Annotated in this window: 110 protein-coding genes and 1 pseudogene (1 of these 111 only partly in view); 72 read left to right on the plus strand and 39 right to left on the minus strand. The window is 71.1% G+C overall.

Annotation, left to right across the window (positions count from 1 at the left end; translation table 11 throughout):
• The first annotated feature begins 212 nt into the window (after positions 1–212).
• From rpsH to truA, 17 genes are all read left to right on the plus strand, one after another.
• Positions 213–611, plus strand: coding sequence for a 30S ribosomal protein S8 (gene rpsH / locus FCH28_RS19270; RefSeq protein WP_030062890.1), 399 nt, complete (start codon positions 213–215; stop codon positions 609–611).
• A 22-nt stretch (positions 612–633) separates the two neighbouring features.
• Positions 634–1173, plus strand: coding sequence for a 50S ribosomal protein L6 (gene rplF, locus FCH28_RS19275; RefSeq protein WP_136741299.1), 540 nt, complete (start codon positions 634–636; stop codon positions 1171–1173).
• Positions 1174–1176: 3 nt separating this feature from the next.
• Positions 1177–1560, plus strand: a complete 384-nt coding sequence (rplR, locus tag FCH28_RS19280; RefSeq protein ID WP_136741300.1) for a 50S ribosomal protein L18 — start codon at positions 1177–1179, stop codon at positions 1558–1560.
• Between the two features lie 46 nt (positions 1561–1606).
• Positions 1607–2209, plus strand: a complete 603-nt coding sequence (gene rpsE / locus FCH28_RS19285) for a 30S ribosomal protein S5 (protein WP_006604888.1) — start codon at positions 1607–1609, stop codon at positions 2207–2209.
• On the plus strand, positions 2209–2391 hold the full coding sequence (gene rpmD / locus FCH28_RS19290) for a 50S ribosomal protein L30 (protein ID WP_006604889.1): 183 nt from the start codon (positions 2209–2211) through the stop codon (positions 2389–2391). Before rpsE ends, rpmD begins: the two co-directional genes overlap by 1 nt.
• A gap of 1 nt (position 2392) precedes the next feature.
• On the plus strand, positions 2393–2848 hold the full coding sequence (gene rplO, locus FCH28_RS19295; RefSeq protein WP_053925092.1) for a 50S ribosomal protein L15: 456 nt from the start codon (positions 2393–2395) through the stop codon (positions 2846–2848).
• A 228-nt stretch (positions 2849–3076) separates the two neighbouring features.
• On the plus strand, positions 3077–4390 hold the full coding sequence (secY, locus tag FCH28_RS19300; RefSeq protein ID WP_136741301.1) for a preprotein translocase subunit SecY: 1314 nt from the start codon (positions 3077–3079) through the stop codon (positions 4388–4390).
• On the plus strand, positions 4390–5043 hold the full coding sequence (locus FCH28_RS19305) for an adenylate kinase (RefSeq protein ID WP_136741302.1): 654 nt from the start codon (positions 4390–4392) through the stop codon (positions 5041–5043). The genes secY and FCH28_RS19305 overlap by 1 nt, the downstream gene beginning before the upstream one ends.
• 158 nt (positions 5044–5201) lie before the next feature.
• Positions 5202–6038: a type I methionyl aminopeptidase gene (gene map, locus FCH28_RS19310; RefSeq protein ID WP_136741303.1), complete on the plus strand. Its 837-nt coding sequence runs from the start codon at positions 5202–5204 to the stop codon at positions 6036–6038.
• 308 nt (positions 6039–6346) lie between these two features.
• Positions 6347–6568, plus strand: a complete 222-nt coding sequence (gene infA / locus FCH28_RS19315; RefSeq protein WP_003956442.1) for a translation initiation factor IF-1 — start codon at positions 6347–6349, stop codon at positions 6566–6568.
• A gap of 60 nt (positions 6569–6628) precedes the next feature.
• A complete protein-coding gene (gene rpmJ / locus FCH28_RS19320; RefSeq protein WP_003956441.1) occupies positions 6629–6742 on the plus strand; it encodes a 50S ribosomal protein L36 in 114 nt (37 codons plus the stop codon).
• Between the two features lie 200 nt (positions 6743–6942).
• On the plus strand, positions 6943–7323 hold the full coding sequence (rpsM, locus tag FCH28_RS19325) for a 30S ribosomal protein S13 (RefSeq protein ID WP_018090888.1): 381 nt from the start codon (positions 6943–6945) through the stop codon (positions 7321–7323).
• A 64-nt stretch (positions 7324–7387) separates the two neighbouring features.
• A complete protein-coding gene (gene rpsK / locus FCH28_RS19330) occupies positions 7388–7792 on the plus strand; it encodes a 30S ribosomal protein S11 (protein WP_004571845.1) in 405 nt (134 codons plus the stop codon).
• Positions 7793–7818: 26 nt separating this feature from the next.
• Positions 7819–8445 carry a 30S ribosomal protein S4 gene (gene rpsD / locus FCH28_RS19335; protein ID WP_136741304.1) on the plus strand — a complete coding sequence of 209 codons (627 nt, stop codon included), beginning with the start codon at positions 7819–7821 and terminating at the stop codon, positions 8443–8445.
• Positions 8446–8568: 123 nt separating this feature from the next.
• Positions 8569–9591, plus strand: a complete 1023-nt coding sequence (locus tag FCH28_RS19340) for a DNA-directed RNA polymerase subunit alpha (RefSeq protein ID WP_003956430.1) — start codon at positions 8569–8571, stop codon at positions 9589–9591.
• Positions 9592–9755: 164 nt separating this feature from the next.
• Entirely contained in the window at positions 9756–10247 is a 492-nt protein-coding gene (gene rplQ / locus FCH28_RS19345; protein ID WP_136741305.1) for a 50S ribosomal protein L17, read from the plus strand.
• Positions 10248–10341: 94 nt separating this feature from the next.
• Positions 10342–11193 (plus strand): tRNA pseudouridine(38-40) synthase TruA, encoded by an 852-nt coding sequence (gene truA, locus FCH28_RS19350; RefSeq protein ID WP_136741306.1) that lies wholly within the window; start codon positions 10342–10344, stop codon positions 11191–11193.
• Between the two features lie 108 nt (positions 11194–11301).
• Here the strand turns inward: truA and FCH28_RS19355 are convergent, their stop codons facing one another.
• Positions 11302–12147, minus strand: coding sequence for a hypothetical protein (locus FCH28_RS19355; protein ID WP_169314204.1), 846 nt, complete (start codon positions 12145–12147; stop codon positions 11302–11304).
• A gap of 103 nt (positions 12148–12250) precedes the next feature.
• Between FCH28_RS19355 and FCH28_RS19365 the strand changes: the two genes are divergently transcribed.
• The 4 genes from FCH28_RS19365 (at position 12251) to glmM (ending at position 16638) form a co-directional block, all read left to right on the plus strand.
• A complete protein-coding gene (locus FCH28_RS19365; RefSeq protein WP_136741308.1) occupies positions 12251–13885 on the plus strand; it encodes an ABC-F family ATP-binding cassette domain-containing protein in 1635 nt (544 codons plus the stop codon).
• 257 nt (positions 13886–14142) lie between these two features.
• Positions 14143–14586 carry a 50S ribosomal protein L13 gene (gene rplM / locus FCH28_RS19370; RefSeq protein ID WP_136741309.1) on the plus strand — a complete coding sequence of 148 codons (444 nt, stop codon included), beginning with the start codon at positions 14143–14145 and terminating at the stop codon, positions 14584–14586.
• A 45-nt stretch (positions 14587–14631) separates the two neighbouring features.
• Positions 14632–15138 (plus strand): 30S ribosomal protein S9, encoded by a 507-nt coding sequence (gene rpsI / locus FCH28_RS19375; protein WP_136741310.1) that lies wholly within the window; start codon positions 14632–14634, stop codon positions 15136–15138.
• 141 nt (positions 15139–15279) lie between these two features.
• Positions 15280–16638 carry a phosphoglucosamine mutase gene (glmM, locus tag FCH28_RS19380; RefSeq protein ID WP_136741311.1) on the plus strand — a complete coding sequence of 453 codons (1359 nt, stop codon included), beginning with the start codon at positions 15280–15282 and terminating at the stop codon, positions 16636–16638.
• Between the two features lie 64 nt (positions 16639–16702).
• Here glmM and FCH28_RS19385 read toward each other — a convergent pair.
• Together FCH28_RS19385 and coaA are read right to left on the minus strand one after the other, a co-directional pair.
• Positions 16703–16942, minus strand: a pseudogene (locus FCH28_RS19385) (DUF389 domain-containing protein); the annotation flags it as partial.
• Between the two features lie 70 nt (positions 16943–17012).
• Positions 17013–18002, minus strand: coding sequence for a type I pantothenate kinase (gene coaA / locus FCH28_RS19390; protein ID WP_136741312.1), 990 nt, complete (start codon positions 18000–18002; stop codon positions 17013–17015).
• A 218-nt stretch (positions 18003–18220) separates the two neighbouring features.
• Between coaA and FCH28_RS19395 the strand changes: the two genes are divergently transcribed.
• Genes FCH28_RS19395 through FCH28_RS19405 form a run of 3 tightly spaced genes read left to right on the plus strand, consistent with a single transcriptional unit; the run spans position 18221 to position 20715 of the window.
• Positions 18221–18457: a hypothetical protein gene (locus tag FCH28_RS19395; protein ID WP_246103003.1), complete on the plus strand. Its 237-nt coding sequence runs from the start codon at positions 18221–18223 to the stop codon at positions 18455–18457.
• A gap of 37 nt (positions 18458–18494) precedes the next feature.
• The gene (gene glmS, locus FCH28_RS19400) at positions 18495–20342 is read left to right on the plus strand and encodes a glutamine--fructose-6-phosphate transaminase (isomerizing) (protein ID WP_136741314.1); all 1848 of its coding nucleotides are present in this window, start codon (positions 18495–18497) and stop codon (positions 20340–20342) included.
• Between the two features lie 4 nt (positions 20343–20346).
• Complete coding sequence (locus FCH28_RS19405; protein ID WP_136741315.1) at positions 20347–20715, plus strand: holo-ACP synthase; 369 nt, start codon at positions 20347–20349, stop codon at positions 20713–20715.
• Between the two features lie 97 nt (positions 20716–20812).
• Here FCH28_RS19405 and FCH28_RS40210 read toward each other — a convergent pair whose 3' ends face one another.
• From FCH28_RS40210 to FCH28_RS19420, 4 genes are read right to left on the minus strand one after another with little or no spacing between them, the layout of a single operon-like run.
• Positions 20813–21058 carry a DUF7848 domain-containing protein gene (locus FCH28_RS40210; protein WP_484422076.1) on the minus strand — a complete coding sequence of 82 codons (246 nt, stop codon included), beginning with the start codon at positions 21056–21058 and terminating at the stop codon, positions 20813–20815.
• Positions 21055–21300: a hypothetical protein gene (locus FCH28_RS19410; RefSeq protein ID WP_136741316.1), complete on the minus strand. Its 246-nt coding sequence runs from the start codon at positions 21298–21300 to the stop codon at positions 21055–21057. Before FCH28_RS19410 ends, FCH28_RS40210 begins: the two co-directional genes overlap by 4 nt.
• Positions 21297–21449 carry a hypothetical protein gene (locus tag FCH28_RS19415; RefSeq protein ID WP_246103004.1) on the minus strand — a complete coding sequence of 51 codons (153 nt, stop codon included), beginning with the start codon at positions 21447–21449 and terminating at the stop codon, positions 21297–21299. Before FCH28_RS19415 ends, FCH28_RS19410 begins: the two co-directional genes overlap by 4 nt.
• A 38-nt stretch (positions 21450–21487) precedes the next feature.
• Entirely contained in the window at positions 21488–21805 is a 318-nt protein-coding gene (locus FCH28_RS19420; RefSeq protein ID WP_246103007.1) for a hypothetical protein, read from the minus strand.
• A gap of 155 nt (positions 21806–21960) precedes the next feature.
• Here FCH28_RS19420 and FCH28_RS19425 point away from each other — a divergent pair, with 155 nt between their 5' ends.
• Together FCH28_RS19425 and FCH28_RS19430 are read left to right on the plus strand one after the other, a co-directional pair.
• Positions 21961–22929, plus strand: coding sequence for a helix-turn-helix domain-containing protein (locus FCH28_RS19425; RefSeq protein ID WP_136741319.1), 969 nt, complete (start codon positions 21961–21963; stop codon positions 22927–22929).
• Between the two features lie 122 nt (positions 22930–23051).
• A complete protein-coding gene (locus FCH28_RS19430; protein WP_136741320.1) occupies positions 23052–24476 on the plus strand; it encodes an NAD(P)H-hydrate dehydratase in 1425 nt (474 codons plus the stop codon).
• An 83-nt stretch (positions 24477–24559) separates the two neighbouring features.
• On the opposite strand, the gene FCH28_RS19435 is transcribed toward FCH28_RS19430, so the two are convergent.
• Positions 24560–24739: a hypothetical protein gene (locus FCH28_RS19435; protein WP_136741321.1), complete on the minus strand. Its 180-nt coding sequence runs from the start codon at positions 24737–24739 to the stop codon at positions 24560–24562.
• A 129-nt stretch (positions 24740–24868) separates the two neighbouring features.
• On the opposite strand from FCH28_RS19435, the gene FCH28_RS19440 reads away from it, so the two are divergent.
• The 5 genes from FCH28_RS19440 (at position 24869) to FCH28_RS19460 (ending at position 29254) form a co-directional block, all read left to right on the plus strand.
• Positions 24869–25606 (plus strand): L,D-transpeptidase, encoded by a 738-nt coding sequence (locus FCH28_RS19440; RefSeq protein WP_136741322.1) that lies wholly within the window; start codon positions 24869–24871, stop codon positions 25604–25606.
• Between the two features lie 80 nt (positions 25607–25686).
• Positions 25687–26895 carry an alanine racemase gene (gene alr, locus FCH28_RS19445; RefSeq protein ID WP_136741323.1) on the plus strand — a complete coding sequence of 403 codons (1209 nt, stop codon included), beginning with the start codon at positions 25687–25689 and terminating at the stop codon, positions 26893–26895.
• Positions 26888–28180: an alpha/beta fold hydrolase gene (locus FCH28_RS19450; protein ID WP_136741324.1), complete on the plus strand. Its 1293-nt coding sequence runs from the start codon at positions 26888–26890 to the stop codon at positions 28178–28180. The genes alr and FCH28_RS19450 overlap by 8 nt, the downstream gene beginning before the upstream one ends.
• Before the next feature lie 35 nt (positions 28181–28215).
• Entirely contained in the window at positions 28216–28776 is a 561-nt protein-coding gene (tsaE, locus tag FCH28_RS19455; protein ID WP_136741325.1) for a tRNA (adenosine(37)-N6)-threonylcarbamoyltransferase complex ATPase subunit type 1 TsaE, read from the plus strand.
• 256 nt (positions 28777–29032) lie between these two features.
• Complete coding sequence (locus FCH28_RS19460) at positions 29033–29254, plus strand: hypothetical protein (RefSeq protein ID WP_136741326.1); 222 nt, start codon at positions 29033–29035, stop codon at positions 29252–29254.
• Positions 29255–29291: 37 nt separating this feature from the next.
• Here the strand turns inward: FCH28_RS19460 and FCH28_RS19465 are convergent, their stop codons facing one another.
• Entirely contained in the window at positions 29292–29855 is a 564-nt protein-coding gene (locus FCH28_RS19465; RefSeq protein ID WP_136741327.1) for a hypothetical protein, read from the minus strand.
• A gap of 138 nt (positions 29856–29993) precedes the next feature.
• On the opposite strand from FCH28_RS19465, the gene tsaB reads away from it, so the two are divergent.
• The 4 genes from tsaB to FCH28_RS19485 all read left to right on the plus strand — a co-directional run bounded on the left by tsaB (position 29994) and on the right by FCH28_RS19485 (position 32814).
• Positions 29994–30653 carry a tRNA (adenosine(37)-N6)-threonylcarbamoyltransferase complex dimerization subunit type 1 TsaB gene (tsaB, locus tag FCH28_RS19470; protein WP_136741328.1) on the plus strand — a complete coding sequence of 220 codons (660 nt, stop codon included), beginning with the start codon at positions 29994–29996 and terminating at the stop codon, positions 30651–30653.
• A gap of 26 nt (positions 30654–30679) precedes the next feature.
• Positions 30680–31153 (plus strand): ribosomal protein S18-alanine N-acetyltransferase, encoded by a 474-nt coding sequence (rimI, locus tag FCH28_RS19475; protein ID WP_136741501.1) that lies wholly within the window; start codon positions 30680–30682, stop codon positions 31151–31153.
• Positions 31154–31158: 5 nt separating this feature from the next.
• Entirely contained in the window at positions 31159–32289 is a 1131-nt protein-coding gene (gene tsaD, locus FCH28_RS19480; protein WP_136741329.1) for a tRNA (adenosine(37)-N6)-threonylcarbamoyltransferase complex transferase subunit TsaD, read from the plus strand.
• A 159-nt stretch (positions 32290–32448) separates the two neighbouring features.
• Positions 32449–32814, plus strand: a complete 366-nt coding sequence (locus tag FCH28_RS19485) for a hypothetical protein (protein ID WP_136741502.1) — start codon at positions 32449–32451, stop codon at positions 32812–32814.
• 9 nt (positions 32815–32823) lie between these two features.
• Here FCH28_RS19485 and FCH28_RS19490 read toward each other — a convergent pair whose 3' ends face one another.
• Entirely contained in the window at positions 32824–34032 is a 1209-nt protein-coding gene (locus FCH28_RS19490; RefSeq protein WP_136741330.1) for a class I SAM-dependent methyltransferase, read from the minus strand.
• On the minus strand, positions 34029–35423 hold the full coding sequence (locus tag FCH28_RS19495) for an FtsW/RodA/SpoVE family cell cycle protein (RefSeq protein WP_136741503.1): 1395 nt from the start codon (positions 35421–35423) through the stop codon (positions 34029–34031). The genes FCH28_RS19490 and FCH28_RS19495 overlap by 4 nt, the downstream gene beginning before the upstream one ends.
• Before the next feature lie 416 nt (positions 35424–35839).
• Here FCH28_RS19495 and groES point away from each other — a divergent pair, with 416 nt between their 5' ends.
• Both groES and groL read left to right on the plus strand, forming a co-directional pair.
• A complete protein-coding gene (gene groES, locus FCH28_RS19500; RefSeq protein ID WP_019710502.1) occupies positions 35840–36148 on the plus strand; it encodes a co-chaperone GroES in 309 nt (102 codons plus the stop codon).
• Positions 36149–36283: 135 nt separating this feature from the next.
• On the plus strand, positions 36284–37909 hold the full coding sequence (gene groL, locus FCH28_RS19505; protein WP_136741331.1) for a chaperonin GroEL: 1626 nt from the start codon (positions 36284–36286) through the stop codon (positions 37907–37909).
• A 195-nt stretch (positions 37910–38104) separates the two neighbouring features.
• On the opposite strand, the gene FCH28_RS19510 is transcribed toward groL, so the two are convergent.
• The 3 genes from FCH28_RS19510 to FCH28_RS38175 form a co-directional block, all read right to left on the minus strand.
• A complete protein-coding gene (locus FCH28_RS19510) occupies positions 38105–38797 on the minus strand; it encodes an ester cyclase (RefSeq protein ID WP_136741332.1) in 693 nt (230 codons plus the stop codon).
• A gap of 63 nt (positions 38798–38860) precedes the next feature.
• Positions 38861–39919 carry a hydroxyacid dehydrogenase gene (locus tag FCH28_RS19515; protein ID WP_136741333.1) on the minus strand — a complete coding sequence of 353 codons (1059 nt, stop codon included), beginning with the start codon at positions 39917–39919 and terminating at the stop codon, positions 38861–38863.
• 17 nt (positions 39920–39936) lie between these two features.
• Positions 39937–40095: a hypothetical protein gene (locus FCH28_RS38175; RefSeq protein WP_169314205.1), complete on the minus strand. Its 159-nt coding sequence runs from the start codon at positions 40093–40095 to the stop codon at positions 39937–39939.
• A 160-nt stretch (positions 40096–40255) separates the two neighbouring features.
• On the opposite strand from FCH28_RS38175, the gene FCH28_RS19520 reads away from it, so the two are divergent.
• Positions 40256–42244, plus strand: a complete 1989-nt coding sequence (locus FCH28_RS19520) for a DUF2264 domain-containing protein (RefSeq protein ID WP_136741334.1) — start codon at positions 40256–40258, stop codon at positions 42242–42244.
• Here FCH28_RS19520 and FCH28_RS19525 read toward each other — a convergent pair.
• Positions 42241–43014, minus strand: coding sequence for an SDR family NAD(P)-dependent oxidoreductase (locus tag FCH28_RS19525; protein ID WP_136741335.1), 774 nt, complete (start codon positions 43012–43014; stop codon positions 42241–42243). The two genes, FCH28_RS19520 and FCH28_RS19525, sit on opposite strands and share 4 nt — an antisense overlap.
• Before the next feature lie 11 nt (positions 43015–43025).
• Entirely contained in the window at positions 43026–43703 is a 678-nt protein-coding gene (locus FCH28_RS19530) for an MOSC domain-containing protein (protein ID WP_136741336.1), read from the minus strand.
• Between the two features lie 93 nt (positions 43704–43796).
• Between FCH28_RS19530 and FCH28_RS19535 the strand changes: the two genes are divergently transcribed.
• The gene (locus FCH28_RS19535; protein ID WP_136741337.1) at positions 43797–44732 is read left to right on the plus strand and encodes a LysR family transcriptional regulator; all 936 of its coding nucleotides are present in this window, start codon (positions 43797–43799) and stop codon (positions 44730–44732) included.
• Positions 44733–44868: 136 nt separating this feature from the next.
• Here the strand turns inward: FCH28_RS19535 and FCH28_RS19540 are convergent, their stop codons facing one another.
• A complete protein-coding gene (locus FCH28_RS19540; protein ID WP_136741338.1) occupies positions 44869–45201 on the minus strand; it encodes a WhiB family transcriptional regulator in 333 nt (110 codons plus the stop codon).
• Between the two features lie 381 nt (positions 45202–45582).
• Between FCH28_RS19540 and FCH28_RS19545 the strand changes: the two genes are divergently transcribed.
• The 4 genes from FCH28_RS19545 to FCH28_RS19560 all read left to right on the plus strand — a co-directional run bounded on the left by FCH28_RS19545 (position 45583) and on the right by FCH28_RS19560 (position 50036).
• Positions 45583–46194 carry a response regulator transcription factor gene (locus FCH28_RS19545; protein WP_003948568.1) on the plus strand — a complete coding sequence of 204 codons (612 nt, stop codon included), beginning with the start codon at positions 45583–45585 and terminating at the stop codon, positions 46192–46194.
• A 358-nt stretch (positions 46195–46552) separates the two neighbouring features.
• Complete coding sequence (locus FCH28_RS19550; RefSeq protein WP_281289733.1) at positions 46553–47128, plus strand: sigma-70 family RNA polymerase sigma factor; 576 nt, start codon at positions 46553–46555, stop codon at positions 47126–47128.
• Positions 47129–47296: 168 nt separating this feature from the next.
• Complete coding sequence (guaB, locus tag FCH28_RS19555; RefSeq protein WP_136741340.1) at positions 47297–48799, plus strand: IMP dehydrogenase; 1503 nt, start codon at positions 47297–47299, stop codon at positions 48797–48799.
• Between the two features lie 121 nt (positions 48800–48920).
• A complete protein-coding gene (locus FCH28_RS19560; RefSeq protein ID WP_136741341.1) occupies positions 48921–50036 on the plus strand; it encodes a GuaB3 family IMP dehydrogenase-related protein in 1116 nt (371 codons plus the stop codon).
• Positions 50037–50107: 71 nt separating this feature from the next.
• On the opposite strand, the gene FCH28_RS19565 is transcribed toward FCH28_RS19560, so the two are convergent.
• Positions 50108–51355: a nucleotide sugar dehydrogenase gene (locus FCH28_RS19565; protein ID WP_136741342.1), complete on the minus strand. Its 1248-nt coding sequence runs from the start codon at positions 51353–51355 to the stop codon at positions 50108–50110.
• 192 nt (positions 51356–51547) lie between these two features.
• On the opposite strand from FCH28_RS19565, the gene FCH28_RS19570 reads away from it, so the two are divergent.
• Complete coding sequence (locus FCH28_RS19570; RefSeq protein WP_136741343.1) at positions 51548–53254, plus strand: glycerol-3-phosphate dehydrogenase/oxidase; 1707 nt, start codon at positions 51548–51550, stop codon at positions 53252–53254.
• Positions 53255–53271: 17 nt separating this feature from the next.
• Here the strand turns inward: FCH28_RS19570 and FCH28_RS19575 are convergent, their stop codons facing one another.
• Positions 53272–54474 (minus strand): serine hydrolase domain-containing protein, encoded by a 1203-nt coding sequence (locus FCH28_RS19575; RefSeq protein ID WP_136741344.1) that lies wholly within the window; start codon positions 54472–54474, stop codon positions 53272–53274.
• Positions 54475–54664: 190 nt separating this feature from the next.
• On the opposite strand from FCH28_RS19575, the gene FCH28_RS19580 reads away from it, so the two are divergent.
• The 5 genes from FCH28_RS19580 to FCH28_RS19600 all read left to right on the plus strand — a co-directional run bounded on the left by FCH28_RS19580 (position 54665) and on the right by FCH28_RS19600 (position 62259).
• Positions 54665–56752 (plus strand): serine/threonine-protein kinase, encoded by a 2088-nt coding sequence (locus FCH28_RS19580; protein WP_187363871.1) that lies wholly within the window; start codon positions 54665–54667, stop codon positions 56750–56752.
• A 181-nt stretch (positions 56753–56933) separates the two neighbouring features.
• Complete coding sequence (locus FCH28_RS19585; protein WP_136741345.1) at positions 56934–59051, plus strand: serine/threonine-protein kinase; 2118 nt, start codon at positions 56934–56936, stop codon at positions 59049–59051.
• A gap of 104 nt (positions 59052–59155) precedes the next feature.
• The gene (locus FCH28_RS19590; protein ID WP_136741346.1) at positions 59156–60310 is read left to right on the plus strand and encodes an acyl-CoA dehydrogenase; all 1155 of its coding nucleotides are present in this window, start codon (positions 59156–59158) and stop codon (positions 60308–60310) included.
• 6 nt (positions 60311–60316) lie between these two features.
• Positions 60317–61315, plus strand: a complete 999-nt coding sequence (locus tag FCH28_RS19595; RefSeq protein ID WP_136741347.1) for an acyl-CoA dehydrogenase family protein — start codon at positions 60317–60319, stop codon at positions 61313–61315.
• A 470-nt stretch (positions 61316–61785) separates the two neighbouring features.
• Entirely contained in the window at positions 61786–62259 is a 474-nt protein-coding gene (locus FCH28_RS19600; RefSeq protein ID WP_136741348.1) for an ATP-binding protein, read from the plus strand.
• Between the two features lie 253 nt (positions 62260–62512).
• Here FCH28_RS19600 and FCH28_RS19605 read toward each other — a convergent pair whose 3' ends face one another.
• The gene (locus FCH28_RS19605; RefSeq protein ID WP_136741349.1) at positions 62513–63439 is read right to left on the minus strand and encodes a cyclase family protein; all 927 of its coding nucleotides are present in this window, start codon (positions 63437–63439) and stop codon (positions 62513–62515) included.
• 82 nt (positions 63440–63521) lie between these two features.
• On the opposite strand from FCH28_RS19605, the gene FCH28_RS19610 reads away from it, so the two are divergent.
• The 3 genes from FCH28_RS19610 to FCH28_RS19620 all read left to right on the plus strand — a co-directional run bounded on the left by FCH28_RS19610 (position 63522) and on the right by FCH28_RS19620 (position 66774).
• A complete protein-coding gene (locus FCH28_RS19610) occupies positions 63522–64433 on the plus strand; it encodes an SDR family oxidoreductase (RefSeq protein ID WP_136741350.1) in 912 nt (303 codons plus the stop codon).
• A gap of 77 nt (positions 64434–64510) precedes the next feature.
• A complete protein-coding gene (locus FCH28_RS19615; protein WP_136741351.1) occupies positions 64511–65704 on the plus strand; it encodes an acyl-CoA dehydrogenase family protein in 1194 nt (397 codons plus the stop codon).
• Positions 65701–66774 carry a Zn-dependent alcohol dehydrogenase gene (locus FCH28_RS19620; RefSeq protein ID WP_136741352.1) on the plus strand — a complete coding sequence of 358 codons (1074 nt, stop codon included), beginning with the start codon at positions 65701–65703 and terminating at the stop codon, positions 66772–66774. The genes FCH28_RS19615 and FCH28_RS19620 overlap by 4 nt, the downstream gene beginning before the upstream one ends.
• Before the next feature lie 105 nt (positions 66775–66879).
• Here the strand turns inward: FCH28_RS19620 and FCH28_RS19625 are convergent, their stop codons facing one another.
• Positions 66880–67782, minus strand: coding sequence for a hypothetical protein (locus FCH28_RS19625; RefSeq protein ID WP_136741353.1), 903 nt, complete (start codon positions 67780–67782; stop codon positions 66880–66882).
• A gap of 409 nt (positions 67783–68191) precedes the next feature.
• On the opposite strand from FCH28_RS19625, the gene FCH28_RS19630 reads away from it, so the two are divergent.
• The 3 genes from FCH28_RS19630 (at position 68192) to FCH28_RS19640 (ending at position 71669) form a co-directional block, all read left to right on the plus strand.
• Positions 68192–69382, plus strand: a complete 1191-nt coding sequence (locus FCH28_RS19630) for an MFS transporter (protein ID WP_136741354.1) — start codon at positions 68192–68194, stop codon at positions 69380–69382.
• Between the two features lie 196 nt (positions 69383–69578).
• Positions 69579–70958 (plus strand): MFS transporter, encoded by a 1380-nt coding sequence (locus FCH28_RS19635; protein ID WP_136741355.1) that lies wholly within the window; start codon positions 69579–69581, stop codon positions 70956–70958.
• 150 nt (positions 70959–71108) lie between these two features.
• Entirely contained in the window at positions 71109–71669 is a 561-nt protein-coding gene (locus FCH28_RS19640; protein ID WP_136741356.1) for a GNAT family N-acetyltransferase, read from the plus strand.
• Positions 71670–71791: 122 nt separating this feature from the next.
• On the opposite strand, the gene FCH28_RS19645 is transcribed toward FCH28_RS19640, so the two are convergent.
• Positions 71792–72457 carry a maltokinase N-terminal cap-like domain-containing protein gene (locus tag FCH28_RS19645; RefSeq protein ID WP_136741357.1) on the minus strand — a complete coding sequence of 222 codons (666 nt, stop codon included), beginning with the start codon at positions 72455–72457 and terminating at the stop codon, positions 71792–71794.
• A gap of 167 nt (positions 72458–72624) precedes the next feature.
• On the opposite strand from FCH28_RS19645, the gene FCH28_RS19650 reads away from it, so the two are divergent.
• Complete coding sequence (locus FCH28_RS19650) at positions 72625–73536, plus strand: hypothetical protein (RefSeq protein WP_136741358.1); 912 nt, start codon at positions 72625–72627, stop codon at positions 73534–73536.
• Between the two features lie 28 nt (positions 73537–73564).
• Here the strand turns inward: FCH28_RS19650 and FCH28_RS19655 are convergent, their stop codons facing one another.
• Positions 73565–74194: a flavin reductase family protein gene (locus tag FCH28_RS19655; protein ID WP_246103011.1), complete on the minus strand. Its 630-nt coding sequence runs from the start codon at positions 74192–74194 to the stop codon at positions 73565–73567.
• Between the two features lie 231 nt (positions 74195–74425).
• On the opposite strand from FCH28_RS19655, the gene FCH28_RS19660 reads away from it, so the two are divergent.
• On the plus strand, positions 74426–75037 hold the full coding sequence (locus FCH28_RS19660) for an RNA polymerase sigma factor (protein WP_246103012.1): 612 nt from the start codon (positions 74426–74428) through the stop codon (positions 75035–75037).
• 8 nt (positions 75038–75045) lie between these two features.
• On the plus strand, positions 75046–75717 hold the full coding sequence (locus FCH28_RS19665; RefSeq protein ID WP_281289736.1) for a hypothetical protein: 672 nt from the start codon (positions 75046–75048) through the stop codon (positions 75715–75717).
• A gap of 533 nt (positions 75718–76250) precedes the next feature.
• Here the strand turns inward: FCH28_RS19665 and FCH28_RS19670 are convergent.
• Positions 76251–77126 (minus strand): enoyl-CoA hydratase/isomerase family protein, encoded by an 876-nt coding sequence (locus FCH28_RS19670; protein ID WP_136741360.1) that lies wholly within the window; start codon positions 77124–77126, stop codon positions 76251–76253.
• Between the two features lie 136 nt (positions 77127–77262).
• On the minus strand, positions 77263–79494 hold the full coding sequence (locus FCH28_RS19675) for an acetate--CoA ligase family protein (protein ID WP_136741361.1): 2232 nt from the start codon (positions 79492–79494) through the stop codon (positions 77263–77265).
• 356 nt (positions 79495–79850) lie between these two features.
• Between FCH28_RS19675 and FCH28_RS19680 the strand changes: the two genes are divergently transcribed.
• Positions 79851–80396 (plus strand): Zn-ribbon domain-containing OB-fold protein, encoded by a 546-nt coding sequence (locus FCH28_RS19680; RefSeq protein ID WP_136741362.1) that lies wholly within the window; start codon positions 79851–79853, stop codon positions 80394–80396.
• Between the two features lie 143 nt (positions 80397–80539).
• Complete coding sequence (locus tag FCH28_RS19685; RefSeq protein WP_187363872.1) at positions 80540–81028, plus strand: GNAT family N-acetyltransferase; 489 nt, start codon at positions 80540–80542, stop codon at positions 81026–81028.
• 7 nt (positions 81029–81035) lie between these two features.
• Here FCH28_RS19685 and FCH28_RS19690 read toward each other — a convergent pair whose 3' ends face one another.
• The 3 genes from FCH28_RS19690 to FCH28_RS19700 form a co-directional block, all read right to left on the minus strand.
• A complete protein-coding gene (locus FCH28_RS19690) occupies positions 81036–81827 on the minus strand; it encodes a pyridoxine/pyridoxamine 5'-phosphate oxidase (protein ID WP_246103014.1) in 792 nt (263 codons plus the stop codon).
• Position 81828: 1 nt separating this feature from the next.
• Positions 81829–83250: an FAD-dependent monooxygenase gene (locus tag FCH28_RS19695; protein WP_246103015.1), complete on the minus strand. Its 1422-nt coding sequence runs from the start codon at positions 83248–83250 to the stop codon at positions 81829–81831.
• 270 nt (positions 83251–83520) lie between these two features.
• Complete coding sequence (locus FCH28_RS19700; RefSeq protein WP_136741365.1) at positions 83521–84714, minus strand: thiolase C-terminal domain-containing protein; 1194 nt, start codon at positions 84712–84714, stop codon at positions 83521–83523.
• Positions 84715–84945: 231 nt separating this feature from the next.
• On the opposite strand from FCH28_RS19700, the gene FCH28_RS19705 reads away from it, so the two are divergent.
• Positions 84946–86298 (plus strand): acyl-CoA dehydrogenase family protein, encoded by a 1353-nt coding sequence (locus tag FCH28_RS19705; protein ID WP_136741366.1) that lies wholly within the window; start codon positions 84946–84948, stop codon positions 86296–86298.
• Positions 86298–86774 carry a nitroreductase family deazaflavin-dependent oxidoreductase gene (locus FCH28_RS19710; protein ID WP_136741367.1) on the plus strand — a complete coding sequence of 159 codons (477 nt, stop codon included), beginning with the start codon at positions 86298–86300 and terminating at the stop codon, positions 86772–86774. Before FCH28_RS19705 ends, FCH28_RS19710 begins: the two co-directional genes overlap by 1 nt.
• Positions 86775–87071: 297 nt before the next feature.
• Here the strand turns inward: FCH28_RS19710 and FCH28_RS19715 are convergent, their stop codons facing one another.
• Positions 87072–87719 carry a TetR family transcriptional regulator gene (locus FCH28_RS19715; RefSeq protein WP_136741368.1) on the minus strand — a complete coding sequence of 216 codons (648 nt, stop codon included), beginning with the start codon at positions 87717–87719 and terminating at the stop codon, positions 87072–87074.
• Positions 87720–88635: 916 nt separating this feature from the next.
• Here FCH28_RS19715 and afsK point away from each other — a divergent pair.
• The gene (afsK, locus tag FCH28_RS19720) at positions 88636–91287 is read left to right on the plus strand and encodes a protein serine/threonine kinase AfsK (RefSeq protein ID WP_246103017.1); all 2652 of its coding nucleotides are present in this window, start codon (positions 88636–88638) and stop codon (positions 91285–91287) included.
• Positions 91288–91303: 16 nt separating this feature from the next.
• Here the strand turns inward: afsK and FCH28_RS39290 are convergent, their stop codons facing one another.
• Positions 91304–91996: a hypothetical protein gene (locus FCH28_RS39290; RefSeq protein ID WP_246103018.1), complete on the minus strand. Its 693-nt coding sequence runs from the start codon at positions 91994–91996 to the stop codon at positions 91304–91306.
• Between the two features lie 197 nt (positions 91997–92193).
• Here FCH28_RS39290 and FCH28_RS19730 point away from each other — a divergent pair, with 197 nt between their 5' ends.
• Complete coding sequence (locus FCH28_RS19730; protein ID WP_136741369.1) at positions 92194–92742, plus strand: hypothetical protein; 549 nt, start codon at positions 92194–92196, stop codon at positions 92740–92742.
• On the opposite strand, the gene FCH28_RS19735 is transcribed toward FCH28_RS19730, so the two are convergent.
• Genes FCH28_RS19735 through FCH28_RS19745 form a run of 3 tightly spaced genes read right to left on the minus strand, consistent with a single transcriptional unit; the run spans position 92736 to position 95191 of the window.
• Positions 92736–93530, minus strand: a complete 795-nt coding sequence (locus FCH28_RS19735) for an enoyl-CoA hydratase/isomerase family protein (RefSeq protein WP_136741370.1) — start codon at positions 93528–93530, stop codon at positions 92736–92738. The genes FCH28_RS19730 and FCH28_RS19735 overlap by 7 nt on opposite strands.
• A complete protein-coding gene (locus FCH28_RS19740) occupies positions 93527–94009 on the minus strand; it encodes a Zn-ribbon domain-containing OB-fold protein (protein ID WP_136741509.1) in 483 nt (160 codons plus the stop codon). Before FCH28_RS19740 ends, FCH28_RS19735 begins: the two co-directional genes overlap by 4 nt.
• Positions 94010–94039: 30 nt before the next feature.
• Positions 94040–95191, minus strand: a complete 1152-nt coding sequence (locus tag FCH28_RS19745) for a lipid-transfer protein (protein ID WP_136741371.1) — start codon at positions 95189–95191, stop codon at positions 94040–94042.
• A 91-nt stretch (positions 95192–95282) separates the two neighbouring features.
• On the opposite strand from FCH28_RS19745, the gene FCH28_RS19750 reads away from it, so the two are divergent.
• Positions 95283–96914, plus strand: a complete 1632-nt coding sequence (locus tag FCH28_RS19750) for a FadD3 family acyl-CoA ligase (RefSeq protein WP_136741372.1) — start codon at positions 95283–95285, stop codon at positions 96912–96914.
• 94 nt (positions 96915–97008) lie between these two features.
• Here FCH28_RS19750 and FCH28_RS19755 read toward each other — a convergent pair whose 3' ends face one another.
• From FCH28_RS19755 to afsR, 5 genes are all read right to left on the minus strand, one after another.
• Positions 97009–97593: a TIGR03086 family metal-binding protein gene (locus tag FCH28_RS19755; protein WP_136741373.1), complete on the minus strand. Its 585-nt coding sequence runs from the start codon at positions 97591–97593 to the stop codon at positions 97009–97011.
• A gap of 132 nt (positions 97594–97725) precedes the next feature.
• A complete protein-coding gene (locus FCH28_RS19760; protein ID WP_136741374.1) occupies positions 97726–99327 on the minus strand; it encodes a class I adenylate-forming enzyme family protein in 1602 nt (533 codons plus the stop codon).
• A gap of 135 nt (positions 99328–99462) precedes the next feature.
• Positions 99463–99705: a hypothetical protein gene (locus FCH28_RS19765; protein ID WP_136741375.1), complete on the minus strand. Its 243-nt coding sequence runs from the start codon at positions 99703–99705 to the stop codon at positions 99463–99465.
• A gap of 466 nt (positions 99706–100171) precedes the next feature.
• Entirely contained in the window at positions 100172–100459 is a 288-nt protein-coding gene (locus tag FCH28_RS19770; RefSeq protein ID WP_136741376.1) for a laminin G, read from the minus strand.
• A gap of 214 nt (positions 100460–100673) precedes the next feature.
• Positions 100674–103616, minus strand: a complete 2943-nt coding sequence (gene afsR, locus FCH28_RS19775) for an SARP-family global regulator AfsR (RefSeq protein WP_136741377.1) — start codon at positions 103614–103616, stop codon at positions 100674–100676.
• Between the two features lie 310 nt (positions 103617–103926).
• Between afsR and FCH28_RS19780 the strand changes: the two genes are divergently transcribed.
• The 3 genes from FCH28_RS19780 (at position 103927) to FCH28_RS19790 (ending at position 106508) form a co-directional block, all read left to right on the plus strand.
• Positions 103927–105168 (plus strand): amidohydrolase family protein, encoded by a 1242-nt coding sequence (locus FCH28_RS19780; protein WP_136741378.1) that lies wholly within the window; start codon positions 103927–103929, stop codon positions 105166–105168.
• A gap of 130 nt (positions 105169–105298) precedes the next feature.
• Positions 105299–105727 (plus strand): hypothetical protein, encoded by a 429-nt coding sequence (locus FCH28_RS19785; protein WP_136741379.1) that lies wholly within the window; start codon positions 105299–105301, stop codon positions 105725–105727.
• Between the two features lie 121 nt (positions 105728–105848).
• Positions 105849–106508: an NADPH-dependent FMN reductase gene (locus tag FCH28_RS19790; protein WP_136741380.1), complete on the plus strand. Its 660-nt coding sequence runs from the start codon at positions 105849–105851 to the stop codon at positions 106506–106508.
• A 63-nt stretch (positions 106509–106571) separates the two neighbouring features.
• Here the strand turns inward: FCH28_RS19790 and FCH28_RS19795 are convergent, their stop codons facing one another.
• Complete coding sequence (locus tag FCH28_RS19795) at positions 106572–107849, minus strand: aspartate aminotransferase type Ic (protein ID WP_136741381.1); 1278 nt, start codon at positions 107847–107849, stop codon at positions 106572–106574.
• Between the two features lie 249 nt (positions 107850–108098).
• Here FCH28_RS19795 and FCH28_RS19800 point away from each other — a divergent pair, with 249 nt between their 5' ends.
• The 4 genes from FCH28_RS19800 to FCH28_RS19815 form a co-directional block, all read left to right on the plus strand.
• Positions 108099–109046 carry an LLM class F420-dependent oxidoreductase gene (locus FCH28_RS19800; RefSeq protein WP_136741382.1) on the plus strand — a complete coding sequence of 316 codons (948 nt, stop codon included), beginning with the start codon at positions 108099–108101 and terminating at the stop codon, positions 109044–109046.
• Between the two features lie 80 nt (positions 109047–109126).
• Positions 109127–109903, plus strand: coding sequence for an SDR family NAD(P)-dependent oxidoreductase (locus tag FCH28_RS19805; RefSeq protein WP_136741383.1), 777 nt, complete (start codon positions 109127–109129; stop codon positions 109901–109903).
• Between the two features lie 207 nt (positions 109904–110110).
• Positions 110111–111235, plus strand: a complete 1125-nt coding sequence (locus FCH28_RS19810; RefSeq protein WP_136741384.1) for an LLM class flavin-dependent oxidoreductase — start codon at positions 110111–110113, stop codon at positions 111233–111235.
• Positions 111236–111328: 93 nt separating this feature from the next.
• Positions 111329–112184: the beginning of an N-acyl-D-amino-acid deacylase family protein gene (locus tag FCH28_RS19815; RefSeq protein ID WP_136741385.1), read on the plus strand. Its footprint extends 884 nt past the window's final position; only the first 856 of its 1740 coding nucleotides appear in the window; the start codon lies at positions 111329–111331; its stop codon lies off the right edge, out of view.

Consider the following 112184-nt stretch of genomic DNA (forward strand, 5'->3'; position numbering starts at 1 on the left):
CTCGGTAAGCATCTGGTCCGGCGGGAGCCCCGACCGTTCTTCCCGTAGGGTGGAAGGGTTGGGCGCCCGCCGCGCCCAGGACTGACCGCGGGCCCAGCCCGCATAGTCGCTTACTACGCCGTAGGTCCCCGCGCCGCACCCGTCCCGACGTCGATCGGGGAGAGGGATGGCGCACATAGGAAACCCCGGCGAGAGAGGCCGAAGGCCAATTCATGACCATGACTGATCCCATCGCAGACATGCTGACCCGTCTGCGTAACGCGAACTCGGCGTACCACGACACCGTCGTGATGCCGCACAGCAAGATCAAGTCGCACATCGCGGAGATCCTCCAGCAGGAGGGTTACATCACCGGCTGGAACGTCGAGGACGCCGAGGTCGGCAAGAACCTCACCCTCGAGCTGAAGTTCGGCCCGAACCGCGAGCGCTCGATCGCCGGCATCAAGCGGATTTCGAAGCCGGGCCTGCGGGTCTACGCAAAGTCCACCAACCTGCCGAAGGTCCTCGGCGGCCTGGGCGTGGCGATCATCTCCACGTCCCACGGTCTCCTGACCGGCCAGCAGGCCAGCAAGAAGGGCGTGGGTGGGGAAGTCCTCGCCTACGTCTGGTAACCAGGGAACGGAGGAATAGCTAATGTCGCGTATTGGCAAGCTGCCCATCCAGGTTCCCGCTGGTGTGGACGTCACCATCGAGGGCCGCACGGTTTCGGTGAAGGGTCCCAAGGGCTCCCTTTCGCACACCGTCGCCGCGCCCATCGAGGTCGCCAAGGGTGAGGACGGCGTCATCGCCGTCACCCGCCCGAACGACGAGCGTCAGAACAAGGCCCTGCACGGCCTGTCCCGCACGCTGGTGGCGAACATGATCACCGGCGTGACCCAGGGCTACAGCAAGGCGCTCGAGATCAGCGGTGTCGGCTACCGGGTCCAGGCGAAGGGCTCCAACCTGGAGTTCGCGCTGGGCTACAGCCACCCCATCGTCGTCGAGGCTCCCGAGGGCATCTCCTTCAAGGTCGAGTCCCCGACCAAGCTCAGCGTCGAGGGCATCGACAAGCAGAAGGTCGGCGAGGTTGCGGCGAACATCCGCAAGCTGCGCAAGCCTGACCCGTACAAGGCCAAGGGCGTCAAGTACGCCGGCGAGGTCATCCGCCGCAAGGTCGGAAAGGCTGGTAAGTAAGCCATGGCATACGGTGTGAAGATCGCGAAGGGTAACGCCCGCAAGGGTGCCGCCCTCAAGCGGCGCCACATCCGGATCCGTAAGCGGATCTCGGGCACCCCGGAGCGCCCGCGTCTGGTCGTGACGCGTTCCAACCGCGGTATCACCGCTCAGGTCATCGACGACATCGCGGGCCACACGCTCGCGTCGGCGTCGCACCTGGACGCGTCGATCCGTGGTGGCGAGGGCAGCAAGGGCGACCAGGCCAAGCAGGTCGGTGCCCTGGTCGCTGAGCGCGCCAAGGCCGCCGGCGTCGAGGCCGTCGTGTTCGACCGCGGTGGCAACCAGTACGCCGGGCGCATTGCCGCTCTGGCGGACGCCGCCCGCGAAGCCGGGCTGAAGTTCTAAGCCCCGGTTCCGGAGCTAGCGGACGTAACAGAGAGAGGTAAATCCAATGGCTGGACCCCAGCGCCGCGGAAGCGGTGCCGGTGGCGGCGAGCGGCGGGACCGGAAGGGTCGCGACGGTGGCGCTGCCGCCGAGAAGACCGCGTACGTTGAGCGCGTTGTCGCGATCAACCGCGTCGCCAAGGTTGTCAAGGGTGGTCGCCGTTTCAGCTTCACCGCGCTGGTCGTGGTGGGCGACGGTGACGGCACCGTAGGTGTCGGTTACGGCAAGGCCAAGGAAGTTCCGGCTGCCATCGCCAAGGGCGTGGAAGAGGCCAAGAAGAACTTCTTCAAGGTCCCCCGTATCCAGGGCACCATCCCGCACCCCATCCAGGGCGAGAAGGCTGCGGGCGTCGTCCTGCTCAAGCCGGCTTCCCCCGGTACCGGTGTGATCGCCGGTGGTCCCGTGCGCGCCGTCCTGGAGTGCGCGGGCATCCACGACGTGCTGAGCAAGTCGCTCGGTTCGTCGAACCCGATCAACATCGTGCACGCCACGGTGACCGCGCTTCAGGGCCTGCAGCGCCCCGAGGAGATCGCGGCCCGTCGTGGCCTGCCGCTGGAGGACGTTGCTCCCGCCGCTCTGCTGCGGGCGCGTGCCGGGGTGACCGCGTAATGGCGCACCTCAAGATCACGCAGACGAAGTCCTACATCGGTAGCAAGCAGAACCACCGCGACACCCTTCGTTCGCTGGGCCTCAAGCGGCTCAACGACGTGGTTGTCAAGGAGGACCGTCCCGAGTTCCGCGGCATGGTGCACACCGTCCGCCACCTCGTGACGGTTGAGGAGGTCGACTGACATGGCGGAGCAGAACCCGCTGAAGGTCCACAACCTCCGTCCTGCCCCGGGCGCCAAGACCGCCAAGACCCGTGTCGGTCGTGGTGAGGCGTCCAAGGGTAAGACCGCTGGTCGTGGTACCAAGGGCACGAAGGCCCGTTACCAGGTTCCGGAGCGCTTCGAGGGTGGGCAGATGCCCCTCCACATGCGTCTCCCGAAGCTGAAGGGCTTCAAGAACCCTGCCCACAAGCAGTTCCAGGTCGTGAACCTGGACAAGCTGGCCGCGCTCTACCCGCAGGGTGGCGAGGTCACGGTGGCCGACCTGGTCGCCAAGGGTGCGGTGCGCAAGAACGAGCTCGTCAAGGTCCTGGGCCAGGGCGAGATTTCCGTGGCGCTGACGGTGACGGTTGACTCCGTCTCCGGCTCCGCCAAGGAGAAGATTGCCGCTGCCGGTGGCAGCGTCACCGAGCTCATCTGAGTTCGTTGGTTCAACTGACCGGGGATGCCCATTGATTGGGGCATCCCCGGTTGGTCGTTCCACGGGGGTATGGTCGCCGGTAAGGTGGCCTGCACTGTTGTTTTTTTCCGGGCTTGCCCCGGAGTCGCGCCGCGCGGGCCGTGTCCGTGCGGTGTTTGGCCGCTAAGTATTCGTCGATCCTCAAGACCGTCACCTCTCGCACCTGAGGCGGGAGGCGCAGGAGGCACCGTGCTCACCGCGTTCGCCCGAGCGTTCAAGACGCCCGACCTGCGCAAGAAGCTGCTGTTCACATTGGGCATCATCGTGCTCTACCGGATCGGAGCGCACGTCCCGGTCCCAGGGGTGAACTACGCGAACGTCGAGACCTGCATGAAGCAGGCCGGCGGCAACAGCGGGTTGTTCGCCCTGGTGAACATGTTCAGCGGTGGTGCGCTGCTGCAGATCACGATCTTCGCGCTGGGGATCATGCCGTACATCACGGCGAGCATCATCCTCCAGCTGCTGACGGTCGTCATTCCGCGGCTGGAGGCCCTCAAGAAAGAGGGGCAGTCCGGTCAGGCGAAGATCACCCAGTACACCCGCTATCTGACCGTGGCGCTCGCCATCCTGCAGGGCACCGGCCTGGTGGCCACCGCCCGCAGCGGTGCGCTCTTCCAGAACTGCCCGGTCGCCAGCGAGATCGTGCCCAGCGACTCCATCTTCACCACCATCACGATGGTCATCACGATGACCGCCGGTACGGCCCTGATCATGTGGCTCGGCGAGATGGTGACCGACCGCGGTATCGGCAACGGCATGTCGATCCTGATGTTCATCTCGATCGCCGCCGGATTCCCGGGCGCGCTGTGGCAGATCAAGCTCACCGGCAAGCTGGCCGACGGCTGGATCGAGTTCTTCGCGGTCATCGCGGTGGGTCTGGCGATGGTCGCCCTGGTGGTCTTCGTCGAGCAGGCCCAGCGGCGCATTCCGGTGCAGTACGCCAAGCGGATGATCGGCCGCCGGTCGTACGGCGGTACGTCCACTTACATCCCGCTCAAGGTGAATCAGGCGGGTGTGATTCCCGTCATCTTCGCGTCATCGCTGCTCTACATTCCAGCCCTCATTGCACAGTTCAGCGGGTCGAAGGCGGCATGGGCGACCTGGATCGCCACCAACTTCACCAAGGGAAATCACCCGGTTTACATCGTTACGTACTTCCTGCTGATCGTCTTCTTCGCCTTTTTCTACGTCGCCATCTCCTTCAACCCCGAAGAAGTTGCCGACAACATGAAGAAGTATGGTGGCTTCATCCCGGGCATCCGGGCTGGTCGCCCGACGGCCGAGTACCTCAGCTACGTGCTCAACCGGATCACGTGGCCGGGCTCGCTGTATCTGGGGCTGATCGCGCTCGTACCAACAGTGGCGTTGGTGCTTTTCAACGCGAACCAGAACTTCCCGTTCGGCGGGACGAGCATCCTGATCATCGTGGGTGTGGGTCTGGAGACCGTGAAGCAGATCGAGAGCCAGCTCCAGCAGCGCAACTACGAAGGGTTCCTCCGCTGATGCGAATCGTCCTCGTCGGACCTCCGGGGGCGGGCAAGGGTACGCAGGCTGCTTACCTTGCCCAGAACCTCGAGATCCCGCACATCTCCACGGGCGACCTCTTCCGCGCCAACATCAGCCAGGGCACGCCCCTGGGTGTCGAGGCGAAGTCCTACATGGACGCCGGGAACCTCGTACCGGACTCGGTGACCATCGGGATGGCCGAGGACCGCATGGCGCAGGACGACGCCGCCGGGGGCTTCCTGCTGGACGGCTTCCCGCGCAACCTCGGCCAGGCCAAGGCGCTGGACGAGTACCTCAAGGGCAAGGGCCTCAAGCTGGACGCCGTCCTGGACCTGGAGGTCCCCGAGGACGAGGTCGTCAAGCGGATCGCCGGCCGGCGGATCTGCCGCAACGACTCCAGCCATGTCTTCCACGTCGAGTACAACAAGCCGAAGGCCGAGGGCGTCTGCGACGTCTGCGGCGGCGAGCTGTACCAGCGTGACGACGACCGCGAGGCGACCGTCCGCAAGCGGCTGGAGGTCTACCACACGGAGACCGAGCCGATCATCGACTACTACAAGGCGCAGGGCCTGGTCGTCACGATCCCGGCGCTCGGCAAGGTCGCCGAGGTCACGCAGCGGGCGATGGCGGCGCTGGAGCGCGGCGAGTAGTACGTAGCGTGTGGAACGGCCGCGGAGCCCCCAAGGGCACCGCGGCCGTTTCGCGTACCGGTACCGTTGTTACCGCATCCATTAATTGAGTAACCACAGCGGCGACCGGCCACCTCCGCGAGAGCGGCGGCGGTTCAGCCGCAAAGGAAGGCACCGGCATGGTGGAGATCAAGACCCCCGAGCAGATCGCGAAGATGCGTGAGGCGGGGCTGGTGGTCGCCGCCATCCACGCGGCGACGCGGGAGGTCGCGGTGGCGGGTGCCTCGACCAAGGACCTGGACGACGCGGCGCGCAAGGTGCTCGCCGAGCACGGCGCGAAGTCGAACTTCCTCGGCTACGGCGGTTTCCCCGCGACGATCTGCACGTCGGTGAACGACGTCGTCGTGCACGGCATCCCGTCCGCCGACACCGTTCTGAAGGACGGCGACCTGATCTCCGTCGACTGCGGCGCGATCATCGACGGCTGGCACGGCGACGCGGCGTACACCGCCTTCGTCGGGTCCGGTCACTCCGCGGAGCTGGTCGAGCTCAATCGCGTCACCGAGGAGTCGCTCTGGGCGGGCATCGCGGCCGTCAGCAAGGGCAACCGGCTGGTGGACGTCTCCAAGGCGATCGAGGGCTTCATCCGGCGGCAGCCGCGGCCGTCCAGCGGCAAGTACGGCATCGTCGAGGAGTACGGCGGCCACGGCATCGGCTCGCAGATGCACATGGAGCCGCATGTCCTGAACTACGTGGAGCGCCGGCGCGGCCGCGGGCCCAAGCTGGTGCCCGGCTTCTGCATCGCCATCGAGCCGATGATCAACCTCGGCACGGAGAAGACCCACGTCCTGGACGACGACTGGACCGTCAAGACGAACGACGGCAGCTGGTCCTCGCACTGGGAGCACTCGGTGGCCCTGACCGAGGACGGCCCGCTGGTCCTGACCGCCCCGGACGGCGGCAAGGCGAGGCTGGCGGAGATGGGCATCACGGCGGCGCCGGACCCGCTGGGCTGAGCCCGGTCCGTCGGACGGCCCGCCGCGGAGCGGCTGATGTCACTGTGGCGCGGCGGCGCGAGGCCTGTGAGGCGCCCCGGCGCCGAGCCCCACGGCAGGTGCCGGAACCGCTGATCCGAGCCCCGCGCGGGTCGTCGGCGTAAGGATCACGCCCGATGGGCAATAATCCTGGATTCGTCTTTTCCTGGGCGCTGGCGTAGACTGACGCGTCGGCTCTCGTGCATCCGTATGCCTGTAAACCGGGCGGCATTCTTCGAATGTCACGGCGCACTAGAGTTGATCAAGGTAGCCGATTCGAAGGGCGAAGCGTGGCCAAGAAGCAAGGTGCCATCGAGATCGAGGGCACCGTGATCGAGTCCCTCCCGAACGCCATGTTCAAGGTGGAACTCCAGAACGGTCACAAGGTCCTCGCGCACATCAGCGGCAAGATGCGGATGCACTACATCCGCATCCTCCCGGATGACCGGGTCGTCGTGGAGCTTTCTCCCTACGACCTGACGCGTGGGCGGATCGTCTACCGCTACAAGTAGATCTTGTCGGCGCCCCGCTCCCGTGGGGTGACGGCACTGACCCGGAGAACCTCACATCCCATGAAGGTCAAGCCGAGCGTCAAGAAGATCTGCGACAAGTGCAAGGTGATCCGCCGTCACGGCCGGGTCATGGTCATCTGCGACAACCTGCGCCACAAGCAGCGCCAGGGCTGACGCACGCCGACCAACCTGCATTTCGCAGTTTTCGCGCGACGCAAGCACAACACGTACATACGCAGTCACCCGACCCCCGCATCGCTCGCGTGGGGACGACACCCCCGGCTCGGAGGCCGGGGACCCGGCTCGTAATTCTCCAGAGTCTTACGGGAACGGTGCTGCGGAAGACCTCCGAATAGCCATCAGGAGCCACATCAATGGCACGCCTCGCAGGCGTTGATCTCCCGCGCGAAAAGCGTGTGGAGGTCGCCCTCACCTACGTCTTCGGTATCGGGCGGACGCTCTCGCAGCAGACTCTCGCCGCCACCGGCGTGAACCCGAACACCCGGGTCCGCGACCTGGCCGAGGAAGACCTCGTCAAGATCCGCGAGTACGTCGACAACAACCTCAAGACCGAGGGTGACCTCCGTCGCGAGATCCAGGCCGACATCCGCCGCAAGGTGGAGATCGGCTGCTACCAGGGTCTGCGTCACCGCCGCGGTCTGCCGGTGCACGGTCAGCGCACCAGCACGAACGCCCGTACCCGCAAGGGTCCGCGTCGCGCGATCGCCGGCAAGAAGAAGCCGGGCAAGAAGTAGTCCTCAGCAGGACGCTCATCAGCGGTCTTCGCTGTAGGACCGACCACCTCCACGGGAGAAATTCATGCCTCCGAAGGGCCGTACGGCCGGCGCCAAGAAGGTGCGCCGCAAGGAGAAGAAGAACGTCGCCCACGGGCACGCTCACATCAAGAGCACGTTCAACAACACGATCGTCTCGATCACGGACCCCACGGGCAACGTGATCTCTTGGGCCTCTGCCGGCCACGTCGGCTTCAAGGGCTCGCGCAAGTCCACCCCCTTCGCCGCGCAGATGGCCGCCGAGTCGGCCGCCCGCCGCGCGCAGGAGCACGGCATGCGCAAGGTCGACGTCTTCGTCAAGGGTCCCGGCTCCGGCCGTGAGACCGCGATCCGCTCCCTCCAGGCCACCGGCCTCGAGGTCGGCTCGATCCAGGACGTCACCCCCACCCCGCACAACGGATGCCGCCCGCCCAAGCGTCGCCGCGTCTGACCAGCTGAAGTAGGAGACAAGACAATATGGCGCGTTACACCGGGGCCGACTGCAAGCGTTGCCGTCGGGAGAAGCAGAAGCTGTTCCTCAAGGGCAGCAAGTGTGAGAGCGCAAAGTGCCCGATCGAGATTCGTCCTTACCCCCCGGGTGAGCACGGACGCGGGCGCACCAAGGACAGCGAGTACCTGCTCCAGCTTCGTGAGAAGCAGAAGTGCAGCCGTATCTACGGTGTCCTTGAGAAGCAGTTCGTGAACTACTACAAGGAAGCGAACCAGAAGACCGGCAAGACCGGTGAGAACCTTCTGCGCATCCTTGAGACTCGTCTCGACAACGTGGTCTACCGGGCCGGCTTCGCCAAGTCCCGTGACCACGCCCGTCAGCTGGTCCGTCACGGACACATCAACGTGAACGGCCGCAAGACCGACATCCCGTCGGCGCGCGTGTCCGTGAACGACATCATCGAGGTCCGCGAGGGCTCTCGGAACCTGACCCCCTTCGAGGTGGCCAAGGCCGAGGCCGGCGAGAAGACCGTTCCGGCCTGGCTGGAAGCGATCCCCTCGAACCTGCGGATCCTCGTGCACAGCCTGCCCGAGCGCCAGGTGATCGACACCCAGGTGCAGGAGCAGCTGATCGTCGAGCTTTACTCCAAGTAAGGCTCGCGCTTTAAAGCTGGCAGGTGTGGGCGGTACGGGGCCATTGGCTCCGTACCGCCCGTACCCTTGTCAGTACAGCGGGCGTCAAATAGCGGGCGCCCACGACTGAAGGATCAAAACACCATGCTGATCGCTCAGCGTCCCTCTCTGACCGAAGAGGTCGTCGACGAATACCGCTCCCGGTTCGTGATCGAGCCGCTGGAGCCGGGCTTCGGCTACACCCTCGGCAACTCTCTGCGTCGTACGCTCCTCTCCTCGATCCCGGGTGCGGCGGTCACGTCCATCCGCATCGACGGTGTCCTGCACGAGTTCACCACCGTGCCGGGCGTCAAGGAGGACGTCACCGACCTCATCCTCAACATCAAGCAGCTGGTCGTGAGCAGCGAGCACGACGAGCCCGTGGTGATGTACCTGCGCAAGCAGGGCCCGGGTCTGGTCACCGCCGCCGACATCGCGCCGCCGGCCGGTGTCGAGGTGCACAACCCGGACCTGGTCCTCGCCACGCTCAACGGCAAGGGCAAGCTGGAGATGGAGCTGACCGTCGAGCGCGGTCGCGGCTACGTCTCCGCCGTCCAGAACAAGCAGGTGGGCCAGGAGATCGGCCGTATCCCGGTCGACTCCATCTACAGCCCCGTGCTCAAGGTCACCTACAAGGTCGAGGCGACCCGTGTCGAGCAGCGCACCGACTTCGACAAGCTGATCGTCGACGTCGAGACCAAGCAGGCCATGCGTCCGCGTGACGCCATGGCGTCGGCCGGTAAGACCCTGGTCGAGCTGTTCGGTCTGGCGCGCGAGCTCAACATCGACGCCGAGGGCATCGACATGGGCCCGTCCCCGACGGACGCCGCCCTGGCCGCCGACCTGGCGCTGCCGATCGAGGAGCTGGAGCTCACCGTTCGGTCGTACAACTGCCTCAAGCGTGAGGGCATCCACTCGGTGGGCGAGCTGGTGGCCCGCTCCGAGGCGGACCTGCTCGACATCCGCAACTTCGGTGCGAAGTCGATCGACGAGGTCAAGGCCAAGCTCGCCGGGATGGGTCTCGCGCTGAAGGACTCGCCCCCCGGGTTCGACCCGACCGCCGCCGCGGACGCGTTCGGCGCGGACGACGACGCGGACGCGGGCTTCGTCGAGACCGAGCAGTACTGAGAGCTCGGGACCGACGGTCCGATTCTTGCTGCGGGTCCGCTTCGGCTGGTCGCGCAGTTCCCCGCGCCCCTTTGGGGCGCGGGCTCTCCGACAGGCAAACCCGTCTGCTCGGATACTGACCCCGGTACCTGATACGGCCGGGGCAGCACACAAGGAGAAACACCATGCCGAAGCCCGCCAAGGGTGCCCGTATGGGCGGCAGCGCCGCGCACGAGCGTCTGATGCTGCGCAACCTGGCCACCTCGCTCTTCGAGCACGGTCGCATCACCACGACCGAGGCCAAGGCCCGTCGTCTGCGTCCGTACGCGGAGCGTCTGGTGACCAAGGCGAAGAAGGGCGACCTTCACAACCGCCGTCAGGTCATGGAACTGATCTCGGACAAGAGCGTCGTCCACACGCTGTTCACCGAGATCGCTCCGCGGTTCGAGAACCGCCCGGGTGGCTACACCCGTATCACCAAGATCGGTAACCGTCGTGGCGACAACGCTCCCATGGCCGTCATCGAGCTGGTGGAGGCCCTGACCGTGGCCCAGCAGGCCACCGGTGAGGCCGAGGCGGCGACGAAGCGCGCGGCCAAGGACGCCGAGGCCGCCGCGGCCAAGGCCGAGGACGCCGCTCCGGCTGCCGCCGAGGGCGACGAGGCCAAGGACGCCTGAGTTCTGCCTTGCGTCTAGCGGGTCCGCCCTACGGGGCGGGCCCGCTTTCGCGTACCGGGCGGGGCGCCCGTGGCGGCTTGAGAGGATTGCTGGTGTGAGTGATGAAGTGGAGCCCGGCCACGTCCGGGTGCGGCTGGACCTTTCCTACGACGGGAAGGACTTCTCGGGCTGGGCGAAGCAGCGTGAACGGCGCACCGTCCAGGCCGAGTTGGAGGACGCGCTGCGTACGGTGACGCGGTCGGACGAGACATACGAGCTCACGGTCGCGGGGCGGACGGACGCCGGGGTGCACGCCCGTGGCCAGGTGGCGCATGTGGACCTGCCCGAGGCGCTGTGGGCCGACCACGCGGACAAGCTGCTGCGGCGGCTGGCCGGGCGGCTGCCGAAGGACGTACGGGTGTGGCGGGTCGCGGAGGCGCCGTACGGCTTCAACGCGCGGTTCTCGGCGATCTGGCGGCGGTACGCGTACCGGGTGACCGATCACCCCGGCGGGGTGGACCCGCTGCTGCGCGGCCATGTGCTGTGGCACGACTGGGAGCTGGACGTCGAGGCGATGAACGCCGCCTCGCGGGCGCTGCTCGGGGAGCATGACTTCGCGGCGTACTGCAAGCGGCGCGAGGGGGCGACGACGATCCGTACGCTCCAGGAGCTGAGCTGGGAGCGCGGCGCCGACGGGATCATCACGGCGACCGTGAAGGCGGACGCGTTCTGCCACAACATGGTGCGGTCGCTGGTGGGCGCGATGCTGTTCATCGGGGACGGGCACCGGCCGGTGGAGTGGGCCGGAAAGGTGCTGGCGGCGGGTGTGCGGGACTCGGCGGTGCATGTGGTGCGGCCGCACGGGCTGACGCTGGAGGAGGTCGGCTATCCCGCCGACGAACTGCTGATGGCCCGCAACCGGGAGGCGCGCAACAAGCGGTCGCTGCCCGCCGGCGGTTGCTGCTGACCAGGGTGTTTCCGCGCCTGAGCGATCGGCCGGGCCCTGGGATCCGGGCGCATGGCCGCGGTGGCGCCGCCGGGAGGGGCGGCGCCCGTACGGTTCAGCGGCCGGCGCTCAGGACTGCGGCTGCTGGGTCTGGGCCGCGGCGGCCTTCGCTGCCTGGTCCTTGCCGCGCTGCTGGATGCGGTTGAAGGCGTAGAGCCCGCCGTCCCTGCCGATCTGGCCCGCCTTGGACTTGGTGTCCGTGACGCGCTTGCCGTCGTCGTTGCCGGCGATGGTGAAGTAGGCGTAGCGGCCGGCGGCGTTGGCGGTGGTCACACACCCCGTGCCGACGCAGAAGCTCGACGGGACACCGCCGCCGGCGAGCGGCGCCAGGTTGGGCTTGTACTGGTCCCGGACCTTGGCCGCCTTGGCGGGGGAGTCGAAGACGGCGATGCCGATGGTGACCGAGACGCCGCCCTTGGAGTACGTGGCGCGCAGCAGCTGCGAGCAGCCGTTGTGGGCCAGCAGGGAGCCGAGGGCGCCCTGGGCGGCGGCCGTGCAGTCCTTGGTGGTGGAGGTGTTGGTGCGCGGGTAGCTGTGCGCGCCGATGACCATGCTCTTCTCGGGGAAGAGCGTGGCGGGGGTGAGCGTGGCCCGGTCCTTCTTGGGGTCCGAGATGTAGTCCTGCGGGTTCGGCGGGGGCGGCACCGAGACATCGTCGAACGACGGGGTGTCGTTCGGCTCCTGGGCCTGGCCGGGGGTGGGCGAGGCGGTCGGGCTGCCGCCGCCCGAGTCGCCGCTGGTGACCACGGCGGCGGTGACGATGCCGGCCACCGCGACGGCGGCGAGCGCGCCGCCGCCTATCAGCATCCAGCGTTTGCGTCGGGAAGCCGCCTCGCTCTCTTCCGCGAGTGCGTCCCAGTCCGGAGTCCCAGATCCCCCGGGGCCGTCGAACGGCCCACCTTGCCCAAAGCTCATGCCGCGCATCCTAACGACCCCCGGAGGAGGGGGAAGAGGCTGTCCGGTGGCCGGTTCGTAAACCGATTGGTGGAATACGCGGCGGGCCGTGACAATCCAGCCCATGGGACATCTTGAGGCCGGACATCTGGAGTACTACCTGCCGGACGGGAGGGTCCTGCTGGGGGATGTGTCCTTCCGCGTGGGGGAGGGGGCCTCGGTCGCCCTGGTCGGGGCCAACGGCGCGGGGAAGACGACCCTGCTGCGGCTGATCGCGGGGGAGCTGCAACCGCACGGCGGGACGGTGACGGTCAGCGGGGGCCTGGGCGTGATGCCGCAGTTCGTCGGTTCCGTGCGGGACGAGCGGACGGTGCGTGACCTGCTGGTCTCCGTGGCGCAGCCGCGGATACGGGAGGCGGCGAAGGCGGTCGACGCGGCCGAGCTCGCCATCATGACGGCGGCCGACGACGATGAGGCCGCGCAGATGGCATACGCGCAGGCGCTCAGCGACTGGGCGGAGGCGCGCGGCTACGAGGCGGAGACGGTCTGGGACATCTGCACCATGGCCGCGCTGGGCATGCCGTACGAGAAGGCGCAGTGGCGGCTGGCCCGCACGCTCTCCGGCGGCGAGCAGAAACGCCTGGTCCTGGAGTCGCTGCTGCGCGGCACGGACGAGGTGCTGCTGCTGGACGAGCCGGACAACTATCTCGACGTGCCGGGGAAGCGGTGGCTGGAGGAGCAGCTGCGGGAGACCCGTAAGACGGTGTTGTTCGTCTCCCACGACCGGGAGCTGCTGGCCCGCGCCGCGGAGAAGATCGTCAGCGTCGAGCCGGGGCCGGCCGGCTCCGACGTCTGGGTGCACGGCGGCGGCTTCGGCACCTACCACCAGGCACGCAAGGAGCGCTTCGCCCGCTTCGAGGAGCTGCGGCGGCGCTGGGACGAGAAGCACGCCCAGCTGAAGAAGCTGGTGCTGTCGCTGCGGCAGGCCGCCTCGGTCAGCCATGAGATGGCCTCGCGCTATGCCGCGGCGCAGACCCGGCTGCGGAAGTTCGAGGAGGCCGGCCCGCCGCCGGAGCCGCCGCGCGAGCAGGACATCACGATGCGGCTGCACGGCGGGCGTACCGGGGTCCGGGCCATCACCTGCGAGGACCTGGAGCTCACCGGCCTGATGAAGCCGTTCTCGCTGGAGATCTTCTACGGCGAGCGGGTCGCGGTCCTGGGCTCCAACGGCTCCGGCAAGTCCCACTTCCTGCGGCTGCTGGCCGGCGACGCCGAGAACCCCGTGCTGCACGAGGGCGGCTGGAAGCTGGGTGCCCGCGTCGTCCCCGGCCACTTCGCCCAGACTCATGCGCACCCCGAGCTGATGGGCCGCACCCTGCTCGACATCCTCTGGACCGAGCACGCCAAGAACAAGGGCCAGGCGATGTCCGCGCTGCGCCGCTACGAACTGGAGAAACAGGCCGAGCAGCGCTTCGAGCGCCTCTCCGGCGGCCAGCAGGCGCGCTTCCAGATCCTGCTGCTGGAGCTGTCCGGTTCCACGGCCCTGCTGCTGGATGAGCCGACCGACAACCTGGACCTGGAGTCGGCGGAGGCTCTGCAGGAGGGGTTGGAGGCGTATGAGGGGACGGTGGTGGCGGTGACGCATGACCGGTGGTTCGCCCGGTCGTTTGATCGTTTCCTGGTGTTCGGTGCGGATGGCCGGGTGCGGGAGTCGGGGGAGCCGGTGTGGGACGAGCGGCGGGTGGAGCGGGAGCGGTAGCCGGGCGGGAAAGCCGAAAAGGCGGGCGCCAAGCACAGTGGACCCGTTTTGACCCCGCCGGGCGAGTCCCGGTATCCTGCTGGTTCGTTATGCGTATTGGCTTGCTCTATCTCACGTGAGGGGCCCTTACGCCGGTTCATCGGGACGATGACCAGCGGCGGACGATCGGGTTGCGTCACCCGTAGTGCCGCCTCGCTGTGTGATCAGCCATGGTGACCAGTACAGGACCCAATTCACTAAGAAGCGAAGGCTAAGACGTGCGTACGTTCAGCCCCAAGCCCGGCGATGTCCAGCGCCAGTGGCACATCATTGACGCGCAGGACGTTGTCCTGGGCCGCCTGGCCAGCCAGGCCGCGTCCCTCCTGCGGGGTAAGCACAAGCCGGTGTACGCGCCGCACGTTGACACCGGTGACTTCGTCATCATCGTCAACGCCGACAAGGTGCACCTGTCGGGCAACAAGCGTCAGCAGAAGCTGGCCTACCGCCACTCCGGTTTCCCGGGTGGTCTGCGCTCCGTCCGTTACGACGAGCTGCTCGACAAGAACCCCGAGAAGGCCGTCGAGAAGGCCATCAAGGGCATGCTCCCCAAGAACACCCTGGGCCGTCAGATGCTCTCGAAGCTGAAGGTCTACGCGGGCGCCGAGCACCCGCACGCTGCTCAGCAGCCGGTCCCGTTCGAGATCACCCAGGTCGCGCAGTAAGTCCGGCCACACCCCCTAAGACGATAGAGAAATCTGAGGAGCATCGTGGCTGAGACCACCCCCGAGACCCCGCTGGACGAGGTCGAGGAGTACACCACCGAGACCGAGGTTCCGCTGGAGGGCGAGTACACCTCCGAGTCCCTCGCCTCCCGCTTCGGCGAGCCGCAGCCGGCCGCCGGCCTGGGCCGCCGCAAGAACGCCATCGCCCGCGTCCGGATCGTTCCGGGCACCGGCCAGTGGAAGATCAACGGCCGCACCCTGGAGAGCTACTTCCCCAACAAGGTGCACCAGCAGGAAGTCAACGAGCCCTTCAAGGTGCTCGAGCTCGACAACCGCTACGACGTCGTCGCCCGCATCTCCGGCGGCGGCATCTCCGGCCAGGCCGGTGCGCTGCGTCTGGGTGTCGCCCGTGCGCTGAACGAGGCGGACGTGGACAACAACCGCGGGGCGCTCAAGAAGGCCGGGTTCCTCAAGCGTGACGACCGTGCGGTCGAGCGCAAGAAGGCCGGTCTCAAGAAGGCCCGCAAGGCGCCCCAGTACAGCAAGCGCTAATCCCGCTCGCTGCGCCATGCAGCTCTTGGCGAACGCCCCGGTGGCACTTTCCGTGCTGCCGGGGCGTTCGGCTATCCGGGACCAGGGGCGTATACCTGGACTTAAATCTCTGGTCCAAGCTCATCTACTCGGAGGACACCAGTGGGACGACTCTTCGGCACGGACGGTGTGCGCGGTGTCGCCAATGCGGATCTGACGGCGGAGCTCGCGCTCGGTCTGTCGGTCGCGGCGGCGCATGTGCTCGCCGAGGCTGGCACTTTTGAGGGGCACCGGCCGGTCGCCGTGGTCGGACGAGATCCTCGGGCATCCGGGGAATTCCTGGAGTCCGCGGTCGTGGCCGGACTGGCCAGCGCGGGCGTGGACGTCCTGCGGGTGGGCGTACTGCCGACCCCCGCGGTCGCGTATCTGACCGGCGCGCTCGGCGCCGACCTCGGCGTGATGCTCTCCGCCAGCCACAACCCGATGCCCGACAACGGCATCAAGTTCTTCGCCCGCGGCGGCCACAAGCTCGCCGACGAGCTGGAGGACCGTATCGAGCAGACCTACCGCTCGCACAGCTCGGGCGAGCCGTGGGAGCGGCCGACGGGTGACGGCGTGGGGCGGGTCACCGTCTACGACGAGGGCTTCGACAACTACGTCGCCCATCTGGTGGGTGTGCTGCCCAACCGCCTCGACGGGCTGAAGATCGTCATCGACGGTGCGCACGGCGCGGCGGCGCGGGTCTCGCCCGAGGCGTTCGCGCGGGCCGGCGCCGACATCATCACCATCGGCACCGACCCCGACGGCCTCAACATCAACGACGGCTGCGGCTCCACGCATCTGCGGCTGCTCCGCGAGGCCGTCGTCGAGCACGGCGCCGACCTGGGCGTCGCGCACGACGGCGACGCGGACCGCTGCCTGGCCGTGGACGGCGAGGGCAACGAGATCGACGGCGACCAGATCCTGGCCGTCCTCGCCCTCGGCATGCGCGAGGCCGCCGGGCTGCGCAAGAACACCGTCGTCGCCACCGTCATGTCCAACCTGGGCTTCAAGCTGGCCATGGAGCGCGAGGGCATCGAGTTCGTCCAGACCGCGGTCGGCGACCGTTACGTCCTGGAGGAGATGAAGGCGCACGGCTACGCGCTGGGCGGCGAGCAGTCCGGGCACGTCATCGTGCTGGACCACGCCACGACCGGCGACGGCACGCTGACCGGGCTGATGCTGGCCGCCCGGGTCGCCGCGACCGGCCGGTCGCTGAAGGACCTGGCGGGTGTCATGGAGCGGCTGCCGCAGATCCTCATCAACGTTCCGGACGTCGACAAGTCGCGGGTCGCCAGCGCGCCCACGCTGACCGCGGCGGTCGCCGAGGCGGAGCAGGAGCTGGGCGCCACCGGACGGGTGCTGCTGCGTCCCTCCGGTACGGAGCCGTTGGTCCGGGTGATGGTGGAGGCCGCGGACATCGACCAGGCGCGGGCCATCGCCGAGCGGCTCGCGGACGCCGTCAAGTCGGCGCTGGGCTGAGCGGACAGACGAACGGGCGGGTGCGCGGCCTTGGTCACGCACCCGCCCGTTCCGCGTTCGGTGGCTACGCGGCGGCCCGCGCCCGCTGCCGGGCCCACAGGTGCTTCTGGACGACCAGGGTCAGGGCGCCGGCGACGATGATGCCGGCGAGGTTCAGCAACAGCTGCTCCATGGAACTCCAGGCCTGGCCGTACTCCGTGTAGCCGAGGGCGACCGCGGCGTTGGCGGCGGCCGGGACGGTGGTCACGGAGATCGCCACGCCGACCAGCGCGCCGGACTTCGCGGACGTCAGCGAGAGCACCCCCGTACGGTCCTCGGGGACGATCAGGCGCAGATGCAGCACGGGACGGCTCCGGGGGTTTCGGACAGGTCGTTCAGAGCTTGCGCAGCGACAGCCGCTGGACCTTGTGGTCCGGGCCCTTGCGCAGGACCAGATTGGCGCGGCCGCGCGTCGGGGCCACATTCTGTTGCAGATTGGGCTTGTTGACGGTGCGCCAGATCATCCGGGCGTAGTCCAGCGCCTCGGCCTCCGAGACCTGGGTGTACTTGCGGAAGTACGAGAACGGGTTCTGGAAGGCGGTCTCGCGCAGCTTGCGGAACCGCCCCAGGTACCACTTCTCGATGTCCTCGATGCGCGCGTCGACATAGACGGAGAAGTCGAAGAAGTCCGCGAGGCCCAGCCGGGTGCGGCCGTCCTTGCCGGGCAGGGCCGGCTGGAGGACGTTGAGGCCCTCGACGATCAGGATGTCGGGGCGGTGCACGGTCAGCCGCTCGCCGGGCACGATGTCGTAGATCAGATGGGAGTAGACGGGCGCGGTGACCTCGGCCTTTCCCGACTTCACATCGGCCACGAAGCGGGTCAGGGCCCGGCGGTCGTACGACTCGGGGAAGCCCTTGCGGGACATCAGGCCGCGCCGGTGCAGCTCGGCGTTGGGGAAGAGGAACCCGTCGGTGGTGACCAGCTCCACGCGCGGATGCTCGGGCCAGCGCGCCAGCAGCGCCTGGAGGAGACGGGCGGTGGTGGACTTGCCGACCGCGACGCTGCCCGCGACTCCTATGACGAACGGGGTGCCGGGCTGGGAGCCGTGGCCGCCTCCCGCGTCGCCCAGGAACGTGTTCAGGGCGCCGCGCAGATTGCTGCTCGCCCCGACGTAGAGGTTCAGCAGCCGGGACAGCGGCAGATAGACGTCCCGTACCTCGTCGAGGTCGATCACATCGCCCAGGCCGCGCAGCCGTTCGACCTCTTCCGCGGTCAGCGGCAGCGGGGTCTTCTCGCGCAGGGCACTCCACTGCTCGCGCGTCAGGTCGACGTACGGGGAGCTGTCGGCGCGGCGTCGTTGCTGCGGCTCTGTCGTCAGGGGCACGCGCCCATTGTGCGCAGCCGGGCCGGGCGGTTCATCTCGGGGGCCGTGTGGGGTCGGGCACATGCCGGTACCGAGGGTGCCCGTGCCGGTGCCGGTTGTTGGCCCGAATTGCCTGTACCCGGTCGATTGCGGCCGGTACGGTCTGCGGCGGGGGCGGCGCGCCGAGTGCGGGCCGCAGAACACAACAGGGGGGTGGCGTGCGAGCACGCCTGTTAGGAATGCTGCGTCGGCAGGCCCGCGACAAGGGCCGGGGGACCGGCGCCACGCCGGACGTCTTCGAGGCGCGGGTGTATGCCGAGCTGGCCGAGGAACTGCCCGACGAAGACCTCGGAGAAGACCTCGCAGACTTCCTGGAGCACTACGAGCCGGGCAGCCGGCCCGGTGCCGACGAGGAAGAGGACGAGGAGTTCGTGGAGACGGTGCGGGCGGCGCTGGAGCGGATAGAGCGACGGTAACGGCGGCGCGGGCGGGCGACCGTCGTAGGCTGCCTCCATGTGCGGAATCGTGGGATATGTGGGCGGGCAGCCCGCCCTTGACGTCGTTCTGGCCGGGCTGAAGCGGCTGGAGTACCGCGGCTATGACTCGGCCGGGGTCGCCGTGCTGGCCGATGGTGGGCTGGCCGCGGCCAAGAAGGCCGGCAAACTCGCCAATCTGGAGAAGGAGCTGGCGGACCGTCCGCTGCCGACCGGCTCGACCGGCATCGGGCACACCCGGTGGGCCACGCACGGCGGGCCGACCGACGCCAACGCCCATCCGCATCTGGACAACGCCGGCCGGGTCTCCGTCGTCCACAACGGGATCATCGAGAACTTCGCCGCACTGCGCGCCGAACTCGCCGACCGCGGGCACACGTTGGCGTCCGAGACGGACACCGAGGTGGTCGCGCATCTGCTGGCCGAGTCGTATTCGTCCTGCGGCGATCTGGCCGAGGCGATGCGCCAGGTGTGCCGCCGGCTGGAGGGCGCGTTCACGCTGGTCGCGGTGCACGCCGACGCGCCGGAGCTGGTCGTCGGGGCGCGCCGCAACTCGCCGCTGGTGGTCGGCGTCGGCGAGGACGAGGCGTTTTTGGCCTCGGATGTGGCGGCGTTCATCGCGCACACGAGGGAAGCGATCGAGCTGGGCCAGGACCAGGTCGTGGAGCTGCGCAGGGACGGTGTGACGGTCACCGACTTCGACGGCGCGCCGGCGCAGGTGCGGGAGTACCACGTCGACTGGGACGCGTCGGCCGCCGAGAAGGGCGGCTACGACTACTTCATGCTCAAGGAGATCGCCGAGCAGCCGAAGGCCGTCGCGGACACCCTGCTCGGGCGGATCGACGCCAACGGGGTGCTCGCGCTGGACGAGGTGCGGATCCCCTCGGAGGTGCTGCGCGAGGTCCACAAGATCGTCATCGTGGCGTGCGGCACGGCGTACCACGCGGGCATGATCGCCAAGTACGCGATCGAGCACTGGACGCGGATCCCCTGCGAGACGGAGCTGGCCAGCGAGTTCCGCTACCGCGATCCGATCATGGACCGGCGGACGCTGGTGATCGCCATCAGCCAGTCCGGCGAGACCATGGACACCCTGATGGCGCTGCGGCACGCCCGTGAGCAGGGCGCGAAGGTCCTCGCCATCTGCAACACGAACGGTTCGACCATCCCGCGCGAGTCGGACGCGGTGCTCTACACGCACGCCGGGCCCGAGGTCGCGGTCGCGTCGACGAAGGCTTTCCTCACCCAGCTGGTCGCCTGCTACCTGGTCGCGCTCTACCTCGGGCAGGTGCGCGGCACCAAGTGGGGCGACGAGATCCACGCCGTGGTGAAGGAGCTGGCGGCCATCGGCACCCAGGTCGAGCAGGTGCTGGCCACGATGGAACCGGTACGGGAGCTGGCGCGCGGGCTCGCAGACAAGAACACCGTGCTGTTCCTGGGGCGGCACGTCGGCTACCCGGTGGCCCTGGAGGGCGCGCTGAAGCTGAAGGAACTCGCGTATATGCACGCGGAGGGCTTCGCGGCCGGTGAGCTCAAGCACGGGCCGATCGCGCTGATCGAGGAGGACCTGCCGGTGGTGGTGATCGTGCCGTCGCCGCGCGGGCGGTCCGTGCTGCACGACAAGATCGTGTCCAACATCCAGGAGATCCGGGCCCGGGGCGCGCGCACGATCGTGATCGCGGAGGAGGGCGACGAGGCGGTGGTGCCGTACGCGGACCACCTCGTACGGATCCCGCGGACGCCGACCCTGCTCCAGCCGCTGGTGTCGGCCGTCCCGTTGCAGGTCTTCGCCTGCGAGCTGGCCACCGCCCGCGGCAACGAGGTCGACCAGCCGCGCAACCTCGCCAAGTCCGTGACGGTGGAGTGAGCACGTGATCATCGGGGTGGGTATCGACGTCGCCGAGATCGACCGGTTCGACGCGGCGCTGGAGCGGACGCCGGAGCTGGCGCAGCGGCTGTTCATCGAGCGGGAACTGCTGCTGCCCAGCGGCGAACGCCGCGGCATCGCCTCCCTGGCGGCCCGGTTCGCCGCCAAGGAGGCCATCGCCAAGGCGCTCGGCGCGCCGGGCGGGCTGCACTGGACCGACGCCGAGGTGTACGTCGAGGACAGCGGCCAGCCACGGCTGCGGGTCCGCGGCACCGTCGCCGCGCGGGCGGCGGAGCTGGGCGTGCGGTCCTGGCATGTGTCGCTCAGCCATGACGCGGGGGTCGCTTCGGCGGTGGTGATCGCCGAGGGGTAGACGGGCGCCGTGGGTGGGGTGCACGGGAGTACCGCCCGGCGCCGCAGCGTTGGCAGCCCCGGCGTTCCTTTCAGGAGCGCCGGGGCCCCTTCTTCGGCTACCTCCCGTTCTTTGTCCTCACGTGGGTCATGGTGGCGTTGAAGTGCTGGGATGCCCGCATCTCAAAGCGCGTGTCCCGTGTGAGTCCTGCGTGCTTGAGGCACCACGTCTGGGCCTTGTCGGCAGAGGCTGTATCGCCGCTGTGTTCCCCGCAGTCCAGGCACACGCCGACGTAACGCAACGAGGCATCCGCGTCGGTCGACAGCGTCCACTCGGCGAACCGGTACCGCGTCCGCGTCCTCATGGCGTGCCCTCCGGATGGTCCGGGGCATCGCTGCCCGCTGCCCGTACGGCGTCGACGCACTCGGTGAGACCACGCAGCAGCTCCGCGATCTCCTCTGCGGCCAGCTCATCCATCCACGCGGTACGGGCCTTGAGGTCCGCCCTCACGTGATCAAGCTGCCGGTACAACTCCCGCTGAGTGACGTGCCGACACCACGCCTCTTCGGCCCGGTCCCGCAGCCGCGACCACGCGCTCGCGCTCATGACCGCGCCGCCTTGGGGTGGGGGTGGCTGCGGATTTCGACGTTGTAATCGGCCACCTTCGACTTGTCCCCGTTGGCGTGTGCCGTGTCGCGCTGCTGGGCCAGGGCGGCACACACCTTGCACCCGGCGACCGGCACGGGCTCCGACATCGGTTCCCTCAGGTGAACGGGGCGGCAGATGCGGGTCATCAACCCATCACCTCCACACCGTGAATCCAGCGCGGCCCGACGTCGTACCCGTGCACGGCCAGCCACAACGCCCGCCGACGGCCACGCTGTGCGCGTCGTTCCCGCCATTCCTCGGAGGTGAGGAGGTACGGGCGGATCAGGGCCGAGTCCTCGCCACGCAGCAGTTCAGGCTGCCGGACGGGCCGACGGCGAGGCACAAGCGTCGGCGCGGCCTCGCACCGCGCAGCGGACAGGGCGTCGGCCGACCGGTGACGCCCCCGCGCGGGCAGTAACACCCGCAACAGCAGTTCGAAGATCCACGCGCTATGTTTGCGCATGTCGTCAACCTCCCAGGGGTTGGTGGCCATGCCCCCGGACGCCACGAACGTCGCGGGGGTCCTTCTCTCAGCTATCGTTGAGTTTCCGGTGCTCACGCGGGAGTTGACCGCACTTGACAACGCCGAGAGCATCAGTCAACGCCTAGGGGTTCACTGTGAGTGAATTCGCGGATCTCGCTCGACGCGCCCTGCGGGACGGCGGCTACTCCATGCGGGCTGCGGCCCGCGCGGTCAACTACGACCTCGCGTACCTCTCCCGCGTCCTGAACGGGAAACAACGGCCCTCGGCCAAGTTGGCGAACGCGCTCGACGAACTCGTCGGGGCAGGCGGCGCGCTTTCCGGGGTCGTGATGAACCCCGACGACGCTTCTCGGGTCGCCCGTAGCGCCGCCGAACCGTCCCGCCTGGATGCGGGCACAGTGGACGCACTGGCGGATGTGCTTTCCGCATACCGGCGCCTAGACGACGTGGTCAAACCTGAGTCGGTTCTTCCAGCAACCCTCGCCCAGATGAACGAGATCACCCGCATGCTCAAGGAGGCCAGGGGGCCGCATCGCGATCAACTGGCCGAGGTGGCCTCGGAGTTCGTCCAATTCGGCGGCTGGATGCTGGCCCAGGTACGTGACGATGCCCAGGCTGTGCGGCTCCTGGGCGATGCGCTGGAGCTGGCCGACGAGATCGGAAACGGGACGCTCGCGGCACAGGCACTGAATTTCAAGGGGTACATCGCCCGCCAGCAGAGCCGTCCCCAGGGCATCGCCCGGTGGTTCACGGCGGCAGCGGACACTCCGGGCGCTCACCCCGCGCAACGGCTGGGCGACATCCTTCAGGCATCGGCCGGGTGGGCGGAAGTGGGCGAGACCGACCGCGCACTGCGCATGGTCGAGCAGGCAGAGCGACTGACGGACGAGGCTGCCCGCGTTCCCCCACCGGACACCGCCTACTGGCTGACACCGGAGTTCAACCGCCTGAACCTGGGCCTGGCCACCCTGGCGCTGAGGCGCTACGACCAGGCAGCCGACCACCTGTCAGCCGGGCTGGCGGGGCTGCCGGAGGATCTTCAGGGCGCTCCGTGGACCTGGGAGCATCGGGAAGCGCTGGAGAAGGCCAGAGAGGCGCGCTGATCGAGGGCTCCCGTCGTTCGCCTCGGCTTTTCGATGCCGCCCTGGCTGCCCTGCCGTGAGGCCTCGACGGCCCCTCGCGTGTGCCCGATCCCTCGCCCCCGTACGGGTGTGACACTGACCCCATGAGGACTGCCTACACCGTGGAGACCGTGCGGGCCGCCGAGCGGGAGCTCATGGCCCGGTTGCCCGAGGGGACGCTGATGCGGCGGGCGGCGGCCGGACTGGCCGTCGCCTGCGGGGAGTTGCTGGGCCGGGTGTCCGGCGGCCGGGTGGCGCTGCTGGTGGGCAGCGGCGACAACGGCGGGGACGCCCTGTACGCGGGCGCCCGGCTGGCCCGCCGGGGGGCCGGGGTCGTCGCCGTACTGCTGTCGCCCGAGCGGGCGCACCAGGGCGGGCTGGCCGCGCTGCGGGCGGCCGGCGGGCGGGTGTCGGACGATCCGCCGCGGGATGTCGCCTGGGCCGATCTGGTCGTGGACGGCATCGTGGGGATCGGCGGCCGCGGCGGGCTGCGCCCCGAGGCCGCTCGGCTCCTCCATGCGGCACGGGAGTCGGCGCTGGTGGTGGCCGTCGATCTGCCGAGCGGCGTGGACGCGGACACCGGGGAGGTCGGCGGGGAGGCGGTACGGGCCGATGCGACGGTGACGTTCGGGGCGTACAAGCCGGGGCTGCTGATCGATCCGGCGCGGGAGCGGGCGGGCGCGCTGCGGCTGGTGGACATCGGCCTCGCGCTGCCCGAGGAGGCCGAGGTGGAAGCGCTGCACCACGCGGACGTGGCGGAACTGCTGCCGCGCCCGGCGGCCGAGAGCGACAAGTACCGGCGCGGGGTGGTGGGCGTGGTGGCCGGTTCCGCGCGCTATCCGGGTGCGGCGGTGCTGGCGGTGGCGGGCGCGCTGCGCGGCGGCGCGGGGGCCGTACGGTATGTCGGTCCGGCCGCGGACGCGGTGCTCGCGCACTTCCCGGAGACGCTGGTGCACGCCGGGCCCCCGCACAAGGCGGGCCGGGTGCAGTCCTGGGTGATCGGGCCCGGCATCGGGGACGAGTCGGACGCGCTGGGCGAGGTGCTGGCCGCGGAGGTGCCGGTGCTCGTGGACGCCGACGGGCTGCGCTTCCTGACGCCGCAACAGGTACGGTCGCGGACCGCCGCCACCCTGCTGACGCCGCACGCGGGCGAGGCCGCCGCGCTGCTCAGTCACGGTCGGGAGGAGATCGAGGCGGCCCGGCTGCGGTCCGTACGGGAGCTGGCCGCGCGCTACGGGGCCACGGTCCTGCTGAAGGGCTCGACGACGCTGGTGGCGGACGCCACCGGGCCGGTACGGGTCAACCCCACCGGGACCGGCTGGCTGGCGACGGCCGGCAGCGGCGATGTGCTCTCGGGGGTGACGGGCTCGCTGCTCGCCGCCGGGCTGCCGGCCCGTGACGCCGCGTCCGTCGGCGCGTATCTGCACGGCCTGGCGGCTCGGCGCGCGGCCGGGTCACCGGGGGCGCCGATCCTGGCGTCGGAGGTGGCGGAGCACCTGGGGGCGGCGTGGCGGGACGTGGTGGCGTGACGGGGGCGGGGCGAGGGGTCCGGGCGGGGGAGGGCCGGGGGAGGTTACGGGGGCATGTCAGGGGGGCGCGCCCCTTGCGGTCCTCAACGGCCTAACGGGCCCTGGGCTTCCCGGCGTTGCGCACCGTTGTTGCCGAGCCCGGGGGGCGCGCCCGTCGTCACGTCGCTCGCCATGTTGCCGGTTGCGTCGCACGCCACCTCGCTCGCCGCACCGCTCGCCATGCCGGCCGTCATGCCGACCGCCAGGCCGACCGTCACGTTCATCGTCGCGGGCCGCCATCGGCAGCCGTCAACGGCACCCGTCCCCCACGCCGTTACGCCCAGTGGGGGAACGGCGCGCGGCACCAGGGCGAAAAACGCGTCCGCACGGCGGGGTGAGTGGGCGGTCACGGCATGGGTGACGGTATGAACCGCACCTTCCCGGCGCTGCTGATCGGCGTCGTCTCGCTGCTCACGCTCGCCGGCGTGCCCGCGGCGGCCACCGCGCGGCCGGCCGGCCAGGACGCGGTCGCCGGGCCCGGGGCGCGGCGCGGGCACCAGCCGCCGACGTGCAGCCAGGCCGCCGGCCCCTACCAGCGGCAGGCCGAGCTCTATCTGCGGCGGCCGGTGGACGGCCGGCAGTCGCTCGGGGACTGCCAGGCCATCCGCACGTTCCAGCAGGCCCAGCACATCGCGCCGGCGACCGGCTTCGCGGGACCGGTCACCGGTGCCGTGCTGCGGCTGATGGCGGCCCAGCAGGACCCGAACAAGGACGGCCACTGCCCCAACGGTCCCGAGCGGGTCGCCTGTGTCGATCTGTCGCGGCAGCTCATGTGGGTGCAGCAGGGCGGGAAGGTGATCTTCCGCCCGGTGGCGATCCGTTCCGGCCAGCGGACGATGGAGACCCGCACCGGCACATACCGCATCTACCACCGGCACCGGGACCACACCTCGTCGCTCTACCGGACGCCGATGCCGTTCGCCCAGTTCTTCGACCGTGGCCAGGCGCTGCACGGCGTCTACGGGAGCCTGTACGCACCGCCCGGCTCGCACGGTTGCGTCAATGTGAAACGGACGGACGCGCAGAAGCTGTGGAATGTGCTGAGGAAGGGCGACATCGTCCATATCTGGGGACGCAAGACCGGCGTGTGAGGCCCCCGGTCCGTGAGCGGCAGGTGCGCCACCGCCCGTCCCCCCGGGGTGTCGCGACGCCGCCTGAGACACTGAGGGGGATGAACGAGACAGCGAAGCGCGCCCATGCCGCCATTGACCTCGCCGCCGTGCGGGCCAATGTGCGTGCGCTGCGGGCCCGCGCACCCCGGGCAGAGCTGATGGCCGTGGTCAAGTCCGACGGCTACGGACACGGTGCGGTGCGCTGCGGGCGCGCCGCCCGCGAGGCCGGCGCGAGCTGGCTGGGCACGGCGCTTCCCGAGGAGGCGTTCGCGCTGCGCGAGGCCGGCGACACCGGCCGGTTGATGTGCTGGCTGTGGACGCCCGGCGGGCCCTGGCACCGGGCGATCGAGCTGGACATCGACGTGTCGGTGAGCGGGCTGTGGTCGCTGCACGAAGTGACCGCGGCGGCGCGCGGATTCGGCCGCGCCGCCCGCGTCCAGCTCAAGGTCGACACCGGTCTCGGACGCAACGGCTGCCAGCCCGCCCACTGGCCGGAACTGATCGCCGCCGCCGCGGCCGCCGAGGCCGAGGGCACGATCAGGGTCACCGGCGTCTGGTCGCACTTCGCTTGCGCCGACGAGCCGGGCCACCCCTCCATCGCCGCCCAGCTGGCCGCCTTCGAGGACGCGCTGGCCCTCTCCGAGGCGGCCGGGCTCCGCCCCGAGGTGCGGCATATCGCCAACACGCCGGCGCTGCTCACCCTCCCCGAAGCCCATTACGACCTGGTGCGCGCGGGCATCGGCATCTACGGCATCTCACCGGCCCCCGAGGTCGGCACCTCCCAGGAGCTCGGGCTGCGGCCCGCGATGACGCTGGAAGCCTCGCTGGCGTCCGTCAAACGCGTCCCGGGCGGCCACGGCGTGTCCTACGGGCACACCTACAGCACGCCCGGCGACACCTCCCTCGCGCTGGTCCCGCTCGGCTACGCCGATGGCATCCCCCGGCACGCCTCCGGCAACGGCCCGGTGCTGGTCGCCGGCAAGTGGCGGACGATCGCCGGCCGGGTCGCGATGGACCAGTTCGTGGTCGATCTCGGCGGGGACACCGCCCATGCGGGTGATCCGGCGGTGCTTTTCGGCCCCGGCGACCGCGGCGAGCCGACCGCCGAGGACTGGGCCAGGGCGGCTGGAACCATCGGGTACGAAATCGTCACACGGATCGGAACGCGGGTGCCCCGCGTCTATGTGGACAGTGAAATGGAGAATCACCAGGCCGACGGGGCCGACGGGGACGGGGACACGGCGCTCACGGGGGTACCGCATGACTGAGGGGCAGGAGGCCGCCGCGAAGGCGGTGGAGGCGGCGGCCGACGCGGCCGGCAACTGGGCCAGGGCCGGCCGGCACGCCGGCATCGCGGGCGCCGCGATCGGCGTGGTCGCGGCCGGCGCGGCCGCCGGTGTGGCGATCGAGCGGCTGACGGTCGGCCGCGGCATGCGCCGCAAGGCGCGCCTGGCGCTGGACGCGGCGGGCCCGTACGGCACGCTGCGCGGCACTCCGGGCTCGGCGATCGCGGAGGACGGCACCGAGCTCTACTACGAGGTGGACGAGCCCGGCGAGCTGCCGGGCAAGGCGGAGAAGGGCGAGCGGGCCAAGGGAAGCAAGGCCGACCGGGCCGCCCGCGCCGTCCAGGAGGCCCAGGGCGGCTTCCGCAAGCGGCTGCTGGCGGTGCTCGGGCGGCGGGCCACCGCCCCCACGGTCGTCTTCAGCCACGGCTACTGCCTCAGTCAGGACTCCTGGCACTTCCAGCGCGCGGCGCTGCGCGGCGCGGTGCGCACCGTCCACTGGGACCAGCGCAGCCACGGCCGGTCGGCGCGCGGCCACGGCCAGATCGACGGCACCGAACCGGTCACCATCGATCTGCTGGGCCGGGATCTGAAGGCGGTGCTGGACGCCGCCGTCCCCGAGGGCCCGATCGTGCTGGTCGGGCACTCCATGGGCGGGATGACGGTGATGGCGCTGGCCGACCAGTTCCCCGAATTCGTCGCGGATCGGGTGGTCGGCGTGGCGCTGATCGGTACCTCGGCGGGCCGGCTGAGCGAGGTCGCGTTCGGGCTGCCGTCGCTGGGCGTGAAGGCGTTCCACCGCCTGGCGCCGGGCGTGCTGAAGGCGCTCGGCGCGCAGAGCGAGATCGTCGAACGCGGCCGCCGGGCCACCGCCGACCTGTTCGCGGGGATCATCAAGCGGTACTCGTTCGGGACGCCCAAGGACGTGGACCCGGGCATCGCGCGGTTCGCCGAGCGGCTGATCGAGGCGACCCCGATCGATGTGGTCGCCGAGTTCTATCCGGCGTTCGCGGTGCATGACAAAACCGACGCGCTGGTGGCGTACGACAATGTGCCGGCGCTGGTCCTGGCGGGCGAGAAGGACCTGATCACCCCCGCCGACCACAGCCAGACGATCGCCGAGCTGCTGCCCAACGCGGAGCTCGTCTGCGCCCCCGGCGCCGGCCATCTGGTGATGCTGGAGCGGCGCGAACTGGTCAATGAGCAGCTGGTGTCGCTGGTGGAACGGGCGAGCGCGACGGCGCGCAGTTCCCGGCCGGCCCGCGCCTGAGACGCAGGGCCGGGCCGGGCCGTACCATTTGCGGCATGAGCACCACCGCCGCGACCGCCCAGGTGACCATCAAGACTCCCGACCAGATGCAGGAGTTGGGCCGCAGACTGGCCTCCCTGCTGCGCCCCGGCGATCTGGTGCTGCTCACCGGTGAGCTGGGCGCGGGCAAGACGACGCTGGCCCGGGGCCTGGGCGAGGGCCTGGGCGTGCGCGGCGCCGTCACCTCACCGACCTTCGTCATCGCCCGGGTGCACCCCTCCCTGACGGGCGGCCCCGCGCTGGTGCACGTCGACGCGTACCGCCTCGGCGGCGGCCTCGACGAGATGGAGGACCTGGACCTCGACGTCTCGCTGCCGGAGTCGGTGGTCGTCGTGGAGTGGGGCGACGGCAAGGTCGAGGAGCTGTCCGAGGACCGGCTGCATGTCGTCATCGGCCGCGCCGTGGGCGCCGATGCGCCGGCCGGCGCGGACGGCGTCCTGGCGGGCGGCCCGGAGGGCGGGCTGGAGCGCGGCCCGGACGACGTACGCGAGGTCATGGTGCTCGGCCGCGGCCCGCGCTGGGCGGACGCCGGACTGCCGGCGCTCGCCGCCCGCTGACCACCCGGCTCTCGCGATCGACCGACCACACGGACGGGCCCCGGTGCCCGCCGGTGGCTTCCGCACGTCCGGATCCGGCCGCCCGTCGCCCGTCCTCGTCCCGGCGGCCCCCTCGTCGGCCCCTCGCCCCGTAGTTTCCGACAAGGCGTCGGTATGATGTTGCGTGCGCGGCACCGGGCGTGGTCACATGGGTGCAGAGACCCCGGTTAGGTCAGCCTAACTTCTGTCGCGTGCCCCAGGAGCCCGGGAGGCGTCCATGTCGGCCCACCAGCCTGTTGCCCATGCGGCTCGGCGCGCCGAGCGGGACGCGCGCGAACAGCCGACCATGAACGAACTGCTCGCCGCGTGCGCCGCGGCCAGCGCCGTCTCCACGCCCCCCGACGCCCCCGAGGAAGCCCGCGCCGCCAGGCCTGGCGCGCCCGCGGACGGGACCGGAGCGGGCGCCGCCCCGTCCACCGAGGGGCGCGACGCCGCGTAGCCCGTAGGGGCGAATGTGTTCTGCGGCCGGGGCCCGGTCAGGAAACGACGACGACCTTCGAGCCGCGCAGCGCGAACTCCCACATCGCCTTGCCGTCGTCCCGAGACTCACGGATACCGCCGGTCCGCTTCGACGGGTCCGGCTTCGGCATCGAGCCGTCGACCGCCGCGCTGAAGCCGATCACCGCGCCGTCGACGCTCGCGAACCGCACCACATGCTCGATCGCGATGCCGTCGGAGCCGGTGATGCTCACCGAACGCGAGGTGACCGCGTACGACCCCGCCGGCGGGCTGACGGTGCTCGGCGCGACCTGGAACGTACGGATCGCGTTGCCGTCGGCGCCGACCAGCCAGACCCGCTTCGCACCCAGGGCGTAGACCACCCGCCGGCCCTCGCCGGACCCCGTGGGGACCGCGACGGGGCGGGGCCGGTCCTTCTCGCGCCCGGGGTTCTTGGGCGCTGTGCTGCCGTGACTGCCGTCCTTGCGGGCCGGGGCGAGGGTGTCCGGCGCGGACGCCGAGGCCTGGTAGCCGAGCACGCCGACCGCGACCAGGGCGGCCGCGGTGAGAGCGGTGACGATCGTGCTGCTCTTAGCGGGCACCGCTGTGCCACCTTTCCGTACGCTCCCCGGCCGCCGGCGGGAGGACCGTGTCCCGGCCGCCCGGCCGCCTGACTGCTTGGTATAGGGGGACGGTAGCACCGGAACGGGGACCACCCGCGGCGCCGTAGGCTTAAGGGCGTGCTGCTGCTAGCTCTTGACACCGCCACCCCCGCCGTCACCGTCGCGCTCCATGACGGATCCCGCGTCCTCGCCGAGTCCCGCGAGGTGGATGCGCGCCGGCACGGCGAGCTGCTGCTGCCCGCCGTCGACCGGGTGCTGGCCGAGGCCGGCCGGAAGCTCGACGCGGTCACCGGCATCGTCGTAGGCGTCGGCCCCGGCCCGTACACCGGACTGCGGGTCGGGCTGGTCACCGCCGCGACCTTCGGCGCCGTGCTGGACGTGCCCGTCCACGGCCTGTGTTCACTGGACGGCATCGCGTACGCCGCCGGCCTGGACGAGCCCTTCGTGGTGGCGACGGACGCGCGCCGCAAGGAGGTCTACTGGGCCCGCTACGCGAACGCCCGCACCCGCCTGACCGAGCCCGCCGTCGACCGGGCCGCGGACATCGCCGACGAGGTGGCCGGGACCCCGGCCGTGGGCGCCGGCGCGCTGCTCTACGACTCCGTCTTCACCGGCGTACGGCGCGCGGGGCCCGAGCACCAGTCCGCGGCCGCCCTCGCCTCGCTGGCCGCCGAGAAGCTCGCGGCCGGCGAGGAGTTCCTGCCCGACCGGCCGCTGTACCTGCGCCGCCCGGACGCACAGGTCCCGGCCAACTACAAGGTGGTCACCCCCAAGTGACCGCCGGTGCCGCCGGGCTGCGCGAGATGCGCTGGTGGGACATAGCGCCGGTGCTGGAGCTGGAGCACGATCTCTTCCCCGAGGACGCCTGGTCGCCCGGCATGTTCTGGTCGGAGCTGGCGCATGCGCGCGGCCCGTTCGCCACCCGCCGCTATCTCGTCGCCGAGCAGGACGGGCGGATCGTGGGCTACGGCGGGCTCGCCGCCATCGACGGCACCGGCGACATCCAGACCATCGCCATCGCGCGTGACCAGTGGGGCACCGGCCTCGGCGGCCGGCTGCTGGCCGAACTCCTCGGCGCCGCGACCGACTTCGAGTGCCGCGAGGTGCTGCTGGAGGTACGGGTCGACAACGCCCGCGCGCAACGCCTCTACGAGCGCTTCGGCTTCGAACCCATCGGCTTCCGCCGCGGCTACTACCAGCCCGGCAACGTCGACGCCCTCGTGATGCGCCTCACCACCCAGACCTCCTCCGAAGCACCCTCCGTACAAGGAACTTGAGAATCATGGCTGACTCCCGCGGCGGACCGCTCGTCCTCGGCATCGAGACCTCCTGCGACGAGACCGGTGTCGGCATCGTCCAAGGCCACACCCTGCTCGCCGACGCGGTCGCGTCCAGCGTCGACGAGCACGCGCGCTTCGGCGGAGTGGTCCCGGAGGTGGCCTCGCGGGCACACCTGGAGGCGATGGTCCCCACCATCCGGCGCGCGCTCAAGGAGGCCGGGGTCGCGGCGAGCGACCTGGACGGCATCGCGGTCACCGCGGGGCCGGGACTGGCCGGTGCGCTGCTGGTCGGCGTCTCGGCCGCCAAGGCGTACGCCTACGCCCTCGGCAAGCCGCTCTACGGCGTCAACCACCTCGCCTCGCACATCTGCGTCGACCAGCTGGAACACGGCGCGCTGCCCGAGCCGACGATGGCCCTTCTGGTGTCCGGCGGCCACTCCTCCCTCCTCCTGGCCCCGGACATCACCTCCGACGTACGGCCCCTGGGCTCGACGATCGACGACGCGGCCGGCGAGGCGTTCGACAAGATCGCCCGGGTCCTGCAGCTCGGCTTCCCCGGCGGGCCTGTCATCGACCGCTACGCGCGCGAGGGCAATCCGGACGCGATCCGCTTCCCGCGCGGTCTGACCGGCCCCCGCGACCCCGTCTACGACTTCTCCTTCTCCGGCCTCAAGACCGCGGTCGCGCGCTGGATCGAGGCCAAGCGGGCGGCCGGCGAGGACATCCCGGTGGCGGATGTCTCGGCGTCCTTCCAGGAGGCCGTGGTGGATGTGCTGACCCGTAAGGCCGTCCGGGCCTGCAAGGACAACGGCGTGGACCACCTGATGATCGGCGGCGGGGTCGCTGCCAACTCCCGGCTGCGGGCGATGGCCGAGCGCCGCTGCGAGGACGCCGGCATCACCCTGCGGGTGCCGCGGCCCAAGCTGTGCACCGACAACGGGGCGATGGTCGCGGCCCTGGGCGCGGAGATGGTGGCCCGCAACCGGCCGGCCTCCGACTGGGACCTGTCGGCCGACTCGTCCCTGCCGGTCACCGAAACCCATGTCCCCGGAGAGGGCGGGCAGGGCGGCTCCGGGCACCACCACGGCCACGACCACGTCCACGAGGTGAGCAAGGAGAACCTCTACTCCTGAGGACGTCTACTTCCTGAGGACCGCTGCTCCTGAGAACTCCACTCGCGTGCAGCTCTGCTCACGTCGGGCGCAAATCCCGGGCACCGCCCTGCCGGGGCGTCTGCTGCGGTCATACTCTGGGCGGGAGCAGCGGTGCGTGTGCGGGGAGGGCGGCAGGCCGTGGACTGGTTCTGGTGGGTCTTCATCTTGTTCATGTCGGGTGGCTTCGCGAAGGTCGCCGACATGGCCCGCGACGCTCTGCGCACCCGGCACAAGCGCAAGATGGAGCGCCTGGAGACCGCCCGCCAGGAGCGGCTGGAACTCGCCGACGCGCACAAGCCGCCGCAGCCGGTGTGCGGTTGCACCCACCATCTCGCCAAGCACGACAAGCAGGGCAAGTGCCATGAGCGGGTCGAGGTCGCGGTCGCCTGGGACGCGGACCACAAGCCGACGCACTACGAGGCCGGCCAGTGCACCTGCCAGCAGTACGTAGGCCCGCAGCCGCTCGCCCAGATCTATGCCGAGGACCTCACCGACCTGGCGTGAGGCCCCCGTTCAGGCTTCGGCGGCCGGGTGCCCCAGCAGCATCGCGGGGGCACCGGCGACCCGGGTCAGGAAGATCGTGCAGGAGTGCGGGCCGCCGCCCAGCTTCAGCTTCTTCCGCAGCTCCTCCGGCTCGACCGGCGAGCCGCGCTTCTTGATCACCGCGATGCCGACCTCGCGCTCGCGCAGCAGCGCCTTCAGCTTCTTGACGTTGAACGGCAGCACATCCGTGATCGCGTAGGCGGTGGCGTACGCGGTCTCCGCCGGCTGGTCCGCGGTGATGTACGCGATCGTCGGGTCGATCAGCCGGCCACCGACCTGCCGGGCGACATCCGCGACGAGATGGGCCCGGATGACGGCGCCGTCCGGCTCGTACAACCAGGCGCCGACAGGGCCCGGCTCGGGATCGGGCAGCCCCGCGCCGAGCAGCGAGTCGCCGGCCGGGAGCAGGGTGGCGCGGCGCCCGCCGTGGACCGGCAGCGGCATCTCCCCGGAGCCCCGGGCGAACCACAACACCGCTTCCTTCACCTCGCCGTGGTCGGAGATCCACTCCGTCTCGGCGTCGTCGGGCAGCGCGTCGTGCGGCACACCGGGCGCGATCTTCAGTGCCGCGTAGGGAGCGGTACGGGCTGCCTCGACGGCCCACGACAGCGGTGGCGAGTACGCCTCCGGGTCGAAGATCCGGCCACCCCTCGTCCTGCTCCGCCGCGCCGGGTCGACGAACACCGCGTCATATCCGGTGGTGTCCACCTCCATGACGTCCGCGCACCGCACCTCGATCAGCTCCGCCAGCCCCAGCGCCTCGGCGTTCGCCCGCGCGGCGGCACAGGCCAGCGGATCGCGGTCGACGGCGAGCACCGAGATCCCGGCACGGGCCAGCGCGATCGCGTCACCGCCGATCCCGGAGCAGAGGTCGGCCAGCGTACGGACACCCAGCGCGGCGAGCCGGGCCGCGCGGTGCGCGGCGACGGACGCGCGGGTGGACTGCTCGACGCCGTTCGGCGTGAAGTACATCCGCCCCGCGTCGGCCCCGAACTTCGCCGCGGCGCGTTGGCGCAGCCGGGCCTGGGTGAGGGCCGCGGACACGAGGGGCGCGTCGTGGTCGCGGCGCAGCCGGGTCGCCGCGCTCAGCTCGTCGGCGGGGTCGAAGTCCCGCAGCGTGTCCAGGAGCGTCTGCCCCTCCGGGGTGAGCAGGGCGGCGAAGGCGTCGAGGTCGTTCACGGTGCCATTGTCTCCCCCGCCTTCGGCTCTCCCGCCGCCCTCGCCGGCTCCTGCCGGCGTCGCGCGCGATCGCTCACGCGCAGCAGCAACGCCACCATCACCCAGTTCGCCACCAGCGACGACCCGCCCTTCGCCAGGAACGGCAGCGCCTTGCCGGTGAGGGGGATCAGGCCCGTGACGCCGCCGGTGACGACGAAGACCTGGAGCAGCAGCGCCCCGGAGAGGCCGACGGCGAGGAGCTTGCCGAACGGGTCGCGGGCCGTGAGCGCCACGCGGAACCCGCGCTGCGCGAGCAGTACGTACAGCAGCAGGACGGCCATCATTCCGGCCAGGCCGAGCTCTTCGCCGACGGTGGTGAGGATGAAGTCGCTGTTGCCCGCGAAGCCGATCAGCTCGGGGTGGCCCTGGCCCAGGCCGCTGCCGCCGATGCCGCCGCTGCCGAAGCTGAACAGCGCCTGCCCGAGCTGGTCGGACAGGCCCGCCGCCCGGCCCTCGGGGGTGAACGCCGTCATCGGGTTCTGCCACGCCTCGATCCGGCCCTTGACGTGCGGTTCGATGGAGCCGACGGTGATCGCGCCGACGGTGGCCAGGGCCAGCCCGCAGAGCACCCAGCTGGTGCGCTCGGTGGCCATGTAGAGCATGATCACGAACACCCCGAAGAAGATCAGCGAGGTGCCCAGGTCGCGTTCGAAGACCAGCACCAGAAGGCTGATCGCCCAGATCGTGAAGATCGGTGCGAGCTGGCGGCCCGGGGGCAGTTGGACGCCCAGGAAGCGGCGGCCGGTCAGTGCGAGCGCGTCGCGGTTGACCGTCAGATAGCCGGCGAAGAACACCGCGATGGCGATCTTGACGAACTCGCCGGGCTGCAGCGACAGCGGGCCGATGAAGATCCAGCGCTTGGCGCCGAACGTGTCGCCGGGGAAGAACGCCGGCGCCATCAGCATCACCAGCGCGACCGCCATCGTCAGATAGATGTAACGCTGTAACAGGCGGTGGTCCTTGAGCAGGATCAGCACGGCGACACAGACCGCCACGCCGATGCCGGTCCACACCAGTTGGCCGGTGGCGGCCGGCGCCATCTTCAGCCGCGGTGTCGCCGCGTAGGTGATGTCCAGGCGGTGCAGCAGCACCAGGCCGATGCCGGTCAGCAGGGCGGCCACCGGCAGGATCAGCGGATCGGCGCGCGGCGCGAAGCGGCGGACGACCAGATGCGGGACCAGCGCCACGAGCACCATGCCGACCGCGAAGCGGACCAGGCCGTCGGGCAGCCGGCCGGTCATCGACAGGCCGGTGTAGACATAGCCGAAGACGGCGATCAGTGCGACGAGGGCGAGCAGCCATGCCTCGGTGCGGCGGCGGTCCGGCGCCTGGGCGAGCGCGGCGAACGTCATGGTGCGCTCGGCGTCGCTCTCCGGCTCCCCGGTTCTCCGGGCAGCGCTCGTCAGTCCACGCACGGGATTCCTCCGCCATCGATCGTCGGAGCCGCGGGCCCGCGTGGGGGACGGTCCGTACATCGGCTCGGCAGTCGGGGGAGTAGACGAGGTGGCAGGTGGGACGGTTGCCACGGAACCGGAAGGTGTGTCCGATTTGGCACCGGTCGGCGCGCGAGGACGTGGCGCGCACCTCGCCACGTTGGCACTCCGCTTGACCGAGTGCTAACCGCGTCATAGTCTCGGCGTTGGCACTCTCCGCTGGGGAGTGCCAAACACACAGCGACGGGCAGGTCCGGCACCCGCGACGACGGATCCACCTGGTCGCCACCTCAGACAGTTAACCCCGTGAGATCTCCGAAGGGGGAGGTCGGATCGTGACGACCGCCAGCTCCAAGGTTGCCATCAAGCCGCTTGAGGACCGCATTGTGGTCCAGCCGCTCGACGCCGAGCAGACCACGGCCTCGGGCCTGGTCATTCCGGACACTGCCAAGGAGAAGCCCCAGGAGGGCGTCGTCCTGGCCGTGGGCCCGGGCCGCTTCGAGGACGGCAACCGTCTTCCGCTCGACGTCAGCGTCGGCGACGTCGTGCTCTACAGCAAGTACGGCGGCACCGAGGTGAAGTACAGCGGCGAGGAGTACCTCGTCCTCTCGGCTCGCGATGTCCTCGCGATCGTCGAGAAGTAAGTCACCCGGAATTGCCTGATCTGCGCCCCTGGTTCCCGCGTCTAAACAACCCGGGGCAGGGGCGCAGTTCGTTTTGAGCGATAGCGGTCGCCGGTGCGTGGCCGAGGATCGCAACGAGAGGACTTGAAGCAACCCATGGCGAAGATCCTGAAGTTCGACGAGGACGCCCGTCGCGCCCTCGAGCGCGGCGTCAACAAGCTTGCCGACGCGGTCAAGGTGACCATCGGTCCCAAGGGCCGCAACGTCGTCATCGACAAGAAGTTCGGTGCCCCGACCATCACCAACGACGGTGTCACCATCGCCCGTGAGGTCGAGGTCGACGACCCGTACGAGAACCTGGGCGCCCAGCTCGTGAAGGAGGTGGCGACCAAGACCAACGACATCGCGGGTGACGGCACCACCACCGCCACCGTGCTGGCCCAGGCGCTGGTCCGCGAGGGCCTGCGCAACGTCGCCGCGGGTGCTTCCCCGGCCGCCCTGAAGAAGGGCATCGACGCCGCCGTGCAGGCCGTGTCCGAGGAGCTCCTCGCGACCGCCCGCCCGATCGACGACAAGTCCGACATCGCCGCCGTCGCCGCCCTGTCCGCGCAGGACAAGCAGGTCGGCGAGCTCATCGCCGAGGCGATGGACAAGGTCGGCAAGGACGGTGTCATCACCGTCGAGGAGTCCAACACCTTCGGTCTGGAGCTGGACTTCACCGAGGGCATGGCCTTCGACAAGGGCTACCTGTCGCCCTACATGGTCACCGACCAGGAGCGTATGGAGGCCGTCCTCGACGACCCGTACATCCTGATCCACCAGGGCAAGATCGCCTCGATCCAGGACCTGCTGCCGCTGCTGGAGAAGGTCATCCAGGCCGGCGCCTCCAAGCCGCTGCTGATCATCGCCGAGGATGTCGAGGGCGAGGCCCTGTCGACCCTCGTCGTCAACAAGATCCGTGGCACCTTCAACGCCGTGGCCGTCAAGGCCCCCGGCTTCGGTGACCGCCGCAAGGCGATGCTCGGCGACATGGCCACCCTCACCGGTGCCACCGTCATCGCCGAGGAGGTCGGCCTCAAGCTCGACCAGGCTGGTCTGGACGTGCTGGGCACCGCCCGCCGCGTGACCGTCACCAAGGACGACACCACCATCGTGGACGGCGGCGGCAACGCCGACGACGTCCAGGGCCGGGTCGCCCAGATCAAGGCCGAGATCGAGGCCACCGACTCCGACTGGGACCGCGAGAAGCTCCAGGAGCGCCTCGCCAAGCTCGCCGGCGGCGTCTGCGTGATCCGTGTGGGTGCGGCCACCGAGGTCGAGCTCAAGGAGAAGAAGCACCGTCTGGAGGACGCCATCTCCGCGACCCGCGCCGCGGTCGAGGAGGGCATCGTCTCCGGTGGTGGCTCCGCCCTGGTGCACGCCGCCAAGGTGCTGGACGGCAGCCTCGGCAAGGAGGGCGACGAGGCCACCGGTGTCGCCGTCGTCCGCCGCGCGGTCGTCGAGCCGCTGCGCTGGATCGCGGAGAACGCCGGCCTCGAGGGCTACGTCATCACCGCGAAGGTCGCCGAGCAGGACAAGGGCCAGGGCTTCAACGCCGCCACCGGCGAGTACGGCGACCTGGTCAAGGCCGGCGTCATCGACCCGGTCAAGGTCACCCGCTCCGCCCTGGAGAACGCCGCCTCCATCGCCTCCCTGCTGCTCACGACCGAGACCCTGGTCGTCGAGAAGAAGGAAGAGGAAGAGGCCGGCGACGCCGGTCACGGCCACGGCCACGCGCACTGACGCGAGCCGTCGGGTAACCGTCCGCCGCGTTCTCGCGCAGGCGGCCGCGTAATCGGCGGAAAGGCCCCTGTTCCCGGTCCTGAGCGACGGGAACAGGGGCCTTCCCGTTTGCTGTCCGGTTGTTGACGGGCGACGTCAGCGCCCCGGTGACCGCCTCGGTGACGTTGTGGCGGTGCCCATGTCGCGGCGACCTGCTCAGAGCGTGCCGAGTTGCCGCATCAGGCTCATGACGTCGTAGTGCCACCAGCCTTCCTGGATCCGTCCTCCGCGGAACCGGAACGTCGTGGTCCCGGTCATGGTGCACACCTTGCCGGTCGGCTGGACGCCCATGAATTCGCCCTGGTGGGTGCCGGTCCAGGTCCACCGCGTCACGACGTCGTCGCCCTGGGCGATCTGGGAGTCGAGGTTGAACGTGAAATCGAAGGCGGCGCGCCATGAGGTGACGTCATCACGCATGACGTTGCGCCCGATCACGGTCTCCTCTTCCTTGATGATGTCGTGGTCCCGGTAGTCGCCCGCGAAAATCTCATCGATGGTGTCGAGGTTGCCGCCGACGGCGATCTCGTGGAAGAACCGGCGGGCGGTTGCGGTGTTCAACTGTTCGTCCCGGACGACGTCGAGGTCGGTGAAGGACGGCATCCCGTCGCAGAGGTCCACCATCTCCCGGAAGATCCGGTCGGTCTCCGGGAGCTTCGAGTTCTTCACGGCGTCTTCGTGCGAAGGGAATTCGACGATCTCGACGTAGTGGGACGCGTCGGAACGGTCCTTGCCGATGAGGCTGTGGGTGGCGGTCCGCTTGCCCTTGGTCTGCTCGACCCACTTGTCCAGCAGCTCGTTCATGCCCTCGGGCCGCTCGGTCTTGTAGTCGATTATCTGTACGAATTTCATGCCGCCTCCCTCGGTGCGGATGGGATGCCTCCATTTTAGTGAGAAATGGGCGTTATGCCGTGGTCAGGCCGAGCGGTCCTGGCCCGCCGGGTGCACCGGGTCCGCGAACGGCAGGCCGGCCGCGAACCGCGCCACCTCGTCCAGCGCCCGGTCGGCCAGACGGTGCAGCTCGCCGCCCAGGGAGCCGGCGAGATGCGGGGTGAGCAGGACGTTCGGCAGGTCGTACAACGGGGAGTCGGGGGGCGGGAGTTCGGGGTCGGTGACGTCGAGGACCGCATGGAGACGGCCGGTCAGCAGCTCGGCGAGCAGGGCCGTTTCCTCGACGAGGGAGCCGCGGGCGGTGTTGATGAGGGTCGCCCCGTCCGGCATCAGGGCCAGTTCGCGGGCGCCGAGGAGATGGTGGGTGGACGGCAGCTGGGGGGCGTGCGCGGTGACGATGTCGCTCTCGGCGCAGAGGGTGTCGAGGGGGACCGGCGTCACGCCCAGGTGGGCGGCCCCGGCGGTGTCGACGTAGGGATCGTGCAGCAGAACGCGCAGGTCAAAGGGGCGGAGAAGCTCGATGAGGCGGCGGCCGATGCGGGAGGCGCCGATGATGCCGACGGTGCGGCCGTAGTTGCCGGCGCCGGCCAGTTCACGCTGCCAGTCGTGCGGGGCGCGCAGGGTGCGGTAGCGGTGGGCGGTGTGCAGAACGCGCTTGTTGGCGAAGAGGATCGCGGCGAGGGTGTATTCGGCGACGGGCAGCGCGTTGACGGAGGCCGCCGAGGTGACGGTGATCCCGCGTTGCCAACAGGCCTCGGTGATGTGGTGTTTGACCGATCCGGCGGCGTGGACGACGGCGCGCAGCCGGGGCGCCGCCGCCAGCACCCGCTCGGTGAGCCGCGGGGCGCCCCAGCAGGTGAGGAGCACCTCGGCGTCGGCGAGCGCGGCGGCCACCTCGGGTGCGGGGTCGGCCAACTCGTGGGCGACGAGGCGGGAGTCGGTGCGGGTGAGGGCCGCGAGGCGGGTGTGGTGGCGGGCGTCGAGGAGCCGGTCGGCGACGCCGGGGCCCATGGACAGCAGCAGGGCTGGCCGGGAGTGCGGGATATCCCCAGGTCCTGGGGGATTGTCAGTGGTCGGGTACATGGTGGTTACCGGTGCTCCTAGGACGGCGTGGCATGGGCGTTGCTGTTCCATGCGTACAGGCCGTGGCCCGGCGGCGACAGGCGCAGGACGGAGAGCGGGACCAGGGGGAGGAGGAAGTTGTTCCAGATGGGCGTGCACGGAAAGCGGAAGACGGCCGGTATGCCCGGCACCGCCATATGAAGAGGCGACAGGCCGTTCCCGGTCGATCGAGCGTCACCCCAACCGATCGCTCGATCCCGTCACTTGACGTTTGATCACCCGTCTCTTGACGTTCGATCACTCGCGGCTGAAGGATTCCCGCGTCACCCGGCCACCCACCCTCCCCAGGGGAAGCCCATGACCACACCCCCCACTTCCGCCCCTCGCCCCCAATCCCACCCCTTCCGCCTCCCGCCCGAGGACCGCCGCCTCAGCCCGTACACCGGCTGGACCCGCGCCCATTGGGAGGCGGCGGCCGACGGCCTGCTGCGCGCCACCGCCCCGTACGCCTCCCCGCGGCACGGCCTGATCGCCCTCCCCGGCGCCCGCCCCAGCTCCTCCGGCACCCGGTCCGACGGCCTCGAAGGCTTCGCCCGTACGTTCCTGCTCGCCGCCCTCCGCATCGCCGGCAGCAACGGCCACGACCCGCACGCCCACCTCGACCGCTATGCGGAGGGTCTCGCCTCCGGCACCGAACACCCCACCCCACGCTGTGAGTTGGGCTACTCGCGGCCCGACTCCTGGCCCCGGATCGACACCGTCCGCCAGGCGTACGTCGAAGCCGCCTCCCTGGCCCTCGGCCTCCGCCTGACCCGCCCCTGGCTGTGGGACGTCCTCGACGAGCCGGTCCGCGCCCGCGTCGTCGACTGGCTGCTGCCCGCCCTCGCCCCGTCCCCCGTCGACAACAACTGGTGGCTCTTCGGGCTGACCGTCGGCGGCTTCCTGCTCGACGCGGGCATCGAGACCGAACGCGCCCGGACCGCCATCGACCGCGCGCTCGCCCGTACGGACGAGTGGTACCGCGGCGACGGCTGGTACACCGACGGCGACAACCGCGCCTTCGACCACTACAACGCCTGGGCTCTGCACTTCTATCCCGTTCTGCACGCCCACCTGGGCGCCGACACCGCCCTCCTGGCCACCCACGGCAGACGCTTACGAGCCCACCTCGACCACTACACCCGCCTCTTCGACACCAACGGCGCCCCCCTGCCCTTCGGCCGCTCCCTCACCTACCGCTTCGCCGCCACCGCCGCCCCCTGGCTCGGCGCCCTCACCGGCAACACCCCGCTCACCCCGGGCGCCACCCGCCGCCTCGCCTCCGGGGCACTGCGCCACTTCTTCGACCGCGGCGCCGTCACCGAGGACGGCCTGCTGCCGCTGGGCTGGTACGGCCCGTACGAGCCCCTGCTCCAGAGCTACTCGGGACCGGCCTCCCCCTACTGGGCCGCCAAGGGATTCCTCGGTCTGCTGCTCCCCGCCGACCACCCGGCCTGGACCGCCCCCGAGGCTCCCCTCCCGGCCGAAACCGCGGACGCCGCGATGCCTCTGGGCCGCACCGGCCTACTCCTGCAGTCCACCGCCGCCGACGGTCTGGTCCGTCTGCACAACCACGGCAGCAACTCCCCCCTCGCCACCGCGGACCCGTTCTACGCCCGCTTCGCGTACTCCACCCGCACCGGACCCACCGCCCCCGCCGACCACACAGCTCTCCCCGACAACCACTTCGCGCTGCTGATCGACGGCCGGCCCACCACCCGCGGCCCCGTGACCCCCCATGGCCAAGGCCCCGACTGGGCCGCCTCCACCCACACCCCGCACCACCCCGTTGGGGGTCCCCCCGGCGATGGGGGCGTAGCCGCCGGGGGAGGCGCCGAACTCCCCGGCGTCCAGGTCCTGTCCGCCACCCTCGTCCACGGACGCACCGAACTCCGCGCCCACCTGGTCACCGGCGCCGCCCCCGGCACCCCCGTACGCCAGACCGGCTGGGCCACCACCCCCGACGGCCCCACCGCCCAACTCCACCCCGTACACGGCTACGACCTCACCACCGGCCACACACCCACCGGCAGCACACCCTTCGGCCCGCGCGCCCACACCGCCGTCCTGACGGGCACGACCACCGCACACCCGCAGGGCAGCCTCTTCGCCGCCCTGGCCTCGCTGACCGGAGAGCCGCAGCCCGCCCCCGTGGAAGCCCTGGCCACCACCCACATCTCGGGCACGGACCTCCATGTCACCTGGGACGACGGCACCAGCACCCACCTGACCCTGGCCCCCCGATCACGGGAGGCCCCAGGGCCGGGGCCGCACCCGACGACGGCCCCGGCAGAGCGCAGCGACTAGCGGGGGCCGTATTTGCGGCCGGTCCGCGACGTCAGCCCGCCCAACACGCCGCGCGGCGCCAGCTTCACGGCGCCCATCAGCGCCTTGTACCGCGGATCGGGAACGGACAGTGACTTCCCGCGCGCCAGATCCCTCATCGCCGCGTCCACCAGCTTGTCCGCGTCCAGCCACATCCAGCTCGGGATGTTGTCCGTCCCCATCCCGGCCCGCTGGTGGAACTCGGTCCGTACGAATCCGGGGCACAGCGCCATCAGCCGCACCCCGCTCCCCGCCAGATCCCGCGCCGCCCCCTGCGTGAACTGCACGACCCACGCCTTGCTCGCGCCATACGTGCCGCGCGGCACGAACGCCGCCACCGACGCGACATTGACGACACCGCCGCGCCGCCGGTCCCGCATGCCCCGCACCCCGGCGGTGGTCAGCCGCAGTACCGCCTCGCAGTGCACCTTCAGCATCGTCAGCTCATCGGCCATCGACACTTCGAGGTACTCGCCCTTGTTGCCGAACCCCGCGTTGTTCACCAGCAGGTCCACCGGGCGCCTGGCGTCCGAGAGCCGCGCCTCGACGGCGGCGATACCGTCCTCGGTCGCCAGGTCGGCGCTCAGCACCTCGGCCTCGATGCCGTGCCGGTCGTGCAGTTCGGTGGCCTGTTCGCGCAGTCGCCGCTCATCGCGTGCCACCAGCACCACGCTGTGTCCGTCGCTCGCGAGCCGCCGGGCGAACGCCGCCCCGATGCCCGCCGTCGCTCCCGTGATCAATGCAGTCGTCATACCGGACAACGCTATCGGCCGCACCGCTCCGCGTACTTGGCAGCCTTGGCCCGATCTTCCGGATGCAGCGCCTCCCCGGCCGCCAGCAACCGCGGAAGCAGCTCCCGTTCCACGGTCAGCGCCCGGAAGGCCAGCGCGACGCTCACGTCGTGCGCCGGCCGGTGGACCGGCTCGACGGCGTCCCCGGCGCGGATCTCGCCCGGTTCGAGCACCCGCAGGTACGCCCCGGGCACCGCGGCCGCCGTGAACCGCTTCATCCAGTCGTCCTCGCCGAGCCACTGCTGGAACAACCGGCACGGGATACGCGGCGAGGTCACCTCCAGCAGCAGTCGCGGCCCGACCCGCCAGCGCTCGCCGATCCGGGCGCCGCTGATGTCGACGCCCGAGGTGGTGAGGTTCTCGCCGAAGACCCCGTTGGCCAGCTCGCGGCCCAGTTCCCGCTGCCAGAAGTCCAGGTCCTCGCGGGCGTAGGCGTACACGGCCTGGTCGTTCCCGCCGTGATTGCGGACGTCGAGCACCGCGTCACCCGCCAGCCCGCTCCCCCCGACGCCCTTGGGGCCGGGCGCGGCGACCGCCACCGGGCCGTCGACGGGCCGCTTGTCGATACCCGTGCCGCCCTCGACATGGCTCCACTCGGACGGCATGGGCCGCCCCAGATTCACGCTCAGCAGCTTCCTATGGCATTCCATGGACACTCCACGTACCCAAGTGATAGCAAAGAGTAACCAAAGCTTCGAGCTTGACCTTTCCCGATTTCTCCAAGACTCGCTTATACTCAAACCATGATCGAGGCCCGCCACCTCCGCGTTCTGCGCGCCGTCGCCCGGACCGGCTCCTTCTCCGCCGCCGCCCGCGAGCTGGGCTGCACCCAGCCTGCCATCAGCCAGCAGATGAAGGCCCTGGAGCAGTCCGCCGGCACCCCGCTGCTGATCCGTACGGGCCGCGAGATGCGGCTGACGCAGGCGGGCGAGGCGCTGGTACGGCACGCCGTGGGCATCCTGGCCGGGCTCATCGCCGCCGAGGAGGAGGTCGCCGCGATCGCCGGCCTGCGGGCGGGCCGGGTGCGGTTGGTGTCGTTCCCCTCCGGCAGCTCGACTCTGGTGCCGACCACCCTGGCCAGGATGCGCGCCAAGCACCCCGGCACCCGGGTCTCGCTGGTCGAGGCGGAGCCGCCGCGCTCGGTCGAGATGCTGCGCAACGGCGACTGCGAGATCGCGCTGGCCTTCCGCTACCCCGAGGTGCGCGGCGCGGACCCGGCGGCCGCCGCCGAATGGGACGACCTGGTGGTCCGGCCGATCCTGGCGGACCGGCTGATCGGGCTGGTTCCGGACGGCCACCGGCTCGCCGAGGCCGGTACGGCGGGCTTCGCCGAGCTGGCCGACGAGCCGTGGATCGCGGGCTGTCCGCGCTGCCGCACCCATCTCGTCGAAGTCTGCGAGTCCGCCGGCTTCACCCCGCGCATCGACTTCGCCACCGACGACTATCCGGCGGTGATCGGACTGGTCGGCGCGGGTCTGGGCGTCGCCGTACTGCCCGAGCTCGCGCTGGAGTCGGTCCGCCCCAAGGGGGCCACGACGGTACGGATGGAGCCGGCGGTGCACCGGGAGATCGTCGCGCTCACGCTGCCGGATCTGGCGCGGGTGCCCGCCGTCGAGGCGATGCTCGATCAGCTGGCGGAGGCGGCGAAGGGCTCGCACGCGGGCACGCGCACGCGCTGAGAGGGAGTGCCCGCCGGCTCGGCGGCGGTAAGGGCCGCGGTCCGGGCGCGGGCAGCGCAGAGCCGCCGGACCCGGCGTGTTCCGGCCGGTTGCCGGATCGACGCGGGAGGTTTCCCGGAGGTGCCGCTCCGGACGGTCAGCCGCGGGTCGCGCCGGCGTGGCTGGTGAGGGAGGTTGCGGGGATCAGCCGGTGGCGGGCCCGGCCCATCAGTTCCTCGCGTTCATCCTCGGTCAGTCCGCCCCAGACCCCGTAGGGCTCGCGGACCGCCAGAGCATGCGCCGCGCATTCGGCTCGTACGGGGCAGCGCATGCACACCTCCTTCGCCGATGTCTCACGCGCGCTGCGGGCCGCGCCGCGCTCGCCTTCAGGATGAAAGAAGAGCGAGCTGTCCACGCCGCGGCAGGCGGCGAGCAGCTGCCAGTCCCAGAGGTCTGCGTTCGGGCCCGGGAGGCGGGAGAAATCTGCCATTGCTTGTCCCCTCGAAGCGATGCTGTTTCGGGCTCGGTGCTCAAGACCGTACATCTACTATCGAAGTAGATGTAAATATGACTCATTGCGAATCTAGTCGCAGACGCCGCGAAAATGGAAGAAAGAGGGCCAAATAGGGCATAGGGTGCACGCGCGGAGGCTGGTCACACCCGTGCGATGCCTGCGTATCCGGCTCCTCACGGAGCGTGCTGAAGACGGTCACCGAAGCCGTAACTCTTTCGAGTGACCGTCGTTGAGTGTGCGGAGGCGGTTGGCAGAGGTAGCCCTCGGGCAGATGTCCGAGGCACGTCAATCGCACAGGTGACGATACGTACCAGCCTGGAGGCTCAAGGTGACGCGCATCAGCTGCGGAGGGCGGTCATGACATCCGTCCTCGTCTGCGACGACTCCCCGCTTGCCCGAGAGGCGCTCCGACGGGCGGTTGCGACCGTGCCCGGCGTCGAGCGTGTGACGACCGCGGCCAACGGCGAGGAAGTCCTCCGCCGCTGGGGCGCCGATCGCTCGGACCTGATTCTGATGGACGTGCGGATGCCCGGACTCGGCGGTGTCGAGACCGTCCGCCGACTGCTGTCGGCCGACCCCGGCGCCCGGATCATCATGCTCACGGTGGCCGAGGACCTCGACGGTGTCGCGCTCGCGGTCGCCGCCGGTGCCCGCGGCTATCTGCACAAGGACGCCTCGCGCGCCGAGCTGCGTGCCACGGTGACCCAGGCGCTCGCCGACCCGACGTGGCGGCTCGCCCCGCGTCGGCTGCGATCCGCCGAGATGGGTGCCGCGCCGACGCTCACCGCCCGCGAGATCCAGGTGCTGGAGGGCATGAGCCACGGTCGCTCCAACGCGGAGATCGGCCGCGAGCTGTTCCTCTCCGAGGACACCGTCAAGACGCACGCCCGGCGCCTCTTCAAGAAGCTCGGCGCATCCGACCGCGCGCACGCGGTGGCGCTGGGATTCCGCTGGGGACTGGTCCGCTGACCTGCTGTGCAACCGGGGTTACGGCGCCGGCCCACTGACCGGGTGGCGAACGTCGTAACCCCGCCGCGTCGACGCTCGGCGCCGAAACCTCACGCGATACCGCATCCTTGAGGTGTGACTCCTCCCCGGCGGAGGCCGGGGCTCTCACTCGGCCAGAAGAGACCTCATGACGGACAAGCCCTGCCCGGTGCCGTACGGCACGGATACAAGCTACCGGCGAGGGCTCGGGGTCGGTATGGGTACAACCCGAACGGGGGAGGCGTGGGACGTGAGTGCTAGCACGACGGCGCGTAACGGTTCAGTGCACAACAACGGGGGTGGTGCCGCGGGCGGCTCCGCGCCAAGGCACCATGGACCGATGCGCGATGACGGGAACCAGGAGATCGGCGATCTCGTCACACGCGCCGTCGAGGGGGACCGGCGGGCCACGCACGATCTGCTGGCCCATGTGCACCCCCTCGCCCTGCGCTACTGCCGCACCCGGCTCTCCCGGCTGCCGGGTGACGCCAGACACTTCGTCGAGGACCTGGCGCAGGAGGTGTGCGTCGCGGTGCTCTGCGCGCTGCCGCGCTACCGCGACACCGGAAAGCCCTTCGAGGCGTTCGTCTTCGCCATCGCCGGCCACAAGGTCGCCGATCTGCAGCGGGCCGCGATGCGCGGTCCCGGCAGCACCGCCGTGCCGTCCGACGAGATGCCCGAGCAGCCCGACGACTCCCTCGGCCCCGAGGAGCGGGCGCTGCTGAGCAGCGACGCGGAGTGGGCCAAGAAGCTGCTGGCGAACCTTCCGGAGAACCAGCGCGAGCTCGTCCTGCTGCGGGTCGCCGTCGGGCTGACAGCCGAGGAGACCGGGCAGATGCTGGGAATGTCACCGGGCGCGGTGCGGGTGGCGCAGCACCGCGCGCTGAGCCGGCTGCGGGCACTCGCGGAGCAGTAGCAGTGCAGTGACAGTGCGGTGACCGGCGGTCGGCACCACCCGTGCATGGCGGGATGTCACCGTAGAAATGCACGAGTGATGAGGCCCTCATCTCTCGTGGATTGGGACACTCCTCCAGGCCGTTAGCATGGGAGTCCGCGCTGAGGCAAGAGCATTGGGGAAGGTGTCATGAGTGACAACGTCGACGGTATGCCCGCCAAATTCGCCATGCTCGGGCTGACATACGACGACGTGCTGCTGCTGCCCGGTGCGTCGGAGGTGCTGCCCAACGCCGTCAGCACCGCCTCCCGGGTCTCGCGGAACGTCACGGTCAACATCCCGCTGCTGTCCGCCGCGATGGACAAGGTCACCGAGGCGCGGATGGCCATCGCCATGGCGCGTCAGGGCGGCGCCGGTGTGCTGCACCGCAATCTCTCGATCGAGGACCAGGCCAACCAGGTTGATCTGGTCAAGCGCTCCGAGTCCGGCATGGTCACCGACCCGATCACGGTCCGCCCCGACGCCACGCTCGCCGAGGCCGACGCGCTCTGCGCCAAGTTCCGGATCAGCGGTGTGCCGGTCACCGACGCCGCCGGGAAGCTGCTGGGCATCGTCACCAACCGCGACATGGCCTTCGAGCTGGACCGCCGCCGGCAGGTCCGCGAGGTCATGACGCCGATGCCGCTGGTCACCGGCAAGGTCGGCATCTCCGGCGAGGACGCCATCGAGCTGCTGCGCCGCCACAAGATCGAGAAGCTGCCGCTGGTCGACGACGCGGGCGTGCTCAAGGGCCTGATCACGGTCAAGGACTTCGTCAAGGCGGAGAAGTACCCGAACGCCGCCAAGGACGCCGAGGGCCGGCTGGTGGTCGGTGCCGCGGTGGGCGTCGGCGACGCGGCGTACGACCGGGCGCAGGCGCTGGTCGAGGCCGGTGCCGACTTCCTGGTCGTGGACAGCGCGCACGGCCACAGCCGCGGCATCCTCGACATGATCGCCAAGGTCAAGTCCAACATCACCGTGGATGTCGTGGGTGGCAATGTCGCGACCCGGGACGGCGCGCAGGCGCTGATCGACGCGGGCGCCGACGGCATCAAGGTCGGCGTCGGCCCCGGCTCCATCTGCACCACCCGCGTCGTCGCCGGCGTCGGCGTGCCGCAGGTCACCGCGATCTACGAGGCCGCGCAGGCCGCGCACGCGGCGGGCGTACCGCTGATCGGCGACGGCGGTCTGCAGTTCTCCGGCGACATCGCCAAGGCCATCGCGGCCGGCGCGGACACCGTCATGCTGGGCTCGCTGCTGGCCGGCTGCGAGGAGTCGCCGGGCGAGATGGTCTTCATCAACGGCAAGCAGTTCAAGTCGTACCGCGGCATGGGCTCGCTGGGCGCCATGCAGTCCCGTGGCCAGGGCAAGTCCTTCTCGAAGGACCGTTACTTCCAGGACAACGTCCTCTCCGAGGACAAGCTGGTGCCCGAGGGCATCGAGGGCCAGGTGCCCTACCGCGGCCCGCTCGCCTCGGTCGCCCACCAGCTCATCGGCGGGCTGCGCGCCTCCATGGGCTATGTCGGCTCGGCGAACATCCAGGAGCTCAAGGACAAGGGCCGGTTCGTCCGGATCACCGCGGCGGGCCTCAAGGAGAGCCACCCGCACGACGTCCAGATGATCACCGAGGCGCCGAACTACGCTCGGCGCTAGGCGTCAGTCCCTGGACACGCCCTAGCACGGACCTACCGTGGAGCCCGCGGCCGCACCCCGGCCGCGGGCTCCGGTGCGTCGGGGATACTGGAACGCAGACGTAGAGGGAAAGGCCACACACGTGACTGAGATCGAGATCGGGCGCGGCAAGCGCGGCCGCCGGGCATACGCATTCGACGACATCGCCGTCGTACCCAGTCGCCGCACCCGCGACCCGAAGGAGGTCTCGATCGCCTGGCAGATCGACGCCTACCGTTTCGAGCTGCCGTTCCTGGCCGCTCCCATGGACTCGGTGGTCTCCCCGCAGACCGCGATCCGCATCGGTGAGCTGGGCGGCCTGGGCGTCCTCAACCTCGAGGGCCTGTGGACCCGGTACGAGGACCCGGAGCCGCTGCTCGCGGAGATCGCGGAGCTGGACGGCGCCAGGGCCACCAAGCGGCTGCAGGAGATCTACGCCGCGCCGATCAAGGAAGAGCTGATCGGGCAGCGGATCAAGGAGGTGCGCGACTCCGGTGTGGTGACGGCGGCGGCGCTCTCGCCGCAGCGCACCGCGCAGTTCTCCAAGGCGGTCGTGGACGCCGGCGTCGACATCTTCGTGATCCGCGGTACGACGGTCTCCGCCGAGCATGTGTCGTCCGCCGCCGAGCCGCTGAACCTCAAGCAGTTCATCTACGAGCTGGACGTCCCGGTCATCGTCGGCGGCTGCGCCACGTACACCGCGGCGCTGCACCTGATGCGGACCGGCGCGGCCGGCGTGCTGGTCGGTTTCGGCGGTGGCGCCGCGCACACGACCCGTAACGTCCTGGGCATCCAGGTGCCGATGGCGACCGCGGTCGCCGACGTCGCCGCCGCCCGCCGGGACTACATGGACGAGTCCGGCGGCCGGTATGTGCATGTCATCGCCGACGGCGGGGTCGGCTGGTCCGGCGACCTGCCGAAGGCGATCGCCTGCGGCGCGGACGCGGTGATGATGGGGTCGCCGCTGGCGCGGGCGACGGACGCGCCCGGCCGCGGCCACCACTGGGGCATGGAAGCGGTGCACGAGGACGTGCCGCGCGGCAAGCGGATGGACCTCGGGGCGGTCGGCACCACCGAGGAGATCCTCTGCGGCCCCTCGACCACCCCGGACGGTTCGATGAACTTCTTCGGCGCGCTGCGCCGGGCGATGGCGACGACCGGGTACTCGGAGCTCAAGGAGTTCCAGCGGGTGGAGGTGACCGTCGCGCCGCGACGGTAGGCAGCCGGATTTCGCGTCGGGGCCGGGCCGCGGGGGATGACTCCCAGCGGCCCGGCCCCCGTGCTGTGCGGCTACAACCGGTGCGCGGCCCCGGTCGGCGTGGCACCCCGTGTGTCCAGCAGCAGCTGCGCCTTCACCGCCAGCCCCTGCATGTCGTACGTGCGGTGCGACTGGAGCAGCACCGTCAGGTCCGCGCCCGCCGCCGCCTCGTAGAGGGAGTCGGCGCGGGGGACCGGGCGGTCCAGGACGTGCCACTGGGGGACGAAGGGGTCGTGGTACGTGAGGTGGGCGCCCAGTTCCATGAGGCGGGAGGCGATTTCGCGGGCGGGGGAGCCCTCCTGGTCGCCGATGTCCGGTTTGTAGGTGACGCCGAGGAGGAGGACGCGGGCGCCTCGGGCGGACTTGCCGTGTTCGTTGAGCAGGGTGGCGCAGCGCTGGATGACATAGCGCGGCATCCGGCCGTTCACTTCTTGGGCGAGCTCGACCATGCGGAGCGGATAGCTCAGTGAACGGCCTTTGTAGGAAAGATAGTTGGGGTCGATGGGGGCCGCGTGGCCGCCCATGCCGGGGCCGGGGCGGAACGCCTGGAAGCCGAAGGGTTTGGTCTCGGCGCAGCGGATGACGTCCCAGAGGTCGACGCCGATGTCGTGGCAGAAGACCGCCATCTCGTTCATGAGGGCGATGTTGATGTGGCGGTAGTTGGTCTCCAGGAGTTTGGTGGTCTCCGCCTCGCGCGGCCCCCTGGCGCGTACGACCTTGTCGGTGAGGCGGCTGTAGAACGCGGCGGCCGCCTCCGTGCAGGCGGGGGTGAGGCCGCCGATGACCTTGGGGGTGTTGCCGTAGCGATGGGTGCGGTTGCCGGGGTCGTGGCGGCTGGGGGAGCAGGCGAGGTGGAAGTCGCGTCCGGCGGTGAGCCCCGACCCTTCTTCGAGGAGCGGGCGCACGAATTCCTCGGTGGTGCCCGGGTAGGCGGTCGATTCGAGGATGACCGTGGTGTGCGGGCGCAGTTGCGCGGCCAGCGCGCGTGCCGCGTCGGCGATGGCGGACAGGTCCAGCGCGCGGTCCTCGCCGAGTGGTGTGTCCGCGCTGATGACGGCCGTACGGACCTTGCCGATGGCGGCGGGGTCGGTGGTGGTGCGGAAGCCGGCGGCGAGCAGGCGGCGGATCTCGGTTGCGGACAGCGGCCCGTCGGCGCCTGACGCGGTGGCGGCGCGGGGGTCGGGGTCGTAGCCGATGGTGCTGATGCCGGCGGCGGTGGCGGCCTGGGCGAGCGGGAGGCCGAGGTGTCCGAGTCCGATGACGGCGAGGTCTGCGGGCATGGCTGCTGCCGTCCTTCCCGAGCGATTCCGGATGGCGCATAAGTAGACTAAGCGGACATTTGACCCAGAATGGGGATTGGTGGATCAAGGTGGCGGGGTGTTGCCGTCCCGGGCGGAGGGTGGATACCGGCACGTAGCGCGGACAGAATCGACAGACGGCAGGTGTGGCCCCGATCACAGCGGGAGGCAGTCGTGAGGACAGCGACACTGGGACCGGCGCAGCGCAGCGAGGCGCTCACCCGAATGGCGGAGCCGGAGTTGGACGTTCTCGTGGTCGGCGGCGGGGTCGTCGGCGCCGGCACGGCACTGGACGCGGCGACCCGTGGGCTGGCCACCGGGCTCGTCGAGGCGCGCGACTGGGCCTCGGGCACGTCGAGCCGGTCGAGCAAGCTCATCCACGGCGGCCTGCGATATCTGGAAATGCTGGACTTCGCGCTGGTCCGGGAGGCGTTGAAGGAGCGGGGGCTGCTGCTGGAGCGGCTCGCCCCGCATCTGGTGAAGCCGGTGCCGTTCCTCTATCCGCTGCAACACAAGGGCTGGGAGCGCTGGTACGCCGGCTCGGGCGTCGCGCTCTACGACGGGATGTCCATCTCGTCCGGGCACGGCCGCGGACTGCCCGTGCACCGGCATCTGTCCCACAAGCGCGCGCTCCAGGTGGCGCCCTGCCTCAAGAGAGACGCGCTGGTCGGCGCGTTGCAGTACTACGACGCGCAGATGGACGACGCGCGCTATGTGGCGACGATGGTGCGCACCGCCGCCGCGTACGGCGCGCATGTCGCCAACCGGGCGCGGGTGGTGGGTTTTCTGCGCGAGGGCGAACGGGTGGTCGGCGCGCGCGTACAGGACGTCGAGACCGGCGACGAGTACGAGATCCGGGCCCAGCAGATCGTCAACGCCACCGGCGTGTGGACCGATGACACCCAGGCGCTGATCGGCGAGCGCGGGCAGTTCCACGTCCGCGCCTCGAAGGGCATCCATCTGGTCGTCCCCAAGGACCGGATCCATTCGACGACCGGGCTGATCCTGCGGACCGAGAAGAGCGTGCTGTTCGTCATCCCCTGGGGGCGGCACTGGATCGTCGGGACGACGGACACGGACTGGGATCTGGACAAGGCCCATCCGGCGGCCTCCAGCGCGGATATCGACTATCTGCTGGAGCATGTGAACGCGGTGCTTGCGACACCGCTGACCAGGGACGACGTGGAAGGGGTCTATGCCGGGCTGCGGCCTTTGCTGGCGGGGGAGTCGGACGCCACCAGCAAGCTGTCGCGCGAGCACACCGTCGCGCATCCGGTGCCGGGCCTCGTCGTCGTCGCCGGCGGCAAGTACACCACCTACCGGGTGATGGCCAAGGACGCCGTGGACGAGGCGGTGCACGCGCTGGACCATCGGGTCGCGGAGTGCGTGACCGAGGACGTACCGCTGGTCGGGGCCGAGGGCTACAAAGCGCTGTGGAACGCGCGGGCCCGGATCGCGGCGCGCACCGGGCTGCATGTGGCCCGGATCGAGCATCTCCTCAACCGCTACGGCTCGCTGACCGAGGAGCTGCTGGAGCTGGTGGTGGCCGATCCTTCACTGGGCGAACCGCTCGCGGCCGCCGATGACTATCTACGCGCCGAGGCGGTCTACGCCTGCACCCACGAGGGCGCCCGGCACCTCGACGACGTCCTCACCCGCCGGACCCGCATCTCGATCGAGACCTTCGACCGGGGCACCCGCAGCGCCCGCGAGGTGGCCGAGCTGATGGCGCCCGCGCTCGGCTGGGACACCGACCACGTCGAGAAGGAGGTCGCGCACTACCGGAAGCGGGTCGAGGCGGAGCGTGAATCGCAGCGGCAGCCGGACGATCTGACGGCGGATGCGGCGCGGCTGGGCGCGCCGGACATCGTGCCGCTGTAGCGGAGACGGGACCGTCGCTAAGTACGGCGCCGCGACGCGCAGAACTCCGCCGTCAGTACGGCCGTTCCGTGGTCCGGGTCGGGGAGGTCGTCGGTGTTCACCCGGTAGCTGACCAGGTGCTGCCCGTCGGCGGTGCCCGCGGTCTGCGCGTACGAGCCGTTGATGTCGCCGTTGTGGCCCCAGACCGTGACACCGCACGGCAGCTTGGTCGCGAACAGACCGAGGCCGTACGCCCCGCCGGTGTCCTTCTCGCTGCGCAGCTGGGCCATCTGGCGCGGCGGCAGCAGGTTGCCGCCGAGCAGCGCGGCGAAGAAAAGGTTGAGATCGGGCAGGGTCGTGATCATCTCGCCCGCCGCGCCGGCCCGGCTGGGGTCGAGGGAGGTGGCGTCCACCCGGCGGTCGCCGATCTGCGTGTAGGCGCGGCCGTGCGGCTTCGGCAGCGCCGGGTCGGTGCCGGGGAAGGAGGTGTCGTCGAGCCCGACGGGGACGAGGACGCGGCGGCGCACCTCCGCCGCGTACGGGTGCCCGGTGACCGCCTCGATGACCAGACCGAGGATGAGGTAGTTGGTGTTGGAGTAGACGTAGCGGGCGCCCGGCGCGGCGGCCTGCGGGTGGCTGAGAGCGATCCGCAGCAGCTCGGCGGGGGTGTGGCTGTCGTAGCGGTGGGCGCCGAAGCCCGTGCCGTACAGCTCATGGGAGAGCCGGGCATCGTCCGTGTAGTTGAACAAACCACTCGTATGGTCCAGGAGCTGGCGGATGGTCACTTTTCGCAGATCGCTGCGGTCGCCTTTTCCGGTGGCCGGCACGCCGCGCGGCAGATGCGCGGCCGCGCTGTCGCTCAGGGACAGCTCCCCCTCCGCGACCAGTTGCAGGACGACGGTCGCCACCAGGGTCTTGGTGAGACTGCCGGCCCGGAAGTGGTCTATGGCGCCCATCCGGCGGCCGCTGCGCACATCCGCCACACCGGCCGTGGAGAACCGCGAGCCGGTGAAGCGGCCTTCGCGGGTGATCAGGGAGGCCGCGCCCGGCGCTCCGTCGTCGACCAGTCGGTGCAGCGCGCGCACCGTCGTGGCGGGCGGCCGTTCGGCCGTCCCCGCCGACGGCACCCGGACGGCGCCGCCCTGAGCGGCGCAGGCCGTCAGGGCCGGCGCGGCGAGCGCAGCCACGAGGATCGCGGCGCGGCGGCGGCCGGCCGCCGCCCGGGACAAGCGCATCGTCATCGGGACTCCCGTTCGTCGCGGCCATCATGACGGGTGCGCGCAACGCCGTACCGCGCGCCCCGGGCCTTCCCCATGGCCGCGGATGAGGGAGAATGAAGGCTCTGCCAGGGTGGGTTGTCCGAGTTGGGCTAGTTTGGTGATCGATGGGAAATCGAAGCTGCCAACTCGGCTGGATAGCAGAGGGGATGCAGTGGGCGACGAGGTCGAGATGGACGGCAAGGAGGGCAGGCTGCTCGCCGGCCGGTACCGGCTCGCCGATGTTCTCGGCCGGGGCGGCATGGGCACGGTCTGGCGGGCCCGCGACGAGGTCCTGGGCCGTACGGTCGCGGTCAAGGAACTGCGCTTCCCCGGTGGGGTCGAGGAGGACGAGAAGCGTCGTCTGATCACCCGCACACTGCGCGAGGCAAAGGCGATCGCCCGGATCCGCAACAACGGCGCCGTGACGGTCTACGACGTGGTCGACGAGGACGACCGGCCGTGGATCGTGATGGAACTCGTCGAGGGCCGCTCGCTCGCCGAGGTCGTCCGCGACGACGGCCCGCTCACCCCGCGTCGCGCCGCCGAGGTCGGCCTCGCCGTCCTGGACGTGCTGCGCGCCGCCCACACCGCCGGCATCCTGCACCGCGACGTGAAGCCGTCCAACGTCCTGATGTCCGACGACGGCCGGGTCGTACTGACCGACTTCGGCATCGCCCAGGTCGAGGGCGACCCCTCGGTGACCTCCACCGGCATGCTCGTCGGCGCCCCCTCGTACATCTCCCCTGAGCGGGCCCGCGGCCACAAGCCAGGACCGCCGGCCGACATGTGGTCGCTGGGCGGCCTGCTCTACGCCTGTGTCGAGGGTGTCCCGCCGTACGACAAGGGCTCGGCGATCGCCACGCTGACGGCGGTGATGACCGAGCCGGTCGAGCCGCCGAAGAGCGCCGGCGTCCTGGAAGAGGTCATCTACGGCCTGCTGGTGAAGGACCCGGCGGGCCGGCTCGACGACGCGGGCGCGCGGGCGCTGCTGCTGGACGTCGTCCACGCACCGGAGGACACCGGTCCGAAGGCGCCCGAGCCCGCCATGGACGAGACCCGCGCCATAGAGCTGCCGACGCTGCCGGAGAAGCGGTCGCCGGCCAAGCCGGAGAAGCGGTCCCTGACCAAGCCGGCGAAGCGCAAGACGAAGGCGAAGCCGGCGGCCGGCGCCACCGCTCAGGCCGCGGCGCCCGCGGCACCGAGCGCGCCGGCGCGGGCCGAACGCCCGGAGACCTCGGCCGGTGCCGCCCGTAAGGACGCGGCAGGCACGGCCGCGTCCGACAAGGACACCGATCGGGCCGAGAGCCGGGAGCGGGCGGATCGCTCGGACCGTGCGGACCGTCCGCCAGTTGTGGCGACCCGCACCGGAGCCGCCTCCGACGCCGCCAAGGAGCGGATGCGCGGCGCCCTGGCGTCCGTACGCAACGCCGCCACCGCCGCGGCCGCCGCGGCCCGCAGCGACTCCAGACCCGGAGACGGGAACCGGCCGGCCCCGAGGGCCTCGGTGACCGATGTCGTACCGCGCCGCACGCTCATCATCGGGGCCGTGGTCGTGGCACTGGCCATCCTGGGCACGATCCTGGCCCTCGCCCTGAGCGGGGACGAGGAAAAGGGCGGCAAGCGGTCCGGCTCGGACAACAAGGCGTCGGCGAGCCACGGCAATCCCTCCAAGGACTCGGCCGAGGCGAAAGAATCCGCCACCACCGGCGAGGAGTCGGAGGAGGGGGACGGCAAGAACCCGACGGAGCCGGGTGCCTCCGGTCCGTCGACGCCGAACGCCACCCCGGCCGACGACAAGAAGCCGCCGAAGGGCTTCGCCGAGGTCTCCAACGGCCGGTTCCACTTCACCATGGCGATGCCCGACGGCTTCAAGCAGACCGCCACGGCGGGCGAGGGCTCCGGTGCCATATACAGCGCCTCGGGCGGCTTCCCGCGGGTTCAGATCGACTACAACGCCAAGCCCGGTACCGATGCCGCGGCCTCGTGGCGCAGCCTGGAGCCGAGCGTGCGCAACTCCAGTGAGGACTACCACCTGATCGGCATCAAGTCCGTGCAGTGGCGGGGTTACCCGACCGTCGCGGACTGGTCGTTCACCCGTACCCAGAGCGGTGAGCGGGTGCGCGTACTCAACCGCGGCTTCAAGGCCGACGACCAGCACGGCTACGCCATCATGATCACGTGCCTGGCCGACAAGTGGTCGGAGAAGGAGTGCCGGGAGCTGCGCGACACGGCGTTCCGGACGTTCGCGGTGAAGGACTGAAACGTTCGTGCCGAGCCGGGGCCGCGCGGGCGCAACGGCCCCTCGGGGCACGTATCGTGAGACATCGAAGACCGTAGGTATCCGCAATCGGCGGGAATGCGACCGGAAGTGACCGGAGACGTCGGCGCGCGGGCGGCCGGTTCCGGGGAACGGCAGCCAACAGGCGCTGCGGGGAGGCGTCGTGGACGAGTACGCGGGGAGGGTGCTCGCCGAGCGCTACCGCCTGCCGTTGTGGCCTTCCGATGCCGACTCCGGGGACGGCGCGGGGGACGACGACTTCGCCGAGTGCCCCGCGTTCGACACCTACAGCGGTCAGGAGGTCCTGGTCCGCCAGGTGCCGCTGCCGGAAGTCGTGGAGGCCGAGTTCGTCGACGGGGGGCGCTTCGGGGAGGGTGAAGGGTCCGGCGCGGGGTACGGCGGCGCCGGTGCCCGTCGGACGACCGGCGTGGCGGATCGCAGCCCGCGGGACCCCGCCGTACGGCGCGCGTGGGAGGCCGCGACGGCGGCCGCTGGACTGCCCGATCACCCCCTGCTGGAGCAGGTCTTCGACGTCTTCGCGCAGGACGGCAGCCTGTGGATAGTGGGCGAACGCGTCGCGGCCCGCCCGCTGGCCGCGCTGCTCGCGGCGCAGCCCCTCTCCCCGCATCGTGCCGCGGAAATCGCCGCGGATGTGCTCACGGCGCTGCGCGCGCTGCAGGCGCACGGCTGGATCCACCGCAACATCACCGACCGTACGGTGCTGATCTGCGACGACGGCCGGGCGATCCTCACCGGCCTGGCGCTGGGCGCGGCGCAGGAGGCGCTGTGCGGGTACGAGCCGGTGCCCCAGGAGGCGGAGGCCGAGGCGGCTGAGGCTCTCGAAGTCGCGGCTCCCCGAGCCGTGGTGCTCACCAAGGACAGCGCCCGTACGTCCTCCTCCGCCGCCACCGCCTACGGCCGCCCCACCGCCGGCCTCGCCGCCGAGCGGGCGCGGCAGGCCCGGCTGAACGTCGTCGGACCGGTCACCGAGCGCTGGGCACCGGAGCAGGCCGGACCGCTGGACGAGGAAGGGCGCCCGGCGGCGCCGGTGGGACCGGCCACCGACCTCTGGGCGATCGGCGCACTGCTGTTCCGGAGCGTGCTCGGCCGTCCTCCCTACCCCGAGGAGAGCGCCGTCGAACTGGCGCGACTGGTGTGCGCGCAGCCGCCCGGCTCCGCCGAGGAGTGCGGGGCGCTGCGGCCCGTCGTCGAGTCGCTGCTGAGCCAGGACCCCGCGGAACGCCCGGACTTCGAGGAACTGCGCGGCCGGCTGCGGACGCTGATCCGTACGGCGCCGGAGCCGGACGTCGGCAGCCGGCTGGTGACGATGCCCGCGCTGGGCCGCGGCACGGATCCGCGGCGGCTGCCGATCCTGCGGCGGCGCGGCGAGCTCGTCCGCAGGGGGCGGCTCAAGAAGGGCCGGACTCAGCGCGTAGGCCCACCGCAGGCGCGGCCCGTGGACCGGCCGCAGGCCCCCTCGGCGCCCCGGCCGCCGAAACCGCTCCGCGAGCCGGTGCCCCGCCCGTCGCGGCCCGCCCGTGCGCCGCGGCAGGCGCGCGGGCCGCGGCATCTCGGCCGGCTGCTGCTCGGGCTGATCCTGCTTCTCCTGGTGGGTGCGGTCGCCTTCGCCATGCTGTTCATGCCGAAGTCCGGCGAGGGATCGGAGTCGGGGCGCGACGGCGCCGCGCCCACCGGCACGTCGGGCGCCACGGGTGCGGACCCCGGTGCCAGCCCCGCGCCCTCCACCGGTCAGGACGGCGACAACGGCGGTGGCCAGGACGGGAGTTCCGCCGGCACCGGCCAGCCGCAGTCCACCACGCCCGCCGACCTCGCCGAGGGCTTCCAGGTGCGCAACGACCCCGCAGGCTTCCAGGTCGCGGTCCGCGAGGGCTGGCAGCGGCGGGCGGCGAACGAACGGGGCCAGGTCCGCTATCTCGGCGGGGACTACGAGCTGGTGATCGTGCCCGGCCGCGACACGACCGGCCGCTTCGGCACGGACCCGATGGCCTACCAGCAGAACAAGGAGGCCGAGCTGGCGCCGTACCGCTCCTCCAACTGGTCGTCGTCCTCCGGTCTGCGCCGGATAGACGTCGGGCAGACGGCGATGGCGGAGGGCACTTTCACCTGGCGCGACCGCAGCGGGCGCGAGGTGTACGTACGCAACCTCGCGATGATCCACAACGGCCGCTACCACCTCGTCCTCGTCATCGGCCCGGACGACGGGCGGCATGAGGTGGACCGGCTCTACGAGCAGGCGACGAACGCCTACCGGCCCGGCTAGTCGGCTCAACCCAGGCCCGGCGCACCCGTTGTGGGCCCAGGGGTCCACCGCTAGCCTGAATCTGACGGGGCATCAGATGCTGCGGGCAGGGGGCAACGGCGGGCATGGACCTCACCTACACGGAAGAAGAGGAAGACTTCCGGGCCCGGCTCCGGCGGTGGCTCGACGAGGTGCTGCCCAAGCTGCCCGCGAAGCCCGCCGCGACCGACTGGCCCGGCCGCCGCGCGTACGACGCGGCCTGGCAGCGGATGCTGTACGACGCCGGGTACGCGGGCCTGCACTGGCCGCGGGACGCCGGGGGGCAGGGCGCCACCCCGACCCAGCACCTGATTTTCCTGGAGGAGACCGAGCGGGCCGGCGCGCCCTACGTCGGCGCGAGCTTCGTCGGGCTGCTGCACGCGGGGCCCACCATCGTCGCCGAGGGCACCCCCGGGCAGCGCGCCCGCTGGCTGCCGCCGATCCTGCGCGGCGACGAGATCTGGTGCCAGGGCTTCAGTGAGCCGGACGCGGGGTCCGACCTCGCGGCGCTGCGGACGAGGGCGGTACGGGACGGGGACGCGTACGTCGTCAGCGGCAGCAAGATCTGGACCTCGCACGCGGAGGTCGCCGACTGGTGCGAGCTGCTGGTGCGCACGGATCCCGGCGCGCCCCGGCACCGCGGCATCACCTGGCTCGCGATGCCGATGGACGCGCCGGGCGTGACGGTGCGGCCGCTGCGCACCCTCGCCGGGTCGACGGAGTTCGCCGAGGTGTTCCTCGACGAGGTACGGGTGCCGGTCGGCAACCGGGTCGGGGCGGAGAACGACGGCTGGCGGGTGACGATGGTGACCCTCTCCTTCGAACGCGGCACCGCCTTCGTCGGCGAGGTCGTCGCCTGCCGCCGGGTGCTGGGCGAACTCGCCCGTACCGCCCGCGCCAACGGCCGCTGGGACGACGCCGAACTGCGCCGCAGGCTCGGCCGGCTGAGCGCCGAGTTCACCGCCCTGTGGCGGCTCACGCAGTGGAATGTGAGCGAGGCCCAGAGGTCCGGCGGGCTGCCCGGGATCGGCGGCTCGGTCTTCAAGCTGCGCTACTCGCACGCCCGGCAGGAGCTGTACGACACGGCGGCCGAGGTGCTGGGCGCCGGTGCGCTGGACGCGGACCACACCTGGGTCGCGGACCGGCTCGCCGCCCTCTCGTACACCATCGCGGCCGGCACCTCGCAGATCCAGCAGAACATCGTCGCCGAGCGGATCCTCGGCCTGCCGAAGGGGCGGTGACCTGCGATGGACTTCCAACTCACCGACGACCAGAAGGCATTGCGGGACGGCACGCGGGAGCTGCTGGCGGGGCGGTTCGGCCGGGAGCGGCTGCGCGCGGCCGTCGACGACCCCACGCTGGACCGTGCGCTGTGGCGGGAGCTGGGTGCGGCCGGATTCTTCGCGCTGCGGCTGCCGGAGGCGGACGGCGGGGTGGGGCTGGGCCTGCCGGAGGCGGTGCTGGTCTTCGAGGAGGCCGGCCGGGCGCTGCTGCCCGGACCGCTGGTCGCCTGCCAGCTGCTGGCCGGGGTGGTGGACGGCGTCGCGGCCGGCGAGAAGATCGTCGGGCTGTGCGAGGCGGGGGCCGACCCGGTGCTCTGGGAACATCCCGCCGACTGCCAGGAATTGATCTTGCTGGAAGGGGCGGAAGGGGCGGAAGGCGGGGCCGTGCGGCCACCGGAGGGGGCGGAAAAGGGGCGCGCGGATCAGGCGTATGGAAGCACTGCAGCCCTGATCTCATGCGCCCCTTTTGCTTCCGTCGACCCCCTCACCCCGCTCGCCCGCGTCCTGGACGCCCCGCGTACCGCCCCGCTGTCCCTGGACGTGCCCCGGCTGCGCCGCGAGGCCGCGCTGCTCACCGCCGCCCAGCAGCTGGGCGGCGCGGCCCGCACGCTCGAAATGGCGGTGGCGTACGCCCGCGAGCGGGAGCAGTTCGGCGCGCCCATCGGCTCCTTCCAGGCGATCAAGCACCTGTGCGCGCAGATGCTCGTACGGACGGAGATCGCCAGAAGCGCTGTGTATGCGGCAGCGGTTACCGACTGTGTGCACGAGGTGACCGGAGCGAAAATGCTCGCGGACCATGCCGCGGTGCGAAACGCCCGGGACTGCCTCCAGGTGCACGGCGGGATGGGCTTCACCTGGGAAGCCGATGTCCATCTGCATCTGAAGCGCGCCTGGTTGCGGGCCGAGCGGTGGGGCACGGCGCGCGAGGCGGCGGAACTGCTGGCCGCGGGCCTGGTGGCGTGAGGTGGCGGGCTGTAGTCGCGCGCCGCCGCCCGATAACCGGCGATGTCAGACTCTGGCAACTTGTGTGCGAAATGCCAGACGGTGCACACATAACCGGTCACGGTCTGTCGATATCGGGTTGTGTCCTAGGCGTGACTCGTCACAGGGGGGAGTCGGGGTTCCGCTCGGGTACGCTCCGTTGGGTGCGAGTGGTTCTGTGGCGCAACGGTCGCGGTGCCGTCGAAATGGCGGCTCCGGGGTACGGACTGCGCGCCGCTCGCCTCGGGCTGGGGCCCGGAATTCCCCGTTGTTCGACTCCCCGAAAAGCGCGTCGCACAGTATGCAGCATGCATACTCCCTTGCGCTGGAATATGCCCGAAGCGCTTGTTGGGGTGACCGAACGTCAACCATGCTGTGCTTCGCCGGAGTCACGCACCGTGACTCCGTGGAGGCGCGAGGCGATGTTTCCGCCGGTTCGGATGGTGTGAGCGGTGCAGGTGCTTCAAGTGCAGTTGGAGGTGCGGCCCGACCCCGCGGAGGTGGGGCGGGCCCGACGGTGGGCCCGGTCGCGGCTCGCGGGGTCCGGTATAGGGGTCGATGAACCACTGGCGGAGACACTGATCCTGCTGATCTCGGAGCTCGTCACCAACGCCGTGGTGCACACCGGCTCGGCCGCCGAGCTGCGGATGCGCTTCTCCGGTGCGGGCCCCGTGGTGGGCACCGTACGCGTCGAGGTGGTGGACGCCAGCACTCGTCCGCCGCGCCAGCGGCACGCCGACGGCGAGGACACCAACGGCCGCGGCCTGGAACTGGTCGACGGACTGGCCGACCGCTGGGGCTGGCAGCGCGAAGGCGCCGGCAAGCGGATCTGGTGCGAAGTGGACCGCGGCCAGCCGCTGCTGATGGCGGCGGGTGCCGAACTCGGGGCGTATGAACCCCAATGCACCATGGCAAATCGGGCGTAATGGGAAATAGTCCAGACCTGGTGTTGACGTAGCGTCGGCCGTTGATCACCCTTGTGTGGAGCGATTCGCCGTGAGGGGACGCCGAGGTTCCAAGGAGCCGGGAAACCGGCCCGGGGTCTTGGCGAGCGCGGGTCGCGGCCTGGAGCCGGGTGGCGGTCCCGCGGTGCCGTGCTCGGGGCGCGCATGAGCGTGCACCGCCACCTGGCCGCCCGCCTCGGCGGGGAGCGTCGGCGACGCCGGCTCCCGTGCCCCTCTAAAGGACCGCTACCGGTGCCACCGGTGTGCCGGATCCCCCGACGAACGGCTCGGCCATCGCCGAGAGGAAGAACGTCCAGCGGCCCTCCGTCGCGCAGGCCGTCGACAGCTCCTCCAGGTTCCAGTTCTGACCCTGCATCATCCCCATCTCGACCAGATCGAGGGCGTGCACGGGCAGCCACAGGTTCTCGATCTCCGGCGGGAAGATCTCGAAGGTCAGGGTGTCGTTGGCGACCGCGGCCACGTCCCGGGCGTGGAACCACTCGGGGGTGTGCAGTGACAGACCCGGCGACGGGAAGGCGTACGCCTGCCGGTCGCCCGCCAGATAGTGCTGCATCTGCCCGGTCCGGACGAGGACGATATCGCCGGCCCGGACCGTCGTACCGGCCAACTCCTCGGCGGCGTCGAGGTCTTCGGGGGTGACCGCCCGCCCACCGGGCAACCGGTCGGTGCCGTGCGCGCGGGCGATGTCCAGGAGGACGCCGCGGGAGGCGATCGGGGCGGCCTTCTCGATGCCGAGGCTGGTGGCGCCGCCGTGTGCGGTGATGGACTCGGCGGGACGGTTGTTGTAGAGCCGCCCGGAGTGCGAGACATGGGTGAGGCCGTCCCAGTGGGTGGCGGCCTGGAGGCCCATGGTGACCGCGTCGTCCGAGGTGGCGACCGTGCCGGGGCCGAAGATCTCCTGATTGATGGCGGTCATGGTGTGCAGCGGGTTGATCCGCCCGTGAATCATGCCGGTCTGTACGCCGTCCTGTTGGAGCGGGAGCGCGAGCGGGACGCGGCGGCCGCTGCGGATGCATCCGGCGGCCTCCCGTACCACCTGATCGGTGATCAGGTTGAGCGTCCCGATTTCGTCGTCCGTCCCCCAACGCCCCCAGTTGTTCACGCGTTTGGCGATGTCGTGGAACTCCTGCGGCAAAGGCATGGGGGCCTCCCGGGGCTTGTGTTTGACGCGCGCCTGCTCAAAAATCTAACGGTCCGTCAGAAAGCTCGGGAAGGGGTGCGGCATGGGGAACTTCTTGGCCGGCAAGGTGGTCGCCGTCACGGGCGCGGGACGCGGCATCGGGCGCGCCGTCGCACTCGCCTGCGCCGAGCAGGGCGCCCGCGTCGTCGTCAACGACTACGGCGTCTCCATCGACGGCGCCGAACCGAGCAGCGAGATCGCCGAGGCGGTGGTCAAGGAGATCGAGGCGGCGGGCGGGACGGCCACCGCCGTCGCCGATGACGTCTCGACGATGGCGGGCGGCCAGCGGATCGTGGACACCGCGCTGGCGCAGTACGGGCGCATCGACGGCGTGGTGTGCGTCGCCGGGATCCTGCGCGAGCGGATGCTCTTCAACATGTCCGAGGAGGAGTGGGACCCGGTGGTCGCCACTCACCTGAAGGGGACGTTCACGGTCTTCCGCGCGGCGGCCGCGGTGATGCGGCGGCAGGGCTCCGGCACGCTGATCGGCTTCACCAGCGGAAACCACCAGGGGTCGGTTTCCCAGGCCAACTACTCGGCCGCCAAGGGCGGGATCATCTCGCTGGTACGGAGCGCCGCGCTCGGTCTGCACAAATACGGAGTGACCGCCAACGCGGTGGCGCCGGTCGCACGGACGCGGATGTCGGCGAATGTGCCGATGGAGCTGAAGGAGATCGGGGAGCCGGAGGATGTGGCGGCGTTCGTCGTGTATCTGCTCAGCGAGCGGGCGCGCGAGGCCCGGATCACCGGACAGGTCTACACGGTCGCCGGGCCGAAGATCGCGGTCTGGTCCCAGCCGCGCGAACTGCGTTCCGCCTATGCCGATGGGGGGTGGACGCCGGAGAAGGTCGCCGACGTGGTGTCGGGGGCGGTCGGCACCGACCCCATGCCGATGCTGGCGCAGCTGTCCGCGATGGCCGAAGCGGCGCGGGGCGGGGCGCGGCCCAACGCATGACGCTGCGCTCGGCCGGGGTCGTTCTTCGGCTTTCCCATGGGGCCGAGTCGGCTCAGACGACCCGCAGGGGAGACGACATGAACTTTGAGTTCGGGAGCGAAGACGAGGAATTCCGGGCCGAGGCCAGGGCCTGGCTGGCGGACCATCTCGACGGGCCGTACGCGGAGTCGGCGGGCCGCGGCGGGCCCGGGAGCGAGCACGAACGCGCCGACGCCCGCCGCGCGTGGGAGCGGGAGCTCGGGGCCGGCGGGTGGATCGGGCTCGGCTGGGACCGTACGCACGGAGCGTACGGGAACCGTGCGGCGAGCCTGACGCAACAGGTCGTCTGGGCCGAGGAGTACGCACGGGCCCGGGCCCCGGGGCGGATGGGACACATCGGCGAGAACCTGCTGGCGCCGACCCTGCTCGCCTACGGCGACGCCGCGCAGCGCGCCCGGTTCCTGCCGGCGATCGCGCGCGGCGAGGAACTGTGGTGCCAGGGCTACAGCGAGCCGGAGGCCGGGTCGGATCTGGCCGGTGTGCGGACCGTCGCGGTCCGGGACGGTGACACGTACCGGATCAGCGGCCAGAAGATCTGGACCTCGCTCGCCGCGGAGGCCGACTGGTGCTTTGTGCTGGCGCGGACCGACCCGGGGGAGCGGCGCCACCGGGGCCTCTCGTTCCTGCTGGTGCCGATGGACCAGCCGGGCCGGATCGAGGTGCGTCCGATCCGGCAGATGACGGGCACGGCGGAGTTCAACGAGGTGTTCTTCGACGGTGCGGTGGCCCGGGACGTGGTGGGCGGGGAGGGCGCCGGCTGGCGGGTGGCGATGGGGCTGCTCGCGCGGGAGCGGGGCGTGTCGACGCTCGTCCAGCAGATCGGGTTCGCGGCGGAGCTGGCGGAGGTCGTCGATGCCGCGGTGCGCTGCGGTGCGCTGCGGGACCCGGTGTTGCACGGTCAACTCGTAGCGCAGTGGGCCGAGTTGAAGGTCATGCGGTGGAATGCGCTACGGACCCTGGGTGCGGCCGGTGACGCGGGCGCGCCCAGTGTGGCGAAGCTGCTGTGGGGCGGCTGGCATCAGCGTCTCGGGGAGCTGGCGATGCGGGTGCGCGGGGCCGCAGCCGCGCTGGGCCCCGCGGACTGGACCGCCGACGCGCCGTACGAACTGACCGCGGCGCAGCGGTTGTTCCTGTTCACCCGGGCCGACACCGTCTACGGGGGCTCGGACGAGATCCAGCGCAACATCATCGCCGAGCGTGTGCTCGGCCTGCCCAGAGTGGAGCGGCGATGAAGGGCGTCATTTTCGACGGCGAGCGGCCCCGGGTCGTGGACGATCTGGAGGTGCGGGATCCGGGGCCGGGGGAGGTGCTGGTCGGGATCCGGGCCGCCGGGCTCTGCCACAGCGACTTGTCAGTGGTCGATGGGACGATTCCCTTCCCGGTGCCGGTGGTGCTGGGGCATGAGGGAGCGGGGGTGGTGGAGGCCGTGGGGGCGGGCGTCGGCCATGTGGCGCCCGGTGACCATGTGGCGTTGTCGACGCTGGCGAACTGCGGGGCGTGCGCGGAGTGCGACCGGGGGCGGCCGACGATGTGCCGGAAGGCGATCGGGATGCCGGGGAGGCCGTTCCGGCGGGGCGGCGCCGAGCTGTTCAACTTCGCGTCCAATTCGGCGTTCGCGGAGCGTACGGTCGTCAAGGCGGTCCAGGCGGTGAAGATCGCCGAGGATATTCCGCCGACGTCGGCCGCGCTGCTCGGGTGCGGGGTGCTGACCGGGGTCGGCGCCGTGCTCAACCGGGCGCGGGTCGACCGCGGGGACTCGGTCGTGGTGATCGGTACCGGCGGTATCGGGCTCAATGTGCTCCAGGGTGCGCGGATCGCGGGCGCTTCGGCGATCGTCGCGGTGGACGCCAATCCCGCCAAGGAGGCGGTGGCGCGGCAGTTCGGGGCGACGCATTTCATCGACGCTTCGGCGGCGGACACGGACAGCGTCAAGGCGGTGAAGGAGATCCTGCCGACCGGGGCCGACCACGCCTTCGAGTGCGTGGGCAGCACCCGGCTGATCCGGCAGGCGATCGATCTGCTGGACCGGCACGGTCAGGCGGTGCTGCTGGGTGTGCCACCGGCCGGCGCGGAGGCGTCGTTCGTGGTGTCCTCGATGTATCTGGACAAGTCGATCCTGGGCTGTCGCTACGGGTCGTCCCGGCCGCAGCGGGACATCGCGCTGTACGCCCGGCTGTACCGCGAAGGTCGGCTGCTGCTGGACGAGTTGGTGACCACGGTCTATCCGGTCGAGGACTTCGCGAAGGCGGCGGACGACGCACACCATGGGCGGGTGGCGCGGGCCGTGCTGACGTTCGCCTGACTCGGTGGCCGGGGCTCGGGGCCTTCCGGCCCCGACCCGTCGGGCAGGCCCAAGCGTCCCGGCCCGGCCCGTGGGCGCCCGGCCGAAGGCGCCCACGGCGGTCGTTCAGTCGACGTACTCCACCTTGATCGGCGCGGTGTTGTTCTCCTCGTCCGGGTCCTTGGGGTCGGACTCCGCCACGGAGATCGTTCCCTGGGCGCCCTCGACCCGCTTGTCGATACGAACCCGCAGCTCCGGCATGGTGATCCCGGCTGAGGGGCACTCCACCAGCCCGTTCTCGCCCTCGACGTATTCGCAGAAGAGGGTTTCGCTCTGCTCCCCCTCACGACGCCCCTCCAGGCTGATGCCCTCGGGCAGGGTCAGCCGCATGGCGCCCTGGTAGTCGGCCTTGCCCAGCACATCGATGGCCACGACCTCGCCCACCTTGCCCTTGATGGTGACCTCGGGGGCCTGCGGATCGTGGACGTCGGTGGTGGAGAACTCCAGCACGTCGTGGGCTGTTTCGGCCTCCCCGTGCTGCAACGCGGTGAAGTCGCCGCCGCTGCCGTCCACGGGTCGGAGCCCGAGCGGCGCGCCGGTTCCCCGCGGGGCGGAGTCGGGCGGCAGTTCGGCGGTGGGCAGCACGTCGTGGGCCCGGTACCGGCCGTAGGAGATCTGTCCGTGTCGCGCGTTCTTGCGGGTCAAGGCCGTGATCGGCCCGTCGGTCTCGTACGCTTCCCCGGCCGGCAGCGGACCGGAGATCTTGCACACCGCTTTGGTGGCCGAGGTGGCCTTGTCGTAACGGCAGTTGCCGTACCGCCCGCGCAGCGTTGCCTTCTCCGCTTTCACCACGATGATGAGGTCGTCGTCGATATCGGTGTCCCCCCGGTTGCCGAAGGCGGGCGTCAGCGGCAGCTCGGAGCCGGGCTTCGCCTCGGTCAGGAATGCGTCCTGGCGCACGGTCAGAATCGGTGCGCCGACAACCAGTTGGGTGGTGTGTCGGACGGTGGGAACGTTGTCGCTGGTCACAGCGATCTTCAGGCGCCCGCCCGGGCCCTTCGCCGCCCCCGGTCGCGCCTTCACGCGCCGGAGTCCGGCGCCGTGGATCGGAGAAGGTAGTACGTGTTCAACGCGTACCGGATCTTCAGTTCCGGCTTCGAGTGCTTCACAGCAGGCGCGGACTGCTTCTCCGCCCCCGGGGCTTGCTTCTTGGCGCAGGAAGCCACTGCCCCGCTGAGTGCGACCAGCAGGGCGGCTGCCCCGGATGCGACCGCGCGTCGCCGCCGCAGAACCCCTCGTAAATCCTTCATGAACGACTAGACCGGACGGCATGCCGAGCGGTTGGCCAGGCAACGGTTGCGATCCGGCAAGGGCTCGGGTGCCCCCGTTCGCCGATATTCGCTTGAGCCCGCGTCCGCGTCTCCGCTTGGCTTCCCGTATGGGATATCGATCGCTGGCCACAAAACCCATCCTGACCTGGGGACTTGTCGCGATGTGCGCCCGTCTTCCGGTGGCGATGGCGCCCCTCGCGCTGGTCTTTCTGGTCCGCGAGCGCCCCGGCGGCTACGCCTGGGGCGCCGCGCTGGCCGCGGCCTATGTGGTCGGCGAGGTGGCGGGGGCGGCGGTGCTCGGCACGCTGCTGCGGCCGGAGCGGGCGCGGCTCCAGCTCGCGGTCGGACTGGTGGCCGGCGCGGCGGCGTTCGCGGCGCTGGGGGCGTTTCCCGACGCGCCGCGGGTGGTGCAGGGGGCCTTCGCCGTGTGCGCGGGTGCCGCACCGGCCGCCGCGCCCGGGGGGCTGCGTGCCCTGCTGCTGCAACTCGCCGAGGACACCGGCGAGGGCCTGACCGCGAAGGCGCTGAGCGCCGAGTCCGTCATGGGCTACCTGCTGTGGGCCGTATCGCCGGCGCTGGTGACCGGGCTGGCGCTGGGCGTGTCTGCGAGCCTGCCGATGCTGCTGGCCGCCGTGCTGATGGCGCTGCCGGCCGGCGGGATGTGGCTGCTGCCGCGCGGCCGTGCGGCGGACACCGCGGACGAGCCGGGCGTCTCCAAGGCCCGTACGCTCGCCGGCGCGTGGCCGATCTATGTGTCCGGTGCCGCCTCGATGGCCCTGCTCGCGCTCGCCGAACTGCTCCTGCCGGCCCTGCTGGAGCAGCGGGGCATCGCGGTGGGCTGGTCGGGACCGCTGCTGGCCGGGTACTCGCTGGCCACCGCCGTCGGCGCGTTCGTCTACGGGCTGCGCAACTGGCCCGGCCGGCTGCGTACGCAGTGCCTGGTACTGCTGCCGTCGATCGCCGTCTGCGTGGCGGCGGTTGCCGTGCTGCCCGTGATCGGCGGGCTGACGGTGGCGCTGCTGACGGCCGGGGTGCTGGCCGCCGGTGTGCAGGTGGCACGCGGCCTGTCGTTGCGCGAGGCGCTGCCGACCAGTGCGCTGGCGGCCGGGTATTCGGTGTCGTACGCGGTGGTCGGCGCGGGTTATGCGGCGACGGCTCTGCTGTCCGGCGCCGTACTGGATGTGGCGGCGCCGTCGACGGCGATCCTGTGCGGGGTGGCGCTGATGCTCGTACTGACCGGGGTGAGCGCACTGGGCGAACTGCGGAGGGTGCCGGGGCGGGTGGTGGTGACGGGGTGATCGCTGATGGGCGATGGTGATCGACGTCGGGGCGACGGTGATCGCCGTCGGGTGGGTGTGGGCTGATGGTGGCCGGTGCGGACGGCCCGGCTGACGTACCTGCCGGGCCGGGTCTCCCGCCCCTCTGGCCCGATCCTTGCGAACCCTGTCCCTCCGGCCACTCGTTCCGCTTCCACGGATCCCGGAAGCTGCTCGGGTGACCCAGACACCCGAACTGCCCGTACGCGCCGATGACCAGGCCGGACCGGAGGCGTCCGGCGATGGTGCCGCCGCGCCCGCCGCCGCGCCGCGCCGCCGGCGTCCGCACCGCGCCTGGGCGGTGGCCGCCGTCACCTTCCTCACGATCATCGGCGCGGCCGGCTTCGCCTCCCTGCCCGGCCTGCTCATCGAGCCGCTGCACGCCGAGTTCCACTGGTCGCGCGGCACCATCGGCTTCGCGGTGTCGGTGAACCTCGCCCTCTACGGGCTGACGGCACCGTTCGCGGCCGCGCTGATGGACCGCTTCGGCATCCGGCGGGTGGTCGCCGTCGCCCTCATGGTGATCGCGGTCGGCACCGGACTGACCGTCTTCATGACGGCCTCCTGGCAACTCGTCCTCCTGTGGGGCGTGTTGGTCGGCCTGGGCAGCGGCTCGATGGCACTCGCGTTCGCCGCGACGGTCACCGGCCGCTGGTTCACCGAGCGGCGCGGGCTGGTCACCGGCATCCTCACCGCGGCCGGCGCCTCCGGGCAGCTCGTCTTCCTGCCGCTCCTCTCCTGGATCGTCGACCGCCACGACCACCACGACTGGCGGCCGGCCGCCGTGACCGTCGCGCTCGCGGCCGTCGCCGTCGTCCCCCTGGTGTGGCTGCTGCTGCGCGACCACCCGGCGGACGTCGGCCTCGCGCCGTACGGGGCAAGGGAGTTCGTACCCAAGCCGCCGCCGCAGCGGGGCGCGGCCCGACGCGCGATACGGGCGCTGGTCTCGGCGGCCCGAACCGGACCGTTCTGGCTGCTGGCCGGCACCTTCGCGATCTGCGGCGCCACGACGAACGGCCTGGTCAAGACCCACTTCGTGCCCGCGGCCCACGACCACGGCATGCCGATGACGGCGGCCGCCTCGCTGCTCGCGGTCATCGGCGTCTTCGACATCGCCGGCACCATCGCCTCGGGCTGGTTCACCGACCGCTTCGACACCCGCCGCCTGCTCGCCGTCTACTACGGCCTGCGGGGTGTGTCGCTGATGTTCCTGCCGCTGCTGCTCGCGGACTCGGTCCACCCGCCGATGGTCTTCTTCATCGTCTTCTACGGGCTGGACTGGGTGGCCACCGTCCCGCCGACGATCGCCCTGTGCCGCGAGTACTACGGCGAGGACAGTGCGATCGTCTTCGGCTGGGTCCTGGCCGCCCACCAGGTCGGCGCCGGCCTGATCGCCTTCGCGGGCGGCCTGGCCCGCGACACCTTCGGCACCTACGACCCGGTCTGGTACACCTCCGGCGCGTTGTGCGCGCTCGCCGCGCTGATGGCCCTGGTGATACGGAGGCGAGGCGCCGCCGGGTCACCTGCCGCCCCGGCCCCGGAGGCGGCAGCGGCATAGGGCGTGTCCGAGCCGCCAACGCCCTTGCCACTGCTGACGGCTTCCGGCCTGCTCACGGGATGCCCATGCGAAGATCCCCCGCGAGTGCACTGTTCCTTCGCGAGTGCACTGTTTCCGGTTCCGTACCGGCTCCGACCCTGGAAGGTCACGATGTACGCGATATCCCTGGGCGACGACGGTGCGGAGCTGCGCCCCCTCGAACCGTGGCAGGCCGGGGAGTTCCTGGCCCACATGGACCGGGGTCGGGAGTTCATCGGGCAGCACAACGCGCTGCCCGACGTCGTCACAGACCTGGCGTCGAGCCGCGCGTTCCTCCAGGCGTACGCGGAGAAGGCCGCGGCCGACACCGGGCGGATCCACGGCATCTGGGCGGACGGCAGGCTGGTCGGCGCGGTCATCCTCCGGACCATGGACGTCAAGCAGGGCACCGCAGAGGCGGGCTGCTGGCTGGAGCCGTCGGCGGTGGGCAGGGGCCTGGTGACCCGGGCCGTGCGGGTGCTCATCGACTGGGCCGTCGAGGCGCGCGGCATCCACCGCGTGGAGTGGTGGGTCTCGGCGACGAACGAGCCCAGCATCGCCGTGGCCCGGCGCCTCGGCATGACGAAGGACGGCGTGCTGCGGGAGAGCCATCCGCACCGGGGAAAGCGACACGACGAGGAGATCTGGTCGGTGCTTGCACCGGAGTGGCGGGCCGGCGAACGGGCTGTCTGAGCGCGTCACACGAGGCGGGGCGTGAACGGGGCGGCAGGCCGGGGGACGCCTTCGGCACTGCGCCCGCACCGGCTGAACGCCCTGACACCCAGGGCCCGTCCCATCGGACCATCGGGCAGGCCCTAGACCCGAGGGCCGCCGTCCAGAACGGCGAACACACCTCGAACCCGGGTGCCGTCCGGCAGCTGCCAGGCGCCTGCGACGTGGCCTGCCGCGCCCTGGGGAACGAACGGCGAGCCTTCCGGGACGGGCCGCAGGACCCGGTGCAGACGCAGGGTCGTGTCATGCGGTGCGGGCAGCTCGGTGCCGTCTTCGCTGTCGGTGGCCGTGGTGGTGAAGTCCGCCGGGGTGTCGCCGGCACCGGTGTACGAGCGGGTGACCTCCCGGTCGGGGGTGTCGCTGGTGCTCTGGGCCTGGGCCTCGGCCCGGCCCTCGATCAGGGCCAGCAACTGGGCGACCAGCACCGGGTCGTGGCAGCCGTCGTAGGCCCAGCGCCGCCCCAGCACCCCGTGCTCCATGGTGCCGACGAGGGCGTGCTCCGCTCCGTCCAGTGGGGCGCCGCGATAGGTGAGCGGCACCAGGTAGGACGTCGGGTGAGGTCCGGCGGTGTCGGTGGCGACCATGAACTCGATCCCGACCGCGCCGCTCGGGTCGTCCAGCCGGAAGCCGCCGGCCTTGGTCAACGTCGGTTCGCCCGTGCCCCCGCGGTACCACGGGCGGGAGGGCAGCCAGTCGGTGAGCAGTTCCAGCTTGGTCGGCTTGAGGACGGTGTGGTGTATGACGGCCATGCCGCACGTTCCCTTCCGTTGCGTGGAGGCGAGGTTTCACACCCTGTCATCCGTGCGGCGCCGACAAGGTGGTTCTCCGCCCGGCGTGATCCACAAGACATGCTGCGGGTCGCCCCGGTGGCGACCCGCCGCCGGTCGCCGTGGATGATCCCCGGAGGGGGTGCGGGATGGCGAGGAGCGAGGGTGCGGCGGCCGGGCAGGACGGTGCCGTCTGGAGTGGGCGGACCGTTCTGGTGTCGATGGCGGCGCTGCTCGGTGAGGTGATGACCGCCGGTGCCGGGCTGGTGTTGTTCGGGTTCACACAGGAGGGGGAGCCGCCCAACGCGTTTCTGTTGGGGTTCGGGGTGCCGGTCCTCTGCGTGCTCGGGGCCGTTCCCGGCTTCGCGCTGACGATCACTTTGGTGCTGCCCACGCTGATGCTGGCGCGGTGGGCGGCCCGGCGGGGCGGCCTGCCAGGGCGGCCGGCATGGTGGTTGACGGCCGCCGCCGCACCGTTCGCGGCGGCTGCCGCGACGCTTGCCTACGGGACGTTCTTCGCGCTCCTCACCGCCTCCGCCGAGCCGCCCCTGGTCTACGTGGTGTGCTGGGCGCTGCTCACCATGGCCGCCCTACCGGCCGCGCTGCTCGCCGCGGTCGTCGGCCGGGGCGCCGGGGGCGGGCGTCCCCTGAGGCCGTCCCCCGGCGTCGTCGGGACGGGACTCGCTTCCGTCGCCGGGTTCGCCGTACTGACCGTGGTGGCCCTCGCGACCGATCTGTTGCCGCTGTACGAGCCACCGCACCTGGACCGTGCCTCGGCCGCCGGCGTCTGGGAGGACGACGACGGCGGGACCCTGCGCCTGCGGTCCGACGGGCGGGCGTCGGCCCACCGGGTGGGCGAGCCGGGCGACCGCTGCTCAGGCGGCGGCAGGTGGGAGCTGACCGTGCCGTTGGCGGACCCCGACGCTCAGGAACTGAGGGTGACCGGCGGCTGCCCGGGATCCTGGGACGTCGGCGGTACGGCGGACCGGCCCACGCTGTACTACTTCACTGACGACCCTGACACGGGCAGGAGATATGAGCTGACCCGGAGGGACGACTGACGACTGACGACTGACCTCGAAGTCGGCCTTACGCATCGAAGCGCCCGAATCCTCCCCGGTGGAAGAGCAGCGGGCCGCGCTCCGCCGCGACCGGGTCCGTGCCCAAGGCGTCCACCCGGCCGATCACGATGAGGTGGTCGCCGCCCGTATGCACCGCGTGGATCGTGCAGTCGATCCAGGCGGGTACGTCCGTCAGCCGCGGTGAACCGGTCGCCGGTGCCGCGACGTAGGAGACACCGGCGAACTTGTCGCCCCCGCTGACCGCGAAGCCGCGGCACAGCGCGCCCTGGTCGGCGCCGAGGATGTTGACGCAGAAGACGCCGGCATCGGCGATCCGCGGCCAGGTGGTCGAAGTGCGCGCCACCATGAACGTGACCAGCGGCGGGTCCAGGGACAGCGAGGCGAAGGACTGGCAGGCGAAACCGGCCGGGCCCGCCTCTCCCGGTGCGGTGATGACGGTGACGCCGCTCGCGAAGTGCCCCAGGACGGTGCGGAATTCGGCCGGGTCCAGCGGGGCGCGCTCGTCCTCGCGTACGGCGCGCAGGGCGGGGCGGGGGAGCGGGGCGGCGGGTGCGGCGGCCGCCGTCGGTGCGCCTACCGAGCGCAGGTATCGCACGGCCGTAGCCGCCATTCCAGCGTGTCCCATCATGGGTTTCATTGAAACTGATGGAGCGTCAGATAGGAAGGGGGTGAGGGGAAGGGGCAGGAAGGGGTGAGGGGAGGGGGCGGTGTGCGATCCCACCCTTGGGGGTGGTTTGCCGGTGATCAGGGGGGCGGGTTCGGGGGATTCGCGGGAGATTGCAGGGTCGATTCCTGATTGGCCTCCGGGCGCCCGGGTACCTTCCACCTCGGCCGCGCCGTAGCCAAGCACGGGGGAGAGTTCCGGTACATGGCCGATGCGACACCGTCCACATCCTCAACACCCTCAACACCCTTACCCACCACGTCACCCAGCTTCGACGAGGTCTTCTGCGGGCTGTTGCCCCGGCTCTACCGGCGCGCGGTGATGCTGGCCGGTTCGAGACAGTCGGCGGAGGACGTGGTGCACGAGGCGTATCTCAAGCTCGCCGCCCGTCCGCAGCGCTTCCTCGCGCACCCGGAGCCGTACGCCTACGCCTTCACCACGGTGCTGAACGTCGCCCGCGACGCGCACCGGAAGGACCGGCGACAGGTGCTGGTCGATGCCATGGAGGGCGTTGAGGAGGCCGGTGCCGGTGGGGCCGGCGGTGGCGCCGGGGTCGGTCTCGGGGCGGGGTCCGGCGACTGGGACGGCGGCGTGGAGCGGCGGCATGCCGAGCTCGAAGCGGTGCGCCTGCTGGGGCGGTTGTCGCACCGGCAGGCCGGGATCGTCATCCTCGTGGACCTCGACGGGTACACCATCGACCAGGCCGCGAAGATCATGAAGGTGCACCGTGGTACCGCGGCCCGGCATCGCGCGCGGGCGCTGGACAGGCTGCGCGCCTACCTCGTTGAATCGGATCACGGGCGGGCAGGGAGGTGAGCGGCGCGGTGGGAGCGGGGCCACGGGACGGCGGCGGCGCGGGCGGCGCGGGCGCGGGCTACGGAGGTGGCCGCGCCGGTGGGCCTGGTGACGATGCCGGAGGCGAGGTCGAGGCGCTGCTGCGCGAACGGCTCCGGCTCGCGGACGAGCAGATCGAGATGCCGGCGGGGATGTGGGCCCGCATCAAGGAGGCCGACGCCGGGCCGGCGCCCACCGTGGTCGCGCTGCCGCGCCGGCGCCCGTATGTCGTCGTACTCGCGGTCGCCGCGGCGGTGGCCGCGGTGATGCTGGGGGTGTGGTGGCTGGTGCGGCCGGGGCCGGCCGAGGTGAAGCCGGCCGGGCCGCCCTCGACGGTGCCGGTCAAGGTCTACAACAGCGAGTCGGCCTGCCGAAAGGGCCGCACCCTGGAGTGCGCGCTGCGGCTGGCCAGGGACCCGCATGCGGAGTACGCCGCGCGCGGCAATTCCGCCGGCCGCGTCTGGCACGGTGAGGTGCTGGCCGCCCGCTGCGTGGTCACCGACGGGCAACTCGTCCGCGACGAACAGGGCGTCACGTCCACCCGCTGGTATCTGGTCAGCCGCACGGACGGTGTGGAGGGCTGGCTGCCGGGAGTGCGGACCCGCAATACGCGGGAGGTGCCGGTCTGTTCCGCTGATGTCCGGTCTGCTCCATTGGGATAAAGTGATGTGGATCACAGGCCCTGGTGTCATGTGGGGCGGGCGCGTTGTCCGTGTCCGGAGTGCGGATCCGCTCGAAGCCGAGTGAATCCGCAGGCAGTTGGCGAATCCAGTCGAAGGTGCGCCAAGACGCGGATACGTGTCACCCGTGCGTGAGGCGCGTCCCTACGGCGCAGATATGCAACGCATCCATATGACGCATCCGCTGAAGCGGCCGTACGAGACGGGGAGTCGGCGATGAAGGTACCTGCCAGGGTCCGAGGCGCGGTCTGGGCCGGCGCTCTTGCGGCCGGGCTGCTGGGGGCGGCGGGCGCGGTCACGGGCGGCCCCGACGGGGCGAGGCCGGTGGGCACGGGCGGTGGTGGAACGCCGCCGGTGGGGAGGAACCCGGTGGCGACGCCCCCGGTGGGGACCAGCGCGGTCGGCACCGGCGTCTTCCGGACCGGGACGTTCCGGGGCGGCTTCGGGGCCGGCGTATTCGGGACGGGCGGGGGCAGCGGCACCGGCTGCCCCGATCGGCCCGTACCTGGCGGCAGTTACCGCCCCCGGTAGGCCGGGCGGCGCCGCTCCACGAAGGAGGCCACCCCCTCCTGTGCGTCCGCGGTCGTCATATTGATCTCCTGGGCGGCGGCCTCGGCGGCGAAGGCGGCCGCCCGATCGGTGTCGAGCGAGGCGTTGACCAGCTGTTTCGTGAGGGTCAGGGCCCGGGTCGGGCCGGTCGCCAGCCGCTCCGCCCATTCCCGTGCCGTCTTCGTCAACTCGCCGTCCGGCACGACCCGGTTGACCAGCCCCAGCCGCTCGGCCTCCGCGGCCGGCACGGCGTCACCGAAGAACATCAGCTCCTTGGCGCGCTGCGGGCCGATCAACCGCGGTAGCAGGTAGGCGCCGCCGCCGTCCGGGACCAGGCCGCGGCGTACGAACACCTCGATGAACCGGGCCGATTCGGCGGCCAGCACCAGATCGCAGGCGAGCGCGAGATGGGCGCCGAGGCCGGCCGCGGTGCCGTTGACGGCGGCGATCACCGGCTTCTCGCAGTCCAGCACCGCGCCGATGAGGCGCTGGGCGCCGCGCTGGATCATCCGGGCAACATCGCCCGCGACCCGGTCGCCCGCCGAGGCCGATCCGCGCAGATCTGCGCCGGCGCAGAAGCCCCTGCCCTGCGCGGTGATCACCACGGCCCGTACGCCCGGGTCGGCGGAGGCGTCCGCAAGCCGCTCGATGATGCGTTCGCGCTGGTCAGGGGTGATGGCGTTCATGACCTCCGGCCGGTTGAGGGTGATCCACGAGACGCCGTTGTCAGTGGCGTGGAGTATCAATGAATCGACGGGATCGAGGGGATCGGCGGCCTTCGCGGCTTCGGCGGAAGGCGTCGCGGTTCCGGGGGTGTTGGACGGTACGGGGGAGGACGTCATGGGGGAGTGGCTCCAAAGGGTGTGGTCGGGCCGGTGGCGATCGGGGCTCGCGGGGGCGGGGCGCGGGCGGAGGGGCGCGCGGCGATGGTGGCTCGGGCCGCGCTCGTTCCGTCGACCGCACGCGCCACCCGCTCCGTCAGTGGCAGACGGCCAGTGCGTCAAGGGCCACGGCGCCCTGCCCGCGCGGCAGGACCACCAGCGGGTTGATGTCCAACTCGGCCAGGTCTCCGCCCAGTTCGAGCGCCATCCGCTGCACCCGCAGCACGACCTCGGTGAGCGCGTCCGTGTCCGCGGGCGGCGCTCCGCGTACGCCGTCCAGGAGGGCGTGGCCGCGCAGTTCGCCGAGCATCGCGCGCGCCTGTTCCTCCCCGAAGGGCGGCACGCCCACCGCGACGTCCCGCAGGACCTCCACAAGCACCCCGCCGAGCCCGACCGTCACCGTCGGCCCGAAGAGGCTGTCATGGGTGACTCCCACGACCATCTCCACCCCCCGCTCGATCATCTGGCAGACCAGTACGCCGTCCAGCGGGACGTCCTCGTAGCGCGCGATGTCGGTGAGTTCGCGGTAGGCGTCCCTCACCTGGCTGGCGGAGGTCAGACCGACCTTGACCAGGCCGAGTTCGGTCTTGTGGGCCAGCTGCGGCCCGGAGGCCTTCATGACCACGGGGTAGCCGACCAGGCTCGCCGCCCGGACGGCCGCCGCCGCGCTGGTCACCAGCTGTTCGCGCGGTACGCGGATGCCGTAGGCGCGCAGCAGCTGCTTCGCCGCATGCTCGCTGAGCTGCTGCCCCGGGCGCATCAGCCCCTGCGCCTTGCGCGCGGAGGGGGACATCACGCGCGGGGCGTCGTCGAAGGGCGAGCGGTAGTCGGCGGCGAAGCGATGGTGGTCGAAGTAGGCGCGGACCGCGGTGATGCAGTTGGCGAAGGTGCGGAAGGTCGCCACACGAGAGGAGCCGAGCAGGGTGTTGCGGTAGGCGTCCTCGGTGCCGACCGGCGACCCCCACACCACACAGATCAGCTTGTCCGTCTCCTCCGCCGCGTCCACCAGGTCCTGCGCGAGCTTGTCGCTCATGGGCGGGAAGGGCCCGGTGATCGGGCAGATCAGCACCCCTATGGACGGGTCGGCCAGGATCGCATCGATGATCTTGCGGCCGCGCCAGTCGCCGACCGGATGCCCGCCGTTGTCGATCGGGTTGGCGACGTTGAGGTAGCCCGGGATCCACTGGTGCAGTTCGGTCTGCTTGGCGGCCGCGAGGGTGGGCAGCCGCAGCCCCGCCGCGGTCGCCAGATCGGAGAAGTGGGCGCCGGTGCCACCCGAGATCGAGTAGACGGCGACACCCTCGGCGCTGGGCTTGTGCGCGCGGGCCAGCAGCGCCGCGGTGTCCTGGAGTTCGTCCAGCCCGTCCACCCGGATCACCCCGAACTGCCGCATCGCGGCGTCCACGACACCGTCAGCGCCGGTGAGCTTGCCGGTGTGCGAGGCGGCCGTACGGGCACCGGTCTCGGTGCGGCCGACCTTGACGGCGACGACCGGGACCTTGTTGCGGGCGGCGCGGTCGGCGGCGAGCAGAAAACTGCGGCCGTCCTTGAGCCCTTCCACATACGCGGCGATGGCGCCGACCTCGGGCCGGGAGGCGAAGTAGGAGAGGAAGTCGGCGGTCTCCAGATCGGCCTCGTTGCCGGTGGGGGCCCAGTGGGAGAGGCGGATACCGAGTTCCTGGAGGGTGAAGACGGGACGGCCCTGGTGGCCGGACTGGGTGATCAGGGCGATGGCCGGGCCGTCCAGGTCTTCGCGGAACTTCTCGAAGGCGTTGAGGTTGGTGTTGGGTCCGAGCAGCCGCAGGCCGGAGCGTTCGACGGCGTCGGCGAGCCGGGCCTGGGCAGCCGCACCCCGCTCGCCGGTCTCGGCGAAGCCGGACGCGAAGGCGACCGCGAACTTCACCTTGGCCTCGGCGAGTTGCCCGATGACCGGGACGGGGTCGCCGACCAGCAGTACGGCGAGGTCGACCGGCTCGGGCAGGTCGGCGACGGTGGCGTGGCAGGGCAGGCCGAAGACCCGCTCGCGTCCGGGATTGACGGGATGGAGCCGGGCGCCGACGCGCTCCGCCCAGCCGATCAGCTGACGCGTGACACCGGTGTTGGGGCGCCCTTCGCTGTCCGAGGCGCCGATCACGGCCACCGACTCGGGCCGGAAGAAGCGATCCAGGTCGGGCACCGGAGCGTGCAGCGGACGCCCGCTGACGTCCAGGTCCACGCCGCCGGGCGGCTCGCTCACGCCGTGGACGGCGGGTGGTGGTTGCTCCCCACAGGCCACGACGCGGGCCGGCCGGGAGTGAGTGGTAAGGGTGCCATGAGTCGATCCAAGCATCGCAGACGCCCGCTCCTGTGTGACGGCTCTCGTTACCTGACGCATGGTCAGATTACTTAACTGACGCGATGTCAGGAATGGGCCTGCACGGTAAAGCTTCCGAGGGGGTGGTGCTGTGCGGCGAGGATGGCCGCGTCCGGCCTCTTGCGCGTCCGCGCCCCGTGCGCTGAACTGACGTGCCGTCAGGTATCGGCGGGAGCCGGTGGCAGATGCCTTCGGCGAGCGAGCAGCGAGAGGGCGTACGTGATGCGGACGGCGTACGGAGTGGAGGCGGCGAACGGAATGGAGGCGGCGTGCGGGATGGGGATGGCGTACGAGAGCGCCGGCGGTACGGCGCTGAGGGTGGGGGTGTTCCGGTGACGGCGAAAGGTGCGGGAGCCGCGGGCGCTGCGCTCGCCGGAAGGGCGGCGCGGTTCGATCTGCCGGAGGTGGACGCGTTCACCAGGCCCTACTGGGACGCGGCGGCCGAGGGGCGGTTGCTGCTGCGCCGCTGCCGGGCCGAGGGGTGCGGTGCGGCTCACCACTACCCGCGCGAGTTCTGCCCGTACTGCTGGAGCGAGGACGTCGAGTGGGAGCCGGCCGACGGCCGCGCCACCCTCTACACGTGGTCGGTCGTGCACCGAAACGACCTCCCGCCCTTCGGCGGCCGGGTGCCGTATGTCGCCGCCGTGGTGGACCTCGCCGAGGGCCCCCGGATGATGACCGAGGTCACCGACTGCCCGGAGGCCGACCTGCGGATCGGCATGCCGCTCAGGGTGCATTTCCGTTGGGAGGGCGGGGTGGACGACGGACGAGCCGGGGCTTCTGGGGCAGCTGGGACAGCTGGGATGACTGGGGCGTTCGCGATACCCGTATTCCGACCCGAGTCGCCCGCACCTACGCTCGCGGCCACTGCCTCGTAGGTCCGTGAGTCCTGCCCGCACCTTTGCGGATCCTGCCCCTAGGACCCGCACGGCGGCGGATCCTGCCTGCGCGCCTGAGGTGCCGTCCGGCGTGGCGCGCAAATCGGGTTGCAGGCGTCATTCGCTCCCGTCATGCTGTGGCGGTGCTGATCCGAGAAGCGACCGCGGCCGACTGGCCCGCCATCTGGCCGTTCCTGCGGGCCATCGTCGAGGCCGGCGAGACCTACACCTACCCGCGTGACCTCGAAGAGTCCGTCGCGCGCGACATGTGGATGCTCCCGGCGCCCAGCCGTACCGTCGTCGCTGTCGACGAGGCCGGGACGGTGCTGGGTTCGGCCAAGATGAACCCCAACCACATGGGCGGCTCCTCGCATATCGCCAGCGCGAGTTTCATGGTCGATCCGCAGTACGGCGGTCGCGGTGTGGGCCGGGCGCTGGGCGAGCACGTGCTGGCCTGGGCCCGCGCCGAGGGCTACCGCGCGATGCAGTTCAACGCGGTCGTGGAGACCAACACCGTTGCCGTCGCGCTCTGGAAGTCCCTCGGCTTCCAGATCATGACCACCCTCCCCGAGGGATTCCAGCACCCCATCAAGGGCTATGTGGGGCTGCACATCATGTATCGGCAGCTGTGAGAGGCGCTCACGGCCATAGCAGCTCCTGCTCCCAACAGCCTTGTACATAGCGGTAGTTGAGGCGTACGTGGCGCCGACGCGCATCGCCCTGGAAGAACTCGACCTCCTCGGCGCGCAGCACGTACAGCGTCCAGCTGGGAACGGGCGCCTCCGGCTCGCGCTCGGCCCGTTCCCATGCGGCCTCCGACGCCCGCGCCAGTTCCTCGACGGAACCGAGCACCTCGCTCTGCCGTCCGACGAGAGCCGCCGCCAGCGCACCCGTGGAGCGGCGGTGCAGGTCGGCCGCGCTCTCCTCGGGCCCGGCCGCGGTCACCGTCCCGCGGATACGGACCTGGCGGCCGACCGCCGGCCAGTAGAAGCCCAGCGCCGCCCGCGGCCGGCCGGCCAGCTCGCGGCCCTTGCGGCTGCCCCGATGCGTGGCGAAGTGCCAGCCGTGCTCATCGGCGTCGTGCAGCATCAGGGTCCGCACGGACGGGTCGCCGGCCGCGTCCGCCGTGGCCAGCGTCATCGTGTGCGGCTCGGGGACACCGGCCTCGGCGGCCTCCCGGAGCCACTGCCGGAACAGCGGCAGCGGCTCGGCCGGGGCCTTCGCCGGATCGAACGACGGCAGCTCGGTCTCCCAGACCCGCAGCCCCCGCAGCAACTCACGGAACGCACGGGCGGCGTCGGCATCGGCGTCTGCAGACGACCCGTCGGTGGTCTGGTCGGACGGCTGGGTCGACCAGTGGCGGGCGGCAGGGACGGTGGTCTCGTCCGGGCTGCCGCCGGGGGTGTGCTGGTGCGCGGGAAGATCGGCCATGTCAGGCAGCGTACGGCGGGCCGGCCGGAACCGGCGCACCGTATGCCGTCACGGCCATGTCTGCCGTGACAGCCGGGTCCGTCGCGCCGCCCCGGTCCGTTGCGCCGCCCCGGTCCGTTGCGCCGACCGAGCCTGCCGACGGTGCGCCTTTCGCCCCCATCGTGCCAGCCGCCACCGGATAGTCCTTGAGCGTGATCGCGTTGGCGCCGCGCTGCACATCCTCGGTGATCTTCTTCGCGACCAGGTCCTTCCAGGGCATGTGGGGAAGGAGTCGCATCATCAGGTGCCGGAACCGGATGGCCCCCCGGCTCCCCGCGGTCATCTCCTTGGCGAACTTCTCCGCCGCCCGCTGATTGACCTCGACATAGCCGCGCATCTCCGCCTCGTAGCGGTCGAAGGCGGCCGCGGTGTCACCGTTGGCCGCCGCCAGCTCCCCGGCCAGGACGTACGCGCCGACCAGCGCCATCCCCGTGCCCTGCCCCGAGGCGGGCGAGGCGCAGTGCGCGGCGTCGCCGAGCAGCACCACTGGCCCGCGTGACCAGCGGTCCATTTCGACGAGCTGCATTCCGTCGAAGTAGAAATCGGTCGCCTCGCGGGCCCCCGCCAGCATCCGCGGGATCATCCCCCAGCCTCTGGTCTGCGCCGTTCCCGTGCCGTCGCCCGCGAACGCGGCTCCCAACAGCGCCAGTTGCTGCCCGCTGTCCCGGTGGTCGTACCTGAGGCGAGGCGAGCGGAAGATCATGAACGCCTTGGCCGCCGGATCCCCGGCAGAGCTGTACGTGCAGACCAGTTTGCCCGGCATGGCGTGGTACAACTCCTCGCGGTCCAGGCCGAGTTCGTTCGGCAGGGAGAACGCCGAGATATACGCGCCCAGGTGCCGTACGAACCGTTCCTCCGGGCCGAAGGCCAGTCGCCGCACGGTCGAATGTATGCCGTCGGCGCCTACGACGATGTCGAAGCGGCGCGGCGCACCCTGCTCAAAGGTGACCTCGACGCCGAGGTCGTCGGCCTCTTCGCCTGCCCGCCCGGTAATCGAGTCGACCGAGGTGATCGAGGTGATCGAGTCGCCGAAGACGTACTCGACGTCGGCGCGGGTGCGTTCATAGAGGATGCGGGCCAGTTCGCCCCGCATGATCTCGTCGTCGCGGCCGGTCCGTGCGCCGAAGATATCGGCGGGGAGGGTGGCGATCCGCTCGCCGTCGTCGTTCACGTAGGCGCCGGTCCGCATGTCCGTACTGGCGCGCCGGATGTCCTCCAGAATCCCCATCCGCTCGGCGACCTCGATCGCCACGCCGCGAAGGTCGACCTTGTAGCCGCCGGTCCGCAGCTCGGGCGCGCGCTCGACGACGGTCACCGCGAAGCCGTGGCGGTGCAGCCAGTAGGCGAGCGCGGGCCCGGCGATGCTGGCGCCGGAGATCAGCACGGTCGTCCGGCGAGTGCGGTTTGTGCTGGGTGACTGGTCGGTGCGGGGGGATCGCGGACTGCGGGGATTCGAGTCGGTGCCGGGCATGGGGTGTTCCCTTCGCGTCGTGGTGCCTGCTTCCGGATGAGCGCGCGAAGGTGACTATACAAACGTCTTACACGTGTGTCTATGACGTTTGTATAGGACGCTTGTGTGGGTCGCTTGTGTGGGTCGCTTGTGTGGGTCGCTTGTGTGTGACGCGTGAGTGGGGGCGCAGGGCGTGACGGCCCCCTACCCCCTCCCCAGCACCACCGTCCCCGACGAGCAGAACCAGCCGCCCGTCCCTGACGCGACCGCGAGTTGTGGGAGCCGGCCGTCGGGTTTGCGGACCTGGCGGTCGGGGCCGGCCTCGCCGCGGAGTTGGCGTACGGCCTCGACCAGCAGAAAGAGGCCGCGCATACCGGGGTGGCAGGCGGCCAGGCCGCCGCCGTCGGTGTTCACCGGCAGCTCGCCGTCCCGCAGCAGCCGCCCCTTCTCGACGAACGCCCCGCCCTCGCCCTTCGCGCAGAAGCCCAGGTCCTCCAGCGTCACCAGGGTCATATAGGTGAAGGCGTCGTAGAGCTCGGCGAGATCGATCTCCGACGGGCGGACCCCGGCGCGTTCGAAGGCGAGACGGCCGGAGGCCGCCGCGGGCGAGACCGTGAAGTCGTCCCACTCCGACATGGTGGTGTGCGAGACCGCGGTACCCGAACCGAGCACCCAGACAGGGGGTTTGGCGAGGTCGGGCACGTGGTCCTCGGCGACGAGCAGGACCGCGCAACCGCCGTCGGAACGGATGCAGCAGTGCAGCTTGGTGAACGGGTCGGCGATCATCGGGCCGGAGAGGACGTCGTCGACGGTGATGGGGTCGCGGTACATGGCGTCCGGGTTGGCCGCCGCGTTCGCGCGCGCTTGGACGGCCACCTGGGCCAACTGCTCCAGCGTTGTGCCGTATTGGTGCATATGGCGCCGTGCCGCCATGGCGTATTTGGCGATCAGGGTGTGTCCATAGGGGACCTCGAACTGGAGCGGGCCGCGGGCGCCGAAGGAGAGGTTCGAGGTGCGGCGCCCGGCCTTGATGTCGGCGCGGGCGGTGGATCCGTAGACGAGGAGGACGGCGTTGGCGTGGCCCGCCGCTATCGCGTCGGCGGCGTGTGCGGCCATCACCTCCCAGGTGGAGCCGCCGACCGAGGTCGAGTCGACCCAGGTGGGGCGCAGGCCCAGATATTCGGCGACCTCGACGGGGGCGAGGGTGCCCAGTCCGGCCGAGGCGAAGCCGTCGATCGCCGAACGGTCCAGGCCGCTGTCGGCGAGCGCCCGGCGGGCGGCCTGGGCGTGCAGGGCGTACGGCGTGGTCTCGTCCACCCGGCCGCAGTCGGACAGGGCGACTCCGGCGACGGCGACCTTGCGATTCCCGGAGCGGGGGCCGAGCGTTGCTGAAGGCACAAATCTGACGGTACATCAGATGTGGTGGGGCGGGCAGGGGTCGTCGTCGCGCCGGGCCGGGGGAAGCGGCTGCCCGGCGGGGCAGGGCCTGTCCGATGGGCCACGGCCCGCCCGACGGGCCAGGCTCTAGGAAAGTGCACCGCCCGTCTCTACTATGACGGCCCGTCAGATCGGAAGCCGGGGCCCGTCGCACCTGACGGGCGTTGTCGCACGGCCGGGAGGAGCCCGCCGATGGATGCCGCGTTCACCGAGGAGCAGGACGAGATCCGCCGCACCCTGCGCGAACTGCTGCACAAACGCTGCGGCCCGGACGAGGTCAAGGCGGCGGTGCGCACCCCGCAGGGCCATGACGAGGCGCTGTGGCGGCAGCTCGCCCAGCAGCTAGGGCTGCCCGGCCTGGCGCTGCCCGCCGCCTACGGAGGGGTGGGCTGCGGGCCCACCGAGCTCGCCCTGGCCTGCGAGGAGACCGGCCGCGCGCTGCTGCCCTCGCCCCTGATCGCCACCGCCGTCCTCGCCGCGCCGCTGATCCTGGCGCTCGGCACCGAACGCCAGCGCGCCGAGCTGCTGCCGGCCATCGCCGCGGGGGAACTCACCGGGACGCTCGCCGTACCGGGCGGGCAGCTGGCCACCGCGCTGGCGCTGACCGGGCCGAACGACGGCGACTGGGCGGGCGGGGGCCGCTCCGGCGGGATCCAGGCCCGCCCCTGCGAAGGGGGCTGGCGGCTCTACGGGGAGGCCGCACAGGTCCTGGACGGGCACTCCGCCGGAGTGCTGCTGGTGGCCGCGCACACCGGCGGGTTCGCCCGTAGCCGCACGCCGCTCTTCCTTGTACGGGCGGAGGCGAGGGACGGCGCAACGGGCGGCCCAGCGGCCACCGGGACGACGACCGGCATGGCCGCTTCCGCTGCGCCAGGCCCCGATGCGGCAACCCCCGGCGCGCGAGCCGCCACCCGCCGGCTCCTCCGCATCCGGCAGACCCCCATGGACGAGACCCGGCCGCAGGCGCGCATCGAACTGCGCGACGTACCGGCCGAGTTGCTCGGCGAGGTGGACGGCGGCGAGACGGGCAGCGGTGAGGCGGCGGTGGCGGCCGCACTCGCCGCCACCGGGGCGTCGGCGGCCGCGGCACTGGCCGCCGAGGCGGTCGGCGCGGCCGATGCGGCGCTCGCCCGTACCGTCGAATACGTCCAGGCCCGCGAACAGTTCGGCCGGCCCATCGGCTCCTTCCAGGCGGTCCAGCACCGGCTCGCCGACCTGTACGTGTCGGTGCAGGCGGCCCGCTCGGCGGCGTACTACGCGGCCTGGTCGGCGGGCGGCGGACGGTCCGGGCCGCACCACCGCGCCGAGCCGGGCGTCGGCGGGCTGGCGCTCGCGCAGGCGCTGGAGACGCTGCGTACGGTGGCGGCCGAGGCGGTCCAGCTGCACGGTGGCATCGGCTTCACCTGGGAGCACGACGCGCATCTGTACTTCAAGCGCGCCGCCTGCGACGAACTGCTGCTGGGGCCGGTGCACCGGCTGCGGGCGCGGGCCGCTGAGGAGGCCGGGCTGTTCTCCGGCACGACGCGAGAGGCGGTCGGTGTCTGATGCCACCCGGTGAGCGGCTGATCCAGAAGGTCTCCTCGACCCGTACCTTCGCGCGGATCGCGCCGCACTTCATCCCGGCCCTGGACCGCGCCGTACATCGGCTGACCCGGGGGAAAGTGCTGCTCAGCGCGCGGATGCTGCCCGGTGTGGTGCTGACCGCGACCGGCGCGAAGAGCGGGCAGCCACGGCGTACGCCGCTGGCGTGCATGCCGGAGGACGACGGCGGCTGGCTGCTCATCGGCAGCAATTTCGGCCGGCCCGGACACCCGGCGTGGACCGGCAATCTCCTCAAGAACCCGGACGCGGAGGTGAGTTGGCGGGGCCGGGACATTCCCGTACGGGCCCGGCTGCTCACCGGTGAGGAACGGGCGCTGGCATGGCGGGCGGCGCTGGAGTTCTGGCCGCCGTATGCCGCGTACCAGGCGCGGGTGGAACGGGAGATCCGGCTGTTCCGGCTGGAACGGCGGACGCCCTAGCGGGACACCGGGGGCGTGCCGGGACGCACGGACAACGGGCGCGGGGATACCGGGCGCGGCGATACCGGGCCGGGACACGGGAACACCTGGCCGGTGCGCGGGCACGCCCCCGCGCCCGCGCACCCGCACACACGCAGCGGGTGCCGTGCGGGCCTCTGGAGGCCGGACGGCACCCGCTGTCTGCGCGGCTGTGCGGTTATGGCAGGACGGACACAGGACGGATCGCGAACTGTCCCGGAACCACCGGGACTTCGAGGCGCGCCGCGCGAACGCGCCGCGGCTTCGTCGGCTCGGCTGCTACTTCGTCGGCTTCTTGCCGGTGACGCCGAAGTGCACCAGCAGCGCCAGATTCGGCTTGAGCTCGGTCTGCTTGACGCCCCAGCTCTGGAAGCCCTTCTGGTGCCCGGCGACCGCCGCCAGCATGGCGACGATCGAACCGGCCATGGCGGCCGCGCTCACGTCCTTGTCGACCTTGTTCTTGCTCTGGAGCTCCTGGATGGAGTCCGTAAGGGAGTTGGTGACAGCGTTGAGGATCTTCATGCGGATCTTGTAGAACCGCTTGTCGCCCTCGGCGGCGCCCAGATCGACGACGCGCAGAATCGCGTCGTTCTTGCGCCAGAAGGAGAGGAAGCCGTCGACGAGCTCCTCCGCCGCCTGCCAGCCGGACTTGCCCACCCACGAGCGTCCGGCCACGAGATCGGTCAGATTCGCGCCTTCTTTGGCCATCTCCTCGGCGATTTCGAGGACGGCGCCCTCCACGTCCGGGAAGTACTGATAGAACGTGGCGGGTGAAGTACCCGCTTTTCGGGCCACATCGATGACTTTGACGTCCCGGTAGGGGGACGAACTGAGCATTTCGCTGAGGCAGTCGAGCAGCTTCTGCCGCGTCGCCTGTCCACGGCGGCCGGCAACTCTGCCGTCGACGGTTCGCACTTGTCCTGTCATGCCGTCAGCTTACCGAGGGGTGATCGGAGCGCGATTTGGCTGCCTGCAAATGGGGACGCGGGAGTTAGGGGCGCTCGGTCCCCGTTGTCGCACTGGTAGCGGCCTCGCGCGGGGCTCCGGATTCATGGGGCGCCGCTTGGTCCGATCCGGTGAATGGTCTTATCAACAGGCTGTGGACAACTTTGGTGGATAAGCGCGAGGGGACGGTGCGCCCCGATATCCAGGACGTCCCTCTCCGGCGTCGACGACATCGTTCGCCCCGCCGTCCGTGTCATCGTCGGACGGAAACGGAACCCCGGCGGTCCGTTCGCGGTCTTCACCGGCGATGAGACGGACAATGACGGCGCCACGTCTGGTGTCGGTACGCCGAAATCACCCCCGGCACCGCAGAATTGGGCGAGCGTACGGCGCGGACGCCGATATGCACGGCGGCAGGGCGAGGGTCGAGGGACGGCCGATGGCGGGGATGGCATGACCGGTAGGGGCAGGGGACGAGCGCGCGACGGCCTGGCCGCGGCGTCGGGGCGCGGCGCGAGGTTAGCGCCGCCGGCGGACCGTGCGGTGCGGACGAACCGTGCGGTGTGCGGGGCACATCCGATACGGAGGGCCGGCGAACAGCCGCCAACTGGTCGGTAACCCCGCCGCGACGGCCCGTCGACGGACGCATCGGCGCACGTCAGACAGGGGGGCATTACGCCAGGTAACGGCATCTGTGCGTACTGCCCGGCGTGATCCGTGACACGGCGGGCAGGCCCCGGGTTCGCAACCGTCGGCCGGGCCAGGAAGAATCAGTACGCGTACGGCCGTTTCGACACTCCTCGCCGCAGGCGGGGAGACGCTGCACGGGGCAGTGGCTCGCGGTGGCTCGTGGCTATGGAGAGTCTCTTTTTTCGCCCCACGGGGAGGTGGCAGGCAAGTGGTGGAGCAGCTGACGCAGCTGACGCAGCACGATCCCCGGCGGATCGGCCCGTTCGAGGTGCTCGGCCGTCTCGGGGCCGGCGGCATGGGACTGGTCTATCTCGCGCGCTCGGCGTCCGGTCGGCGCGTGGCGATCAAGACGGTGCGTACGGAGCTCGCCGAGGACCAGCTGTTCCGGGTCCGCTTCACACGCGAGGTCGAGGCGGCCCGCGCGGTCAGCGGTTTCTACACCGCGGCCGTGGTGGACGCCGATCCGCGGGCGGCGGTGCCATGGCTGGCGACCGCCTACGTCCCCGCGCCCTCCCTCGAGGAAATAGTCAATGAATGCGGGCCGCTGCCCGCGCAGGCGGTCCGGTGGCTGGCGGCCGGGATCGCCGAGGCGCTGCAGTCCATCCACGGCGCCGGCCTGGTGCACCGCGACCTCAAGCCGTCGAACGTCCTGGTCGTCGAGGACGGCCCCCGGGTGATCGACTTCGGTATCGCCTCCGGGGTGTCCAACACCCGGCTGACCATGACCAACGTGGCGGTGGGCACACCGGCCTACATGTCGCCCGAGCAGGCCCGCGACTCACGCAGCGTGACCGGCGCCAGCGATGTGTTCTCCCTCGGCTCGACGCTGGTCTTCGCCGCCACCGGGCACGCGCCCTTCCACGGCGCCAACCCCGTCGAGACGGTCTTCATGCTGCTGCGCGAGGGCCCGGACCTGACGGGGCTGCCGGACGAACTGCGGCCGCTGATGGAGTCCTGCATGCAGATGGAGGCGGCCCACCGGCCGTCCCCCGCCGACCTGCAGTCCCAGCTCGCCCCGCATCTCTTCGGCTCCGGCAGCGACGACAGCGGTACGGCCTCGGCCTGGCTGCCGCCCGGCGCGGTGGCGCTCATCGAGAGCCGGCGCGGCGGCCGGGCCGCCGTCCCGAAGAGCACCGAGCGGGCCGGCTCCGGGCGCCCCGCCGACCGTCCGGCGCCCCCCGCGCCGCAGGCCCCGCCCCCGATGCCCGCGCCGCAGCCCGTACAGGCACCTCCGCAGCCCGAGAGCGCGCCGCCGGCCGCCGACCCCGCGCAGTCCGGCTGGCCCGGCCATGTCGGCGCCGGACCCGGTGCGCACCGCGGCGACCCCCGGGGCGCGCACCCGGGGCCGATGCCGCAGGCCGTCTCGCTCGGCCCGGACGCCGCGACGGCCCGGGTCACCCCGGTCTCCGCTGCCCCGCCCGTCACCTCCCCGTCCCCGGCGGCCGCACTGGCCTCCGCGCCACCGGCCGCCCCCGTGGAAGGCCCCGGCGGCCCCGTACGGCTCGCCGGCTCGCCCGCGCCCATAGGGCCGGGGCCGCGCGCCGGCGACGCCCGGGACCCGCAGCCGCGCGGGCAGGCCGGCGCCGCGACGAACTGGGTACGGCCGCCCGGAGGCGGCGCCCCGCCCGGTGTGCCGCAGCAGGGCGGCCCGGCCGGCGGCCCTCCGGCGGGCGACGGCCATGGCGCGGCACGGCATGACGCGCCGCCCGAGGCACCCCCCGCCGAGCCGGGCCGCTGGCGCCCCTGGCGGTTCCGGATGTCGAACGACGTCTGGGGCACCCCCGTGGTCGCCGGCGATCTGCTCTACGTCACGTCCTTCGAGGTGCACGCCCTGGATGTGGCCAGCGGCCGTCGCAAGTTCAAGACCCGCGACGTGGCCTGGGCCATGGATGTCGCGGACGGCCGGATCCACGCCTCGGACGGCCCGAGCCTGTACGCCCTGGACGCGGCGGACGGCTCCGAGTGCTGGCGGCTGAACGTCGAGGGCTGGGTCTACGCGCTGAGCGTCGACCGCGGCACCGTCGTCACCAGCACGCGGGGCGGCGGCGTCCAGGCGTGGGAGGCCGCCAACGGTGAGCTGCTGTGGGAGATCGGCGGCGTTCAGACCGAATTCGAGACGGCCGAGGCCGCGCCCGTGGTGCACGACGGCACGGTCTTCGTGTGGGCCGACGCGCGGCTGAAGGCGCTGGAGGCGCGTACCGGGGCCGAGCGCTGGTCGTATCCGGTGGGCGACGCGGCGTCCTGTGGCGGGGTGCCGATGCGGCTGCTGGCCGCGCCGGACGGTGTGGTCTACGTCGTGGCCGGCACCCGGGTGCTGGCGCTCGACATCGCACGCGGCGATGTGCGCTGGCACTTCGAGGCGCCCGCGGTGTTCCTCAGCCCGCCCGCCTTCGCCCCGGGACCGGCCGTCACCGGCGGCGGGGTCTATCTGGCGGACCACCTCGGCACGGTCTACGCGCTGGACGCGGCGGACGGCCGCGACCGCTGGCGGATCGCCACCGAGGCGCGCCAGTCCACCGAACCGGTGCTGGTCGCGCACGGCGCCGTCCACCTGGGCAGCGGCAAGGCGCTCTACACGCTGGACGCGGTGACCGGCACGCCCCGCTGGCGGTTCCAGGCCGGCGCCGAGGTGATGGGCGCACCCGTCGTCGCCGAGGGCCGGGTGCACTTCGGTTCGGCCGACCACTGCCTGTACACGCTGGACGCGATGGGCGGGCAGCTGCGCTGGAAGCTGGCGACCGGCGGCGAGATCACCGGGTCACCGGTGGCGGTCGGCGGCGTGGTCTACGCGTGCAGCAAGGACCGCTGTGTGTACGCGCTGGACGCGGCAAAGGGGACGGGGCAGGCGCGCCGATCGTGACGTCGGGCGCCGGGGACTACTCCCGGTCGTCCCGGGGCCGTTGGGGATCGGCGGGGCGCTCCTTGCCCCACTCCACCGGGGGTTGGCGGCGCATCGACTGGGTCGGCTGGTGCTGCCGGTCCTGCGGGCGGGGCTGCTGCGGGTAAGGCTCCTGCGGGTAGGGCTCCGACTGCCATTCCCGGGGCACCGGGTTGCTCGGGTCGAACGGTTCGGGCGGGGCCGGCCGGGCGGGCTCGCCCTGGTCATAGCCGTCGTAGTGCCCGTACCCGTCGTCGTACACCCGCTCGTCCCGGCGCACGCGCGCGGGGCGGCCCGACATCACCAGGGCGCCCAGCAGAATCAGCGCGCCGGCTCCCAGCGCGCCGGCGGCGCCCACGCCCAGACCGTGGGCGCCGGCGCTGAGCTCACCCGCCCGCTGCCCCTGGCGGACCATCCACAAGATGGTGAAGCCGAGCACCACGATGCCCGCGAGGGAGACCAGCAGCCGGGAGCGCAGCGCGACGCCGGTCAGGGTCACCAGGGCGGCGACGGCCATGGGGAGGAGGAGCGAGCCGAAGAGCATGGCCTTGTTGTCGGTCATGTTGCCGAAGAGGTCCTCGATCCGGACATCACGCCCGTGACGGCCGTCGTACCAGGGACGGAAGGGGCTCCAGACGGCGGCCGCCGCTCCAATGAGGGCGATCAGGGATCCGACTACGTTGCGCACCACGGGCGTCGCCTCGCTTCGCGTCGTCTGACGTCCTCCGTGACCGACGCTACGCCTGACCGTCCACCCCCGCGAGGCAAGACGCCCCTAGGGATATCCGTGCGCCCCCCAGGGGGCATCCGGGTTGTCACCTGCGCTTGCTAGGGTGCCGTGCACGCGTCAATGACGCAGAGACATTTCCACGGGGGATGGGCAGGCGAATGAAGCAGCGCACGCGTACGGACATCGGCGCCCGCGTGAGTACCCGTACGGGTACCCGGGCGCTCGTCGCAGCCGGACTGGCCATGGCAGCGGTCACCACGGTCGGTGGCTGTGCGTTCCCCGGCGCCCCCAGGGTCACCCCGCCGCCGCCGAGCCCCACGGACACGTACAGCCTGGGCGACCCGACCGGTTACCCGTCGGACACCTACTCGCCGTCGCCGTCGCCGACCGAGGAGACCTTCGACCCGGACGGCCGCTCGGACGTCGACGGCAGAAACTGCGACTTCTCCAACTCGCTGCGCCAGTTCACGTACACGGTCTCGGTCACCAACCCGTCCTCGGTCGACAGCTACTCCTACGACATCGCCGTCAACTGGATGAAGGCCAAGCCGGCCGACGGCAAGGCGTACGGGCTGCACGAGCGCTCCATCGTGGTCGGCCCCGGCGACACCGAGACCTACACCGCCAAGTACACCGTCAACCAGTCCTCCATCGGGCAGTTCTGGTACACCTGCCAGATCACCCGGGCGCACAAGACGCGTTACTGAGCGTCCCGACCGCTCCGCGCCGCGTCCGTCCCGGTTGCGTCGCGCTTCCGGGCGGCGAACAGTTCGGCCTGCCGGTCCGGCGGCAGACTGCCCAGCGCGATCAGCTGCGGGGCGTGGGCCAGCGCCTGGTTTCTCGCCGCCTCCTTGGCGGCCCAGAGCGCCCGTACGGTGCCCTGGACCGCCTCCGTGGGCTGTGCGGCGAGCACCGCCGCGCGGCGCACCGCCGCCTCGGCCGCGGCACCGGGCGCGGTCAGCTCGGACACCAGGCCGATCTCGTACGCGCGCGCTGCCCCGAGCCGCTCCGCCGTCCCCATCAGGGACATCCGGGCGACCTCCCCCAGGGGCATCCGCTGCGCCATGTAGATGGCCTCGTAGGCGCTGACCATCCCGTAGGTGGTGTGCGGGTCGAAGAAGGTGGAGTTCTCCGAGGCGACGATGAACTCGGACTCGCCCAGGAGGTAGAAGGCGCCGCCGCAGGCCATGCCGTCCACGGCGGCGACGACCGGTTTCCACAGGTCGTTGGCCTTCGGGCCGATGCGGATCATCGGGTCGTCGAGCGAGTAGGGGGACGCGGGCTGGGGGACGTGCACGGAGCGGTCGATGCCGGTGCAGAAGGCCCGGCCGCCGGCGCCGGTGACCACCGCGGCCCGTACGGTGTCGTCGAAGCGGAACGCCTGCCAGGCGGCGGCGAGTTCGGCGGCGGTGTCCAGGTCGACGGCGTTGTGCCGCTCGGGCCGGTCGAGCGTCACCAGCGCGACGCCGTCCGCGATCTCGGTACGGACCGTCATGGCCGCTCCAGGAGCCAGCGGGGCACCGTCACGCCCCCGGGGGTGGTGTGAAACGCGACCTTCACCGGGGCGCCGATCCGCAGCCGCGCCGGGTCGACGGAGTCGAGGCGGGCGCCCGCTGAGGCGACGAGGTTGCCGACGAGACGGATCCGCGGGGCCTCGGCCAGCTCCACGATGATCGCGTTGTACGGCGCCTGGGCGGCGTACGCGGGCAGCAGCGGTGGGTGCGCCACGACGTAGGACCAGATGCGGCCCCGGCCGCTCATCCGCTGCCAGTGGCTGTCGAAGGACTGGCAGTGCGGGCAGCAGGGGCGCGGCGGGAAGCGCGGTTCCGCGCAGTCGGAGCAGGTCTGGACGCGGAGTTCACCGCGGGCCGCGAAGTCCCAGAACGGTGCCCCGTCGTCGTCGGGGACGGGAAGCAGCAGGTCGTCGGCGGTCTCGGACCGATTGTCAGTGGCGGGTGCCACGCTTGGCGACATGGACTCACGAGCGCTCTCACCCATCGCGTGTCAACTCCTCAGCAGCAGGGCCGAGGTGGGGACGCCCTCGCCCGCGGTGACCAGGCAGGTGGTGGCGTCCGGGACCTGCGCGGTGCTGGTGCCGCGCAGCTGTTTGACGCCTTCGGTGATGAGGTTGAAACCGTGGACGTACGCCTCCGAGAGGCCGCCGCCGGCCGTGTTGAGGGGCAGCCGGCCGCCGATCTCCAGGGCTCCGCCCTCGGTGAAGGCCGCGCCCTCGCCGCGCCCGCAGAAGCCGTATCCCTCCAGGGAGAGGGGGATCAGGGGGGTGAACGCGTCATAGATCTGTGCCACGTCGACGTCCTGCGGTCCGAGGTCGGCGCCCTTCCACAGGTGCCGGGCGGCGGTCCAGGCGGGGCCGGTGAGCGGATCGTCGTTCCAGTAGTTGACCATGCCGTGGTGCTGGGCGGGCAGGCCCTGGGCGGCGGAGTGGACATAGACCGGCCGGTGGCGGCAGTCCCGGGCGCGCTCGGCGGAGACCACGACGCACGCCAACGCCCCGTCCGTCTCCAGGCAGTTGTCGAACAGGCAGAGCGGCTCGCTGATCCAGCGGGCGGTCATATACATCTCGCGGGTCAGCGGACGTTCGTACATCATCGCGGCCGGGTTCTGGTTGGCCCGGTTGCGGCAGGCGAGCGCGACGTTGAAGAGATGGTCGCGGGTGGCGCCGTATTCGTGCATATAGCGGCGGGCCAGCATGCCGATCTCGTCGGCGGGGCGCAGCAGTCCGAAGGGCCGGGTCCACTGGCCCGGGGTGGGCAGCTGGACCCGGGTGTTCTTCCAGGGCCGGGGGCCCGAGCCGCGTTTGCGGGACCGCCAGGCGACGCCGACGTTCGCCTGACCGGTGGCGATGGCGGCGGCCAGATGGGCCACCGTCGCGCAGGAACCGCCGCCGCCGTAGCCGACCTTGGAGAAGTGGGTGACATCGCCGGCGCCGACGGCCTTGGCGATCTCGACCTCGTCCGTCTCCTCCATGGTGTAGGAGGCGAAGGCGTCCACCTCCGACGGCGCGATACCGGCGTCGTCCAGCGCCGCGAGGATCGCCCGGCAGGCCAACGTCTTTTCCGATTCCGGAAGTTGTCTGGCAAAAGGAGTCTGTCCGATGCCGGCTATCGCCGTAGCGTCCTTGAGGGTCGCCCCCATGGCCACCTCCGTGGTCGGCCGTCAGTGCTGACAGCCGTGGAGGCTACCGCTAATCTGACGAACAGTCAGTTCTTTCGCGGGAGGTAGTGCGATGCACGGTGACCTGGAACTGCGGGCGGACCTGGAGTACGGCTCCATCCCCGGGCTGGTGCGTACGGCCGCGGAGCGGTACGGCCCCAGGGAAGCCGTGGTCGAGGGCCGCACCCGGCTGTCGTACGCCGAGCTCGGCGAACGGGTCGAAAGAGCGGCCGCGGCCTGTGTCGCCTCCGGTGTCGCGCCCGGCGACCGGGTCGCCGTCTGGGCCCCCAACACCCTCGACTGGATCGTCTCCGCCCTCGGTGCCGTAACCGCCGGCGCGGTCCTCGTCCCCGTCAACACCCGCTTCAAGGGCGCCGAGGCCGCCTACCTCCTGCGCCGCACCCGAGCCAAGATCCTCTTCATCACCGGCACCTTCCTCGGCACGTCCTACCTCGCCTCACTGCGCCGCGCCGCCCAGGAGGGCACCGGCCGGGGCCCGTTGCCCGGACTGCCGCACCTCGAACAGGTCGTGGTGCTCTCCGACGACGCCCCCGCCGACTTCGTCACCTGGAAGGACTTCCTCGCCACCGGAGAGGCGGTGCCCGCCGGGACGGTCCGCACCAGGGCCGACGCCCTGCGCTCCGACGCCCCCTCGGACATCATCTTCACCTCCGGCACCACCGGCCACCCCAAGGGCGCGGTGATCACCCACGCCCAGACCCTGCGCGCGTACGACGTCTGGAGCGAACTGGCCGGCCTCCAGGAGGGCGACCGCTACCTCATCGTCAACCCGTTCTTCCACACCTTCGGCTACAAGGCCGGCATCATCGCCTGCCTGCTCCGCGGCGCCACGATGATCCCGCAGCCGGTCTTCAGCGTGGAGACCGCGCTCGCCAACATCGCCGCCGAGCGGATCTCCGTGCTCCCCGGTCCGCCCACCCTCCACCAGCAGATCCTCGACCACCCCGCCCGCGCCCTGCACGACCTCTCCGCGCTGCGCCTGGTGGTCACCGGCGCCGCCGTCGTCCCCCTGGAGCTGGTCGAGCGACTGCGCAGCGAGCTCAAGATCTCCACCGTCTTGACCGCATACGGCCTTTCGGAGAGCTCCGGCATCGTCACGATGTGCCGCCGCGGCGACCCGCCCGAGACCATCGCGTCGACCTCGGGCCGCGCCATCCCCGGTACCGAGGTCCGGATCGTGGACACGGCGGGCCGCACGCTGCCGCCCGGCGACCCCGGCGAGGTACTGGTCCGCGGCTACACCGTGATGTCCGGCTACTTCGAGGACCCGGCCGGCACCGCCCGCGCGCTCACCCCCGACGGCTGGCTGCGCACCGGCGACGTCGGCGTCCTCGACGAGGCGGGCAACCTCCGCATCACCGACCGCATCAAGGACATGTTCATCGTCGGCGGCTTCAACGCCTACCCCGCCGAAATAGAGCAACTCCTGGGCCGCCACCCGGACATCGCCGACGTCGCCGTCATCGGCATACCGGACCCCCGCCTCGGTGAGGTCGGCAAGGCGTACGCGGTCCGCCGGGCGGGCTCCTCCCTCACCGCCGACGACCTCATAGCCTGGTCCCGCCGGGAGATGGCCAACTACAAGGTCCCCCGCGAGGTCGCCTTCGTCCCCCGCCTCCCGCGCAACGCCAGCGGCAAGGTCCTCAAGACGCGGCTACGGGCGGGTGGTTCGGGCCCGGCGTGACCGGGGCGGCCCGCATCGACTCAGGCCCCCTCGGCTCAGGCCCCCTCGGCTCAGGCCCCCTCGGCTCAGGCTCCTCGGCTCGGGCCCCGTCCGCTCAGGTCGCCGTCCAGTCCGGCCGCCGCCCGCTCAGCCCCACCACCCGGTCCAGCAGCGGAGCGTCGTCAGGCACCGGCACCACCGGCCCGAACAGCGACCCCCGCCCCTCTTCGTCCGCCCAGGACGCCAGCAGCGCGTAGGAGGCACCGAGACTGTCCTGGTCGGGCGCGTACTCCTGGCCCGTGGCGCGCGCCAGATCCCAGCCGTGCAGTACGAGCTCGTTGAGCGCGATCAGGCCCGCGGCGGCCCCGGGAAGCGTCACGCCACCCGCCTGCGTCTCGCCCTCCCAGGCCGCCGGATCGCGCCAGGCGTCCGCCATCTCCTCAAGGTTCTGGTCGAATACGGCGCGCCAGCCGGGCGCCACGTCCGGCACCGTCGCGCCGGGATTGGTGCTGGTCGTCGGCCCGAGATCCTTGCGCGCCGTGTCCCGGAACGCACCGGCCAGCCCGACGAGATGCCCCAGGAGGTTGCGTACGGCGTATGTCTCGCAGGGGGTGGGCGCATCGAACTGGGTCTCATCGGTGTTCTCCGCGAGCCGCGCCACCAGCTGGGCCTGCGCCGCGAAGTCGATCATCTCGGTCATCGTCCGGGTCCTTCCGTCGTCCAGGGGCTGGGCCCTCCCCCTCCCAGTGAAGACTCCTCCGCGGCCCGGGACTCATCGCCACACCGCCGGAAACCCCCGCCACGCCGTATCCGCCGCTACTCGGCGTACGGCTCACCCGGCGTACCGCTCCCGCAGAACCCCCTTCAGGACCTTGTTCAGCGGTCCGCCGCGCGGCAGCTCCGCCACGATCTCCAGCTGCTCCGGCAGCTTCTGGGTCATCAGCCCGGCCGCCCGCAGATGGCCGGTCAGAGCGGCCAGGGTGAGCGGCGGGGCCGCCGGATCGGCGAGCGTGACCACCGCGCAGACCCGCTCGCCGCGCTCGCGGTCCGGCAGCCCGATCACCGCGGCCTCCGCCACCGCCGGATGCGCGTGCACCAGGTCCTCGATCTCCTGCGCAGAGATGTTCTCGCCCTTGCGGATGATGATGTCCTTGAGCCGCCCGGTGAGCACGAGATGCCCGTCCTGGCGGAGATGCCCCAGGTCACCGGTGTGGAAGTAACCGTCGGCGTCGAACGCCTCGGCGGTCAGCGCCGGGTCGGTGTACCGCCGGAAGAGCATGGCGCCCTTGAGCGTCACCTCACCGGACTCCCCGGTCCCGGCCTCGGTCCCGTCCGCCCGTACGATCCGGACCCGCGCCCCCACCACCGGTTTCCCGACCGTTCGCGCCAGCTGCTCATCGCTGTCGTACGGGGTCCCCATCGCGATCATCGGGCACTCCGTCATCCCGTACCCGTGCACGATGGCGCAATCCAGCTCCCGCCCGGCCGCCGCGTACAGCTCCGGCGGCAGCGGTGCCCCGCCGCCAGACAGCAGCCGCAGCGAGGGAATCAGCTTGCCGCCGCCCGCCCGTCGCCGGGACTCGTCGAGAAACGCCTGGTAGAAGGCCGTACTGCCGCCGGCCATGGTCACCCCGCGGCGCCGGTAGACCTCCGCCGCCGCGCCCGGCTGGAAGGTGTCGAGTACGACCGCGGGAAAGCCGCTGACCAGCATCGCGATGACATAGTCCGGGCCGGCTATGTGCGCGTACGGGAAGGCGATGGAGCCGATGTCGGCCGCGGACATCCCGAGCGCGGTGGCCAGCCCGACGCCGCCGGCGACAAGGCTCGCGTCGGTGTGCTCGACACCCTTGGGGGCGGAGGTGGTGCCCGAGGTGTAGTAGATCCAGGTGGTGCGACCACTGCCGCTGCCACCGCCACCGTCGCTGTGGTCGTCGCCGCCACCGCCACCGCTGCCACGGTCCTCCCCGCCGGGCACGGCGTCCGGCACTCCGGCCGGATCCCCCTCCGGCAGCCCGCCCTCGACCGAGATCACCCGCACCCCGTCAGCGGCCACCTTCCGCACCATCGCGGTGTAGTCGAACCCCCGCCAGGTCCCCGGTACGAGCACATACTCGGCCGCCGACTCGGCCAGGATGAAGCGGACTTCGCGCTCCCGGTGCAGATGGACGACCGGGGTCTGCACGGCCCCGAGCCGGGCCAGCGCCAGCGAGGCGATCACCGTCTCGATCCGCGTGGGCAGCTGCCATGCGACCCGCGTCCCGGGGCCGATCCCCAGCTCCCGGAATCCTGCCGCGGCCCGCAGCGCCTGGTCCCGTACCTCGTCGAAGGTCACGGTCCGCCCGTCGCCGTCGAAGAACATCGGCGCCCCGCGCGAGGCTTCCGCCCGGTACTCGACCAGTTCCCAGAGCGTCCGTACGCGGGCGGACTCGAACATGGCGCGCCTCCAGGCTGCGAGCGGGCTACGGGCGGAGCGGAGGCGGCAAGCGTAGAACTGACGAGTCGTCAGGTCCAGGGAGTGTGCGCGGGGGCCTGGCTGTCGGCCAGACCCCCAATGCGTGCGCGACGTCCCTTACCGCGTGGCTGCGCTCTGCGGGGCGTACGGCCTGTGACTGTCCTGGGTGGTGAAGCCCTCGGGTATCGGCCTGTGGCTGTCCTGGGTGGTGAAGCCTTCGGATATCGGCCTGTGGCTGTCCAGGGCGGTGAAGCCGCCGGCTACCGGCGTGTGACTGTCGGCCATGGCGGGAGTCGCCGCGCCGCCGGCGGCGGCGGTCGCGATGGCGACCGTGACGAGAGTGCGCTTGATTCGGGTCATCTCAACTCCTGGGTGTAGGCGTCTCTTACCGGAAGAAGCTAGTCGCGCGACGGTCAAATGTTCGACTGATGTCTAGAAATAGTCGAAGAATGAGGAGATTCAACATTTTCTCGGGTGCGGCGGCTACAGCATGGTCTGCTGGGAACGGAAGCGCATTGGCCACGTCGAAATCAGCACCGGGCCATTTGTTTTGGCAGCCGTCTTCACATGCCGAAGGGACCGGGTTCGATGGCTCCCCCCTTGCTGCCATCGACACCGGTCCCTTCGATCCCCCGGGTCCCCCTAGATCCCCCGATTCCCCCGGGTCTTTCCCCCCGATTACCCCCGATTTCCCCGACGCCGAATATCCCCCTTGGAACCTCCCGGTCCCTCCGTAATTCCGTGGATCCCCCCGGATCCCGTCATTCAGCGGGAAGTTCTGTATCCGGCGCTTACGGCCCCCGGTCTATGGGTTACGGCCTGCCGGCTACTGCTTGGGCTCGGCGATCGGCTGAGTGGTGTCCTTCACCTTGACGGCGCCCTGTCCCGGACCGGGACGGGTGCTGTCTTCCGGTGTGAGCGCGCTGTCGATGATCGGGCGCGTGCTGTCCATCGGCTGGATCGGGCGCGTGCTGTCCATGGGCTGGATGGGGCGCGTGCTGTCCATGGGCTGGATTGGACGTGTGCTGTCCATCGGCTGGATCGGACGAGTGCTGTCGAGCGGCTTGACGACGTCCTTGTCGCCACTCTTCTGTGCCTGGTTTTCGTTGCTCACCGTGGTTCAACTCCTGTGTGTGGGCGCTAAACGGCCCACCCGGCCAGCAACTCCCCCGTGGGTTGCCGGACGGGCGGACCAGGGCCGAACACCTTAGCGGTGGGGCCAGGTCACCGAGCCGCTTGCCCCCCGAGGCGGCGGACCGGTTGATAAGAGACTGACGGCTTGCGATGAACGATCGATAAACGTCTACGGGACCGTCGCTGAGTTGCTGTCAGGCGACAGCGGCGGGGGACGGAATCCGGTGCTCGCCGCTGTCCTTCGGCAATCCCAGCTTCTGGTGAATGGCGAAGACTTCCTGCCGGCACACCTGGGCGCGTCCGCTCTGCCCCATCTCGCTCAACGCATGCCCGAGCGTCGCAAGGGCATTGGCGCGCCATCGGTCTCCACCGATGCTCCGGAGCGCGATGAGCGCCTGCTCGGCGTAATTGGCAGCCTTCGGGGGCCGGTGGGCGGCCAGCTCGACCTCAGCCAGCCGGAGATACGTCATGCCTTCCCAGAACCGCTGCCGGCTGTCCTGGAAGCTGACAAGTGCCGCGCTCAGCTGCTCCGTTGCCTCGTTCATCCGATTGGCGAGCGTGAGGGCCATACCCAGGTTGTAACGGCCGTTGGCCAGCCGTCGTGAGGCACCAGACTCCTGGTACTGGGCTACGGCCTCCTCGGCCAGCGCCACCGCACTGTCCACCCGCCCGGTGTCCAGGTGGACACGGGAGAGATTGCACAGCGCGCTCGCCTCGGACTGTTTGTTGCTGTTGTCCCGGAAGGCGACGAGGGCCTGGTTCAGATACGCCTCCGCCTCCTCGTGGTGGTGCTGGATGCTGGCGATGATGCCGCGGTCGTTCAGCCCGTTGGAGGCGGAGAACGAATCACCGGAAGCGAGCCCGAGCAACGTGGCCAGCTTGGCGTGTTCATCGGCCTCGCTGAGCTGCCCGGACTGGGTGTAGATGGGGGAGAGCGACCAGTGCGCGCGCCCCGCGGCGTGCTTGTCGTCGGCCTCCAGCGCGGCGGCGAGCAGGGTGAGGTTTGCCTGCTCGTACTGCCGGTTGTTGGCTCCGGACTCGGCCATGTCCCGGGTCAGCAGCAGCAGATCCACGGCCCGCCGCAGGCCGGCCGGCCCAGTGTTCTGCAACGCGCAGGCGATCAGGCATCGGGTCTCGCTGAACAGCCAGCTCAGGGCCTCCGAGCGGTCGGAGAAGGACAGGCCCGGATAGTTCGGCGTCTCCATCTGGTCGACCAGGCTGTCGCCCGGACGCTCCAGGGCGTACATGTGCGCCGCGGTCGCCAGATAGAAGTCCAGCAGACGCGACAGGGCCGCCTCACGCTCCTCCGGCGGCTGCTCGTCGCGTTCCGCGCAGGAGCGGGCGTAGAGGCGTACGAGGTCGTGGAAGCGGTAGCGGCCGGGGGCCGCGGATTCCAGCAGAGAGGTGTCGACCAGGGATTCGAGGAGGCTCTCGGTGGTGTCGGTGTCCATGTCGAATAGCGCGGCCGCCGCCGCCAGCGAGATGTCCGGGCCGTCGGCCAGCCCGAGCAGCCGGAAGGCCCGCGCCTGCTGGGCTTCGAGCTGGCCGTAGCCCAGCTCGAAGGTGGCCTTGACGGCGAGGTCGCCGGCCCGGAGTTCGTCCAGGCGGCGGCGTTCGTCGGCGAGTTTGCGGGCCAGCACCGACACCGTCCAGGTGCGGCGGGACGCCAGGCGGGAGGCGGCGATGCGGATCGCGAGCGGAAGGAACCCGCAGGCGCCGACCACGTCCATGGACGCCTCGCGTTCGGCGTTCACCCGCTCTTCGCCGACGATCAGGGTGAAGAGGGTGAACGCCTCGTCCGGGCTCATCACATCGAGGTCGACGAGGTGTGCCCCGGCCAGGTCGATCATGCGGGCGCGGCTGGTGATCAGCGCGGCGCAGCCCTCCGTACCGGGCAGCAGTGGCCGGATCTGGGCGGCGTCCCGGGCGTTGTCGAGGAGGGCGAGTATGCGGCGGCCGGCGAGGGACGAGCGGTAGAGCGCGGCGCGTTCCTCGACGCCGTTGGGGATGGAGGCGTCGGGCGTTCCCAGGGCGCGCAGAAACGCCCCGAGGACGGCCTCCGGCTCGGACGGGGAGTTGCCCGCCCCCTGGAGGTCGACGTACAGCTGCCCGTCGGGGAAGTGCTTGTGCGCGGCGTGTGCGACATGGACGGCGAGCGTGGTCTTGCCCACGCCGCCGATGCCCGTCAGGGCTGACACCGCCATGACGCGGCCCTCGGCGGTGGCGAGTTGTTCGCTCAGTTCGGCCACGAAGGAAATGCGGCCTGTGAAGTCCGCGACTGCGGCCGGCAGTTGCTGCGGCCGTACGAAGACCGGCTCGGCGGAACCGTGCCCGTCCCGGGCCGTGGCCGGCGCGTCCAGTTCGGGGTCCGCCTGGAGGATGCGCTGATGGAGTTCGGACAGCGACGCACGAGGGTCGACGCCCAGCTCCTCGTCGAGCAGCCGTCGGGTGTCGGCGTAGACGGCGAGCGCCTCGGCCTGCCGGCCGCTGCGGTACAGGGCCAGCATCAGGAGTTCGCGCAGCCGCTCGCGCAGCGGGTGCGCGGCGGTGAGCGCGGTCAGCTCCGACACGGCCTCGGCATGGCAGCCCACCTCCAGGTCCAGCTCCAGCCGGGTCTCCATCAGGGACAGCCGCCACTCCTCGAGGCGGGTGCGCTGGGTGTCGGCGTACGGACCGGCGAGGCCGGCCAGCGGTTCGCCGTCCCACAACGCCAGGGCGGCGTCGAGGAGTTCGCGGGCGCGGCAGCGGTCGCCTGCGGCCTTGGCCTTCTCGGCCTCTGCCGCGTACTGCTCGGCGTGGTCGTGGTCGAGGTCGAGAGGCAGACCGTCCGTCGACCGGATCGCATAGCCGCCGGACTCGCTGACCAGGGCCGCGGCGTGGTCGCCCAGCGCCTTGCGGAGTCGGGACGCGTACGTCCGCAGGGCTGCGAGCGCGGCGTGCGGCGGTTCCTCGCCCCAGAGGGCGTCGACGAGTTCGGCCGCGGTGGCGGTACGTCCGCCGCGCAGCAGCAGTGCGGCGAGCAGTGCCCGCTGCTGCGGCGAACCCGCAGCCAGCGGCACGTCACCGCGCCAGGCCCGTACGGGACCGAGCACGGAGAAGCGGAGCCGCTCCCGCGCCTGCCCCGGCCCGTCGTCCATGTGTCCCCCTGCCCTGTGCCGTCCGTTCGTACTGTTCGCATCGGTTCACCGTGTGCAACGGTCAGTCTGCCTTGTCATGCCCCCTCACGTCAGTAGGGGTCCGGAGCGTGCACAAACCCTCCTCGGCTGATCAGGCCCCGGATGAGCCGGCGCACAAGGGGGCGCGGAGGGTCCGCTTCCGTGCGCCCCCTTGGCCGGTAACTGCCTCTGTGCGCCCCTGATGCCGCTGCGGGTGAGACCGGACCGAACACCGAACTTCCCCCCTTCCTCCTTACTGACGGATCGTCAGATTCTCGCTACCGTACCGTCCATGGAGAGCTTCCCGAAGATCATCTCGGTGGACGACCACACGGTGGAACCCCCCAACGTCTGGCGGGACCGGCTCCCGTCGAAGTACCACGACATCGGCCCGCGCATCGTCCGGGCGCCCATCAAGGAAATGACCTTCGTGGGCGGGAAGTTCGCCCCCAGGATGGGTGACGTGGGCGGCGAAGGGCCGATAGCCGACTGGTGGGTCTACGAGGACCTCAGCCGCCCGCTGACCCGCCTGGACACCGCCGTCGGCTACTCCCGCGACGACATCAAGCTCGAAGGCATCACCTACGACCAGATGCGCCCCGGCTCGTACAGCGTCCCCGACCGCCTGGCCGACATGGACATCAACCATGTCCAGTCCGCGCTCTGCTTCCCCACCTTCCCGCGCTTCTGCGGCCAGACCTTCACCGAGGCCAAGGACCGCGAACTGGGGCTGCTGGGCGTACGCGCGTACAACGACTGGATGGTGGAGGAATGGTGCGGGGAACAGGCGCAGGGCCGCCTGATCCCGCTCGCCCTCATCCCGCTCTGGGACGCGGAACTGGCCGCGGCGGAGGTGCGGCGCAACGCGGACCGCGGCGTACGGGCGGTCTGCTTCAGCGAGATCCCGCCACACCTGGGCCTGCCGAGCATCCACACCGACTACTGGGACCCGTTCCTCCGCGCCTGCGACGAAACCGGCACGGTCGTGGCCATGCACATCGGCTCCTCCTCGAAGATGCCCTCGACCTCCGCCGACGCGCCGCCCGCCGTCGGCTCCACCATCACCTTCGCCAACTGCTGCTTCTCGATGGTCGACTGGCTGATGAGCGGCAAGTTCGACCGCTTCCCCCGCCTGAAGATCATGTACGCGGAGGGCCAGATCGGCTGGATCCCCTACATCCTGGAGCGCGCGAACGTCGTCTGGGAGGAGAACCGGGCCTGGGGCGGCGTGGCCGACAAGGTCCTCCGCCCGCCCGCCGAACTCTTCGCCGAGCATGTCTACGGCTGCTTCTTCGACGACGCCTTCGGGCTGCGCAACCTGGACGCGATCGGCGTCGGCAACGTCCTCTACGAGACGGACTACCCGCACTCGGACTCGACCTGGCCGAAGTCGAGGGAGGTCGGGGAGTCACAGATGGGACACCTGGCACCGGACGTGGTCGAGCGGATCGTCCGCGGGAACGCGATCGAGTTGCTGGGGCTCACGGCGGAGGGGCTCTGGGAGGCGGGGACCGCCACGCGGCCCGGGAGCTGAGCCACGGGAGGCGATCCGCCCCCGCCCGTGACACCTGGCGTCCGCGCGCGTTGATCGATTACGGACGACAGACGACGGTCCCGGGCTGGGGAGGCCGGTGGGGCCGTTTCGATCTTTGAGGGGGAACCCCATGGCCAGGACGATCACGGGCGTGGGCCGGGTGACGGTCTTTCCTCTGCTGCATCTGTGGCCGGAGTCGTACGGGGTGATCGCGTACACCACGACCGGGCATTTCGGTGTCGATGCGGTGGTGGGGTACATCCCGCTTCCGGAGGTGCCGGATGTGCGCCTCATGGAGCTCGCGGCGCGGCTTGCCACGCAGCCGACGGAGTGGGTCCTGTGCACCGGATGGAGCAGCCGCGTCGTGCCGAAGCCGGGGACGTTGGCCCTCCGAGAGGTGGAATGGTCGCTGGAGGTAGACGGGAGCAGCACACCGAGCAAGGTGGTCTACGGGCATCAGCAGTTGCACGTAGGCCGGATGACGCTCAAGGACCCGGAACTGATGCCGCGGGTGCGGGAAGTGCTGCACAGCCGGGTGGGGGCGCCGGCCGGGGTATGACCGGGGGCGCCCACTCGCCCGGAAGGCCCACGGCGCATCGCGTGGTGGCCGCACCCGGACCAGACTGATGGGCAGGGCGCCCAGGCCGGGCGCGCGGTCATCCGCCGGAAGGACGTTGCCCATGCCCACGGACTCCCACCCCGGCCCGCTCCGGGTGCTCGTCTTCGGTGCCGCGATGCGGGCCGAATCGTCCAACGGGCGGCTCGCCGCCCTCGTGGCGCGTCTGATCGGCGACACCGGTGCCACCGTCGACCTCGCCACCATGCACGACTTCGACATGCCCCTGTACGACGGCGACCTGGAGGCGGAGGCCGGACTTCCGGTCGGCGCGCTCGCGCTGCGCGACCGGCTCGAACGGTGCGACGCCTTTGTGATCTCTTCCCCCGAGTACAACGCCTCCGTGCCCGGGGTGCTGAAGAACGCGATCGACTGGGTCTCCCGGGTGCAGCCGCAGCCGTTCAAGACCAAGCACGCGCTGCTGGTGTCCGCATCCCCGTCCCTGGTCGGCGGCAACCGCGGGCTGTGGGCGCTGAGGGTGCCGCTGGAGCACCTCGGGACGCGCGTCTACCCGGACATGTTCAGCCTCGCCAGCGCACACCAGGGCTTCAGTGCGGACGGGCAGCTGACCGACCCGGGGCTGCAGCAGCGTCTCACCGAAACCGTCTCGGCCTTCCTCAGCCTCGTCGAGGCCGATGTGCGGTACGTCTGCCTGGAGCGCCGGTGGTACGAGTTCCTCGGCGACCGTACGGAGGCGCCGGTCACGCAGCGGGCGGAGGACTAGGCCTCCTGCTGTGCCTGGGCGCGCCGCCCCGCCCCGACGGCCGGGGCGGGGCGCCGGTGCCGGCTAGTGGGCCGGCCGCTTCTCGTACCCGACGAGCCGTACGCACGTGGTGAGCCCGAGCATCGCCTGCTCCAGATCGGCCAGGCCCGGGTAGCTGGGCGCGATCCGGATGGTGGCGTCGCGCGGGTCGTCGCCGTACGGGTGGGTCGCGCCGGCCGGGGTCAGCACGATGCCGGCCTCGGCCGCCCGGCGTACGACCTCCTTGGCGCAGCCGTCCGGTACCTCCAGGGTGACGAAGTAGCCGCCCTTGGGCCGCGTCCACGCGGCCAGACCCGTGCCGCCCAGCTCGGTCTCCAGTACGCGCTGCACGGCCTCGAACTTGGGCTGTAGCACGGCGCGTTGGCGGTCCATGTGGGCCCGTACGCCGTCCGCGTCGCGCAGGAAGAGGGCGTGGCGCAGCTGGTTGACCTTGTCGGGGCCGATGGAGCGCTTGGCGTTGTGGGCGAGCAGCCACCGCACGTTGGCGGGCGACGAGCCGAAGAAGGCGACGCCGGCGCCGGCCATGGTGATCTTCGAGCTGGAGCCGAAGACGAAGGCCCGGTCCGGGTTGCCGTTCGCCGCGCAGGCCGCGAGCAGGTCGGCGATCTCGGCGGGCTCGTCGGTGAGGTGGTGGACGGCGTAGGCGTTGTCCCAGAAGATCCGGAAATCGGGGGCGGCGGTCGCCATGGCGGCGAGGCGGGCCACGGTCCCGTCGCTGTAGCAGGCGCCGTCCGGGTTGCTGTACTTCGGTACGCACCAGATGCCCTTGACCGCCGCATTCTCGGCGACCAGCCGCTCCACGACGTCCATGTCCGGGCCGTCGGGGGTCATCGGCACCGGGATCATCTCGATGCCGAAGCGCTCGCACAGCGCGAAGTGGCGGTCGTAGCCGGGGACGGGACACAGGAACGCGATGCGCTCCTGGTCGACCCAGCGCGACTCGGCGCCCGGCACCATGCCGAGCAGCGCGTGCACCAGGCAGTCGTGCATCAGCTCAAGGCTGGAGTTGCCGAGCGCGAGCAACTGCTCGACCGGCACCTGGAGCGCCTCGGCGAAGATCTCCCGGAGCTCGGGCAGGCCCTGGAGTCCGCCGTAGTTGCGTACGTCCGTGCCGTCGGCGGCGGTGTGGCGGCCGGCGGGCAGGTCGAGCAGGTCCGCGGAGAGGTCGAGCTGCTCCGGCGCCGGCTTGCCCCGGGTGAGGTCGAGCGAGAGCCCGCGTGCCGCGAGGTCCCGGTAGTCCTGGCGGGCCCGGTCGAGGAGCCCGGTCGGGGCGTCGGGGTCGGGGCTCGGCTCGGTGGTCATGGTGCTTCCTCTCGGCAGTGCTGCGTCGGTGCCGGTTCACGGAGACGGCATCGACGGGGGGCGACTGCCGAGGATACAAACCGGTGTGGGGGCCGGCTCCGGGGCCGACTCGGAGGCCGGGAAGGCCGCCCCCCTCGCCCCGGGGCCGTCCGTCGCACCCCTTGCCTGATGGTGCGTCAGGCATCACGATGAGGCGCTCGACATAAGTGACGGTCCGTCAGGTGATGTTGCGGTTGAAGGGAGCCCGGCATGGTGCGGATCTCGCCGCAGGGGCGGCTGGTCTACGGGATGCAGTTGCCCGTTCAGTCGCAGAGCGGCCTCTTCGCGGAGGCATGGGAGGCGGACGCGGGGCCGGACGACCTGGCCGAGGTCGCCCGGGTCGCGGACCGCGCCGGGTTCGGCTACCTCGCGAGCTGCGACCACGTGGCGATACCGCGGCGGCTCGCGGAGGCGATGAGCACGGTCTGGTACGACCCCGTCGCCACGCTCTCGTTCCTGGCGGGGGTCACGAAGCGGGTGAAGCTGCTCAGCCATGTCGCCATCGTCGGGCTGCGGCACCCGCTCGTCTCCGCCAAGCAGTACGCCACCCTCGACCACCTCTCCGGGGGCCGGCTGATCCTCGGGGTCGGTGCGGGGCATGTGCGGGAGGAGTTCGAGGCGCTCGGGGTCGATTTCGAGGGGCGGGGTGCCGTGCTCGACGAGACGGTGGACGCGCTGAAGGCCGCACTCGGGGCCGACGAGTACCCCGAGCATCACGGTGCGCGCTACCGGTTCAGCGGGCTCGGGCAGCGGCCGCGGCCCGCTCAGGAACGTATCCCCGTCTGGGTGGGCGGCTCCTCGCCCGCCGCCGTCCGCAGGGCCGCGACCAGGGGAGACGGCTGGCTGCCGCAGGGCGATCCGCGTGACCGGCTGCCCGCGCAGATCGCGCGGCTCAAGCGGCTCAGGGAGGCGGCCGGCATCGCGGAGCCGATCACCGTCGGGGCGATCGCCGAGCCGCTGTACGTGGGCGAGCCCGGCTGGTCCGTCGGGCGGCGGACGCTGGCCGGCAAACCGGATGTCATCGCCGAGTCGCTGCGCGCGTACCGGGCGATGGGCGTGGACCAGATCCAGGTGCGGTTCCGGAGCCGGAGCCGGCGGGAACTCGTCGATCAGATGGCGGCGTTCGGCGCCGAAGTCGCTCCGCACCTCAAGAGCTAGTGCGCATCTCGAGCACCGAACAAGGCCGCACCTCAAGCGCCAGAAAAGCCGCACCGCACCTCGACGAGCAGGAGGCAGGCATGGGCAAGCTGGACGGACGCGTCGTCCTCATCACCGGCGCGGCGCGTGGGCAGGGTGAGCAGGAGGCGCGGCTCTTCGCCGCGGAGGGCGCGAAGGTCGTCATCGCCGACGTACTGGACGACCAGGGGGAGGAGCTGGCCAAGGAGGTGGGCGCGTTGTACGTCCATCTCGACGTCGGCGAGGAGTCCGACTGGCAGTCCGCGGTCGCCGCGGTGAAGCACGCGTACGGGCGGATCGACGGGCTGGTCAACAACGCCGGGATCCTGCGCTTCAACGAACTGGTGAGCACGCCCCTTGCCGAGTTCCAGCAGGTTTTGCAGGTCAACCAGGTCGGCGTGTTCCTCGGCATCAAGACCGTCGCGCCGGAGATCGAGGCGGCCGGTGGCGGCACGATCGTGAACACCGCCTCGTACGCCGGGCTGACGGGCATGGCCTGGGTGGGTGCGTACACCGCGACCAAGCACGCCATCGTCGGGCTCACCAGGGTCGCCGCCCTGGAGCTCGCCGCCAAGAAGATCCGGGTCAATGCCGTGTGTCCGGGCGCGATCGACACCGCCATGAGCAATCCCGCGCAGCTCGACCCGGCGGCGAACGCCGAGGAGGCCGCGCAGGCCCTCGACGAGCTGTACCGCAAGCTCGTGCCGCTCGGGCGGATCGGCAGGCCGGAGGAGGTGGCGCGGCTCGCGCTGTTCCTCTCCAGTGAGGACTCCTCGTACATCACGGGCCAGCCTTTTGTGATCGACGGCGGGTGGCTGGCGGGGGTCAGCGTCGTCTGAGGCCGGCGCCCGGCCGATGACAGGACCGCGCTTGGTCTGACGCGGCGTCAGGTATTGACGGTTGGGTGGCTCGGTGGAACAGTCGCCCAGTCAGCTTGATCTGACGATGTGTCAGAAATGGAAGTCGGGCGACCTCGGAAAGCGTCTCCGGCCAGCCGGCCGTCGGAATCTCCCCCTCAGGGGATCGGCAAGGGATGGTGAACCTCCTTGGAATTCGGGATCTTCGTGCAGGGATATGTGGGCAAGCGGGCCGAGACCGACCCGCTCGCCGAGCACCACGTGCTGATGGAGGAGACGGAGTACGTCATCCAGGCGGACAGGTCCGGCTTCAAGTACGCCTGGGCCTCCGAGCACCACTTCCTGGAGGAGTACTCGCACCTGTCGGCCAACGACGTCTTCCTCGGCTACCTCGCGCACGCCACCGAGCGCATCCACCTCGGCTCCGGCATCTTCAACCCGCTCGCCCCCGTCAACCACCCGGTGAAGGTCGCCGAGAAGGTGGCCATGCTCGACCATCTCTCCGGCGGACGCTTCGAGTTCGGCTCCGGGCGGGGCGCGGGCAGCCACGAGATCCTCGGGTTCATGCCGGGTGTGACGGACATGAACCACACCAAGGAACTCTGGGAGGAGACCATCGCGGAGTTCCCCAAGATGTGGCTCCAGGACGAGTACGCCGGGTTCAAGGGCAAGCACTGGGAGCTGCCGCCGCGCAAGGTCCTGCCCAAGCCGTACGGGGCGTCGCACCCGGCGATGTGGTACGCCGCCGGGTCGCCGTCCTCGTACGCGATGGCCGGCAGGAAGGGGCTCGGCGTGCTGGGCTTCAGCGTGCAGAAGGTCTCCGACATGGAGTGGGTCGTCGACTCGTACAAGACGGCCGTGAAGGAGGCGGAGGCGGTCGGGGACTTCGTCAACGACAACGTCATGGTGACGTCGACGGCGATCTGCGCGGAGACCCACCAGGAGGCGGTGCAGATCGCGGTCGGCGGCGGCCTCAACTACCTGCAGTCGCTGCTGTTCCGCTACCACGACACCTTCCCCCGGCCCGACGGCATACCGGAGTGGCCCGAGCTGCTGCCCGAGTACACCGAGGAGATCATCGAGCTGCTGATCGCCGAGGAGCTGATGATCTGCGGCGACCCGGACGAGGTGCTCCGGCAGTGCAAACGCTGGGAACAGGCCGGCGCCGACCAGCTCTCCTTCGGCCTGCCGATCGGCGTCCCGTACGAGGACACCATGAACACGATCAAGCTGATCGGCGAGCACGTCATCCCCAAGATCGACACGGATCCGGTGCACCGGACCACGCGCTTCCGGCGGTCGGCGGGCGAGTGACGGCGACGCCGCCCCCGTGTGAGGCGCGGACCGGCCCGCGCGGCGGCCGCCCGTATCCGTGAACAGCCCCAGGGAAGAAGGGACCCACGCACCATGCTCGACCACCTGATCAGGAGCGCGACCGTCGTGGACGGCACGGGCACGCCTTCCTACGTCGCCGACGTCGGCATACGGGGCGGCCGGGTCGCGGTGATCGCCGAGCCGGGGGCGGTCACCGAGGAGGCCCGTACCAGCGAGGACGCCCAGGGGCTGGTCCTCGCGCCCGGCTTCGTCGACCCGCACACGCACTACGACGCCCAGCTGTTCTGGGACCCGTACGCCACCCCGTCGCTCAACCACGGCGTCACCACCGTCGCCGGCGGCAACTGCGGCTTCACCCTGGCCCCGCTGCACCCCGACCGGCCCGAGGACGCCGACTACACCCGGCGGATGATGAGCAAGGTCGAGGGGATGTCGCTGGTCGCGCTGGAAGAGGGCGCGCCCTGGAACTGGCACGGCTTCGGCGAGTACCTGGACGCCCTGGAGGGGCGGATCGCCGTCAACGCCGGCTTCATGGTGGGGCACTGCGCGCTGCGGCGGTATGTGATGGGCGCGGAGGCGATCGGCGGACAGCCCTCGCCCGACCAACTGACGGAGATGCTGCGGCTGTTCCATGACGCGATGGACGCCGGAGCCTGGGGGCTGTCCACGACCCAGTCCTCGACCCATTCGGACGGCGACGGCCGGCCCGTCGCCTCGCGGCACGCACGTCCCGACGAGCTGCTCGCGCTCTCCCGCGCGGTCGCCGAACACGAGGGCACCCAGCTGGAGGCCATCGTCGCGGGCTGCCTCGACCAGTTCGACGACGATGAGATCGACCTGTTCGTGGAGATGTCGTCGGCCGCCGGCCGGCCGCTGAACTGGAATGTGCTGACCATTGACGCGGCCGTGCCGGAACGGGTGCCGCGCC

The sequence above is a fragment of the Streptomyces piniterrae genome, from assembly GCF_005048155.1.
Taxonomy (GTDB): Bacteria; Actinomycetota; Actinomycetes; order Streptomycetales; family Streptomycetaceae; genus Streptomyces; species Streptomyces piniterrae.

What these genes read in the sequence shown, in the direction of transcription:
- rpsH (WP_030062890.1), top strand. Translation starts at nt 213, where the DNA reads ATGACCATGACTGATCCCATCGCAGACATGCTGACCCGTCTGCGTAAC.
- rplF (WP_136741299.1), top strand. Translation starts at nt 634, where the DNA reads ATGTCGCGTATTGGCAAGCTGCCCATCCAGGTTCCCGCTGGTGTGGAC.
- rplR (WP_136741300.1), top strand. Translation starts at nt 1,177, where the DNA reads ATGGCATACGGTGTGAAGATCGCGAAGGGTAACGCCCGCAAGGGTGCC.
- rpsE (WP_006604888.1), top strand. Translation starts at nt 1,607, where the DNA reads ATGGCTGGACCCCAGCGCCGCGGAAGCGGTGCCGGTGGCGGCGAGCGG.
- rpmD (WP_006604889.1), top strand. Translation starts at nt 2,209, where the DNA reads ATGGCGCACCTCAAGATCACGCAGACGAAGTCCTACATCGGTAGCAAG.
- rplO (WP_053925092.1), top strand. Translation starts at nt 2,393, where the DNA reads ATGGCGGAGCAGAACCCGCTGAAGGTCCACAACCTCCGTCCTGCCCCG.
- FCH28_RS19305 (WP_136741302.1), top strand. Translation starts at nt 4,390, where the DNA reads ATGCGAATCGTCCTCGTCGGACCTCCGGGGGCGGGCAAGGGTACGCAG.
- map (WP_136741303.1), top strand. Translation starts at nt 5,202, where the DNA reads ATGGTGGAGATCAAGACCCCCGAGCAGATCGCGAAGATGCGTGAGGCG.
- rpmJ (WP_003956441.1), top strand. Translation starts at nt 6,629, where the DNA reads ATGAAGGTCAAGCCGAGCGTCAAGAAGATCTGCGACAAGTGCAAGGTG.
- rpsM (WP_018090888.1), top strand. Translation starts at nt 6,943, where the DNA reads ATGGCACGCCTCGCAGGCGTTGATCTCCCGCGCGAAAAGCGTGTGGAG.
- rpsK (WP_004571845.1), top strand. Translation starts at nt 7,388, where the DNA reads ATGCCTCCGAAGGGCCGTACGGCCGGCGCCAAGAAGGTGCGCCGCAAG.
- rpsD (WP_136741304.1), top strand. Translation starts at nt 7,819, where the DNA reads ATGGCGCGTTACACCGGGGCCGACTGCAAGCGTTGCCGTCGGGAGAAG.
- FCH28_RS19340 (WP_003956430.1), top strand. Translation starts at nt 8,569, where the DNA reads ATGCTGATCGCTCAGCGTCCCTCTCTGACCGAAGAGGTCGTCGACGAA.
- rplQ (WP_136741305.1), top strand. Translation starts at nt 9,756, where the DNA reads ATGCCGAAGCCCGCCAAGGGTGCCCGTATGGGCGGCAGCGCCGCGCAC.
- FCH28_RS19355 (WP_169314204.1), bottom strand. Translation starts at nt 12,147, where the DNA reads ATGAGCTTTGGGCAAGGTGGGCCGTTCGACGGCCCCGGGGGATCTGGG.
- FCH28_RS19365 (WP_136741308.1), top strand. Translation starts at nt 12,251, where the DNA reads ATGGGACATCTTGAGGCCGGACATCTGGAGTACTACCTGCCGGACGGG.
- FCH28_RS19395 (WP_246103003.1), top strand. Translation starts at nt 18,221, where the DNA reads ATGCTGCGTCGGCAGGCCCGCGACAAGGGCCGGGGGACCGGCGCCACG.
- glmS (WP_136741314.1), top strand. Translation starts at nt 18,495, where the DNA reads ATGTGCGGAATCGTGGGATATGTGGGCGGGCAGCCCGCCCTTGACGTC.
- FCH28_RS40210 (WP_484422076.1), bottom strand. Translation starts at nt 21,058, where the DNA reads ATGAGGACGCGGACGCGGTACCGGTTCGCCGAGTGGACGCTGTCGACC.
- FCH28_RS19410 (WP_136741316.1), bottom strand. Translation starts at nt 21,300, where the DNA reads ATGAGCGCGAGCGCGTGGTCGCGGCTGCGGGACCGGGCCGAAGAGGCG.
- FCH28_RS19415 (WP_246103004.1), bottom strand. Translation starts at nt 21,449, where the DNA reads ATGTCGGAGCCCGTGCCGGTCGCCGGGTGCAAGGTGTGTGCCGCCCTG.
- FCH28_RS19420 (WP_246103007.1), bottom strand. Translation starts at nt 21,805, where the DNA reads ATGCGCAAACATAGCGCGTGGATCTTCGAACTGCTGTTGCGGGTGTTA.
- FCH28_RS19430 (WP_136741320.1), top strand. Translation starts at nt 23,052, where the DNA reads ATGAGGACTGCCTACACCGTGGAGACCGTGCGGGCCGCCGAGCGGGAG.
- FCH28_RS19435 (WP_136741321.1), bottom strand. Translation starts at nt 24,739, where the DNA reads ATGAACGTGACGGTCGGCCTGGCGGTCGGCATGACGGCCGGCATGGCG.
- FCH28_RS19440 (WP_136741322.1), top strand. Translation starts at nt 24,869, where the DNA reads ATGGGTGACGGTATGAACCGCACCTTCCCGGCGCTGCTGATCGGCGTC.
- alr (WP_136741323.1), top strand. Translation starts at nt 25,687, where the DNA reads ATGAACGAGACAGCGAAGCGCGCCCATGCCGCCATTGACCTCGCCGCC.
- FCH28_RS19450 (WP_136741324.1), top strand. Translation starts at nt 26,888, where the DNA reads ATGACTGAGGGGCAGGAGGCCGCCGCGAAGGCGGTGGAGGCGGCGGCC.
- tsaE (WP_136741325.1), top strand. Translation starts at nt 28,216, where the DNA reads ATGAGCACCACCGCCGCGACCGCCCAGGTGACCATCAAGACTCCCGAC.
- FCH28_RS19460 (WP_136741326.1), top strand. Translation starts at nt 29,033, where the DNA reads ATGTCGGCCCACCAGCCTGTTGCCCATGCGGCTCGGCGCGCCGAGCGG.
- rimI (WP_136741501.1), top strand. Translation starts at nt 30,680, where the DNA reads ATGCGCTGGTGGGACATAGCGCCGGTGCTGGAGCTGGAGCACGATCTC.
- tsaD (WP_136741329.1), top strand. Translation starts at nt 31,159, where the DNA reads ATGGCTGACTCCCGCGGCGGACCGCTCGTCCTCGGCATCGAGACCTCC.
- FCH28_RS19495 (WP_136741503.1), bottom strand. Translation starts at nt 35,423, where the DNA reads ATGACGTTCGCCGCGCTCGCCCAGGCGCCGGACCGCCGCCGCACCGAG.
- groL (WP_136741331.1), top strand. Translation starts at nt 36,284, where the DNA reads ATGGCGAAGATCCTGAAGTTCGACGAGGACGCCCGTCGCGCCCTCGAG.
- FCH28_RS19510 (WP_136741332.1), bottom strand. Translation starts at nt 38,797, where the DNA reads ATGAAATTCGTACAGATAATCGACTACAAGACCGAGCGGCCCGAGGGC.
- FCH28_RS19515 (WP_136741333.1), bottom strand. Translation starts at nt 39,919, where the DNA reads ATGTACCCGACCACTGACAATCCCCCAGGACCTGGGGATATCCCGCAC.
- FCH28_RS38175 (WP_169314205.1), bottom strand. Translation starts at nt 40,095, where the DNA reads ATGGCGGTGCCGGGCATACCGGCCGTCTTCCGCTTTCCGTGCACGCCC.
- FCH28_RS19520 (WP_136741334.1), top strand. Translation starts at nt 40,256, where the DNA reads ATGACCACACCCCCCACTTCCGCCCCTCGCCCCCAATCCCACCCCTTC.
- FCH28_RS19525 (WP_136741335.1), bottom strand. Translation starts at nt 43,014, where the DNA reads ATGACGACTGCATTGATCACGGGAGCGACGGCGGGCATCGGGGCGGCG.
- FCH28_RS19530 (WP_136741336.1), bottom strand. Translation starts at nt 43,703, where the DNA reads ATGGAATGCCATAGGAAGCTGCTGAGCGTGAATCTGGGGCGGCCCATG.
- FCH28_RS19535 (WP_136741337.1), top strand. Translation starts at nt 43,797, where the DNA reads ATGATCGAGGCCCGCCACCTCCGCGTTCTGCGCGCCGTCGCCCGGACC.
- FCH28_RS19540 (WP_136741338.1), bottom strand. Translation starts at nt 45,201, where the DNA reads ATGGCAGATTTCTCCCGCCTCCCGGGCCCGAACGCAGACCTCTGGGAC.
- FCH28_RS19545 (WP_003948568.1), top strand. Translation starts at nt 45,583, where the DNA reads ATGACATCCGTCCTCGTCTGCGACGACTCCCCGCTTGCCCGAGAGGCG.
- FCH28_RS19550 (WP_281289733.1), top strand. Translation starts at nt 46,553, where the DNA reads ATGCGCGATGACGGGAACCAGGAGATCGGCGATCTCGTCACACGCGCC.
- guaB (WP_136741340.1), top strand. Translation starts at nt 47,297, where the DNA reads ATGAGTGACAACGTCGACGGTATGCCCGCCAAATTCGCCATGCTCGGG.
- FCH28_RS19565 (WP_136741342.1), bottom strand. Translation starts at nt 51,355, where the DNA reads ATGCCCGCAGACCTCGCCGTCATCGGACTCGGACACCTCGGCCTCCCG.
- FCH28_RS19575 (WP_136741344.1), bottom strand. Translation starts at nt 54,474, where the DNA reads ATGACGATGCGCTTGTCCCGGGCGGCGGCCGGCCGCCGCCGCGCCGCG.
- FCH28_RS19590 (WP_136741346.1), top strand. Translation starts at nt 59,156, where the DNA reads ATGGACCTCACCTACACGGAAGAAGAGGAAGACTTCCGGGCCCGGCTC.
- FCH28_RS19595 (WP_136741347.1), top strand. Translation starts at nt 60,317, where the DNA reads ATGGACTTCCAACTCACCGACGACCAGAAGGCATTGCGGGACGGCACG.
- FCH28_RS19605 (WP_136741349.1), bottom strand. Translation starts at nt 63,439, where the DNA reads ATGCCTTTGCCGCAGGAGTTCCACGACATCGCCAAACGCGTGAACAAC.
- FCH28_RS19610 (WP_136741350.1), top strand. Translation starts at nt 63,522, where the DNA reads ATGGGGAACTTCTTGGCCGGCAAGGTGGTCGCCGTCACGGGCGCGGGA.
- FCH28_RS19615 (WP_136741351.1), top strand. Translation starts at nt 64,511, where the DNA reads ATGAACTTTGAGTTCGGGAGCGAAGACGAGGAATTCCGGGCCGAGGCC.
- FCH28_RS19620 (WP_136741352.1), top strand. Translation starts at nt 65,701, where the DNA reads ATGAAGGGCGTCATTTTCGACGGCGAGCGGCCCCGGGTCGTGGACGAT.
- FCH28_RS19630 (WP_136741354.1), top strand. Translation starts at nt 68,192, where the DNA reads ATGGGATATCGATCGCTGGCCACAAAACCCATCCTGACCTGGGGACTT.
- FCH28_RS19640 (WP_136741356.1), top strand. Translation starts at nt 71,109, where the DNA reads ATGTACGCGATATCCCTGGGCGACGACGGTGCGGAGCTGCGCCCCCTC.
- FCH28_RS19645 (WP_136741357.1), bottom strand. Translation starts at nt 72,457, where the DNA reads ATGGCCGTCATACACCACACCGTCCTCAAGCCGACCAAGCTGGAACTG.
- FCH28_RS19650 (WP_136741358.1), top strand. Translation starts at nt 72,625, where the DNA reads ATGGCGAGGAGCGAGGGTGCGGCGGCCGGGCAGGACGGTGCCGTCTGG.
- FCH28_RS19655 (WP_246103011.1), bottom strand. Translation starts at nt 74,194, where the DNA reads ATGAAACCCATGATGGGACACGCTGGAATGGCGGCTACGGCCGTGCGA.
- FCH28_RS19660 (WP_246103012.1), top strand. Translation starts at nt 74,426, where the DNA reads ATGGCCGATGCGACACCGTCCACATCCTCAACACCCTCAACACCCTTA.
- FCH28_RS19670 (WP_136741360.1), bottom strand. Translation starts at nt 77,126, where the DNA reads ATGACGTCCTCCCCCGTACCGTCCAACACCCCCGGAACCGCGACGCCT.
- FCH28_RS19675 (WP_136741361.1), bottom strand. Translation starts at nt 79,494, where the DNA reads ATGCTTGGATCGACTCATGGCACCCTTACCACTCACTCCCGGCCGGCC.
- FCH28_RS19690 (WP_246103014.1), bottom strand. Translation starts at nt 81,827, where the DNA reads ATGGCCGATCTTCCCGCGCACCAGCACACCCCCGGCGGCAGCCCGGAC.
- FCH28_RS19705 (WP_136741366.1), top strand. Translation starts at nt 84,946, where the DNA reads ATGGATGCCGCGTTCACCGAGGAGCAGGACGAGATCCGCCGCACCCTG.
- FCH28_RS19710 (WP_136741367.1), top strand. Translation starts at nt 86,298, where the DNA reads ATGCCACCCGGTGAGCGGCTGATCCAGAAGGTCTCCTCGACCCGTACC.
- FCH28_RS19715 (WP_136741368.1), bottom strand. Translation starts at nt 87,719, where the DNA reads ATGACAGGACAAGTGCGAACCGTCGACGGCAGAGTTGCCGGCCGCCGT.
- FCH28_RS19730 (WP_136741369.1), top strand. Translation starts at nt 92,194, where the DNA reads ATGAAGCAGCGCACGCGTACGGACATCGGCGCCCGCGTGAGTACCCGT.
- FCH28_RS19735 (WP_136741370.1), bottom strand. Translation starts at nt 93,530, where the DNA reads ATGACGGTCCGTACCGAGATCGCGGACGGCGTCGCGCTGGTGACGCTC.
- FCH28_RS19740 (WP_136741509.1), bottom strand. Translation starts at nt 94,009, where the DNA reads ATGTCGCCAAGCGTGGCACCCGCCACTGACAATCGGTCCGAGACCGCC.
- FCH28_RS19745 (WP_136741371.1), bottom strand. Translation starts at nt 95,191, where the DNA reads ATGGGGGCGACCCTCAAGGACGCTACGGCGATAGCCGGCATCGGACAG.
- FCH28_RS19750 (WP_136741372.1), top strand. Translation starts at nt 95,283, where the DNA reads ATGCACGGTGACCTGGAACTGCGGGCGGACCTGGAGTACGGCTCCATC.
- FCH28_RS19755 (WP_136741373.1), bottom strand. Translation starts at nt 97,593, where the DNA reads ATGACCGAGATGATCGACTTCGCGGCGCAGGCCCAGCTGGTGGCGCGG.
- FCH28_RS19760 (WP_136741374.1), bottom strand. Translation starts at nt 99,327, where the DNA reads ATGTTCGAGTCCGCCCGCGTACGGACGCTCTGGGAACTGGTCGAGTAC.
- FCH28_RS19765 (WP_136741375.1), bottom strand. Translation starts at nt 99,705, where the DNA reads ATGACCCGAATCAAGCGCACTCTCGTCACGGTCGCCATCGCGACCGCC.
- afsR (WP_136741377.1), bottom strand. Translation starts at nt 103,616, where the DNA reads ATGGACGACGGGCCGGGGCAGGCGCGGGAGCGGCTCCGCTTCTCCGTG.
- FCH28_RS19780 (WP_136741378.1), top strand. Translation starts at nt 103,927, where the DNA reads ATGGAGAGCTTCCCGAAGATCATCTCGGTGGACGACCACACGGTGGAA.
- FCH28_RS19785 (WP_136741379.1), top strand. Translation starts at nt 105,299, where the DNA reads ATGGCCAGGACGATCACGGGCGTGGGCCGGGTGACGGTCTTTCCTCTG.
- FCH28_RS19790 (WP_136741380.1), top strand. Translation starts at nt 105,849, where the DNA reads ATGCCCACGGACTCCCACCCCGGCCCGCTCCGGGTGCTCGTCTTCGGT.
- FCH28_RS19795 (WP_136741381.1), bottom strand. Translation starts at nt 107,849, where the DNA reads ATGACCACCGAGCCGAGCCCCGACCCCGACGCCCCGACCGGGCTCCTC.
- FCH28_RS19800 (WP_136741382.1), top strand. Translation starts at nt 108,099, where the DNA reads ATGGTGCGGATCTCGCCGCAGGGGCGGCTGGTCTACGGGATGCAGTTG.
- FCH28_RS19805 (WP_136741383.1), top strand. Translation starts at nt 109,127, where the DNA reads ATGGGCAAGCTGGACGGACGCGTCGTCCTCATCACCGGCGCGGCGCGT.